Below are 90,688 nucleotides of genomic sequence, written 5' to 3'. Positions count from 1 at the left end.
TGGTCAGGTCGGGGCCGTAGTAGTGGACTTCGGCGCGGCGGTTGACCAGGCCGTCGGCGGAGATGCTGTCCAAATAGGCTTTGCCGGCCTGGTCCTGCTGGCCGAACGGGTTGAGCACGCCGTCGGCCACGCCTTTGTACAGTTCGGGCGTGCGCACATAGCCACTCAGGAAGCTGACGCTGCGCTTGCTGTAGGCGTAGTTAAAGCCGGCCTTGTAGTCCCAGCCCTTGAACTGGCCTTCTTCGGTGAGCACCAGGCGGTGGCTGTTCTGGCGGTCGTCGGTGATAGCGGCGCCGAGTTCGTCAAGGCTCCAGGTCAGGGCCAGGTCGGCGCCGTTCAGGCCGGCCACGGCGGGCACGCCGCCGGCGCCGCCCGGGTACCATTTGCTCTTCCTGGTGATCATGAGCGGCTTGCGCAGGCCGGGATTGAGCTTGTCGTAGTCGGTCTGGGCGCCGAAGGGCTGGGCGGATTCAAGGCGTCGATGTAGGACTCGGAACTGAGCAGCTCGACCGTGAGCATGTTGCCGTCGCCGTGGCGCAGGCTGCCCTTGGTAAGTAAAGTGGTTTGCTTGTTCTCGGCCAGCAGTTGCGGGTACAGGTTCGGGTCGAGCACGCAGGACTTGCTGCCGGCGCCGCTTGGCTTGGTCGAGGGCACGGTGTACTGGCCCGGGTAGGGGGCGACGCAGCCGGCGCCAAAGTAGGGGGTGCCGGTGACGCTGGTCGGCTTGCCGTTGGCGTAGACGGTGTAGTTGGCCGGCGACGAGGACGAGCCGGAGGTGTTGCTGGTGAAGGCGGTGCCGCCCAGGCGGGCGATGTCGTCCGGAGCGCTGATGTTGGGGCGCTCGCGCTGCATCAGGGCGCTGCGTTTCTGGGTGTCGAAGGCGGCGTAGACGTTACAGCCATCCTTGGCCAGGTCGCCGCTGCCGGTGGTCAGACTGAAGCGCCGCTGGCCGCCGCCGCCGCTGCGCTCGGGTGCCACGATGCTGGCGCTGACGCTGGTGTCGGAGATCGCGCGCTTGGTGATGAAGTTGATCACGCCGGCGATGGCGTCGGTGCCGTAGATGGCCGAGGCGCCGTCGCGCAGCACTTCGACCCGTTCGATGGCGCTCATCGGGATGACGTCGACGTTGATCGCGCTGTCGCCGATGGCTTCGTTGGCGAGGCGGCGGCCGTTGAGCAGGACCAGGGTGCGGTTGGTGTTCAGGCCACGCATATTGATCATGGTGCCGCCGCCACCGCCGCCGACCGCTTCGTTGGTGGAGCCGGCGGTGAGCGAGGTGGCCACTTCGGACATCGTGGTCAGGCCGCGGCTGACCAGTTCTTCGGCTTTGATGGTGGTCAGCGGCAGGGCGTTTTCGCTGGCCAGGCGCTTGATGGAGGAGCCGGTGACGTCGACCCGCGCCATGGCGGCGTCGGCCTGCTGGGCGCAGGCCTGGTTCATCAGGGTCAGCACCGCGATCGCGATGGAGGAAAGCAGCAGCTTTGGTTGCGGGAACCGGGATGGTGCTGGCACGGCGAGTCTCCTGATTGAATTGCTTTTATGGTTAGGTCAATTCTAGTTTGGCCTGACCAATTAATCAAGGTGGGCTTGCCAAATGCCACGTCGTTCCTGCCATTGGCAGAAACGGCTTCCCGCGCCAAGGCGGCACTCGGCGGGAACGCATGCGTTCCCCCCAAGCTCGTTGAGCCGTCGGTAGCTTCGGTAAAAACTTGTGTTGCCGCGGGGGCGCCTAGGCCTTCGAGGGAAGTCGTTTCTGGCAGTGCCAGGAACGACGGGTGGTGGGAAATCGATGTCGTGGTACTGCCGGGGTGCGCAGGGGCGGGGCAACGCCCCGGTCGATTATCCTCTTGAGAACGTCCGCGTCACCCGCTCCAGGTGCGCGCGCATGGCCTGGCGCGCGCCAGCCACATCATGCGAAGCAATTGCTTCCAGGATCTTGCGGTGATCGGTCAAGGTGGTCACGCGCAAATCCTCGGTCTGGAAATGCTCCTTGAGCTTGTGCCACAAACTGCCGCGCTGGTTCCACAGATAATCGACCACGCCCACCAGCGCGGTGTTCCCGGTGGCGCGTGCAATCGCCAGATGGAAATTGCGGTCGGCCTGCTCGTTGCTGGCCCGGTCCTCATGGTGGTGCTCCATCTCCAGCACCGCCGTCAAGATCGCGTCAATCGCCGAATCGGTGGCCATCTTGGCCGCCAGCGCCGCCACTTCGGATTCGATCATGCGGCGCGCGGCCAGCACCTCGAACGGCCCAGGCCCGACCTCGGGCACATCGGCCTGCGCCGTGGCCTGCTCGCTCACGTACACGCCGGAGCCGCCGCGCACTTCCACGATGCCGCTCAGTTCGAGCACGATCAGCGCTTCGCGCAGCGAGGCCCGGCTCACGCTCAGCTTGGCGGCCAGGTCGCGCTCGGCCGGCAGGCGCTCGCCAGCCTTGATACTCTCGTCGCGAATGAGTTCTTGAATCCGGGTGGCCACCACACGGTACAGGCGCGGCTCAGGCGAGTTCGATTCTTGCGGCGCAGAGGGTTTCTTCATTGATTGCTGGATCCGGGTAAGGCGTGAGGGAGGGTGTGTGCATGCTCGCCTGATTTTAGTTTGCAATGGCTAATGTTGCAAGGTTCTCCCCCATGTGCGCGCTACCAGTTCGATTCGCGCTCCGGGGTCGATGAAATGTGGTGGATCGACAAATCGGCGCCCTGGAATTCCTGTTCCGGATCGAGCCGCAAGCCCATGGTCTTTTTCAGCACGCCATACACGAGGTAGCCGCCGGCCAGCGCGATGGCCACGCCGAGCACGGTGCCCGCCAGTTGCGAGGCGAACGACACGCCACCGAGGCCGCCCAGGCTTTTCAGGCCGAACACGCCGGCCGCGATGCCGCCCCAGGTGCCGCACAGGCCGTGCAGCGGCCACACGCCGAGCACGTCGTCGATCTTCCAGCGGTTTTGGGTGAGGGTGAACATGGCCACGAAAATCGCCCCGGCGATGGCGCCGGTGGCGAGCGCGCCGAGCGGGTGCATCAGGTCGGAACCGGCGCACACGGCCACCAGTCCGGCCAGCGGACCGTTGTAGGTAAAGCCCGGATCGTTCTTGCCGAGCACCAGCGCGGCCAGGGTGCCGCCGACCATGGCCATGAGCGAGTTGACGGCGACCAGGCCGTTCATCTTGTCGAGCGTTTGCGCGCTCATGACGTTAAAGCCGAACCAGCCCACCGCCAAAATCCAGGCGCCCAGCGCGAGAAAGGGAATCGAGGAGGGCGGATGGGCGGCGATGGCGCCGTTGCGCCCGTAGCGCCCGCGCCGCGCACCGAGCAGCAGTACGGCGGGCAGGGCGATCCAGCCGCCCACGGCGTGCACCACGACCGAACCGGCGAAGTCGTGGAACTCGGCGCCGAAGGCGGCCTTGAGCGCGGCCTGGATGCCGAAGCGCTGGTTCCAGGCGATGCCCTCGAACAGCGGGTAGATGAAGCCGACCAGCAAGGCGGTGGCGATCAGCTGGGGATGGAACTTGGCGCGCTCGGCGATGCCGCCCGAAATGATGGCGGGAATCGCGGCGGCGAAGGTGAGCAGGAAGAAGAATTTGACCAGCTCGTAGCCGTTGCGTGCCGCCAGCACGTCGGCGCTGGCGAAAAAGTCGACGCCGTAGGAAATGCCGTAGCCGATGAAAAAATAGGCAATCGTGGAGACGGCGAAGTCGGCCAGGATCTTGACCAGGGCGTTGACCTGGTTCTTTTTCCTGACCGTTCCCAGTTCCAGGAAGGCGAAGCCGGCGTGCATCGCCAGGATCATGATGGCGCCGAGCAAGATGAAAAGCGCGTCGGCGGCGTGGTTGGTTCCGTTCATTGGACGATTCCCGATAAAGGTGCATGAAAGTGCTACTGCCCTTAAAGAAAGCAATAATCGTTCCATTTTGGTGCGGGCGGCCAAGCGCTTGATTTCATGGGGAAATACGGCCACGCGCGCGCCGCCGCCCAGGACCCGTGCACCACGGCGGCGCATCCATAGTGGTGCGCCTCAGGCGCCGCGATCGCGCCCGCGCAGCAAAAGGTCGAACTGGGGCGCGCTCAGCGGCCGGGAAAACAGATAGCCCTGGCCGAAATCGCAGCCGGCGGCGGTCAGCAGGTCGCGCTGTTCCTGCGTTTCGACGCCTTCGGCAATGACTTTGATGCCGAGCTTGTGGCCCATGACGACGATGGCTTCGCACAAGGCCAGGTCGTCCGAGCCGGCCACCATCTTGAGGACGAAGGATTGGTCGATCTTGAGATAATCGATGTGGAATTTTTTCAGGTAGGAGAGGGAGGAATAGCCGGTGCCGAAGTCGTCGATCGACATCTGGATGCCGCTTTCGCGGAACGAGAGCAGCTGTTCGCGGATGCTGCAGGTCGATTCCATGAGCATGCCTTCGGTGATTTCGACCACGATTTCGGTGCCGACGTAGCGCCCCAGCACCGGATGGGCGCGCACGTGCGGCGGATGGCTGGCGTGGCTGGCGCCGGGCGCGTGGCGCCGGAACTGGGCCGGCGACATGTTGACGCTGATCTGGAAGTCGGGATCGATGCTGCCGCGCCAGCGCATGGCCTGGTGGAAGGCTTGCTGGAATACCCAGTCGCCGATGCCGACGATCAGGCCCGATTCCTCTGCCAGCGGAATGAATTCGGCCGGGCTGACCGGGCCGCGCTGCGGATGCTGCCAGCGCAGCAGGGCTTCGGCCTTGCGGATGCGTCCGCTGGCGAGGTCGACGATGGGCTGGTACAGCACGCGCAGCTGGTCCTGCGCGAGCGCGGCGCGCAGGTCGTTCAGGGTGCGCATCTTTTTCTGCGCGGCACGCTGCATCGATTGCATGAAGTAGCCGAACTGGTTGCGCCCGCGGTTCTTGGCCGCGTACATGGCCTGGTCGGCATTCTTGAGCAGGGTGTCGACGTCGGTGGCGTCGTGCGGGAACAGGGTGATGCCGATGCTGCCGGACAGGTACACGGTTTCGGCCTTGATGGCGAACGGTTCGGCCAGCGCGGCCAGCATGGCGTGGGCCACCCGCTCGACGCTGTCGAGGTCGTCGAGCTCGCCGAGGATGACGGTGAATTCGTCGCCGCCCAGGCGCGCCACGGTGTCGGCCTGGCGGATGCAGGCCGACAGGCGCGCGGCCACTTCGCGCAGCAGCTTGTCGCCGCTATCGTGGCCGAGGGTATCGTTGACTTCCTTGAAGTGGTCGATGTCGATGAACATCAGCGCCAGCGGCAGGCCGGAGCGGCGCGATTTGCGCAGTTCGTGTTCGAGGCGGTCATGGAACATGCTGCGGTTGGGCAAGCCGGTCAGGAAATCGAAGTTGGCCTGGCGCCAGATGGTGTCTTCGGCCAGTTTCTGGTCGGTGATGCCGGAAAACATGTTCACGCGGAACTTGACCTGGCCGCGCTCGTCGTAAATGGTGTCCACGCGCAGCCATTCGGCGCATTCGTCGCCGTTCTTGTGGCGCGCCCACACCTTGCCCTGCGCATGGCCCGCCTTTTCCAGGCGCTGCAGCATGTCGCCGTTGTGGACCTGGCCCAGCGCGCCGGCCAGCAGCATGCTGGCCGGCCGGCCGATCAATTCCTGTTCGGTGTAGCCGCTCAGGCGGATAAAGGCGGGATTGACGGCCACGATGCGGCCGTTGGGCTCGGTGATCATGATCGCTTCGCCGATCGCCTCGTACACCATGGCCGACAGGTTCAGCGCACGCTCGGTCTTTTTCCATTCGCTGATGTCGGTGGAAATGCCGATGATGCCGATCAGGCGGCCCTGCCCGTCGCGGATCGGCGAATCGGTCACGTGCATGGGGAAGGTGCGGCCGTTGCGGTGGCGCACCAGGAATTCGCCCGACCAGCTGCCGCCGGCTTGCAGCCGTGCCATGATCTGGGCGGCCCGCTCGGTGCAGTTTTCGGCCGGGACCAGCTCGACGATGTTGCGTCCCAGCGCGTCGGCGGCCGGCCAGCCGTAGAGCTTTTCGGCGAAAGGGTTCCAGTACAGGATGGAGCCGGCCAGGTCGGTGGCGATGACGGCTTGCTCGACCGAGGCCAGCAGGCTGGCCTGGAACTGGATCTGTTGTTCGCAGATTTTCAGTTCGGTGATGTTGTCATGCACCAGCACCACGGCCGGCGCCCCGGCATGGTCGAGCGCGGTGATCTTGAGCGAGAACCAGCGCTGCTGGCCGGGGGCGTCGCAGGGATAGTCGAAGGTGGCGCTGCGGCGCCGCCCGGCCAGGGTGTCGCGCAGCAGCAGGCCGACCTGGGCGGCGTCGGCGCAGCCGTCCGAGGCGGCGCGGTCGCACACGTCGAGGTAATTGATGCCTTCGCAGACACGGGCCGGATCGCCGCCGTTGGCCTGGGCAAAGTCGCGCCATGCCTTGTTGGCCGACAAGATGGTGCCGCGCTGGTCGATCAGGACGATATGCTCCAGCAAGGCGTCGATCGTGACCTCGGGGATGGAGTCGGGTAAGGCAGCTAGCATCGTCACACGGCCTCCCTGCGGGAGAGGGGGCAGAGCGCGTCGCGCATCCGCCAATCGTGTTGGACAGCCGTGCCGAAAAAAAGTGCAGTCTTGTGGAAAATTATTTTGATCCGGCGGCGCTGGCAGCCAGGCGGACGGGAGTGTCGTCGCGGTGCCAGGCCTGGCACCGGGCGCAGAGACTTATTTCGGGGCGCTCAGGCAGGTTTTCATGAAGGCTTTGCGCTCGTCGCCTTTTTTGCCGGTGGCTTCGGCGTTGCAGGTCTTCATCTTGTTTTGCTGGGGCGTGGCGGCCGGGGCCGCTGGTTTGGCGCTCAGGCATTCCTTCATGAAGGTCTTGCGCTCGTCGCCTTTCTTGCCGCTGGCGTCGGCGTTGCAGGTCACCATCTTGTTTTGCTGGGCCGACTTGGGCGCCGGCGCCGCTGCTTCGGGCGCGGCGAAGGCGGCACTGGTGAACGCCAGCAGGGCGCAGGTCATCAACATGTTTTTCATCGGGGTCGTCCTCAATGGTTAGGTTATTCCGGAGTGCAACGGAGTAAATATACGTCAGATGGCTGCGCCGCCACCACTTTTTCTTGCCGCCAGGGCTTTTTGGGGCACTTCCTGCTGTCCATGATTTGAAGCGGTATAATTGCTTTTTCACGGTTCATAAGCGGTTCAACAGGAAGAATGACGCCATGAATACACCTTCCACCGAGCACGATACGGTGCGATCCGACGAGACTGGCGCTTACCGCAGCGGCGTGGCCGCGCGTCTGGCGGGCTTGCCCGTCGAAACCTTGCGGGTGTGGGAGCGCCGCTATGGCGTGTCCGAGCCGCAACGCTCGGCGCGCGGCCAGCGTTTGTATTCGAGCGCCCAGGTGCGCCGGCTGAGTCTGATCAAGCAATTGGTCGACCAGGGCCATCCGATCGGCGCCATGGCGCGCCTGCCGCTCGACCAGCTCCAGCATCTGGCCGAGCCCTTGGTACCCGACACCGGGGCCAGCGGCCCGATCCGGGTGGCGGTGGTGGGCGCCGGACTGGCGCGCCAGCTGGCCGCCGCTGGCCGCGAGCGGCTCGCGCTCGAGGTGCGCCAATCCTGCGCCCGCCTCGATGAGGCGGCCAGCGCCTTGCGCGGCGTGGCCGCCGATGTGCTGCTGATCGAATTGTCCGAGCTGGACGATTCGGCCTTGCCGCAGGTGGCCGCCGTGCGCCTGGCGTGCGGCACGCCGGCGGTGGTGGTACTGTACCGTTTTTGCGCCAGCGCCACGATCCGCCATTTGCGCGCCCTGGGCTGCCTGGTGGCGCGCGCGCCGTCCGACATGGCCGAGGTGGCATTGCTGTGCCAGGTGGCCTTTCCGGCGCGGCGCGCGCACCTTGCGGCAGCGGCCAGGGCCGCGGTGCCGCGGTGCGGCGAAGCGCTGGCGGCGCGCCGCCTGGACGACCAGGCGCTCGCGGCCCTGGCGGCGGCCAGCAATAGCGTGATGTGCGAGTGTCCGCGCCATCTGGCCGATATCCTGATGATGATCGGCAGCTTCGAGCGCTACAGCGCGCAGTGCGGATCGCGCAATCCGGGCGATGCCGCCTTGCACCAGGAGTTGGGCCAGGCGGCGGCACAGGCGCGCACCCTGCTGGAAAACGCACTGGAACGGCTGGCGCGGGCCGAGGGCTTGCCGCTGCCGGATGGACTGGCGTGAGCCGGACCGCACTTTTTATCATCTTTCACAGGAACTGAGCATGTCGAACGGATTGACTACCGAATACCAACCGAGCACCGTGACGGTGTCGGAGCGCATCCGCGAGCGCCTGGTCGCCAGCAAGACGCGCTTCCACGCCAACGACAATATCGCGCGTTTCATCGAGCCGGGCGAACTCGACGAGCTGCTCGATGAAGTCAGCGCCAAGCTGCAAGGCGTGCTCGAAAGCCTGGTGATCGATACCGTCAGCGACCACAATACCCAGGATACCGGGCGCCGCGTGGCCAAGATGTTCATTAACGAAGTGTTCGGCGGGCGCTATGTGCCGATGCCGCCGGTGACCGAATTTCCGAATGCCTCGCATTTGAACGAGCTGATGATCATCGGCCCGATCACGGTGCGCAGCGCCTGTTCGCACCATCTGTGCCCGGTGATCGGCAAGGTCTGGATCGGCGTGATGCCGAACGAGCATTCGGCCCTGATCGGGCTGTCGAAATATGCGCGCATCGCCAACTGGATCATGAGCCGTCCGCAAATCCAGGAAGAAGCGGTGGTGCAGCTGGCCGACCTGCTGCAGGAAAAGATGCAGCCGGATGGCCTGGCCGTGGTGATGGAAGCGGACCATTTTTGCATGCAGTGGCGCGGCGTGAAGGATATGGATGCGAAAATGATCAACAGCGTCATGCACGGCTCGTTTTTGAAAGATCCGGCGCTGCGGCGCGAGTTCTTGTCCCTGATTAAACGCTGAATTTTCGGAGAATCCACCATGCTCGTCCGTCTCCTGTACGCCAGCCGCGCCGTCGCGGTGCCGCAGCCCGATACGATCCACGACATCATGTGCCAGTCGCACGCGCACAATCCCGCCCAGGGCATCACGGGCATCCTGTGCCACAGCGAGCAGGTGTACATGCAAGTGCTCGAAGGCGGGCGCGAGGCGATCAACGCGCTGTACGCGAAAATCGTGCGCGATCCGCGCCACACCGATGTGGTGCTGCTGCACTACGAAGAAATCAATGAGCGCCGCTATGCCGGCTGGACCATGGGCAAGGCGAACCTGGCGCGCATCAATCCATCGACGCTGCTGCGTTTTTCCGATTTGCCGGGGCTGAATCCGCATGCCATGTCCGGCAAGAATTCGCTGGCGCTGATCGACGAGTTGATGGCCAGCGCGTCGGTGGTCGGCCACCCGTAGGGAACGGGCCGCACAGGGTGCGGCCGGGGCCGCCCGCGAACCCCGTCGTCGACAGGGGCTGCCCGCGAACCCCGTCGTCGACAAGGGCCGCTGGCAGGGCGTGGGGAAAAGCTTACTCTTCGTCAGCCGAGACGTCGCCGGTCTTGCGGTTGTATTTGAGCGTGATCTTGTTCAGCTCGCACAAATCGAAGTCATCCCACTCGACTTCCGAACCATCGTCGTCGAAGGTGATGCTCAGGCTTTGCAGGCAGTGCGCCTTGCTTGAAAATTTGATCAGACGCGCTTTGTTGGGTGACAGAATGCCCTCGCCCAAACGGTCGTTACCCCAGGTTTTGCTTTTGGCTGGCGCGATGTGGACTGAGCGGATCGGATAGCCGGTCTTGTTGACCAGCGTGAAGTCGGCATCACCGGCAATCGCGGCGTTGGCAAGCAAGGCGCTTGCGATGACGAGCATCTTGATTTTCATGAGTTCTCTTTCGTTATAGTTGTTTTGACCAGTCGTCCCACCCATGGGCGGGTGCCGCGCCGGATAATACATGGATGGGGCGCGTACGTACAGCGGCGTGCATTGCATGCCGCGCGATGAGGGGATACGTCACTGAACGGAACGCACGCACGCCGCCCGGACCGGATCCGATCCGGGGTCGCCAGGCCAGCATGCATTGCTGGCCTGCGCCCGTGCGCTGGCGCTAGGCGAGGCGCCAGGCGACGCGCCAGGCGACGCGCTAGGCGACGCGCTAGGCGACCTTGATCTGAACCCTGCGCGGCTGGGCGTGCGCGGCCTTGGGGATGCGGATCTTGAGCACGCCATGGTTCAGCTCGGCGCTCGCCTGCTCGCCGTCGAGCTCCCTGGACAGTGCGAAGCTGCGCTGGTAGTGCTGGTGCTTGACCTCGGCGTAGCGCGATTCCATCTCCGGCGGCACGTCGAGCGACACGCTGCCATTGATGGTGAGGCTGTTCGTTTCGAGGCGCAGGTCGAGCTGGTCCCGGGAGACGCCGGGTATGTCGGCCAGCAGCGTGATGCCGTTGGCGTCTTCGATCACGTCCACCGGCGGTATCAGGACGCCGCTGCGGGCGAGGGCGGTGCCGCCGGTCTGGCCGGTGGAGGGGGATTGGGCCAGCGCGCCGGCGCCCGCTCCCGCACTGCCCTGGGCGCTAGCGTTGCCATCTTCCATGGCCGCAGCGCCTTGACCGCTACGGGTTCCGTCTGCCATCGCCGCATTGCCCTGGCCGCTGCCAGTGCTGGCAGAACCACCGGCCGCACCGCCGCCTACGCCCGATCCGCTCATCGCTTCGCCGCCTGCCTCGCCGCCTGCGCCACTAGTGCCGCTGCCGTCAGCGCCGGCATTGCCGATGCCGCCCGTACTGCCGGCGATCCCTGCATCGGCCGGATCGCCCATGGGTGCCGGATTGCCTGCCTGGCCGCCAGCTCCCGCCGTGCCGCCGTGTTCGTTTTCCCTGGTTGTCATGCTGCCCTCCCGGTCAGTGCACTGAAATGCGGCGCGGCTGGCTTGCCTCGCGGCGCGCCACGCTGACGTGCAGGACGCCGTCGCGGTAGTGTGCCGCCACCGAGTCGGGATCGATGTCCTCAGGCAGGCTGACAACCCGCTTGAAGCGGCCCGCGAAGCGCTCGTTGATATGTACCGTGGCGTGCTGCTGCGCGCTCGACAAGTCGTCGGCACGCTCGCCGGCGATGGTCAGTACCCCTTGTTCGAGCTGCACCTCGATCGAGGCCGGGTCGAGCCCGGGGACAAACGCGACCATCTCCACGCTGTGCGGCGTGCTGCCGACGTTGAGCGCGGGGAAGCCGCCACGGCCCAGGCCGCGGATGCTGGGTCCCAGGTCGAAGGCTTGCTCGATGTCGCGCTGAAGGCGGTCCATCTCGCCAAAGACATCGCCAGGAAACATGGATCGATACATCATCATGGTGTTCTCCCGTGTGGATAATGGGAGTTTGACCGTGCGCCCGGGGCGAGGTTCGCCGTCATGTGACGCGCGGGCGTTTCGGCGGCGCGTGTTTGCGCTTGATCAAAGATGTGTGCCGCCGTGGCGCGAAACCGGTGCGCGCCACGCGGCAGGGGGGACTTTACAGCAGCTTGAGCAGGGCTGCGGCGCCCGCTTCCGACGAGGCCGGATTCTGGCCGGTGACCAGCAAGCCGTCGGTCAGCACGTACGAGGCCCAGTCCGGGCCTTTGGAATAGATGCCGCCGTGTTCCTTGAGCATGTCTTCCACCAGGAACGGCACCACCTTGGTCAGGCCGACCGCTTCTTCTTCGGTGTTGGTGAAACCGGTGACGCGCTTGCCGGCGACCAGCGGCTTGCCGTCCGCACCCTTGACATGGCGCAGCACGCCGGGGGCGTGGCAGACGGCGGCGACCGGCTTGCCGGCGGCGATCATGGTTTCGATCAGGCTGATCGACTGCTTGTCTTCGGCCAAGTCCCACAGGGGACCATGGCCGCCCGGATAGAACACGGCGTCGAATGCGGCGGCCTTGATATCGGCCAGCTTGAGCGTGGCGGCCAGGGCCGCTTGCGCCGCCGGGTCTTGCTTGAAGCGGCGCGTGGCGTCGGTTTGCGCATCGGGCTCATCGCTCTTGGGGTCGAGCGGCGGCTGGCCGCCGGCCGGCGAGGCCAGCACGACGCTGACGCCCTTGTCCTTGAGCACGTAGTACGGCGCCGCGAATTCTTCGAGCCAGAAGCCGGTCTTGTGACCGGTGTCGCCCAGTTGATCGTGCGAGGTCAATACCATCAATACATTCATGTGGACTCCAGTGTTGGGAAAGAAGCAATCCTGGCAGTGTGGCACAGATGCCGTTGCGGCGTCGTCCAGCAGCTTTTCATGCGGCTTGCAGTTCGTGGTACAGGGCCAGCATTTCCTGGCTCAGCTTGTGGCGCGGGTCGAGGTGGATCATGGGCAGGTTGCGGTCGTGCGATTCGCGGATGCGGATCGAACTCGACAGCTTGTTGCCGAGCACCGGCAAGCCTTCCGCGCTCAGTTCGTCCACCAGGCGCTGCGGCAGCCGGGCGCGCGCCTGGAACTGGTTGACGATGATGCCTTCGATCTCGAGCGCGGGGTTGTGGTCGGCCTTGATCTCGGCCACGTTGGCCACCAGGGTGTACAGCGCCTGGCGCGAAAAATCGTCGCAGTCGAAAGGAATCAGGCAGCGCTCGGCGGCGATCAGCGCCGACTGGGTGAAGAAGTTGTAGGCGGGCGGGGTGTCGACGAAAATCTCGTCGAAGTCCCTGGCCAGCTCGGCCAGGGTGTCGCGCAGCTTGTAGATCTTGTGGCGCGATTCGAGCTTGGCTTGCAGGTCGCCCAGTTCCGGGTGCGACACCATGACTGATAGATTCTCGAACGGCGTGGGGTGCACGAACTCGCTGGCCGGTTTGGGAAAGACGATGAAGTTGAGCATTTGCTCGAAGTAGGCGCCCATGGTCGGCGTCACCTCGTTCATGGCCGCGCCGAGCAGGTAGCGGCTGGCGTTGCATTGCGGATCGATGTCGATCAGCAGGGTTTTCTTGCCCTGCTGGGCCGCGATGGCCGCCAGGTTGACCGCGATCGTCGACTTGCCGACGCCACCCTTCTGGTTGAAGATCACACGTTTCATCTGCCGGCCCGGGGAAAGTGATTGATTGCTCAATACTAGCATGCTGCGATGCAGCATCGGGACGGCGCGTGCGCTTGATGCGATGTTTGGCAACAGGCGGGCGCCGGCCGGGCACGTGGCCACGGGCGGCGCCGGGCGATCAGTCTTCCAGCAGGCTGCGCAGCATCCAGGCGTATTTTTCGTGCGTTTGCATGCGCTGGGTCAGCAGGTCGCAGGTAGGCTGGTCGTTGGCTTGCTCGGCCACTGTGAACAGGGCGCGCGCGGTGCGCACCACGCTGGCCTGGCCTTCCATCAGGTCGCGGATCATGTCCTTGGCGTTGGGTGTGCCGCTGGTCGGCTTGATCGTGGTCAGGGCGGCGAACTGCTGGTAGGAACCGGGCGCCAGCTCACCCAGCGCGCGGATGCGCTCGGCGATCAGGTCGACCGCCAGCCACTGCTCGTTGTACAGGGTCATGAACATGGTGTGCAGGGTCTGGAACATGGGACCGGTGACGTTCCAGTGGTACTGGTGGGTCTTCAGGTACAGGGTGTAGCTGTCGGCGAGCAGGCGCGACAGGCCTTCGACGATCTGCTTGCGGTCGGCGTCGGCAATGCCGAGGTCGACCATGGGGGCTGGCGAGCTTGTGCTGTTCATGGGTCTATGCTCCTGTATGAGGCGTGGATGGGAAAAAGGATAAGAATATAGGCGATTTCAGGCCATCGCGTGCGCGGCGGCATGGATCTGGCCGACGATCTCGTAGGAATGCAGGCGAGCCTGGTGGTCGAACACTTGCGAGGTGATCATCAGCTCGTCGGCGCCGGTGCGCTCGATGAACTGGCGCAGCTGGCGCGCGACCGTGTCCGGCGCGCCGATGGCCGAGCACGACAGAACCTGGTCGAGCATGGCGCGTTCCTGCGGGCCCAGGGCGTCGAGGTAGCCGGACAGCGGCGGCTGCAGGCGTCCCGGACGGCCGCTGCGCAAGTTCACGAACGCTTGCTGCATCGAGGTGGCCAGCAGCGCGGCCTGGTCGTCGGTATCGGCGGCGAACACGTTAAAGCCGAGCATCACGTAGGGCTTGTCGAGCTGGGCCGACGGGCGGAACTGGGCGCGGTACACCTCCACCGCCTGCATCATCTGGGCCGGGGCGAAGTGCGAGGCGAAGGCGTACGGCAAGCCCAGGTGGGCGGCCAGCTGGGCGCCGAACAGGCTCGACCCGAGGATCCAGACCGGCACCTTCAGGCCCGCGCCCGGCACGGCCATGACCGGGCGGCGCGCGGTCTCGGCAAAGTAATCCATCAGCTCGGCCACGTCTTGCGGGAATGCGTCGGCGTCCGATTGCAGGTTGCGGCGCATGGCGCGCGCGGTGGCCTGGTCCGAGCCGGGAGCGCGCCCCAGGCCCAGGTCGATGCGGCCGGGATACAGCGATTCGAGCGTGCCGAACTGCTCGGCGATGACCAGCGGCGAGTGGTTCGGCAGCATCACGCCGCCGGCGCCGACCCGGATGGTGGTGGTGCCGCCAGCCACATAGCCCAGCAGCACGGCGGTGGCGGCGCTGGCGATGCCCGGCATGCCGTGGTGTTCGGCCAGCCAGTAGCGCTGGAAGCCCCAGCGTTCGGCATGCTGCGCCAGGTCGAGCGTGTTCTGGAACGAGACGCGCGCGTTGCTGCCTTGGGTGATCGGGGACAGGTCGAGTACGGAAAAGGGAATCATGATCGGTGCCTTGGGACGGTAGGGGGGCGGCGCGGCCTCTGCTTGGGCAGCGCAGTCTTACCCACATGGGGACGGGGGCGCCGTTTAAAAGGCGTGTCGTCCCCATGCCGTCAGGCGAGCCGGAGCGCGGGCGCGCTGTATTGACAGGCGCCCGGCGTGGCGCTTCAGCTCAGCCGTCCCTGGCGTGGCGCGCGTCCCGGGGCGCCGCTGCCGCCCATGCCGTCCAGGCGGAACACGCCGATCACCTGCGACAGGCGCGCGGCCTGCTCCTGCATGCTCTCGGCGGCGGCGGCGGCTTGCTCGACCAGCGCGGCATTCTGCTGGGTCGCCGCATCCATCTGGGCGATGGCCTGGTTAACCTGGGCGATGCCGGCGCTCTGCTCGTGGCTGGCGGCCGAAATCTCGGCCATGATATCGGTCACGCGGCGCACGCTGGCCACCACATTGTCCATGGTGCCGCCGGCGTCGGCCACCAGCTTGTTGCCGACCGATACCTTCTCGACCGAGTCGCCGATCAGCGCCTTGATTTCCTTGGCGGCCGCGGCGCTGCGCTGGGCCAGGTTGCGCACTTCCGAGGCGACCACGGCAAAACCGCGGCCCTGTTCGCCGGCGCGCGCCGCTTCCACCGCCGCGTTCAGCGCCAGGATATTGGTCTGGAAGGCGATGCCATCGATGACGCTGATGATGTCGACGATTTTGCGCGACGAGTCGTTGATCGAGGCCATGGTGTCGACCACCTGGGCCACCACCACGCCGCCCTTCATGGCCACCTCGGAGGCGGTGGCGGCCAGCTGGTTGGCCTGGCGCGCATTGTCCGAGTTTTGCTTGACGGTGCCGGTCAGCTCTTCCATCGAGGCTGCGGTTTCTTCCAGCGAACTGGCTTGCTGCTCGGTGCGCGAGGACAGGTCGAGGTTGCCGGACGCGATCTGGCTCGACGCGGTGGCGATGGTATCGGTGCCCATGCGCACCTGCATGACAATCTTGGCCAGGTCGTCGCGCATGGTGCGGATGCCGTGCAGCAGGCTGCTGGTATCGTCGTGCTTGAGGTCGATATTAATGCTCAGATCGCCTTCGGCGATGCTGCGTGCGATGCCGGCCGCATAGCCAGGCTCGCCGCCGAGCTGGCGCAGCAGGCCGCGCCCGATCACCAGGCCGAGCGCGAGCAGCAGCCCGGCCAGCGCCAGTGCGCCCAGCGAAAAGGTGAGCAGGCGCGCGCGGATGGCGGTGTCGACGGTATCGATGTACACGCCCGAGCCGACGATCCAGCCCCAGGGCGCGAAGCCCTTGACGTAGGACACTTTCTGGACCGGATCGTCGCTGCCCGGCTTGGGCCACATGTAGAACGAGAAGCCGGCGCCGCTGGCCTTGACGATGTCGGCGAATTCGACGAAGAGGTGTTTGCCGGTCGGGTCCGTGTTGGCGCTGACGTTGGTGTTGTCGAGCGCCGGCTTGATCGGATGCATCAGCACCACGGGCGTCTGGTCCTGGACCCAGAAGTATTCGGTCTTGCTGTAGCGCAGCACCTTGATGGCGGCCAGGGCGTTTTTCTGCGCCTCGGCCTGGGTCATGCCGCCTTTTTCGGCCAGGCCGTGATAGTAGGCGACGACCCCGTGCGCGGTTTCGACAGCCTGGCGCACATTGTTTTCGCGTTCCTCCAGGATGAGGCGCCTTTCGGATACCAGGAACAGGGCGGTCAGCATCGCGATGCCGACGATGCTGCTGATGATCAGGGTGGCGAGCTTCCTGGCGATGCTCATCGATTCAAGAAAGGGAATACTCATGGCAACATCCTTTACGTGCAGTCTGCGAGAGCGGCATCGGTGCCGCGCTCCGTGATGCTGTTGGAAAGCCACCGGGGCTGGCTGGCGACAGAAAGCGATTGCGCCGGCATCGCTGCGGGCTTGCCGGTGTGCCTTGCGCGGGTGAGCGCGGCCAGCCGCCGGCGGCTTGACGGCAAAGCGGCATCGGCGCCGCTGTCAGGCCGGAAATGACATATCGATGAAAAAGATTACTTTATAGAAACTGGAGAGTCAATGACTGGATGCCGGTGGCGGCGGAAATCGCTGCGGTCCGCCTGAAAAGCAACAGGCCGGCGCGCGCCCAAAATGGATATCTGGAAATAATGTGTCATTGCGCAGTCACCCGGAGGTCACTTTGTCGTAACATTAGGGCAATATTATCTTTTATGCTTGTCCGATAGATTGTGATCCAGATGATTTTCCAGGAAAGACATGCTCATGTTGTACTACACGCCAAGACCCCGTTCGATGCCGCTGGCTGCGCGCATCCTGTTTGCCGCGCTGATGGGCGCCAGCCTGGTCGCCTGCGGCAACGACGACCCGGCCCCGTCCACGCCGGTAGCGCACAATCCCGCGCCCGCGCCTGGCGCCGCCGACCCTTCGCGCGCCTGCAGCGCCAAGTCCGCCAGCATGCGCTGCGCCCCATGAGCGCGGATTTCCCCCGCGTCACCCGATAGGCTTTACCGACCATGACGATCACACCCAACAGCAGACGCGCGTTCTTGCGCAAGGCCGCCCGCATCGGCGGCAGCGCTGCGGCGCTCTCCATGTTTCCGCCCGCGATAGGCAGGGCCCTCGCGGTCGCGGCCAACAACCGCACCGGCACCATCAGGGATGTCGAGCACATCGTCATCCTGATGCAGGAAAACCGTTCCTTCGACCATTATTTCGGCACCCTGAAAGGGGTGCGCGGTTTCGGCGACCGTTTCCCGATCCCGCTGCCGGCATCGGCCGCGATGGGCAAGCACCGGGTCTGGTACCAGCTCAACGACAGCGTGGCGGCGGCGCCGCGCGTGATCGCGCCCTTCCACTTAAATACCCAGCAAAGCTTCAATGCGATGCGGGTGGCCGGCACGCCGCACAGCTGGCCGAACGCGCAGTACGCGTGGAACCACGGCATCCTGGCCAACTGGCCGGCGCACAAGCAAAACCATTCGATGGGGTACTACAAGGAAGCCGATATTCCTTTCCAGTTCGCGCTGGCCAACGCGTTTACGATTTGCGACGCCTATCACAGCGCGTTCCAGGGTGGCACCAATCCGAACCGCGTGTTTGCCTGGACCGGCGCCAATGACCCGCTCAAGCAGGGTAACGGCCCGGTGATCGGCAACAGCTACGACAGCGTCGAGCACGATCCCAGCGGCGGCTACGCCTGGATCACTTATCCGGAGCGGCTGCAGGCGGCCGGCATACGCTGGCAGGTGTACCAGAACATGGCCGACAACTTCACCGACAATCCGCTGGCCGGCTTCAGGCGCTTCCGCGATGCCTTCGCCAACGTGCCCGGCTCCGATCCGCAGTTGCGCGAACGGGGCATGAGCACGCGCGACCTGGACCAGCTGAAACTCGACGTGCAGGCCGACAAGCTGCCGCAAGTGTCGTTCATCGTTGCCACCGCCGAAGGCTCGGAGCATCCCGGGCCATCGAGCCCGGCGCAGGGCGCCGAGTACACGGCGGCCGTGCTGGACGCACTGACCTCGAACACCGAGGTCTGGAGCAAGACCGTGCTGTTGCTGATGTTCGACGAAAACGATGGCTTTTTCGATCACGTGCCGCCGCCTGCCGCGCCATCGTACGTGCAATGGCACAGCGATGCGAGGCAAGCCGTGCTCGCTGGCGCTTCCACCGTCAGCACCGTGGGCGAATACCACGAGTTCGCCACCACCGAAACGATGGAAGCGCCCGCGCTCATGCACCGCCCCTACGGCCTGGGTCCGCGCGTGCCGATGTATGTGATTTCGCCGTGGAGCAAGGGTGGCTGGGTCAACTCACAAGTGTTTGACCACACTTCCGTGATCCGCTTCATCGAAACGCGCTTCGGCGTGATGGAACCGAGCATCACCCCGTGGCGCCGGGCCGTTTGCGGCGACCTGATGAGTGCATTCAACTTCAAGGATCCGGACGGCGCGGCTTTTTCCAGCGTCTTGCCGGACACCAAGGCCCTGGCCGCGCGCGCGCGCGCGCTGGGCGCCACCACCACCCCGGACTTGCCGCCCTTGCCGGAACTGCCGACCCAGGCGACGGGAACGCGGCCATCGCGCGCCTTGCCGTACGAGCTGCACGTGAGTGCGCGCGTGCATCCCGACACGGTGGACGTCGAGCTGCTGTTTTCCAACACGGGCGCAGCGGCGGCGGTATTCCATGTGTACGACCAGAACCAGTTACAGACTCCGCCACGGCGCTACACGGTGGAAGCGAACAAGGACTTGAACGGGGTGTGGGCGCTGGGCGACCAGCAGGGCAGGTACGACCTGTGGGTGCTGGGACCGAACGGCTTTCACCGCCACTTCAGCGGCAGCGCCTCGCGCCAGGGGCCGCAGCCGGAAATCCAGGTGTGCTACGACATTGCCAACGGCGGCGTGTCGGCCACATTGCGCAACAATGGCAGCGTGGCGGCCACCTTCGTGCTCAAGGCCAACGCCTATCTCGACGCGCCGGCCTGGAGCGTCACGGTGGCGGCCGGTGCGCTGTCGGAGCAAGCCTGGCCGCTGTGCGATTGCGGCAACTGGTACGACTTCAGCGTGCGCGTGACGGAACTGCCCGGCTACGTGCGGCGCTTTGCCGGGCGCGTGGAAACGGGCAAGGATTCGGTCAGCGACCCGGCCATGGGCGGGCTGGCGCTGGCCGGCGATTAATCCAGGACGCGGCGGCGCTTACGGCGCCGCCGAGAACGAATCGTGCGATGGGAACTTGGCTTTCATCCATTCGCGGTTCAGTTGCAGGGCCGTGACGAGGTCCTGCGGCAGCGTGTCGAGAATCTCCGGGTCGTCGCTGGGGGTATCGGCCAGCAGGCTGGCCAGGTGGATGATGCCGCCGAGCTTGCTGAACGGATGGGCCTCCAGCGGGTCCGACGAGCATGCCAGCGCGCGCACGATGGTCTCGGGGAAGTTCCAGCGCCGCCCCAGCTCGGCCGTGATTTCACCTTCGCAAAAACCCAGCAAACGCTGTTCGCGCTCCCAGCGCCCGCCGGGCAGGTGCGGCTGCTGTTCGATTTCCGCGAACGCGGTCGGTTCGGCCTGGTAGATCAGCAGTTCGCCCAGGCGCACCATCATCCCCGCCAGCCAGGCATCCTGGCCATCGCTGCCAAGGCTGCCCGAGAGCCACTTGGCATAGCCGGCGCACGCCATGCTGCTTTTCCAGAATTCATCGCTGTCCAGGCCCGGCAAGTCGGGGAAGGTTTCGGCGAAGCAGGCCGCCAGCGCCAGGGTGCGCACGTGCGACATGCCGGTCATGGCGATGGCGTCGTCGAGCGAATTGACGCCGCGCGAGACGCCGAAGCGGGCGCTGTTGGCCAGGCGCATCAGCTTGGCGGTGAGCGCCGGATCGCGCGCGATGATGGAACTGATCAACTTGGCCGAGGCATCTTCATCATCGAGCGTCTTGATGAGGGAATGGGCCACTTCGGAGATCACCGGGAGTTTGACGTTCTGAAAAAATGCGGAGAGTTCGGACATAGTGCTTCCTTTGATGGTCAGTCGCGGCGTGGTGAACGGGGAGGCAAACGGAACAGCTTGGACAGGACAAGGGCGGCGCCGCCGGGGTGGGCCAGGCGCGTCGATGGGTGAACGGCGGTGCGGACATGGGCAGGCATGCTTCGGTTTCCCCAGCTTGCGTTGATGAATCAGTCTACTATGAGTAATGCCCCACACAAACAAAATCCGCAGCGTGGCGGACCGGCCCGAAGCGCCCCCAGCTGCTTGCGCGGCCATGCGCGCGCGCCGGATGTGCAATCCCGCTAGGGACTATTGCATCCACGCTGCATGAAAGTTTCGCGACGGTGCTCAAACGCATCATGCAAAGGTGTTGTTTTAGCGCTGTAAAAGGCTAAACTGATGCCTTACGACATTGATTTTAGTCAATGCTTGGCGAGAGTCGCAGAGCAAGATGAACAAGGCTTTGGTACCGGACAACCACCCAAGGAGCAGACGCCATGAATCATTGGACAAGGGCCGCCGCCTGTGCGCTCGCGGCAATCGGACTGACCGGATGCGGGGGCGCCGCGCATGCGCCGGACACCCGCTTGCGCCTGACGGTGCTCTCCAGCGCGCCCCGCTATGTGTCGGGCGGCGACGCCCGCATCGCTGTCGCGGTGGCCGGCGACGCGCATGGCAAGCTGCTCTTCCGGCTCAATGGCCAGCGCATCGATCCCCCCATGACGGCCGCCGGCACGCGCGTGGAAGGCGTGGTGTCCGGCCTGGCCGATGGCGACAATGTGCTCGAGGTGACGTACATGAATGACAGCGGGCGGGCGGTATCCGATTCGCTGGTGCTGACCAACCACCCGGTGACGGGACCGATGTTTACCGGTCCGCAGCAGCAGCCGTTCGTGTGCCGCACCCAGGAATCGGGCCTGGGCCAGCCGCTGGTGGATAACCAGGACGGCATCGGCCATCCGGTGTTCGATGCGCCGGGCGTCGATGCGCCGAGCACGCGTGTGCCGGGCGTCGATGCGCCCGGCACACGCGTGCTCGGGTACAGCCGGTACTGCGCCATCAAGCCGCAGATCCACTACTTTTACCACACCGGCGAGAGCTTCAAGCCGTTTGACGCCGCCACCGGCTACGCCAAGCCGCCGGCCGACCTGAAAACGATCACCCTCAACGGCGCCAGCGTGCCGTTCGTGGTGCGGGTCGAAGCCGGCACCATCAACCGCTTCGCGTACACCATCGCCATGCTGGCGCCATTTGCCGGGCGCGCCGGTGCGGCGCCGCAGTTCGATACCGCGGCCTGGAACCGCAAGCTGGTGTACTGGCTGCGCGGCGGCGTGGGTGTCGGCCACCAGCAGGGCACGGCGATCTGGTTCAGCAGCGGCCTGCGCGGCATCGAGCGCCAGATCATTTCCCGGGTACTGGCGCAGGGGTATGCGGTGGCTAATTCGTCCGGAAATGAAGCGGGCGTGCATTACAACATGCGCCTGGCGGAAGAAACGGCCATGATGACCAAGGAACGCTTCATCGAGGCGGTCGGCCAGCCGGCCTTCACGATCGGCATCGGCGGCTCGGGCGGGGCGGTGCAGCAGTATCTGTTTGCGCAAAACCGGCCGGGATTGCTGGACGCCGGCATTCCGGTGCAATCGTATCCGGACATGGTCACCCAAACGATTCCGGTGGCCGACTGCCCGCTGCTGGAGCAGTATTTCAGCGACGAGGTGGCGCTCGATCCCGCCTCGCCGTGGAAGACCTGGAGCCGGCGCGCCCTGATCGAGGGCAGCAATGCCAGCGATACGGTGGTCAATCCCATCAACGACAAGCCGGGATCGACCGAGTGCATCAATGGCTGGCAGGGCGCGGTGCCGACCGTGGTCAATCCGGTCTACAAAGACCCACGCTACGAGCTGGTGGCCCAGAATTACGGGTATCCGCCGGATGTCTTCGCCAAGGTCAAATGGACCCACTGGAACGACCTGGCCCATATCTACGGCACCGACAGCCATGGCTTCGCGCCCAATTCGATCGACAACGTCGGCGTGCAGTACGGGCTTGGCGCGCTGCTGGCGGGGCGGATCGGCAAGGATGAATTCTTGCGCGTCAATGCCTGCGTCGGCAGCTGGAAAGCGCCGTCGCAGTTCGTCATGTGGGATAGCGCCGCCGACCCGTTCGACGCGCGCAACATGCAGCGCAGCGCCACCTGCCGCGACCCGGGCGGCCTGCCCGCGCCCCGCCGCGCGGGCGAGCTGTCGGCCATGCACGCGGCCTACACGTCCGGGCATGTGTTCACCGGGCAGCGGCTGGGCATTCCGATGATCGATGTGCGGCCCTACCTGGAACCGGTGCTCAATATGCACAACGCGCGCCAGGCTTTTTCGGTGCGCGCGCGCCTGCTGGACGCCAACCGCGCGGCGGCAAACAAGCAGGTGATCTGGTTTACCACGCCCGCGGCGGACCAGCCGGCGCACGTCATCGATGCGCTGGGGGTGCTGGACCGCTACCTGAGCACGGGCAGCGCGCCCGCCCAATTTGCGGACGCCTGTTTTGATGCCAGCGGCGCCGTGATCGCAGCCGGCGCATCGGTCTGGGACGGCATCCTGAACCAGCAGCCGAAAGGCGCCTGCAGCGCCGCCTTTCCCGTGTACGCCAGTCCGCGCATGGTGGCCGGCGACGCGCTCAAGGGCGATATCTTCAAGTGCAAGCTGAAACCGGTGGCGGCGGCGCTCAGGGACGGCACTTATCCGGAGGCCGCCCGCTTCAGCGCGCGCGACAAGGAATGGCTGGAGCGGATTTTTCCGCAAGGCGTATGCGATTATCGCTTCGGCGACCAGGGCCGCCCGGCGCGCTGGTGACAGCGCAGCCGCGCGCGGCGCGGCGCGGCGCCGGCTTACCTGGCCTCGGGCGCTTCGCCCTGTGCTTCCGGCATCGGCTCGGCGGGCGCCGCCAGCACCTGGGTCCAGTAGACGCGCGGGCTGTCGCCCGCGTGGTTGACGGCGTAGCCGGCGCCCATGTCGGTAAATTGCGCATCCATCAGATTGGCGCAATGGCCGGGGCTGGTGAGCCATCCGGCGACCGCGTCCGCGGCCGACTCTTGCCCGACCGCGATGTTTTCGCCGATGCGGCGCCAGCGGTAGCCGGCTTCGAGCGCGCGTTCGTCCACCATGCGGCCATCCTTGCCCGCGTGGCTCAAATAGCGTTGCCTGGCCATGTTGCCGCTGTGGCCCAGCGCCGCGCTTGCCAATTCCTCGTTCCAGGCCAGCGGCGGCGCGGCCTCGAACGGCTGCGCGCCGCAGTTGCGGGCGCTGGCGCGGGCCTGGTTGACCGCGTCCAGGATGCGCTGTCCGGCTTCGCGCGGCGGCGGCAGGCGCGAGGCGGCCGAGGGCGGGGCCGGCTGGGCCAGCACGATCAGCCAGCTGTCGCCGGTGCGCCTGGCGCCGATCTCGGAAAATTGCGTGCTCAGCAGCGTCTTGCAATAGCTGCGTTCGATGCTGGCCATGACGCGCACGGGATCGGACACACCCGCCACAAAGATCGCGTCGGCGTGCGCCACCGGATAGCCGGCGCGCGCGAGGGCCGGGGCCAGCAGGGTCCCCGTTCCGATCTGCACCTTGGACAAGGCCGGATGGGGCGCCAGCGGCGCGACCGGCCCCATGCTGCGGCCCTGGCAGGCATGCGGCGCGGCGCGGTACGCGTTGATCAAGCCGATGAGCGCGGTGCGCGGCTGGGCGCTCGCCGGCAGTGCGGCCAGGAGCAGGCTGGCGGCCAGCCAGCGCAGCCGGCTGCGGATGGCGCCGTGTGGCGGGACGGTGTGGGGAACGAGGATGGTCATGGGGGCGATTCTAACAGCGGCCGCCGGACAGGTCGATTGCGTCAATTCCCGGGCATCGGGGCCGGCATTTTTGCTATGCTATCGCTTTTCCAGCGGCCGGCGCCATTGCCCGGTCCGGCGAACCTCATTTACGGAGTAGTGCATATGGCCTCGTTACAAGAGCAGTTTTTGAAAGCCGGCCTGGTCGACAAAAACAAGGTCAAACAGGCCAACCAGGACAAGAGCAAGCAGAAGAAGGTCGAGCGCCGCACCGGCACCGAGACTGTCGATGAAGCGCGCCTGGCCGCCCTCGAAACCCAGCGCAAGAACGCCGAGCGGGCGCGCGAACTCAATGCCCAGCGCGACGCGGCGGCGAACGAAAAAGCGATCGGCGCGCAGATCACCCAGATGGTGCAGAAGAATCGCCAGAGCAAGGGCAATGGCGATATCGCGTACAACTTCACGCACAACAACAAGATCGAGCGTTTCTACGTATCGGCGGCGGTCCAGGCGCACCTGGTGGCCGGTCGCCTGGTGATCATTCGCCAGGGCGATTCGACCGAGCTGGTACCGCGCGTGATTGCCGATAAAATCGCCGAGCGCGATGCCTCGATCGTGGTGCGCGTGAATAAAACCAGTACCGAAGTCGATGCGGACGATCCGTACGCGGCGTTCCAGATTCCCGATGACCTGATGTGGTAACGGGCATCCGCCTGCCGCTCAGGGCGCGCGGACAGGTCCCGCGCGTTCCGAAAAGCGGGCGCGGTACTGCAGCGGGTTGACGCCGAAATTGCGGAGAAAAACCCGGCGCAGCGTTTGTTCTTCGGCGTAGCCAATCTTGATGCAAATGGCTTTCAGGGGCAGGGTGCTCGATTCCAGCGCCCGGCAGGCCGCTTCCATGCGGATCGCCTCGACGGTCTTGGCCGGCGTGCGGCCCACCGTGGCGGTGTAGACGCGCACGAAGGTGCGCAGCGACATGTCGCCATTTGCGCCAGCCGGGCCACGCCGAGGTCTTGGTCGATGTGGCCGGCGATCCAGGAATGCAGGCTGGCGAAATTGCCGTCGTCGCGCGCTTGGGTGGCCAGCGGCACGCTGAATTGCGATTGTCCGCCGGCGCGCTTGATGAACATCACCAGCTGGCGCGCGGTCTGGATGGCGATCTGGTGGCCGTGGTCCGCTTCGATCAGCGCCAGGCTCATGTCGATGCCGGCGGTGACGCCGGCCGAGGTCCAGAGCGCGCCATCCTGGATGAACAGGGCATCCGCATCGACCCGCACTTGCGGGTGGCGCTGCTGGAGGCGCTCGGCCCAGGCCCAGTGGGTTGCCACGCGGCGCCCGTCCAATTGGCCGGTGGCGGCCAGCACGAAAGCGCCGCTGCATACCGAGCACACGCGCCGCGCGCCGGCTGCGTGGCGGGCGATCCAGTCCACCAGGTCGGGGCAGACGGTGAATTCCTCGCCCTTGCAGCCGCCCGCGACGATCAGCGTATCGATATCCGTTCCGTCCAGCGTTGCCAGGGCTCGCGTGTCGACCGCCAGCCCGGCGCTGGACATGACGCTGCCGCCGCCGACGGAAGCGACGACGGTGTCATACGGCAGCGTCGCGCCGGCGGCCTGGCCAAGCCGGTTGGCGGTGGCGAAGGCTTGCAGCGGACCGGCCAGGTCGAGCAAGTTCATGTCTTCGTAGGCGAGAAAGACAATGCGCCGCGTTGTCGAACCAGGCATGCGGTTTCCTTATGTAAGCCAATGCCGAAAACGCATTATCGCGCCTGGCGTGGATACTCCGCTTCCAGCACGACGAAACGGGCGGCGGCCACGCCATAGCGGGCGCTGATGTCGTCGAGCGCCTTGTCGAGCACCCGGGCGGACGGGGTGGCGTCGAATTCGGGCAGTACCCAGTCAAGCTGCTTGCCCTGGCCGGCGACCATGTCGGGAACCAGCATCAAGCCGTTGCGGGTCCTGAGCGGCGCGTCGGACTGCGCCAGCGCATGGACGCGCGCGCGCAGGGTGGCGGTGTAGGCGTCGGCGCTGAGCGAGAGCGCCAGTTCGTCCACGCCGGGGGCCACGGGAATGCCGATATCCTGGCTGGGACGCAGAAAATACGAGGTGACGGCCGTCACGCGGTCGCCGAAGGTGATGCGAAACGCGTCGCTATCGTGCGCGCTGCCCCAGTCGCCAACGCCGAGCTGCGTGGCCAGGACCTGCGCGCGTTCGGTGCCGCCAATGGCTTCGACCAGGGCCAGGGAGGCTGGAATGGCCGCGCTGATGCCGGCACTCGATACGATTTTTCCATCGGCGACGTAGCGCGCGTTTTTCACCCAGACCGTGTCCGGATAGCTGGCCATGCGCGCCTGGTGGGTGCTCCAGTGGCCGGTCGCGCGGTGGCCGCGCGTCAGGCCGGCCCTGGCCAGCTCGATCGAACCATTGCAGATGCTGACCATGGTCGCGCCTTTTGCCGCCTGGGCGCCGACCCAGGCCAGCAGGGTCGGGTCATTGTTCTTGGCCATGGCGGGAACGACGACATAATCGGCACCGTCGGGATAGCGCTGGTCGAACTGGGCGACGGTATTGTCCGGATTGATTTTCAACGGAGGCAGGTACAGCGGTCCGGCTTGGGTGGCCACGCTGACCACCTCGGCGACGCCGGATCGGGCCAGTACGCCATAGGGGAGCACGAAGTCGGACATCACCGTGCCGCTGTTTTCGCCAACGACTGCGATGACGGGGCGGGTGCGCCCGAAGCGCGGCGCGTAGGCATCGATTTTTTCGCCGGGCCGGCCGCTGGCCACGGCCGGCGCCACGACAGGCGCGCCCTCCTGGGCGATCGATGGCCCCGTCAGGGCGAGGGAGGCAAGTGCAATAAGCACGAGGCGGGTGAATCCAGTCATGATTGAAACTCCTGTCAGGCCATCAAATAGTCGCGGGACGCCGGCGCAAACGTCGAGGCCACGGGTACCAGGGCTATCTTACGAGGAGGTGGTTTTGGCGTAAATGACAAAATACAGTCAATTTACGCCACGGTGCCGCCGGCCGGCCGGGAATATCGGCGCCGGAAACAGCAACGCCAACCTGCATGGGTTGGCGTTGTACTTGACGCGAAGGCGCTCAAGACCATCCCCGCCGCAGCGGGGAGTGGAGGGATATTACTTGGCTGCCGGGGCCGGGGCCGCTGCTGGCGTGGCGACCGGCGCTGCTGCTGGCGCTGGCGCGCTGGCGGTTTTTTCCGCTGGCATGGCTACTTTCGCTGCCTTGGCGCGGGCCTTGGCGGACTTCTTGTGGGTTTTTACTTCGGTCTTGGTGGTGGTGACTTCTTCCTTGGCACCGGGAGTGACCGTGGTTTCCTTGGTGTCGGTCTTGACCACGTGCGCATCCTTGGTATCGGTCTTCACGACCTTGGTTTCCTTGGATTCGGTTTTAACGACAGGCGCTTCGGTTTTCGCGGCTGGCGCAGCCGGGGCGGCCGGAGCAGGAGCTTGAGCGAAAGCAGCGGTAGCGAACAGGCCGGTGATCAGGGTAGCGATAGTTTTTTTCATGATGTGGTTTCCTTGGAATTGGTATAAACGGTTTATTTTGTTTGTATGAAGCGTCTTGCTTACTTGCTTGCCTGCGCAGCCGGTTTGGCGGCTTCGACGGCGGTCTTGATATCCTGTGCTGGTGCTTTGACTTCGGCTTTGGTTTCAACCTTTACTTCAGCCTTCGCTACCGGTGTTGCTGGTGCCGTAGCCGGTGTCGGGGACTGCGCGAATGCGGCGCTGGCGAACAATCCGACGGTCAGGGTAGCGATTACTTTTTTCATGGTCAGTCCTTTTTCTGGGTTGAGGTTCGGTGCACATTTGCCGTGTCACTGAGCTGAAAACGCCGCCCGCAACCGTTGAGTTGACGGCCTTTACACGTGCTTACAACTTGCTGTATTTGCTTACAACCAGGCCAGCTGACGCCGAATCGGTCGTGGCAGGCGATTGTGCCGCCACCGGGGGTGTCCGCCCGGGATCAGGGTGGCGAGAGAGTAGACTCCCGCTATCTGAAACTCCAACGAAGGGACCTTCATGAACATTCGCTTGATGGGACTCGTCGCTGCACTGGCAGCCAGCTTGAGTGCCGGGGCGTGTGCGCGCACGAACCTGAGCAGCGTGTACACCGACATCGCCGGCAAGGCCTGCAAGAAATCGGTTGACGACAAAACCAGTGGCGCCTACACATTGACATGCCCCGGCGTGGGCGATTACCGCCTGCGTATCCTGGACGACGATGGGCGAAATTCGATCGATGTCGTGAGCCCGGATGCGCGGATCGTCGCGCTCAATTACTGGGATGTCGTCACCCAGGGGTTTTCCACGCTAGGGAACAAGGCCGAGTGGCGGGTTGCCAGGATCGGTGAAAAGACTTTTCCGGTGGCATTGATCGTGCGCCTGACGCTGATGGATCAAAGCGATCCGGAGCGCCCGAAGCGGCGCCCGGTCCTGGTGGTGGCGCAGATCGGCAAGCACACGGCGTGTGTCGTGAAGGTGGTCGATGCGACCTCGGGCGCCGCCAATGCGGCGGCCAGGGCCGCCGCCGATGGCCAGGCGCAAGCCTGCCTGAAGTCCGTTGCGCGCTGATTAGCTCGCCGGCATGCTCATGACGCATGGCCGCTGTGGCGCATGATGGCGGCGTGCCACAGCGGTTCGCCCGCAGGGGGCATTCCGGCCAGCTTGAGCAGCGAATCGATGTAGTCGGCGTAGCCAGGGTCGGCCAGTTCCTTGACCAGGGGCAGGTTCAGCAGGGCAAACGCGGCATGCCAGCCATCGCCTTCCTGGCCCGGCTGGCGCAGCGCCAGTGCCGGATTGAACTGGTAGCGCCCGGTCGACAAGCGTTTGAACAGGCGCCGGTTGTACGCATAGTCGCGGCTGACCTCGTTGCGCGCCAGGACGCCCGAGATAAAGGCGCGCTTGCCGCGTTCCGGCGCCAGCACCGTGGATGGCCATTTTTCGTAGGCCGCCAGCAGCATGCCGGCGTCGAAGCTGCCGCGGTCGCCGGCATCGGCCCGGCCAAAGCAGGACTTGAACAGCACCCACATGGTTTGAAACAGCAGGTACTCGGATTGACGGCGGTCGATGCGCGCCAGGCGCTCACCGGCCATGACGTCGATGCAGGGTGGCGCCACCAGCTGGTAGACGGCGCCGAACGGACCGCTGGCGTAGGCCGGCTCGCGCAGGGCGGTGGCCATGGCCCAGTGCAGCGCGTTGCGGCCCAGGTGGTCGGTGGCGGACAGGTCGGCACCGCGCGCCAGCAAGGCCTCGATGAGGGGCAGGTTGCCGGCCGCCGCCGCCGCCATCAGGGGCGTCTGGTTCATCGGCGTGCGATGCTCGACGCCATGCTTGTCGCACAGCCGCAGCACATCCTTGATGTTGCGCGCGAAATAGGGCATGTAGTGGCGCCGCCCGAGCGTGGCGCCGAGCTTGCGGAAGTGGTACGCCTGCCCGTAGCCGGCACAGCGCGCCAGCACGTCGGCCAGGACCGATTCGTCGAAACAGGCGGCATACTCGTACAGATGGCCCTTGTGCTTGCTGCCGGCGGCGTGCTCGCGGAAGACCTTGGACAGGCTCTCGCGCAACCTGGCCTCGTCGAACACCGGCCAGGGTACCGGGGTGCTCTTGAGGATCAGGCGCTCGATTGCGTCGGCTTGCTCCTGCTTGCCCTGCAAGGCCAGCTTGCGCGCCTCCTTTTGCCAGTCTTCCAGGCTGGACGCGGGCGTATCGTGCTTGGGCGCCGCGCCCGTCTGCGCGATATCGAGCAGGCGCAACAGCGGATGCGCGGGGTCCGATTCGACCAGGTAAACATGGCGCACCGCGCGGGTCAAGGCCACGTACAGGGCATTGACATAGAACTTGTAGATTTCGAGCGACTTGTCGGACTTGTCCCTGGCACGGCTGTACTGCAGATCGTCGCCGGCGATGTCGGCCGCGCCGATGCCGTCGGCGATCTCGCCAAACCTGGCGCGGTGGTCGGAGATGAAGCGGAACAGCACGATGCTGTCGTATTCCAGGCCCTTGGCTTCGTGGACCGAAAAGATCAGCGGCGTGTCGAAGTGCTTTTTCGCTTCCTCCTTGTCTTCGTCGCGCAGCACCAGCAGCGCACAGCGGGTGGAGCGGCGCGTTTGCGCGTTCAGCTCGCGCCGCGCGCTGTCGCTGTCGGCCAGCAGGCTGACGGCGCCCGCTTCCTGGTTGACGGCGTCGACCAGGAAATTGCTCTCGCGATCGATCGAGCCGAAGCGCCGGTGCTTGATTTTCAGCAGCGTGTTGGCCACCCGCGTGACCTGGGTGCCATTCCTGAAATTGGCGCGCAACACCTGCAACTGCTGGCGCTCGGCCAGTTCGGGGTCGCGCCAGAACAGGGATTTGACTTTGCTCCAGGAGAAAAAATTCGGGTGCACGATCTGGTTCGCGTCGCCGCACAGCAGGAACTGGCCCGGCTTCCTGAGCGCCTGCAGCACCAGCGCCAGTTGCGCCACGGTCAGGTCCTGTACCTCGTCGACCACCACGAAGTCGTAGCGCGCCTGCACCTCGGGGCGCCAGTCATGCGCCACCAGGTTCAGGTCGAACAGTTGTGCCTGTTTTAGCCACGCGCGGTAGCGCTCGAACAAATCGTAGACGGTGTCGCGCTCGTCCGCGCCGAAGATCGACTGGCGCGTGCCGAGCGCGCGGTATTGCTCGCGCGTGAGTACGCCAGCGGCATCGGCGATGAGCACGCCGCGGATTTCCTCGAATGCCTGATGGGCGTCGATGCCCTTGCATTGCTGGCGCATGCGCGCGAACCAGGCGGAAAAGTCGCGCCAGGTGGCCTCGCGGCCGGGAGGGACCCGCACCGACTCGAGAAATTCGCGGTAGGACAGGAAGGTCGCTTCCTGGCCCGCCGGTTCGAATCCATCGGCGTAATACAGGTCGCGCGCGGACTGCGCCAGGTAGGCCGAATGGGTCACGTACAGGACGTCGCCCTGGGCCTGTTTCATTTTTTCGAGCGTCAGCGCGGTCTTGCCGCTGCCGGCGCTGCCGACGATGACCAGGGGCGCGTTTTGCACATACACGGCCTGCTGCGCATCGTCGAACGACATCACCTTGTCGAGCCAGTGCAGCTGGCGCCGTTGCGGATGCAGGTAGGGGATGGGCGCCGCCTGCGTGATGGCCTCGGCCGCGTCGACTGCGGGAATACTGTTCTCGTCGATGCGGGCCCCGCGCATGAAGCGCGACTTGGCGTAGTCGTGCCCCTCGATCACTTCCAGCAGCAGCGCGTAGACTTGGCCGCGGTAGCGGATGGTAGAGAACAGCAGGCGGTCGGCGTAGTCGAGCTTGGCGCGATAGATCTTGGCGTGGGTCAGATTGGCCAGTTTCTTGACGTCGACCGCACGAAAATCGTCGCGTTCGATGGCTTGCCGCACCTTGTCGTAGTGGGCTTTGTTGCGGGGCGGGCAAAAGTTGCTGTATTCGAGGATGTGCATGGGGATGGCGCGCTCGTGGCGTTTTTTTCAGTGGCTATATATATCTTAGCGAGACGAGCCACTGTGAGGCGCGGAAATGAACGCGTTGGCGCAGGGGCAGGGGCCGGCAAAGGGGGGCGCATGGCGCAGGCCGGCCGGCGGCGCCTGGCGCCGGTGTGGCTGTTGCGTGATGTAGCGTACGGACCAGACCGGTTTTTCAGGGCATTCTGGACCCATCGACATCACACAACATTAACAGGAGCAAGATCATGGGTAAATATGTCATTGGATGGATGCTGGGCGTGCCAACCGTCGTGCTGGTGGTGCTGTATTTCCTTTTTAACTGAGGCAGGGCGCCCGGCCCGAAAGCCGGAGCGGGCGCGGCGCGCCCGTGCCGCTGCGGATGAAAGGCCACCCTCGGGTGGCTTTTTTTTGCCTCGACGACGGGCGCGAGCGCGCCCGTCGTGAACCAAATCGTCCGGCACGGGTCTGATGCAGGGAGTGCCCCGCTTGCGGCGCCCGCTTGCGGCGCCCGCTTGCGGCGCCCGCTTGCGGCGATAATAGCGGCTCTTTTCCTCTAACCGACATTCCCCATGCAGATCCCATACTTCGACCAGGCCGACATTCATGACAATATAGACGACGCAACTTGCGAGCGCGGCAGCGACTATTTCAGGCGCGGGAAAGTGCATGCCTGCCACGTCAGCGGCGAGGAGATCGAGGGTGTGGTCGGCGGCAGCGGCCGCTACGTGTATGAGCAAACGGTGTATGTGAGCGACGATGGCGGGGTGATGATCGACGGCAGTTGCACTTGCCCCATGGAATACAATTGCAAGCATGTGGTCGCCGTGCTGTATGCCTACCTTGAGCAGCAGGCGGTCCAGGTCCCCTCCGGCGCCGCCCTTCCGTACGCCAGCTCGGCCTGGCTCGACCGGCTGGTCCAGGCTAGCAGCTTGCCGCAGTGCGAGGCGGCCTCGCAGCTGGTCTTTGTATTCGTTCCCGGCAAGCAGGGCGAGCTTGAGCTGGTGGTGTGCCGCTCGCGTCCGCGCCCGAACGGCGGCTACACCAGCGCCACCGCGATCAGCCATTGCTACGAGCTGGCGGTCGACGCTTCCGGCGCGCGCCAGCGGGCCCTGGTGCGCCTGTTCCTGGCCCTGCGTCCCGATGGCGACAGCTACGGCACGGTGGCGCAGCCGCGCGAGGCGCTGGGCGCGCAGTTGCTCTCTCAATTGCTGGACGAGGGCCTGCTGCTGCAGGCCGGCTCGCGCAAGGAACTCAAAGGCAAGATGCGGCCGCTGGTACGCGGTGAACGCCGCGCCGCCGCGCTGGCCTGGCGCCCCGAGAACAGTGTCATGCGCCTGGTATGGGAAGCCGAAGGCGGCGCCATCGGCACGATTCTCCCGACCGATCCGCCGATGTATCTCCACGACGGGAAGCTGGGCGAACTCGACATGCCGGCCGCGCTGCGCGCGCTGCCCGCCGCGACCTTGCTGGACATGGTAAAGCAGGCGCCCCAGGTCGAGGCGGTGCAAGCGGTCCGCCTCGCCGCCGAGATGCAAGCCTTGCAGCTGGACCGCCTGATGCCGCTCCCGCCGGCCATGGGATTGACGGTGCGCGACGATATCCGCCCAACCCCCTATCTTTTGCTGGGCAGCATGGAACAGAGTATCCACGGCGGCCGTGAATCGGCCTGGCACGATTACGCCGTACTGGCCTTCGACTACGATGGCAAGCGCGCCTCGGTCGATGCCAGCCAGGTGCTGATGCGCACCACGGCCAGCGGCAGCGAGCGGATCGAGCGCGACCTGGGCGCCGAGGCGCTCGCCCATGCCACCCTGGAAGGCTACGGCTTCCAGAGCAGCAGCGCGCCGGCGCTGGAGCGTTTCTTAGGAGCCCTGGAACTGCCCGGCAGCGACGCCTGGCTGGCCTTCGGGCGCACTGGCTTGCCGGCCCTGCGCGCGCAAGGCTGGCTGCTGGACCTGGCGCCCAGCTTCCGCTTCGACGTGCGCCAGATCGACGACTGGTACGCCGACGTCGAGCAGGGCGGCGAAGGCAACGCCTGGTTCGAGCTGGAACTGGGGATTGTGGTCGACGGCGAGCGCGTTCCCCTGCTGCCGATCCTGTTGCAACTGATCCGCGGCGCGCCCGCGCAGTTCGATGCACAGGCGATGGCGGCCCATGCCGACAGCGAGGTCTTGATGGCGCGCCTGCCCGGCGGCGGCCGCGTGGGCCTGCCCTGGAGCCGCATCCGGCCGATCCTGGCTACCCTGGGCGAGCTGTATTTTCTCGAACGCATCGGCAATGCCATCCGCCTGCCCAGCCTGGACGCGGCCCGCCTGGCCGAGCTCGAGGCCAGCGCCCGGCTGCGCTGGATGGGCGGCGAGACGCTGCGCTCCCTCGGCCGGCGCCTGGCGGGATTTGGCGGCGTGCAGGCGGTGGCGCCGCCGCGCGGCCTGCAAGCGACGCTGCGTAATTACCAGCAAGAAGGCCTGGCGTGGATGCAGTTTCTGCGCGAATACGGCCTGGCGGGCATTTTGGCCGACGACATGGGCCTGGGCAAGACCATCCAGACTTTGTCCCACATCCTGCTGGAAAAGGAAGCGGGGCGGCTGGACCGCCCGGCCCTGGTGGTGGCGCCTACCAGCCTGATGGGCAACTGGCAGGAGGAAGCGGCGCGCTTCGCGCCGAGCCTGCGCGTGCTGCTGCTGCATGGCGCCGAGCGCGCCGGGCGCTTCGGCGCGATGGGCAGCCACGACCTGGTGCTGACCACCTATGCGCTGCTGGCGCGCGACGAAGCGGCGTTGCTGGGACAGGAGTTCCACTTGCTGATCCTGGACGAATCGCAATACATCAAGAACCACCGCTCCAAGGCGGCCGGGACCGCCACCCTGCTGCGCGCGCGCCATCGTCTTTGCCTGACCGGTACGCCGCTGCAAAACCACCTGGGCGAACTGTGGTCGCAATTTCATTTCTTGCTGCCCGGCTTGCTGGGCGACGAAAAGCAATTCAACAGCGACTTCCGCAAGCCCGTGGAGCGCGACGGCGATGCCGGGCGCAACGCCTTCCTGACGCGCCGCATCAAGCCATTCCTGCTGCGCCGCACCAAGGACCATGTGGCCAAGGAATTGCCGGCCAAGACGGAAATGCTGAGGGAAGTCACCCTGGACGGCGCCCAGCGCGACCTGTACGAGACGGTGCGCCTGGCGATGGACAAGAAGGTGCGCGCGGCAATTGCCAGCAAGGGCGTGGCGCGCAGCCAGATCATCATCCTGGAAGCCTTGCTCAAGCTGCGCCAGGTGTGCTGCGATCCGCGCCTGGTGAGCTTGTCCGGCGGGCGCAAGAGCGGCGCGCAGTCGGCCAAGCTGGTGGAGCTGACCGTCATGCTGGAAGAGTTGCTGGACGAGGGCCGCAAGATCCTGGTGTTTTCGCAATTTACCAGCATGCTGGCGCTGATCGAGGACGAGCTGCGCGCGCGCAAGATCGACTATGCCTTGCTGACGGGCGACACCAAGGACCGCAGCGCCCAGGTGGCGGCGTTCCAGAGCGGTGCGGTGCCGGTCTTCCTGATCAGCTTGAAGGCGGGTGGCGTGGGCCTGAACCTGACGGCGGCCGACACCGTAATCCATTACGATCCCTGGTGGAACCCGGCGGTGGAGAACCAGGCGACCGACCGCGCCTGGCGCATCGGCCAGGACAAGCCGGTCTTCGTCTACAAGCTCATCGCCAAGGCCACGCTCGAGGAAAAAATCCAGGAGATGCAGCAAAGGAAGGCTGCGCTGGCCAGCGCGGTGCTCAGCGGCGGCGACACCCAGGGCTTGCAGATCACCCAGGACGACCTGCAGGCCATCTTTGCGCCCTTGAGCGTAGAGGCGCCGGTCCGCTGAGACCTGCGCTCAGTCGCGCTCCAGCGGATTGGCGAGGCTGCGCTGGCGCCACTTCAGGCTCACGTTCAGTTCGGACACGTGGCGCGGCGCCCAGGTCCGGCCGGCGCCGAGCGCGACCGACAGATTGCGCGACAGCCTGAACTCGCCCGTGGCGCGGGCGCCGAGGCGGCGCAAGGTGGCGCCGGCGATGAATTTTTCGGCTTGCAGCTCCAGCTGGGCCGACCATTGCGCTCCCTGGCGCGTGGCTGCCGCGTGCGGTGCGCCGGCCACGCCCGCATGGCGGGGGCGTGCTCGCGTCGATTCTGTATCGCTTATGCAAATGACGCGTGGAGAAAAGGATTGCTATTCGCCGTCGTCTTGATCGAGATCGAGTTGTCCAGGGATTTCAATTTCGGTTTCCAGATCGCCAACGGCGCGAAAGATGTTGGCGAAGTTGTACCTCCACTGCAGCGCAAAGCTCATCCCAATTTTTCCGTCGAGCGCACCTGTTTTTAAACGGTGCCATTCGGCGCCGCTTGGCGCACGAGCAGCGTCTTTCAATACTTCAAGGACCCAGTTCTCGGCGGCTTCAAGTACGCCAACGTAGAGCGGCTGGACCTGCTGTATTTTCTCCAACGCTTGGCGGTCAGTATCAGGCAACAAAAGGACGCCAGTCTTTTCTCGCTTCTTGTTTTGTCGCTCAAACTCTTTAATACCCGATGAAATAAGGTCTTTGAGCTGCTCCTCGTTGTCCAAGTCTTCAACCAGCTTTAACAGTTGCGTAGCCCTCCAATCGCTTTGATTCACATACGCCAAGAAACGGAAGAGGCGTTGCAGGCGTTGCTCATCGTCCGCCAATAGCCATTCGCGGTGTTTAAACGCCAGTCGGCATAATTTGAAGTCGGCAATTTCCGTCTTCTTAAGATATTTCCAATCAGTAATCTGTAGCGTGAGCCGGCTCTTTTTCTTGGCTTCTTGATAGTCGGTAAGCAGGACCAGAGCATCAAATTCGCTGCCATGAAGGCGCTCATAAGCTGTGAAGAATGGTTCGCTAGTACAGAAATTCTTCGAGGGAGACTTGATTCCAAGGTCCAGGTCAGGGAGATCCACGCCGCGCGCCGGGTTAATCTTGAGCGGCGCAATATCGTGGCCTAAGTCGACTTTGATTTTTTGCTCTAAAACGGCTACGAAAACCATTTCCAAAATGCTCCCAACCGTCTTGCCATCAAAGTTTGGCAATCGTCCATCATTTTTCAGTCCTGCGAACCAATGCGGCAACTTCCCGCCACGCCCCAGGCGTGTAATGGTTGGCTCCAGTTCATCCAATCCGATACCGGAGAGGCCGTCATTCAACGATCCCATGATTTCGTCCAAATGTTCGATTGTCAGGGCCTTCAATTGGTCCTTAGACAGCATATTCAAAAATCTCCCGTTGCCTGTCAGTTGTGAGAATCTGCGCGAACGGTATTCCTTCGTCAAATAGCCGGTCAAGAACCCACTCGACCATTTGAGGCGGAACTGCGTTACCGATTAATTCATATTGATTGTAGATCGACGCAACCTTACAGTGATTGTCCGGGAAGCCCTGGATGCGAGCGTACTCTACATTCGTAAGGCGGCGATAACTGTCGCCAATTTTGTACCGTTCATAGTGCCTACTGGTTGACGCAGTGAGCGTCGGGGCCACACCTTTTGTTCCGAAAATCGTGTAACCCATCCGTGCACCGCCAGCCTGATTGCTCAGGATTTCAACACCTTGTACGAATTTTTCGATGACCGTATTCTGTCCAAGTCGGGATAGCGTCGATTCCGTAAAATCGAATTCTGCCGCAACTTCACTTTCCAAAATGGTCTGAAGTTTGATAACCGGCATGGCATCGGAAAACGAAGGTATGGTAACACCGCAGAAATGGCCATCGTGTGCTACACCCCATGTGGGAAATGATTTTCCATGATCCGTAATTTTCGGCCAGTTAGCGAAATCCGATAGGAGCGATGACGCACCTCTAGGCAGAAACCCTATTTCGCTTTTCGACAGCAATCGAACCTGTCCTGAAGGATTGCCATTCGCCTGAACTCCAGTGATAAAAATCCGCTGGCGATTCTGAGATAGGCCATGGTTCATTGCATTTAGCAGCCGCCACTCGATCGCATAGCCGAGAGAAGATAGTTTATCGATAATTGTTGCAAAATGCTCTCCATTTTCCATTGACAAAAGGCGCTTAACATTCTCTAGTACGAAATATCTTGGTCGAGTGACCGTCAGCACCTCCACAATTTTCTCAAAGAGAGTGCCTCGCGGGTCACGGATACCATTTTTTTTCCCTGCGCTGCTAAAGGGCTGACATGGAAAGCCAGCAGTCAATAAATCGTGTGGCGGTATCTCACCGAGATAGTCACTGATATCACCGATGCGAAGCTCGCCGGCACCAAACGCGTCCATATAGACTTTGCATGCAGTAGGTTTGATATCGTTCGCGAAAACTGTCTTGATGCCTTTAGAATCGCAAGCCAGACGGAATCCTCCGATCCCTGCGAATAGCTCGATCGCTTTAAGTTGTTTCTTCGCCATGTTCCTGATGTCGCAAAATGTTCTGAGATAACTAACGTTTTGTATTGTATGAATGCAATGTTTAGAGGGCTAGAGACCGCTCGGTTTATGTAGGACAGTCAAGTTAGACGTAAGTTCGGCTATTTGTCTGAGCGGACCAGAATGATTGCACGAAAAATAGGGTGGTGGTGGTTTCAGTTTAAGAATCTTTCAGCGCGACAGCGGCAGGGAAGTGCAGTGCCGAGAAGTAGCGAGTCGAGTGTCGTTTTTTGCTCCTATCAGACAGCAAAAGGCCTGAATCGGCGGAGGCACAGCGTGAGTGAGGTACTGATGGCTGTCGGTTGGACGACTCATTTGATGTTGCGGAGTGAACGTCGCTGTCCTGCCCCGCGCCGGAAATGGACCGGACACGAGGACCGTCAATCCCACAAGCGACAACGCTCACTTACATGAGTGGGCGTTGCGTGAACGATGTTCCCGGTGGCCCGGGGCGGAATCGAACCACCGACACAAGGATTTTCAAACCTCTGCTCTACCGACTGGGCTACCGAGCCCAGCGCAGGATTATAAGGCATTTGTTGATTCCCCCGGACACGATGGCCGCGCGGCTCATATTGGGCGCTGAAAGCGGTGGGCCGCTCAGTCGCGCTCCAGCGGATGGGCGAGGCTGCGCTGGCGCCACTTCAGGCTCACGTTCAGTTCGGACACGTGGCGCGGCGCCCAGGTCCGGCCGGCGCCGAGCGCAAGCGACAGATTGCGCGACAGCCTGAACTCCCCAGTGGCGCGGGCGCCGAGGCGGCGCAAGGTGGCGCCGGCGATGAATTTTTCGGCTTGCAGCTCCAGCTGGGCCGACCATTGCGCTCCCTGGCGCGTGGCTGCCGCGTGCAGCGCGCCGGCCACGCCGGCATGGTGGGGCAGGCCGGCGCCGGCTTCCACGCGGGCGCCGGGCAGCAGCGAGAACACCGTGTCGCCGCCCAGCCGCCAGGCCATGCCGGAATGGTAGGCCACGCTGCTCGCCATGTGATCGCGCTCAAGGTAGGACTCGCTGCGGGTGGCCAGTTGCAGGCGCCAGGCGCGTGGCTGGAACAGGGTCGAGGAAGGAATCGCCGACTGCGCCACCAGCCAGTCGATGCGGCGCAGGCGGGCATGCTGGCCGTGCACGTGCAGTTCCGGATTGAGCACGGTGATCTCGGCGTGCGGTTCGTAGCCGGGCAGGGGATTGGTCAGGGTGTGCTGGAAGGCCGCGTACTCCAGGCTGACGCTGCGCTGCCCGGCGCGCTGGCGTGCCCCGATGGCCATCAGGCCGCCATCGTGGCCGTCTTCCGGCGTTGCGGGCCCGGCCCGGCTGGCGAGCGGCTCGGGAGCGTCGAGCTCCAGGCGCGCCCTGGTGATCGCGCCGAGGATATCCTTGCGCGTGGCGCGCTCGCCTTCGTCGCGGTCGATCAGGACGGACGCGTATTCATACGCCAGTTGCAGCGCGCCCGCGCGCCGCGCCGATGGCAGCGCGGCGATCTGGTCGATGCCGGCCTGGCCGAGCGCGATCCGGTGCGCGGCGGCGGCGTCCTGCGCCGTCACCTGGGTTTCAAAATCGCGCACGCGCTTGGGGGCCGATGGCCATACCCGGTGCGCGCCGAGCATGCCGGCAGCGCGCAGGGCGCGGATGGTGTCGACCGGCACCGTCACCATGCCGAAACGCTTGAGCAGTCCGGCATGCGGGCGCGCCACGTCGATCAGGGTGAGTGTGCGATAAGCGCAGTTTTCATGCAGGAAGGCGTAGTCGAAGGCGCCGTCCTTGATTTCCCAGGTATGCAGGAGAACGCGCCGCACTTCGGCGGGCGTGAGCGCGAGTTCGTACTCGTGAATGTCGCGGCCTTCGCTCTCGGTATACGTGCGCAGGCGGCGGTAGAAGGGCAGCTCGTCGGCCACGCCGGGGAAGCCGCCGAACAGGCCCTTGAACACGAACGCCAGCGCACTGTCGCGCGCCTCGGTGCGGGCCGCGTAGTTGATTGTGGGACTGAGCAGTTCACTGTTGGAGTGCTGGTAAAGCTTGAGAAAGGTGTGGCCGAAGGTGGACGAGGGGTTTTCCAGATAACCGGAGGCGAAGTTGATGCTGATGCGCTGGCCGGCAAAGCCCGCCAGCCATTGCGACAACTGCGGGCATCGTTCGATGGCAGCGTCGGCGCCGTCGTCTCCCAGCCGCATGCGCAGCCATTCGTAACGTGCCGGGAAGCGGCAGGCGAAATCCTGGCGCTGGGCGGGCGCGTGGAGCGCCGCCACCGCGGCCAGCAGCTCGGCGGCGGGCGAGCTCTTGCCTTCGGGGGACAGGAAAAACTGCGGACGATCGGCCTGGCTGCGCTTGCTGCCGCCGCTGTGCGCGCGGTAGTGCAGCAGTGCCAGCCAGGCGGGGTCACTGGCGATCTGTTGATCGGCGACCTGGCGCGCATCGTCTTCCAGTGAAGCGGCGGTCGCCGGGGCTGGGTGGCTGGCGCACACGCCCAGGAAGGCGCCGGCCAGGACGCGGCGCAGCGGGTTCATTCTTTGGGGACGGCGCAGGTGCGGCCGCTGTCGTATTGCTGCGCAAGGCGCTCGGCGAACAGGCGCGTATCGCTGGCGCTGGCCAGCGTCTGGCGCAGCCACGCGAGTTTGAGCGCGCCATCGGCGCAGTGCGGGAAATAGGCGGCGAGGGTTTGCAGATACGGTCCCTGCTTGCGGATCAGATCGGCGCCAATGCGGCGGTGGGAAAACAGGGCGAAGTCGCGCAGGACGCGGGCGTCGGCGGAGAGAAGCGCCGGGCTTGACGCGGCAGGGCCGGCGTCAGCAGCGAACTGGGCGCAGCCGCAGGAGGGCGCGGACGCCCCCGTCTGCAGCCCGGTCAGGGCAAGGGCGGCCAGTGTGCTCATGGCGCCCATGTGGCTTACCTGGCGACCGGTTGCAGGTCGATCATGTATTCGCCGGGATCGTATTCGCGCGCGGCGCCGGTCGAGGTATCGATCGAGGTGCTCAGTGGGCTGGTCAGGAGGATGTTGCCCCACATCCATGGGTTCATCTTGGTGGTCAGCGCCACTTCGGTGGGTGCGAAGCCGGCTTTTTCAACAAACAGGGCGCCATGCTTGCGCGACAGGGTGACCGTCAGCGGGGTGACGCCGACGGGGACCTTGTTGGTCACGCTTTCGTTGCCCTGGCTATCGGTGGTCTTTACCGCGGTGTAGACGGTGGCGCCCACGGGATTGCTGGATACTTTGACTTGCTGGGTGGTGCCGGAGTGCATGCTGGCGCAGCCGCTCAGGGCAAGCGCGGCGGCAACCATCATGAACTTCAGGGGAAAACGGGTCATCGTGGATCTTTCGGACTATCTGGACTGGGGATAAGGAGCTTGGCGAGCGTGTTATTTATCACCAAGAAATATTTCCCGAAGGATGCCATAGCGACCACAAGTATCAAAGAGGGAGAGCGTGTATTTCCGCGCCTCCGTCGCTTTTGCACATCGCGCTGTGGCGTGCTCGCGCAGCGGCGCACAAATCGAATGCGCCGCGCGATTTTGTGCCCCGCAGGTACACTGCTTTTATCGAAAACAGCTGTCGAGGCCAGGATGCGCATGATGGATTTGAGTTCGTGGCAAGGGGCGATGAGCACCGTCGTCGGCTTGGCCATATTCACCTTGCTCGGGGTGGGCATCCGCATGCTCATGATGCAAACCATTCAGCAACGGCGCGAGCGCATGAACCGCCAGATCAACGAACGGCTCAAAACGCTGATTTCCGCTTATCGGACCTTGGGCGGGTCGTTTACCGGGCAACTGACGGTCGATCCGACGCACTTGCGCGATTTGCGCGCCGGCGCGCCATCCGGTGCGGACGACAGCGGTGCGCCAGATGGGACATCGAGTTCGGACCGAACGCGCCGCATCCGCGACGCCGTCGAAGCCGCGCTGGCGGATATCCTGCTGCTCGGTACGGAAGAGCACTGCCGGCTGGCGGGACAGGCGGCAGGCGACCTGGCAGCCGGGCGTCCGATCCACACGGCTGAGCTGGTTATCTCCCTGCGCAGCTTCATTCGCGCGGCCCTCGATCTGGCACCGATACCGGGCGATGTGATGATTCCGCTGCAAGGACCGACGCGCGCGCAGGGCAGCGCTGGCCATGGCAAGGGCGACGCTGGCAGGCCCGGGAATAAAGGGGGCGGCGGCGATATGGGGGGTGGCATGGGAATGGAGATCGCGCCCGGCACGGGGCGCAAGGATGGCGACCTGCCTGCTTGATACGGATTGCGAGCGGGATGTTCAGCGCCGCCGCCTGGCCCTCGTCGTACGGGGACGCGGCGCGATGAGCGCGATCGGTGACAATGCCAACCGAGGGCGGCGTTCCGCTTCTTTTCCGTTTCTTACATCGTGCGCTTGCGGAAGCTGAACAGCTCCGTGAGAAAAAATGCCCACGGTATGCAGAACATGGCGGGTATCAGCGCCATGCCTGCGGGAACGCCAGATCCGGCTTTCAACACGATGGCAAGCACCAGCACAATGGCCGCGATAATGACGGACACGGTGCCAACATAGCCAAGCACTTGAGTCAGGCCGGCATACGACGCCGGTACGCGCTCCCCGCGAGCGTAACAAAGCCATATGCGCCGCGCCACAAGGGCAAGCATCACGAGAAACAGCAGCCAGGTCACGATGCTCGGCAGGAAGTACGCAAGTGCGCCGGGGATGAGCGAGCTGAACGGCGAGAAGAGCCCAAACAGTTGCGCGCCAGGAGGTGAAATTCCAGCCAGTTGCAGCAAGGCTAAAACGGGGCCGACAGTATAGGAAGGGACGAGGAGCCCGAAGCATAGCCAGTATGAAAAAGTGCGCATGGTATTGAAGCCTCAGGTGATGGCAAGCGTTTCAGCGGGCAGGCGGCCGCAAACGGCCGCCGCGGGCAGTATACCTGCCCGATGGGACGCAGCCTGCTTCCTGGTTGCCGGCGGCCCGAACAACAGGTGATTGACGGCGCGCCGATACCCCCGGCGTCACGAATCTCAGCGCCGATAAAATGGCACTGCCCAAAAACAAGAACGGAGGCTGCTACAGCCATCGCGATGCTGACTGGAAACAATAAAGCGGATCGGGCAGGCATCCTGGCGCATTCCCCGCTGTCTGGCCCCACGCACTCGTGAGCAGGTCTCAAGCTGCCCGGCAATATTTGCCGGGCGGACCGCTTAAAGACGCGAAGCAACTCTTTGGCGTAAACCCGACACAAGCGGGCCGAAACTGAGGTCAGGCTTGTAAGGGTTTTGACAATATGCCAAATGTGCTGGATACTTAATTTGGTGGAAACGCTTCCATTACCATCGTTGTTGATGACGACTTCGGCTGGAAGCGGTGGTAGCCCGCACGTACAACCCCAACTATAACTTTGGAGACTTTCAACATGAAGATGAAGACGATTAACGTCTTGCTGGCATCATTATTGACTGCAGGCACCATCGCAGGATGTGGCGACAACACAGCGCACGAGGGCCCCGACGCCGCGAGTGCCAAAGGCACCATGGCTGGCACCAGGTCCGCCATCGGCAGTGCCAGCGCCGCCATCTGCATGCTACAGGCTGAAAATTATTCCAACGCGTTTGACACCACTGCGGGCAATACAGGTAACCAATACCGCACCGATAACGTCGATATTGAAGCGACCAGCGATACCGGCGGCGGTTTTAACGTTGGCTGGACTGCCAACGGCGAATGGTTGGCACACAACAACGTCACCTTCCCTACCAGCGGCGCCTATACCATCGCGTACCGTGTTGCGGCCCCTTCCGCAGGCGGCGTGATGTCGGCCGACCTTAACGGAGGCACGATCCCGCTGGGCAACACGGCGGTTCCCGCAACGGGCGGCTGGCAGAGCTGGACCACGGTGCAGCGCACGATTAACGTGAATGCCGGTACGTACAACCTCGGCACCTTCATCAGCAGCGCGGGCTTTAACCTGAACTGGATCAGTATCGCCGGCGCAAGTTGCGGCAGCACCCCACCACCTGGCGACTGGACGCTGGCCTGGGCGGATGAGTTCAACGGCACCTCATTGGACACCGCGAAGTGGAACATCGAGGTCAACGGAGATGGCGGCGGCAACAACGAGCTGCAGTACTACACCGCACGTCCGGAGAACATCCGTGTCACCGGCGGCGAACTGGTGATCGAGGCGCGCAAGGAAGCCTATATGGGCAAGCAGTACACCTCGGGCCGTATTACCACCCAGAACAAGGCCAGCTGGCAGTACGGCCGGATCGAAGCGCGCATGAAAATCCCGACCGGCAAAGGCACGTGGCCGGCTTTCTGGATGCTGGGTAATTCGATCACCAGTGCGGGCTGGCCCGCAAGTGGTGAAATCGACATCATGGAGCACATCAATTCTGAAGCGGTCACCCATGGCACCATCCACTGGTCGGATCAGAACAACGCGTATGCCAATTATGGCGGCCCATCGGGCAACCTGGACTTCTCGCAGTACCACGTGTATGCCGTGGAGTGGGATGCCTCGGCGATCCGCTGGTATGTGGACGGTAGCAAGTTCCACGAAGTCAATATCGCAGGCGGCATCAACGGTACCTCGGAGTTCCATGCGCCGTACTTCCTCCTGTTTAACCTGGCCGTCGGCGGCAACTGGCCTGGCAGCCCGGATGGATCCACCGCATTCCCGAACCGGATGCAGGTGGACTACGTTCGCGTCTATCGCAAGTAATCCGGCGCTCCAGTTTCAACGCAAATCGGCCGACATGAAGCTGCCCACATTTCCAAAGGTGCTGGCGTCCTTGGAATGATCCCTGTGCTTGCTTGCCAGACCCGACGTGGGCTCTTGAACGCTTGCCATGTTGTCAGTGCTGACGCAATCCGACAGTGCCGGGCGGGGCAGGGGGGATCGGCCGGAGCCGCGGGCTAGGGATACTGGAAACAAAAACGCCACCCGAAGGTGGCGTTTTATTTATTCTTGGTGGCCCGGGGCGGAATTGAAGCACCGACACAAGGATTTTCAATCCTCTGATCCCGCCCCGCCGCGACCGCCTTGGCGGCATACATCCTCTCATCCGCGTGGGACATGAGGGCCTGCCGATTGTCGCCATGCTCGGGATAATGCGCAATGCCGATGCTGACGGAAACCTGCAGCTGGATGCCTTCGCCAAGGTCGACCGGCGCCGCCAGCGCCAGATGGATTTTATCCACGACCAGCCCCGCATTCGTGGACAGGGCGCTATTTTCCAGCAGGACGACGAATTCATCACCGCCCAGGCGCGCCAGCGTATCGGTGTCGCGCAGGCAGAAAGCGATGCGGCGCGCGACCTGCCGCAGCAACAGGTCGCCACATGCGTGGCCGTAGCTGTCGTTGACCAGTTTGAACCGGTTCAGGTCGATGAACAGCAAGGACAACCCCTCCTGCTGACGTCGAGCGCGGGCGAGGGCGGTGTCGAGCCGGTCGTAGAGCAGGCGCCGGTTCGGCAGGCGGGTGAGTTCGTCGTACATGGCCATGAAATGCATTTGCGCATGCAAGCGCTTGCGCTGGATGGCGGCGGCGAGCTGGTCCGCCACGAACAGCAGCAGGTCGCGGTCGTGGGCCATGTAGCTGGCGCCCTCGGTTCCCGTGCACAGTACGATAACGCCGACGATGCCCTCGGGAGTCTTCAGTGGCACCGCTAGTGCGCCGCCTGTCATGCTGTTCGTCGCTGCCTGCAACTGTGCCGGCAGTGCTTCACCGCTCCCGGACTGCAGCAGCAGCGGCGCTGCGCGTCGAACCACTTCCTCGCACAGCACGCGCGTCAAGGACGCATTGGACGGCATGCCGCCGTCGACGTAGTAGGCAAAGTCCAAGTGCTGGCCGGCCGTGTCGAGCAGGGCCACGCCAAAACCGGAGGCGGGCAGCAGGTCGCCGATGATCGCGTGGCTGCGCTGAAACAGGTCCACCAAGTCGTCGCTTGCCTGCGCCGCCTCGGAAATGGCGTAGAGCACCGCCTGCAGCGCCTGGGCCTGCTTCAGGAGCGTTACATCGCGCGCGACCGCCATGCGCAACTGATCAGGCTCGGACCAGCGCGCCGACCACATGATATGGGCGATGCTCCCGTCCTTGCGCAGGTAGCGGTTTTCGAAATGGGTATGGGATTCGCCGTTCATGATGTTGCGCGCCGTAGCCAGCGTGCGCTCACGGTCGGCCGGCGCGACAAGATCGATCATGAGCTTGCCGATCATTTCCTGTTGGGTATAGCCGAAGATGCGTTCGCAGGCGGCGCTGACAAACACGAAACGTCCGCCGGCGTCGACCATGCAGACAGCGTCAAGCAGCAAGTCAATGAAGTTGGCCACGGGGGCGGCGACGATATTTTTCATGTTTCATTTTAACGGACATTTGACGGGAGCAAGGAATCGGGGCCATAGCGGTAAAAGTGGACACGTCGAAAACCCGCCGCCACCCTGGCATGGCGGAATACGTCAACGTCGCCGCCCTGGCGGCCGCGGTCGATCGCGGGGTGCTGCATCCTCGAGCGGGGGTTGTTTTCAAAGGCGCTCATTAAAAAGGCCGGCTGCGAGTACGACGCGCTCCCCTTGTACTACAGGCAGAATGCAAAAATTATGACGGTAGGGAATTGAGGCGCCTGAGCTATCCATCAGAGATGCCCAACCTCGATGCGATCGACCGGCGTTATCGACGTTCAAGGAAAGGCAAGGCATTGATTGTTTAACATGCAACGTGTGACGGACATCTCACCAGTTTCAAGCGCTGGTTGAGGGGATGGTGCAGCATGTGAAAAGCCGGAGATGGAGGGGACACAAGGACTTTTCGTTTGTTCTTGGTGGCCCGGGGCGGAATCGAACCACCGACACAAGGATTTTCAAGAATGCGGTCGTAGTCCGGCCTAGTCGGCTCATCAGCTGTCTTGGATGGGCCTAAAGTAACCAATAATACTCTCTGGGTTTCTCACGCAAATTTGCACATGATTCTTCTTCTCGATGCGCGCACCTGGGTAGATCGGACCGCCTTCCCAAAAGGCTCCGCGCACAGTATCGTACGATTGCAGCGGCGTTGTGCCAGGGTTTTCGTCTTGCCAGTCATCGGATTGAGTAAGCGCTCGGAGTTCATGCACCATGTTAATGACTGCACAGTCCAACTTGCGGTCCCACAATTCCTTGCCATCACCGTTTTTCGGCAGAAATTCCTCGCCGCCGCGCTCAGTCAGCAGCGCGTCATAGCCGGCTTCGAGGTAGCCAAGGCCCTTCGCATCGAGTAAATTCAGGCAAAGTCCCGGATCGATGATAGCGCCGACTACAGCCACCTTTTCGTTGCGGCCTTGCCATTTGAACTTTTCTTGGACGAACTGGTACGCCCGTAAGGGGCTGTATTCCCAAAAATAAATCCCATGACCGAGCCAGTCATAATCATTCTCGCTTGACGAGAGATGACCTTTACCAGACAAGATTTTCTCGGCCGTCTTCACGTCGGTGCCGTGGAAGCCGATAAGGAAACTTGGAAGCAGCTCGTAGCGTGATCCGTAGATCATCAGCTCTTATAGACTTTTTTCAGGTTACCGGAAGCCGTGGTGATTCCAGCCTTCACGACGACGCTTCGCAGTTGTTCTGGATGATTTTTGAGCGTGGCAATTACCGTTCGAAAGGTCGTCAGATCTTCGGTGGAAGACCGTTTCGCCTGGAATTGACCTGTATGGGATGACTTTAGCGTACTGTGCTTGGGCATGATGACCTCTCTGATGCGAACCATTGTAGCACCGCTGTTACCGCCGGTTCACCGTGATGCGAGGAAGTCAGGAGGCGCAACAAATTTATTGCTGTCCACCTTGACATGTGCGGTCGAGACCGGCAATAGACCGGATACGAGGACTGCGAAGCCCAGAAACGACAACGCCCACTTCTATGAGTGGGCATTGCGTGAACGATGTTCTTGGTGGCCCGGGGCGGAATCGAACCACCGACACAAGGATTTTCAATCCTCTGCTCTACCGACTGAGCTACCAGGCCAAGTACATCTACAACATTTGCCCGCTGAGGGGCAACTTCAATAAACAAAAACGCCACCCACAGGCGGCGAAAATGCATTCTTGGTGGCCCGGGGCGGAATCGAACCACCGACACAAGGATTTTCAATCCTCTGCTCTACCGACTGAGCTACCAGGCCAAGAGGCATGATTATAGACACCCGGTCCGCGCTTTGCAAGTCCGACCGACAACTTTCTCGACAAATCCTCTGACCGGGCCGAAAACTGTCTTGTTGCCAGCCGCTATAATGCTCTATATGACTAGTCCAAATTCTTCTTCCGCGCGCCATCAGAGCGCGGTGTGTATCGTTGGCAACGGCGCCATCGCCAAGACCGCCGCCCTCGGCTTCGCCCAGGCCGGTCACAGCGTCACCGTGCTGGTCCCGCCATCGGCTTCAATCACCCCGGCCGCCACCGGCGAACCAGCCTGGGATGTGCGCGTCTACGCGCTTAACCACACCGCCCACGGACTGCTGTCCTCGCTCAAGGTCTGGGGTGCGCTCGACATGGACCGGGTGGCCGCGGTCGACACCATGGCCGTCAATGGCGATGGCGCGCGCCCGGGCGACCTGGCGTTCGATGCCTTCGGCGCCCACGTCGGCGCGCTGGCCTGGATCGTCGAAGACCGCAACCTGAACCAGGCGCTGGACGCCGCGCTCAGGTTCGCCGCCAACGTCACCATCGTCCAGGGCCGCGCCGTGAGCCTGGCGCTGGAAGCCGACGGCGCCAGCGTGCGCCTCGACGACGGCAGCGCCATCGCCAGCGCCCTGGTGGTGGGCGCCGACGGCGGCCAGTCGTGGGTGCGCGGCCAGTGCGATATCGGCGTCGATTACCGCGCCTACCACCAGCGCGCGGTGGTGGCCAATTTTTCCTGCGACAAGCCGCACCACGGCGTGGCGCACCAGTGGTTCACCGGCGAAGAGGGCATCGTGGCGCTGCTGCCGCTGCCCGGCAAGCGCGTCTCGCTGGTCTGGTCCGCGCCCGATGCGCTGGCCGACACCCTGATGAATGAAAGCCTGGGCGAACTGGCCGTGCGCCTGGCCGTGCTGGCCGGCGACAAGCTGGGCGAACTCAAGCCGCTGCAACCGGAGGCGGTCAAGGACTTGCCGCTGGCGCTGATCCGCCCGCACGCCATCGTCGCGCCGCGCGTGGCGCTGGTGGGCGACGCCGCCCACGTGGTCCATCCGCTGGCCGGGCACGGCATGAACTTGGGCTTTGCCGATGTCGCCGGCCTGCTCAAGACCATCGCCGCGCGCGAGCCGCAGCGCGCCATCGGCGACGAGCGCGTGCTGGCGCGCTACGCCCGCGCGCGCAAGGAAGACATCCTGCTGATGCAGGTCGCCACGGACGGCCTGGCGCGCCTGTTCGGCACCAATCTGGAGCCCGTTCGCATCGCGCGCAATTTGGGATTAAACTTGCTGGATAAGTTGCCTGTTCTCAAGCGTCGACTGATGTCGCACGCCATGGGCAAGTAGCGCTGTTAATGAATCGGAGATCATCATGTTAAACAAAAAAATCGCGCTGCTCGTCCTGACGGGCTTGTTCGCCGGCGCCGCGGGCGCCAAGCCGAGCGTGGAAGAAACCATCCGCAAGCGCGTCGAGCCCAAGCTGGGCAAGGGCGTGAAAATCGAGTCGATCAAGAAGACGCCCTACAGCGGCCTGTACGAAATCCGCGCGCACGGCGACATCATCTACACCGACAAGCAGGGCGAGTTCCTGATCTTCGGCCAGGTGGTCAACACGAAAACGCAGCGCAACCTGACCAAGGAGCGCGTCGAACAGATCAACATGATCAAGTTCGCCGACCTGCCGTTCGAGCACGCGCTCAAGCTGGTCAAGGGCGACGGCAAGCGCATGATGGCCATCTTCGAGGACCCGAACTGCGGCTACTGCAAGCGCTTCCGCCAGACCACGCTCAAGGAAATCGACAACGTGACGGTGTACACCTTCATGTACAACATCCTGTCCGAGGATTCCTCGGTCAAGTCCAAGAACATCTGGTGCGCGCCCGACCGCAACAAGGCTTGGGATGACTGGATGTTGGACAACAAGGCTGCGCCGGCGGCCGCCGCCACCTGCGCCAGCCCGAACGAGAAGGTCTTCGAACTCGGTCGCAAGCTGCGCATCGAAGGCACGCCGGCGATCTTTTTCGCCGATGGCAGCCGCATTCCGGGCGCGATCGATACCAAGGGCCTGGAAGCCAAATTCACCAGCCTGGGCACTCCAGGCAAGCCGGCCAAGCCGGTGGCCGCGGTGGCGGCAGCGGCGCCCGCCGCCGTCGCGAAAAAATAAAGCAGAATAAAACAGCAGTCCAAAGCGCAGCACCACCAAGAGGGAGTTACAGATGGTTACTTTGAATATCAACGGCCGCGAGATGCAGGTCGATGCCGATCCTGCCACCCCCATCTTGTGGGCGTTGCGCGATAACCTGAACATGACGGGCACCAAATTCGGCTGCGGCGCAGCCTTGTGCGGCGCCTGCACGGTGCACCTGAACGGCGACGCGATCCGCTCCTGCATCACGCCGATTTCGGCCGCCGCCGGCCAAAAAATCACCACCATCGAAGCGATGGAGGCCGACCCGGTCGGCAAGGCCGTACAGGATGCCTGGGTGCGCCACGACGTGCCGCAATGCGGCTACTGCCAGAGCGGCCAGGTGATGAGCGCCACGGCCCTGCTGCGCACCAACAAGAAGCCGACCGACGCCGACATCGACGGCGCCATGAGCGGCAATATCTGCCGCTGCGGTACCTATCAACGCATCCGCGCAGCCATCAAGGATGCGGCCACCACGTTAGCCTGAGGAGAGCCGCATGCGTACAGAATGGATTAACCAGGCGGCGTTGACACGCCCGCTTGACGGCGGCATGTCGCGCCGCAGTTTCATGAAAGCCGGCGCGGTGGCCACCAGTGGCCTGGTGCTGGGCTTCTTCATGCCGGATGCGAACAAGTTTGCGCGCGCGGCCGATGCCGCCGCCAAGCCGGTGTACGCGCCCAACGCGTTCCTGCGCATCGCGCCGGACAACAGCGTCACGGTGATGGTCAACCGGCTCGAATTCGGCCAGGGCGTGCACACCGCGCTGCCGATGCTGATCGCCGAGGAACTCGACGCCGACTGGGCGCAGATGCGCGGCGAACTGGCGCCCGCCGGCGACGTCTTCAAGGACCCGGCGTTCGGCATGCAGATCACCGGCGGCTCGGGCACCATCGCGCACTCGTTCATGCAGTACCGCGAAATCGGCGCCAAGGCGCGCGCCATGCTGGTCGCCGCCGCCGCCGAACAGTGGAAGGTCAATCCTGCGCAGCTCAGCACCGCCAGCGGTTTTGTGATGCATCCGGACGGACGCAAAGCCAGCTACGGCTCGCTCGCGGATGCGGCCATGAAGCAGCCGATGCCGGCCACGGTGGTGCTCAAGGATGCCAAGGATTTCCGCTTCATCGGCAAACCGGTCAAGCGCCTCGACGCGCTGGCCAAGTCGAGCGGCAAGCAGCAGTTCGGGATCGACTTCACCCTGCTTGACGCCAAGGTGGCCGTGGTGGCGCGCCCGCCGGTGTTCGGCGCCAGGGTCGCCAAGCTGGACGCCGCCAAGGCGCGCGCGATCAAGGGCGTGATCGAGGTACTGGAAATCGCGCTTGACCGCGGTGGGCGTGGCGTGGCGGTGATCGCCGACGGCTACTGGCCCGCCAGGCAGGGCCGCGAGGCGCTGCTGATCGACTGGGATACCAGCGCGGTCGAGAAGGTCACGACCAGCAAGCAGATGGCCGAGTTCAAGGCGCTGGCCAAAAAGGCCGGTACTGTCGCCAGACAGGCGGACGTGAGCAAGCTGGCGGGCGCGCCGAAGAAAATTTCGGCCGTCTACGAGTTCCCGTACCTGGCGCACGCGCCGATGGAGCCGCTCAACTGCGTCATCGACCTCAAGGCCGACAGCTGCACCGTGTGGGCCGGTACCCAGATGCAGACGGTCGACCAGGCCGCCATCGCCGCCACCGCGGGGCTGAAGACCGGGCAGGTAACGCTCAACACCATGATGGCGGGCGGCGGCTTTGGCCGGCGCGCGGTGCCGACCTCGGACTACCTGGTCGAAGCGGTCAATGTCGCCAAGGCCTACAAGGCGGCCGGCAAGAGCGGTCCGTTGAAAGTGATCTGGAGCCGCGAAGACGACATCAAGGGCGGCTACTACCGTCCGTCGCACGTGCACCGCGCCGATATCGGCCTCGATGCCAAGGGCAATATCCTGGCCTGGGATCACGCCATCGTCGGCCAGTCGATCATCAGTGGCACGCCGTTCGAGCCGGCCATGATCAAGAATGGCGTCGATGCCACCATGGTCGAAGGCATGGGCGCGCCGTACGAGGTGCCCATGAAGCTGACCGTCCACAATGCCAAGGCCAACGTGCCGGTGCTGTGGTGGCGTTCCGTCGGCTCGACCCACACAGCCTTTGTGATGGAAACCCTGGTCGACGAAGCCGCGCACGTGGCCAAGATGGACCCGGTGGCCTACCGCAAAAAGCTGATGGGCGAGAAGCACACGCGCCACCTGGCCGCGCTCGACCTGGCGGTCGAAAAATCCGGCTACGGCAAGCGCAAGCTGGCCAAGGGCCGCGCATGGGGCGTGGCGCTGCACGAGTCGTTCGGCTCGGTGGTCGCGTATGTGGTCGAAGCGTCGGTCGTGAAGGGCGTACCCAAGCTGCATAAGGTCACCGCCGGCATCCACTGCAACCAGGTCGTCAATCCGCTCACGATCGAAGCGCAGGTGCAGGGCGCGGTGCTGATGGCGCTTGGTACCACCTTGCCGGGTGCGGCGATTACGCTCAAGGATGGCGTGGTCCAACAGCAGAACTTCAGCGACTACACCGTGGCGCGCATGACCGACATGCCGCAGGTGGACGTCTACACGGTGGCCTCCAGCGATGCGCCGACCGGCATGGGCGAACCTGGCCTGCCGCCGCTGGCGCCGGCGTTTGCCAATGCGCTGTTCACGCTGACGGGCAAGCGGCTGCGCAAGCTGCCGTTCGACCTGAAGGCGGCTTGACCGCGCATGCTGGAATGACCCCTGTCGGCATTTTGCTGGCCGCCGGCAGGGGGCGTCGTTTCGATCCGACTGGCGCAGCGAGCAAGCTGCTCCAGCCTTTGCCTGGCGGCGAGCTGCTGGTCGCCGCCAGCGCCCGTGTTCTGCTCTCCTCTGTCGACAAAGTGATCGCTGTGGTGCGGCCCGGCGACGGCGGCGTGGGCGACTGCCTGCGCGCGCTCGGCTGCATCGTCACGGTGTGTCCGGATGCCGACAGCGGCATGGCCGCCTCGCTGGTGCACGCGATCCGCCATTCGCTGCCCGAGGCCCCATCGTGGCTGATCGCGCTGGGCGACATGCCGCATGTCCGCCCCTCCACCATGCTGGCGCTGCGCGCCGCGCTGGAGCAGGGCGCGCCGATCGCGGTGCCGGTGCACGCCGGCCAGCGCGGCAACCCGGTCGGCTTTGGCCGCGTCCACCTCGACGCGCTGCTGGCGCTGCGGGGCGACCAGGGCGCACGCGCCATCCTCAATGCGCAACCGGTGAGTGTTGTCGCGGTCGACGATCCGGGCATTTTTTCGGACGTCGATACCGTCGCGGACCTGTTAAAAACAAGTACACTCGCGTAAGGTTGACAGCCTGCGCTGGTCCATCTCCACGAACTACCCACTGATCATGAAAAAACCGACATCCAAGAAGCCGGCGGCTATCAAGTACGCCATTGTTCCCAAAGACCTGGGCGCGCACCTGTTCGACGTGACCGTCAGCGTCGCTGCGCCGGCGCCGGATGGCCAGGTGTTTGCCCTTCCGGCGTGGATCCCGGGCAGCTACATGATCCGCGAATTTTCGCGCAATATCGTCCAGATCCGCGCCGAATCGAACGGCAAGCCGGTCGCGCTGACAAAGCTCGACAAGCATTCCTGGCAGGCCGCCCCGGTGGCCGGCGCGCTGACCGTGCAGTACGAAGTCTATGCCTGGGACCTGTCGGTGCGCGCCGCGCACCTGGACCAGACCCACGGCTTCTTCAACGGCACCAGCGTGTACCTGCGCGTGCTGGGGCAGGAACAAACTGCGCACGAAGTCGACATCCAGCGTCCGCCCGACGCCGCCGCCAAGACCTGGCGCGTGGCCACCTCGCTGCCCGAACTGGGCGCCAAGCGCTACGGCTTCGGCACCTACGTCGCCGGCGGCTACGATGAACTGATCGACCATCCGGTCGAAATGGGCGACTTCGCGCTGGCCACCTTCAAGGCGCACGGCATCGCGCACGACATCGTCGTTTCGGGGCGCGTGCCCAACCTGGACATGGCGCGCCTGCAGGCCGACCTGAAAGCCATCTGCGAAACCCAGATCGCCTTTTTCGAGCCGCGCACCCGGCGCGCGCCGATGGACCGCTACGTCTTTCTCACGCTGGCCGTGGGCGACGGCTACGGCGGCCTGGAACACCGCGCATCGACCGCGCTCATTTGTGCGCGCGCCGATTTGCCGAGCATCGCGGCACCGCGCACGGCCGACATCGGCGAAGGCTACCTCAAGTTTCTGGGCTTGTGCAGCCACGAGTATTTCCATACCTGGAACGTCAAGCGCATCAAGCCGGCCGCGTTTGCGCCGTACGACCTGCAGAACGAAACCTACACGCCGCTGCTTTGGCTGTTCGAGGGCTTCACCAGCTACTACGATGACCTGATGCTGGTCCGCAGCGGCATCATCGGCGAAGCGGCTTACCTCAAGCTGCTCGGCAAAGCCGTCAGCGGCGTGCTGCGCGGCAGCGGACGCACCAAGCAAAGCGTGGCCGATTCCAGTTTCGACGCCTGGGGCAAATACTACCGCCAGGACGAGAACGCGCCCAACGCCATCGTCAGCTACTACGGCAAAGGCTCGCTGATCGCGCTGGCCTTCGACCTGACCATCCGCGCCAAAACTGGGGGCAAGAAGTCGCTCGACGATGTGATGCTGGCGCTGTGGCAGCGCTACGGCCGCGATTTTTATCCGAGCGTGGGGCGCGGCGTGACCGAGGCCGAGGTCGAAGCGCTGTTCGACGAGATCAGCGGCCTGAAACTCAAGCCCCTGTTCGACAAATACGTGCGCGGCACGGCCGACCTGCCGCTGGCCAGGCTGTATGCGCCGTTCGGCGTCAAGATCGAGGACGCGCGCAAGAGCGCCAAACCGGCCTTCGACGTGGGCACCGGCCGCGATGGCGGCGACTGCAAACTGACCCAGGTGCACGAAGACGGCGCCGCCCATCAGGCCGGCCTGTCGGCGGGCGATATCCTGGTGGCGGTGGAGGGCTTGCGCGTGTCGGGCAACCCGTCCAATCTGGATGCGCTGCTGTCGCGCTACAAGGTGGGTGACACGGTCGCGGTGCATGCCTTCCGGCGCGATGAGCTGATGACGTTCAGCGTGCAGTTGCAGGGCGACCGGGTGCCGGATGTGAAATTGTCGCTGGTCGACGAGCGCAAAAAAGGCGCCGGACCGGCGCGGCCAAGCGCGGTGCGTTGACATGGCCGCGAGCGACATGCATGGAGAAAGCGACGAGTCGCTCGCTTTCGATGTGTACCGGACGATCGTCCTGGGCCGCTACATGCAGCATTGGGGCATGCCGGAGTACCGGCGCGTGATCCGGAAAAGCGCGGACCAATCGTTCTTTGAAATGTACACCTTCCCGTCGACGGATCCCATGCAGCCGTTCCGCATTGCGTCGGTCGGCCTGGCGACGCAAATCAAGCCCGATGGCGAACGCGAAGGCAAGGAATACTTCATGGTCCTGCCGGACGACATGGGTGGCGCCGAGCGCGACGAGGTGTTCAACTATGTCGCCGACATTGCCGTTCATCTGGTCAACAACGTGCGCCGGTCCTGCCACTTGCCGCGTTTGCTGGGGCCATCGCCGCTGGCGCCAGCCAGCTGGGGCGCCAAGGCCTTGCTCATCGCCGAGGCGACCGGCGAGAGCGAAGAGTTCAACATCGTCAGTATCGGCGATGGATTCGAGATGGAGATCGAGTGGCTGATTCCGCTGCGCGAGGCCGAATACAAGTTCATCCTGGAGAAGGGCATGGACCCGTTCGACGACCTGGTACAGGAGTCGGAGCAAAGCCTGGCCGACGTCAACCGCGAAGGGCTGGTCAGCTGAACGCGCGGCCCGGGCTTGGCGCCCGGGCGCTTGCACGGTGACGGGCGCGGCGTGCCCGTCACGGTTTATTGCGCGATAGCGTCTTCTTTATTGAGCGTCAGTTCGGCGCGCTGCTCGGGTGTTTTCTTGAGCAGGTCCGCGATGGCGGCGGCCTTGGCGGTTTCGTTCCCGGCCTTGTACTTGGCATGGATCAGGTCTGCTTCGGGCGATTTCTCGACAAAGCGGCCTTTCGACACCCATGTCGCGAAATCCGGATTCTCCACCGAGAAGCCCGCTGGCCCGCTGGTGCGGATCGGACGCAGCTGGAATCCCATGCCGTAAATGAAGCGCGCCACGACGTAGTAGCGTTTGCCCGCTTCCACGTTCGCATCCATCACATAATTGTGCGCACCGTAACCGGCCATGAAGCGGTGTGCGCCCGGCGTGACCAGATGGACCGACTTGCTGTGCGTGGGGAGCATGGACAGCAGGTCCATGTTGGTGTCGGTGATGTCGAAGATGGCGACGGCGGCGAGCGGCATCATCAGGTTTTTCGGCTGCAGGAAAATGACCTGCGCCTTGTCCGCCGGCGGTGCCGACAGAGTCGTTGTCGCGGCATCGACGAAGGTTGGCGGTGGCGGTGGACCGGACGACGCGCAAGCGCTTAACGCCAGGATGGCGGCGGCCATGATCAGTGTTTTTTTCATTGGATTAAAGGCACGGTGTGCGGGTGAGTCAAAAAAAAGGGCTTCAGCTGAACAGGCGCTCTAACTCCACGCCCGGTTCCGGCGCGCGCATGAAGGCTTCGCCGACCAGGAAGGCATGCACGTTCGCGTCGCGCATGCGCTTGACGTCGGCCTGCCCCATGATGCCCGATTCGGTCACCACCAGTTTTTCGGCCGGAATGCGCGGCAGCAGGTCGATGGTCGTTTGCAGCGACGTTTCGAAGGTGCGCAGGTTGCGGTTATTGATGCCGACCAGTTTCGTATCGAGCTTGAGCGCCGCAGTCAGTTCGTCGCCGTCGTGCACTTCGACCAGTACGTCCATGCCCAGTTCGTGCGCGCAGGCTTCCAGTTCGGCCATCAGGCCGTGATCGAGCGCCGATACGATCAGCAGGATCGCATCGGCGCCCATGGCGCGCGCTTCGTACACCTGGTACATGTCGATCATGAAGTCCTTGCGGATCACCGGAATGTCGCAGGCGGCGCGCGCCTGTTTCAGGTAGTCGACGTGGCCCTGGAAGAACTGCACGTCGGTCAGTACCGACAGGCATGCCGCGCCATGGCGCGCATAGCTCTCGGCGATGTTCGCGGGACGGAAATCCGCGCGCAGCACGCCTTTCGACGGCGACGCTTTCTTCACTTCGGCGATCACGCCCGCCTGGCCGGCGGCGATGTGCTTGCGCAGGCTCGCTTCAAAGCCGCGCACGGTGCGGCGCGCTTCGGCATCGGCTTCGACTTCGCGGCGCAGGCTGGCCAGGTCGCGGTATTTTTTTGCGGCGGCGACTTCGTCAGCCTTGACCGCCAGGATCTTATTGAGAATATCGGACATGATGTGCTTTCAGTGTTGTTTGGAGAGCGCGAGCTTGATGCCGAGCCAGATGAACAAGCCTCCGGTCACGCGGTTAAGCCACAGCGATACGCCCGGGCTGACCTTGATGCGGGCACTGGCCTGCGCGGTGAACAGCGCGAGCGAGGTACACCACAGCATGCCGTTCAGGTTGAAAATGCAGCCAAGGACGACAAAGGCGAGCGCCTTGCTGGGGGCATCGTGCGCGATAAACTGCGGCACGAAGGCGAGGAAGAACACCGCCACCTTGGGGTTCAGGACATTCGTCAGGAAACCCTGCGCGAAGATTTTCGCATACGGCAGCGGAGGCACGGTGGCCACAGCGGCGGCCGGGTCGGTCCGTTTGCTGCGCAGCAGGCCGATCGCCATGTAGATGATGTACGCCGCGCCGATGTACTTGACCAGCATGAAGGCGGTCGCCGAGGTGGCGAGAATGGCCGACAGGCCAAGCGCCGCCGCCAGCACATGGATCATGGTGCCGGCGCCGATGCCGAGCGTGGCGGCCACGCCGGCGCGCCAGCCCTGCGTGGCGCTGCGCGTCATGATCAGGAGCGAGTCGGGGCCGGGCATGATGTTGAGCAGCAGGCCGGAAAGGATGAACAGGGGGAGGTCGTGGATGCCGAACATGGTGGACAAGTCCTGGCCGTCATTCCCGCGCCAGGCGAGGGAATGACGGTTTCAAGTTGTGAAGCAAAGGGGGACTGCCTGTCGATACGGCGACGATCAGGCTCCAAGCAGCTGGGTCACTTGTACGAACTGGTCGACCTTGGCGCGCGCTGCGCCCGATTCGATCGCGGCGCGTGCTTTTTTCAGGCCATCCTCGATTGAGGTGGCAACGCCGGCCGCGTACAGCGCCGTGCCGGCATTGAGTGCCACGATGTCGAAGGCCGCTCCCGGCTCGCCGTTGAGCGCTTCCATCATCTTGATTTTCGATTCTTCCGCGTTCGCCACCTTGAGGTTGCGGCTGGCGATCATCGGCAGGCCGAAGTCTTCCGGATGAATCTCGTACTCGCGAATTTCGCCGTCGACCAGTTCACCGACCATGGTGGCGGCGCCGAGCGAGACTTCATCCATATTGTCGCGGCCATACACCACCACCGCATGCTGCGCGCCCAGGCGCTGCAGCACCCGCACCTGGATGCCCACCAGATCCTGGTGGAACACGCCCATCAGGATATTCGGCGCGCCGGCCGGATTGGTCAAGGGACCCAGGATGTTGAAAATGGTGCGCACGCCCAGTTCGCGCCGCACCGGCGCCGCATGCTTCATGGCGGCGTGGTGGTTGGGGGCGAACATGAAGCCGATGCCGGTCTGCGCGATTGATTGCGCGATCTGCTCCGGCGAGAGGTTGATGTTCGCGCCCAGCGACTCGATCACGTCGGCGCTGCCGGACGATGACGATACGCTGCGCCCGCCATGCTTGGCCACGCGCGCGCCGGCGGCGGCGGCCACGAACATCGCCGTGGTCGAAATATTGAAAGTGTGGGCGCCATCGCCACCGGTGCCGACGATGTCGAGCAGGTGAGTGGTGTCGGCCATCGGCACCTTGGTCGAAAACTCGCGCATCACCTGCGCGGCGGCGGCGATTTCGCCGATGGTTTCCTTCTTCACGCGCAGGCCGAGCGTGAGCGCGGCAATCATGGTTGGCGACATTTCGCCCGACATGATCTGGCGGAACAGGTGCAGCATCTCGTCGTGAAAAATTTCGCGGTGTTCGATACAGCGCAGCAGTGCTTCTTGTGGGGTGATCGGCATGACAGCTCCTTGATCTGGGCAGGGCGTTACGAGGGCTTAGCGTTCGAGAAAATTCTTCAGCAAGGCATGGCCATGCTCGGACAGGATCGATTCGGGGTGAAACTGCACACCCTCGATATCGAATTCCCTGTGCCGCACGCCCATGATCTCGCCGTCGTCGGTCCATGCCGTCACCTCCAGGCAGGCCGGGAGCGACGCGCGCTCGATCGCCAGCGAGTGGTAGCGGATGACCGTAAACGGACTCGGAAGATTCTTGAACACGCCCACGCCGGTGTGCGCGATCAGTGAAGTTTTGCCATGCATGACTTGCTTGGCGCGAATGACCTTGCCGCCGAACGCGGCGCCGATGGCCTGGTGGCCGAGGCACACGCCGAGGATCGGCAGCTTGCCCTTGAACTGCTCCAGGATGGAGACCGAGATCCCGGCTTCGGCCGGGGTCTTGGGACCGGGCGAGATGCAGATGCGGTCCGGCCGCATCGCGCTGATCTCGTCGATCGTGATTTCGTCGTTGCGCACAGTGCGCACTTCCTCGCCCAGCTCACCGAAATACTGCACCAGGTTGTAGGTGAACGAGTCGTAGTTATCGATCATCAGCAGCATCTCAGAGCTCCCCATCCAGGCCGTCTTGTACTTGCTCGGCTGCGCGCAGGACCGCGCGCGCCTTGTTTTCGGTTTCCTGCCATTCCATTTCGGGAATCGAATCGGCCACGATGCCGGCGGCGGCCTGCACGTACAGCATGCCGTCCTTGATCACGCCGGTGCGGATCGCGATCGCCACGTCCATCTCGCCGCCAAAACTCAGGTAGCCGCAGGCGCCGCCGTAGATGCCGCGCTTGGTCGGTTCGAGTTCGTCGATCACTTCCATGGCGCGCACTTTCGGCGCGCCGGTCAGGGTGCCGGCCGGGAAGGTGGCGCGCAGCACATCCAGGTTGGACATGCCGCCCTTCAAAGTGCCTTCGACGTTGGAGACGATGTGCTGCACATGCGAGTATTTTTCGACCACCATGCGTTCGGTGACCTTGACGCTGCCGGTTTCGGAGATGCGGCCCAGGTCATTGCGCGCCAGGTCGATCAGCATGACGTGTTCGGCGATCTCTTTCGGGTCGGCCAGCAGCTCTTTGGACAGTTCTGCGTCGCGTTCCGGCGTGGCGCCACGTGGGCGGGTGCCGGCGATCGGACGCAGGGTGACTTTTTTGGTGCCGTCGGAGGCGGTCTCGTTGCGCACCAAAATCTCTGGCGAGGCGCCCACGATCTGCATGTCGCCAAAGTTATAGAAGTACATGTACGGCGACGGATTCAGGGAGCGCAGCGCGCGGTACAGGGTCAGCGGATTGTCCACGTAGGGCTTGCGGATGCGCTGGCCGATCTGCACCTGCATCAGGTCTCCGGCCATCACGTATTCGTGGGCGCGGGCGACGGCCTTGAGGTAATCCTCCTTGCTGAAGTCGCGCACCGCTTCGGTACGCACCGAGCTCGATGTCACCGGCGCGTCGACACCACGGCGCAGCATCATGCGCAGGTCTTTCAGGCGCTGGCGCGCCTTGGAATAGGCTTCCGGCTGCGCGGTGTCGGCGTACACGATCAGATACAGCTTGCCCGACAGGTTGTCGATGACAGCCAGTTCCTCGGTCACCATCAGCTGGATGTCGGGCAGGCCCAGGTCGTCCTTCGGCTGGGTGTCGGCCAGCTTGCGCTCGATGTGGCGCACGGTGTCGTAGCCGAAGTAGCCGGCCAGGCCGCCGCAAAAGCGCGGCAGGCCGGGACGCAGCGCCACTTTGAAGCGCGCCTGGTACTGCTCGATGAAGTCGAGCGGATTGCCGTCGTGGGTTTCGATCACGCTGCCGTTCTTCACGATCTCGGTGCGCGTGCCAAAGGTGCGCAGCACCGTCGTTGCGGGCAGGCCGATGAAGGAATAGCGCCCGAAACGCTCGCCGCCGACCACCGATTCGAGCAGGAAGGTGTTCTTTCCGGCGTTCTGGGTCTGGGCCAGCTTGAGGTAGAGCGTGAGGGGTGTTTCGAGATCGGCGAAGGCTTCCGCGATCAATGGAATACGATTGAAGCCTTCGTTGGCCAGCGATTTGAATTCGAGTTCGGTCATGCTTTTCTCCATGCCGCCATGGCGCATCCGCCGGCGGTGGGTTTCAAAAAACCTGACGGCGCACAGGGGCAGCCGACAGCAATCACTACAGGGTTACTTAGCCCAGGATTGCCAGCGTCGCCAAAGCCAGGCCTCAATCGAGCCGGTTTGGGTGACATTGTGTTTTTTGATGAAAAACATATGTGGTGAAAGGTTAGTATGCGTTGTGGTTGTGGGAACGAATCAGGGTTGCCGCTTCTACAAGTGAGGTAACTATACCATCGGAATCGGTTTCGTGTATAGCCCGCCCGTGGTTGTAACCATACGGTACCGTCAACACGAAGCAGCCGGCCGCGCGTGCCGCCTCGGCGTCGTTGGACGAGTCGCCGATGGCCACCACCTGCGCCGGGGCCAGGTCGAAATCGGCGCACACTTGCAGCAGCGGCATGGGGTCCGGTTTCTTGCGCGCCAGCGAGTCGCCGCCGTACACAATCTCGAAATACGGCGCCAGGCCTTTTTGCGCCAGCAGCGGCGTGGCAAAGGCGATCGGCTTGTTGGTCACGCAGGCCAGGCGCAGGCCATTGGCTTTCATCGCTTCCAGGCCGTCGATCACGCCGTCATAGATCACGCTATGGTCGCCGTTGATGGCCAGGTAGTGCCGCTGGTAGAAGGCCATGGCTTCATCGAAGCGCTGCTCGACGCCGGCGGCGTCGTGCTCCAGCGCGAGCACGGCGCGGATCAGGTTTTCGGAGCCTTTGCCGATCATCAGCGCGATCTGCTGCTGCGTGATTGGCGCGTAGCCGAATTCGCCGCGCATGGCGTTGATGGCGACGTGGAAATCGGGCAGGGTGTCGAGCATGGTGCCATCGAGATCGATGATCACCGCGCGGATCGGGGCGTGGCTGGAGTTGGTCGAGTTGGTCAACATGGAATGAAGTCGGTAGATGGCGCCCATCCGGCTGGGCGCCGCCGCGATGGCGGAGATGGCGCGGCGCGCCAGTCGATCCGGGATTGGGCAGCCTGTTCGTGCGAAGCCCGGCTGCCACCATCCCCGCGCCACCTGGATCATATCATCAGGCAGCGAGGGGAAGTGCTTACTTGGCCGGTGCTGTCTCGGGCGCTGGCTCTGGTGCTTCGGACGCATCAGGTGCGTCTGCCTGGCCGGATTGGCCTGGTGCCTTATTGGTGCGGATGATGGTCGTGAGTGTCGAACCGCCCGCTTTTTCGCAATCGGGTGCCGCACCGGTCCACTTGATCGCCTCGCCGCGAACGACAGGGCGGATCAGGCGCCATGGGAGCACGCCAAAGCGTTGCGAACCGGCGTAGTTGACGATGGCGTCGCCACCTACATCTTTGGCGCGTTGGGACAGGTCCCCGACCAGCTCCGAGACGCCGCCATACGTGCCCTTGGCAACTTTGACTTTCCTGATTACCTTGTATGGAAACTCGGCTGGCGGTACGCCGGCGAAAAAGCAGAACTCGCTCGGGTCGGATTTCGGTGTCATATCGTCCGCCGCGGAGGCAGTGTTGAGGAAGGCCAGCGACAGGATGCAGCAGAGTGAGATCTTATTCATGTTGAAGTGATGCTTTCGTCAAGTTTTCGTGCTAGTAGGCAAGATTAAAAATACAGGCAGCGAGTATGATCTGAAACTGGCAATTGATCAATTGGCATGTGCTGTTGGCCTGTGTTACGTTGCGAAACCGCAAATTTGGCCGGAAAGCCGGGAATTGCCGGACCGGCCACGACGTTATCCGGACCGGCGGCGGTGATGTTGTCGATGTTGATCTCGTCCTCGACTGCGCGCAGAATGTTGCGGCCCGCGTTGTCGATCATGCGGCGCGCCAGCGCGATGCGAGGACGATCATGATGGCGCGGGTCGAGGCGTGGTTTGGCTTGGAAGAATTGGTGAACATGGAATAGACGCAGTCAGTTCGGGGTGATGCAACTGAATCTGACATCGTGTCTTCTTACAACGTACCCGGCTGACACGCGCGGTCGGAGAGCCGGCCACAACGTAGGTGTCAGGCTTTAACAGAGACAGAGATGGGCGCAGATATTCATTTGGTCGTAGAGGCATGCGACACCGGGCAATTCGTTCACCCACGAGGAATTGCATATTTCAATTGGCCGAGGCGGACCGCACTGTTTGCAGCGATGACCAGCCTCTATGGACGCGCTTGCCTTATACCGGCGCGTGGATTTCCTGAGCCAGCTTCATCAATGGCTTATTGGCACTTTGGCCTGGCTGTGATCGACGACGGAGATCTCGACGCTGCTCTGGCCATGCCCTCCATTCCCAGATCGGAGGCTGAATTGGCGCTTCTCGAGGGCAGTAGCCAGCCGCTCAACTTCTTGAATGATTTTATTTCTGCACCCCACTATGCGTACTGCAGTTGGCTCACCTTACCTGAGTTCAGGAATGCCTTAGCAAATAAAAACATCGTTGAATCGGATTTGTCGCTGGAGTGTCTGTCAACGATGGATATGATGGCAAACATTGAAGCGCGCGGATTCCATTCCCGCATGGTGTTCTGGTTTGACGTATGAAGCAGAAGCCGGGGTGGTGAATGTCGGGCAGTCAGTCGGCTTGGATCTGGTATGTATTCAAGATGTCAATCAGTTCAGCGGCCGCCTTGGCCCCTTCCAGAACTGTCATCGGAAATTTTCTCCGCAGGGCGCTCACGAGCGCGAGCCGTGCGCCGTTTTGGGCAAGAGCGATCAATTCAGGCGATGAAACGACATACCCGCCAAGCACCACGGGATGTCCCTCCTCCGATATCGGCGCGCGTTCGATGGCGCTGATCGCCGACGCAGCAATTCCGTACGCAATCAGCGCTTCGCCAGCCTTGCCTTGTACCCGCCAGTGCACGGCAGGGTTTCGCTTCAGAAGCAAATGCATCGGGAGTATCTGCGCCAGTCCCCGGGAAGGGCGTTCGAAGCCCGATAAGTCGACGACCAAGTTGCAGTGATCGGACAGGGCGCGTACGCGCGTTTCGATCTCGTTCGCGTCGTTTCGATGCGCCCACGGCGCAAGGCGCAGTCGCAGGGGAACTTCGTCGTACCAGGTCACGGGCGGCTGCAAGTCGAGGTAGCTGCGGATGCTCTCGAGCAGTTCCTCGGCGGCTCCGCCGCAGCGCTCGGGAGGAAAACAGTCGAATACAGCACGGAGCATGGCGTGCGCCGCACTGCCTGGAACGGGGCTCCACAGCGAGAAATTTCGCGGCTCAACGCCGGGCGAAGCGAATGTACCGCCAGTGCTCATGCCATCGCAGCCAGATTCGCTCCACCGGTCATCCCATCCGGCCAGCATGGCTGAACAACCAGCATGGATAGCCGCCATGACGCACGCGTCCACCGGCAGCGTGAAAACCAAGCGCGGAAGAAGTCCTGTGGGACGGGCTTCGAATGTCGCCAAGCCGGTAACGTCGCCCTCGACCCGAATCGAGCCGCCCCGATGGAACGACGGCGCAAATCCGAGGCGAAGGTCGAAATACGGCATCTTCGGGCTTACTTGCCGACCTTGGCCAGCTCCAGGCGCATGGCGTCGATGACGGCCTTGTAGTCCGGCTGGCCGAAAATCGCCGAACCGGCCACGAATGTATCCGCACCGGCGGCGGCGGCGGCGGCGATGTTATCGATCTTGATGCCGCCGTCGACTTCGAGCAGGATGTCGCGGCCCGAGTCGTCGATCATGCGGCGCGCCAGCGCGATTTTCTTCAGCGCTTCCGGAATGAAGGACTGGCCGCCGAAGCCCGGGTTGACCGACATGATCAGGATCATGTCGATCTTGTCCATCACATGGTCGAGGAAGTGCAGCGGGGTGCCCGGATTGAACACCAGGCCGGCCTTGCAGCCGTTATCGCGGATCAGCTGGAGCGAGCGGTCGATGTGCTCGGACGCTTCCGGGTGAAAGGTGATGATGTTGGCGCCAGCCTTGGCGAAGTCCGGGATCAGGCGGTCGACCGGCTTGACCATCAGGTGCACGTCGATCGGCACCTGCACGTGCGGGCGGATCGCCTGGCACACCAGCGGCCCGATGGTCAGGTTGGGAACATAATGGTTGTCCATGACGTCGAAGTGGATGATGTCGGCGCCCGAGGCGACGACATTGCGCACTTCCTCGCCCAAACGGGCGAAATCGGCGGACAGGATGCTGGGAGCGATGCGGAAGGTGGTCATGGCGGCTGGCAAGGAGCTTGCGGTTAATGAAGATGCGCTATTTTACGCTGTCCCACGGAGCGCCCTTGCAGCGCGGCCGATTTTGCGGTGCAATGTATGATGCCCCGCCGGGCCTTTGTCGGACCGGTGCCTGAAAATTCACTCGGGCAACTTTTATAGTCTCAATCAAGGAAATCCAGATGGCCGCTTACGAATTTACTGTCACTGTCAGGACCCAGTACCTGCCGGAGCAGTCCGATCCGAGCCGAACCAATTACGTGTTCACCTATTCGATCACGATCAAAAACACCGGCACCGTCGGCGCGCAGCTGATCTCGCGGCACTGGGTCATCACCGATGCGAACAACCACGTCGACGAAGTGCGCGGCCTGGGCGTGGTCGGCCACCAGCCGCTCTTGCAGCCGGGCGAACAGTTCGAATACACCAGCGGCACCCAGCTGGCCACCCCGCAAGGCTCGATGACCGGCGAATACTTCTGCGTGGCCGAAGACGGCCATCAGTTCGAGACCAGGATTCCCGAGTTCGTGCTGTCGCTGCCACGCACCCTGCACTGATATCGGTGATCAGTGGGCGGTGTCGTCGGGTAGTTCTTTTTTCTTTTCCGGCGCGTTCAGCTCTTGAGTGTTATTGGCCGCCTTCGGTCCCGAATACATCGTCCACCACACGATAAACACCAGCAGGAACAGCGCCACGCCTGCTTCAAGCATTAATACCCACATATCGACTCCCATGTCTTCAACACGCAGCAGTCTACTCGTTTCGGCCGGCGCCGTCGCGCTGGCCCTCGCGGCATGCACCACGCCTGAACCCAGGCCGGTGGCGCCGCCGGTCGTCATGCCGCCGCCGGTGATGCAGATACCGCCGCCGGTGGAGCCACCGGTGGTCCCACCTGTAAAGGCCGAACCGGCCCCGCTGATGACGCCATCGACCTTCGGCGCGCTGCCCGGCTGGGAGCGCGACGACCTGCGCCAGGCCTGGCCGGCGTTCATGACGTCGTGCGGGGTGCTGGTGCGCAAACCCGAATGGAAAACCGCGTGCGTCGCCGCGCGCACGGTCGATGCAAACGATGGCGCGGCCATCCGCAGCTATTTTGAAGCCTACTTCGTGCCGAACCAGGTGCGGGCGCAGGACGGCGCCGACACGGGCCTGATCACCGGCTACTACGAGCCCTTGCTGCGCGGCGCCCGCAAGCGCGGCGGTGCCTTCCAGACGCCCCTGTACCGGGTGCCGGACGACCTGCTGACGATCGACCTGGCCAGCGTCTACCCGGAGCTCAAAGGCAAGCGCCTGCGCGGGCGGCTGGTCGGCAAGAAGGTGATCCCGTACGATAGCCGCGCCGATATTGAACGCGCCAACGTGGCCGGCAAGGAACTGCTGTGGGTGGACGACCCGGTCGAAGCCTTCTTCCTGGAGGTGCAGGGTTCGGGACGGGTCAAGCTGGCCGACAGCGGCGAGACCGTGCGCGTAGCCTACGCCGACCAGAACGGCCATCCATACAAGGCGATCGGGCGCTGGCTGATCGAGCAGGGCGAACTGACATCGGCGGAAGCGACCGCGCGGGGCATCAAAGCCTGGATCGCGGCGCACCCCGAGCGGCGCCAGGAACTGTTCAACGCCAATCCGAGCTTCATTTTCTTCCGCGAAGAGCGCCTGCCCGATCCATCGGTGGGACCGAAGGGCGCGCTGGGCGTGGCATTGACGCCGGCGCGTTCGGTCGCGATCGACCCGGCGTATTTACCGCTCGGCGCGCCGATTTACCTGGCCACTACCGAATCGGGTAGCGACGTGCCGATGCAGCGCCTGGTGATGGGGCAGGATACCGGCGGCGCCATTCGCGGCGCGGTGCGCGCGGACTTCTTCTTCGGCTTCGGCTACGAGGCGATGGAAAATGCCGGCCGCATGAAGCAGCGCGGCCAGCTCTGGGTGCTGCTGCCCAAACCCTGATGCAGCCGCGGATTCGCTACAATCGCACATTACTCCACGCTTTACTAAAGAGGATTTCATGAACTATGCAGACCTGCTGATCGAGACCCACGGCAAAGTAGCCGTGATTCGCCTGAACCGTCCCAAGGCGCTCAACGCCCTGAACGACAACATGATGGACGAACTGGGCGACGCGCTGTACAAGTTCGACGCCGACAGCAGCATCGGCTGCATCATCCTGACCGGCAGCGAAAAAGCCTTTGCGGCCGGCGCCGACATCGCGGCGATGGTCGACTACGACTACGGCGACACCTACGGCGGCAACTACATCGGCCGCAACTGGGAACACATCCTCAACGTGCGCAAACCCGTCATCGGCGTGGTGCAGGGCTTCTGCCTGGGCGGCGGCTGCGAACTGGCCATGATGTGCGACTTCCTGATCGCGGCGGACACCGCCAAATTCGGCCAGCCCGAAATCAAGGTCGGCGTTACCCCGGGTGCTGGCGGCACACAGCGCCTGCCGCGCACCATCGGCAAGGCCAAGGCCATGGACATGCTGCTGACGGCGCGCATGATCGATGCCGCCGAAGCGGAGCGCACCGGTTTGGTATCGCGCGTGGTCGCGGCCGACAAGGTGATGGAAGAAGCGCTGGCCGCGGCCACCACCATCGCGTCGATGTCGGTATCGGTGGCGATGGCGATCAAGGACAGCGTCAACCGCGCGTTCGAGACCACGCTGACCGAAGGCGTGCGCTACGAGCGCCGCTACTTCCACGCGGCGTTCGGCACGCCGGCGCAGAAGGAAGGCATGCAGGCCTTCCTGGCCAAGCGCACGGCCAACTTCGACGGCCTGTAAATCAGTCCCTGGCGCGCCAGTTGCCGTGAAAGCCGAACGGTATCCGGTGCGGCAGGCAAACCGTGGCGACCGGGCCGGCCGCCACGTCCGTGGCGTCGATGACCAGCAGGTCGCTGCGGCCTTCCTGGGCGCGCCACGCGACCGCCAGCAGCCAGCCATCGCCTTCAGGCGACTGCGCCGAGCGCGCGACGAATACCGGTTCGGAGATAACGTCGCCGGCCGGCAGTGCATATAGCTGGCGCGTGCCCGACGCAAAGTCGAAGCAGGCCAGCGAATCGTACAGCACACTCTCCGCACCGCTCCTGATACGCTGCTCGCTGTGGCAGCAGTAAAAACCGACGCGGTTGCGGCGCCCGGTATAGCGCTCGTCGATGCGCGGGAATACCGCCGCCAGATGGTCGAGGATGGTGCGCTCGAAGCCGTCGCCATCGTTCTCCAGATCAAACGTCCAGCGGCACAGGCGCGCCGCCATCCTGGCCGGGTCGCCGCGGGAGCCGTCACGTTGGGCATGCCCGGTGCGGTGTCCGACTCCATCACGCAGGCCACGATGCGGCCGCCATCGTCCCAGGCGTTCATCATGTGGAATACGTGGCAGGCATCGCCCGCGAACCAGCGCAGTGTGTCCATCGGCTGCCCGCGCACGCCGATGCCGACGTAGCTGCGCTTGTCCGCGTCCCACGCAAACAGGGGCAGTCCTTGCATGGCGCGTTCCACGCTGATGGTCAGCGGTGTGAGCGGAAACAGCACGTGGCGTTCGGTCAGCATGAAGTCGTGCATCATGCGCGCGTATGGCGCGCGGAAGGTATCGAGCGTGGTTACCTTGCAGTGCGCATCGAGGACGCCGTACAGCATGTTGGGCTCACCCGGGCTGTCGGGCAGCCAGGCGAAAAAGTGCAGCTCCCCGGTCGCCGGATCGGCCTTGGGATGCGCGGTGAAGCGCTTGTTGACGGCGCCGCCAAAATCCTGGTAGCCCCCGATCGACACGAATCACCTCGAACGTGCGCTGCGAGTCATACCTCTTGGCCGGAAAAATTGGATGTTCAGTTGGACCGAACTGGGCGCCAGGCATATCGGCATCGTCCAGGGTCTGCTCGTGACGTGCCGGCTGCACGATGTCGATCCTTACGATTACCTCGTCGAGGTCCTGCAGCGCGTGGGCCAGCTTCCCGCATCGCTGGTCGAGCAACTCACGCCGCGCGTGTGGAAGACGCTGTTCGCCGGCAACCCGCTGCGCTCCGACCTTTAGCAACGCGACGAACGCCAGTCACGTCAATAACGCCGTCTGCTTGCCGCTTACTCGCGTGCGGCAATTTACGCGCCGAATTGAACCAATGCGGGAATCGCTCGCGTCGCGAAGATACCTTGAATGTTCCCTCCCCCCCGGCGCGCCTTCGCGCCTTTGTCCTTCGCCGGGGCCTCTGCCGCCACTTTTTTCGCCGCTTTTTCGCGCGCCCCGATCGCCGTGCCGTCGCAGCTGATGTGCCCGATCAACTGGTCGCCCAGGTAGGTCTTGACCATCGCCTCGTGCACCCGCTCGGCTAGCCTGGCTTGCGTGAATTGCGTGAATTGCGTGAACGCGCGCGAGAACGTCGCCTCGTCCGGAATCGCCTTCCACATCGGGAAGCCGCACAGCCGTTTCAAGGCGCGGTCCATCGACAGGCGCTCGATCACGGCCCGGGTCGTGGCCAGGTTCAGCTCCGCCTTCGCCACGAAGGCGTTGGCCAAGGCGCCGCGCTCGTGCGGCTTGCGCCCAATTCCCAGCCAAGCCTGCGTCCATTCTTCGATACGGACCCAGTCCAGAATATATACCAGTTTTTCCAACTTCGGCGTCAACGCGCCGCAGTCGTGCCTTGCTTCCGGCATCAGTTCGTGCCGGATCACATTCCAGCGTTGCAGCATCAGGTCAGGTCGGGTAGCATCCATCTTGTGAGTGCCCACACCCTCCACATTCCCGCATCACGCAATTAAATCCCCACGCACGATAAGGTTGTGCTGATGCGACGGTCGGCTCTTGGCCGACTGCTGCCGATTGTACTCGACCGCAGCACATGGCTCCCAGCAGGTGGATTACTCGCGAGATGCCAGCCAGGACGTCGGCGACAGGCCCACGCGGCCGGTGAAGGCACGCGTTAGCGCCGTTGCGCTGCCATAGCCGACTTCGTCTGCGATTAAACCTAGAGATTTTCCGCGTAACAATAACGACTGCGCGACGCTGATGCGCCACTGGTTCAGGTAGTCGCCCGGCGGGGCGCCCACCACACGCTGAAAATGGTGGGCGAATCTGGCCCGCGACATGCCGGCGGTGTCGGCCATGCTGTGCAGCGTCCAAGCCTCGGCCGGCCGGTCGTGGATCGCTTGCAAGGTTTTGGACAGGCGCGGATCCGCCAAGCCCGACATCATGCCCGATTTAAGTAAGCCCCGCTCCAGCGCGTGGCGTATCGTCAGAATCAACACCAGTTCGGCGAGCCGGCGCAGGGCGGCCGACTGGCCCTGTTTGGTGTTGAAGGCTTCGTCAAAAAATACGTCCAATATCGCCTGTAGTCCCGGCGCGTCAGCTAAAGGCACCAGCATCAGCCCGGGCAAAGCCTGCACCAAAGGATTGCCCAGGCCCAGGCCAAATTCGACCGAAGAACACGTCATGTCGGCACCGCCCGGCTGGGCCGGAATGAGGCGGTGGCTGGTCGGCAGGGGAAACAGGAGCAGCGAGGGTCGCTCCAGTTGCAGGCTCGGGCCGACGCTAGGGATCACGTCCAGACGGCCCGCGCGCAGGACATGTAAGTGGGCGACGCCGTGCGCCGCATCAAAATTGGTGATGTTGCAAAGATTTCCGGCAAAGAATACCCGCGATTTGATGGAAAACCGCTGCAATAACAAATCGATATGGTCATTCATGGTTGCCTCAATGTCTCCGGTTTGATCAGACTCGTGACTACATTGGGTCCCGACTTCGTCCTTGTCAATGGAACCAGCCAGTAGTCCAGCGCCGTTCGGCCGCCACCATTGCCGATCAGGTACAGCGCCAGCGTGGCCCAGGACAGGTGGGTCGGCCAGGCAGCAGGGTAGACCAACAGCTGGATCACCAGGGTCATGACCAGTAACCCGGCCGCAGCCAGACGCGTGCCCAGACCGATGGCCAGCATCGCGGCGATCAGGTGTTCGGCCACGGTGGCTAGCTGAGCGGCGAAAAGCGCGCTGATCCATGGCAAGCGGTACTCTTCGTCAAACAGCGCGACCGCGTTGTCGGTCAAATGGAACCAGCCATCGACCTTGGTGCGGGCCGACAGGAGAAAAATCGCCGCCAATGACAGGCGGGCGCCGAAAGCGAGCACGTCGTGCGCGGCGAGGCGCGACAAGGTATTGTTCAGGCTGGTAAGTCGGGTCGTATTCATGTGATGGCTCGTGGAGCGAATTGATCGGGATGTTGTAGGGCGCCGGCCGCGAACAGCATGGCCAGCAGTTGTTGCAGGTCGATTTCCGGCGCACTGGCGCCGGCGGCCAGCAGGGCTTGCGGCAGGCAAAGGCCGTCGTCGCAGGCTTGCAACAAGACGGCACCGGCCAAGGGCAAGGCCTGTGCCCAGACAGCGTCGTCGGGCCGGCTCAGCAGGACAGCCTGGTTTGGCTGGCCGCGCGGCCCCAGATAATCGGGTGCTTGGCGCAGTGCCTGCCACTGGTCCCACAATGCTACGCCGGCCCGACCGAGCCAGCGTGTCGACGGCGCCGGACGCAGGCGCATGCCGGCCAACGCCTGTGCGCTCTGCTGTGCGATCCAGTCCATCGTTAAAGGCAACGCGTCAGCCTCGCTATGGGTTTCGCTCCAGTACCGGTCCAGCGTGGCGACCAGCGCGACGGCGCTGTCGGCGCCATCGCGCCTGCGTATCCAGGCAGGCAGGCCTGCACCGTACAAAAACAGGCGCGCGTCGCGTGCCGGCATCGCGCGGACGTAGCTGGCCGCAAGCTGTTCGAATGGCGCCTCGCCGAGCAGACGATGTACGCTGGGATAGTTCGCCTGCAGTGCGTCAATGCAAGCGAGCAGGCCGGTGTTGGCGTACACGCGCCAAGCTGGCGTCGCCCCCCCGCCGTGTCGCATCGAGTCCAGTTTTTCGATAAACTGATGAAAGTACGCGATCTCGCTCATGTTGTCGTACTGGCCGTGAGCCAGCGTTGCGCCTGCTCGCGTTCGGCCAGCAGCCGTGCCAGCGACGGCGGTCGTTGATCCCACTCGATCAAGGTCGGGCGCGGGCCGATGCGGGCAAGCGCATCGCGGTAAAGCAGCCAACTGTCGGCGTTGACCGGGCCAGCATGGCTGTCGATGCGCAGGGCCGCGCCCAGCAATGGGTCGTCGGCAAAGCCTGCCAGGTGGAACTGCGCCACGCAGGCAGCGGGAATCTGATCGAGCCAGTGCCGGGCGTCGGTGCCGATGTTATGCGCCGACAGCGCCAGGTTGCTGACATCGATCAGCAACTGGCAACCGGTTCGTACGCTAAGTTCTGTCAGGAACGTCGGCTCATCCCAGTCATGGCCAGCGAGCGTCATGTAGTGGCTGGGGTTTTCAACGGCAATCTGGCAACCCAGCGCGTCCTGCACTTCGCTGATATGGGCGGCGGTGCGCAGCAAGGCAGCGTGGCCCCGTACTACCGGCAAAAGATCCGGTTCATAGCGCTGGCCCAGGCGCGACCAGGCCAGGTGCTCCGAGACCTGCTGCGGGCGCACCCGCGCCACCAGCGCCGCCAGCATGGCCAGATGTTGCGGGTCGGGCCGCTCCGGACCTGCCAGTGACAGCGACACGCCGTGCAAGGACAAGGGGTAGCGGCTGGCCAGCGCGTCGAGCATGCGTGGCCGCGCGCCGCCGGGTGCCAGGTAATTCTCGGGGTGCAGTTCCAGCCACAAGCCTGGTCGCTGCGCGTCCATCAGCTCATGAAAATGCTCGGGTCGAAAACTGATGCCGGCACTGACAGGTAACATGGTGTTCTCCGGCAGTGACGGTTCAGGGCTGGTTCGCGTTCAACGAACCCTTGCCCTTGGGCGTATCGATGGTTTCGCAGGTGCCCTTGGCAACCTTGCGCCAGGCGTTGCGCTGGTAGTCGACCTTGGACGTACCGGCACAACTTGTGCCGGGGCCGGCGGCGCAATCGTTCTGACCGGCCAGAGAGACGCCATAGCATTTTTCCATTGCTGGCCTCTGGCTTTGCGTAGCGGCGGCGTGGGCGGCGCCGTGAACCAGGGTGGCCAGGCTCAAAGCCAGTAAAGCGGCGTGATGTTTGGGCATGTGAACTCCTTCAAGTGGGATAAAACGACAGCGGGCCGCATGGGCTCACTGTCCGAACTACGACCGCCGCCAAGCGGCTTGCCTATCAGGCGTTGGCTGTTTTTGGCGTTTTGTTTTTCAGGCCGGGCCAGTTTTGCACGGCGGTTTCATTGTTCCCTTTGACGTTTTCCATGTATTTTTTCTGCACGTCCTTATTGACGTTCAAGTACAGCTTGCCGTCGTCAGCGACCAGCCACGCTTGCGGGTCGCCATCGAGTTTCTTTTCCAACGCAACACCCATGGCGCAGAAACCGCCAAATTGTGGAGCGTACTTGGCCGGGTTGGCCTTGAACATCTCGCGGTTCGCGGATGAAGCGAAGTGGAAGATCATGCCGGCGTGCCTGGCGCTAAACTGTGCCTGGCCAGCGGTTGGCGTCTTGACGGTGAAGTAGGCGACCGGATCGTAGCCGCGCAGGGCGACACCGTGGGCATCGACGTTGACGGCGGCGGTCGAATTTTCATCGTAGGCAAATGCAGGCACGCTCAGCGTGCTGGCGCCCAGTGCCAGGATGAAAAGGGCGGCGAAGCTTGTGCGTTTGTTCATTGTAAACATGTGAAATTCCATTTCAGTGGGGAAGACGTGGGGTTGTCACTAACGTCAACCGCTCAATCAAGCGGTATGGAAGAGATTGTAGGGATGGCGGAGCACTGCGGGATGACGATTGGTCTCGAATCCATGACGAATCGTCTCGGTGATATACGGGCCGCGCGCAAGCGGCCTTAGTTCAACGCGTCGTCGGACCGCAACATGGCAATGGCCAGGTCAATGAAGGCGCGCACCTTGGGTGTTGATTGGCGGCCCTCGTGGTGTACTACGCTGATCGGCACCACAGGAGGTTCGAACTGCGTCAGCACCGTCTTCAGGCGCCCGGACGCTGTGTGTGGCGCCGCCATGTACGAGATCACGCGGGTGATGCCAAAGCCGCCTAGCGCCGCTGCAATCGCCGAGTCGTTGGAGGTTGTCGTCATGCGCGGAGTGACCCGGATGACTTGCGACTTGCCGTCGTGCTCGAAGCGCCAGTCCGGGGTCGGTGTAACACCGCTGGCGCAGATGATGGCATGCCCTTTCAGGTCCTCCGGGCGAAATGGAATGCCGCGCATTTTCAGGTAGTCGGGCGACGCCACCAGCACTTGCCGTACCCGCCCGACCTGCACCGCCTGGTAGGTCGAATCTGGGAGCGCGCCGATCCGGACAGCGGTATCGACGCCTTCGTCCATCATGTTGACCACTCGATCCAGGAAGCGGCAGTCGACCTCGGTCTCCGGGTAACGACGCAGGTATTCGGTGACAATTGGAATAACGTACATGGCGCCAAACAGAACCGAGGCGGTGATGACCAGACGCCCGCGTGGCGCCGAGTGGGTCCCGCTTGCGGCATTCTCGATCTCGGCGATATCGGCCAGGATGCGCCGGCAGTCATTGGCATAGCGCACGCCAACATCGGTCACCCGCACTACGCGCGTAGTGCGTACCAACAGGCGTACGCCCATGCTCGATTCGAGCTCGCTTACCGCGCGCGTGACGACCGGCGGCGATATCTTCAGCTTGCGTGCGGCGGGAGCGAAGCCGCCTTCGTCCACCACCGCAAGAAAGATCGTCATCGAAACCAAGCGGTCCATATTGTTCCAGTTTTAGAAATAGAGCGTTGGGTTTGGCGTGTATTGTGATTATCCACTACCTCGATCAAACTGCAAGCATTCCTCATTTTCAATGGAGCCAGTCATGGGACGCGCATTCTCCGATATTACTTTCACGCCCACAGTGCGCGCGATGCAGACCCGGATGGGCAGCCGCGCACAATACGCGGGGTTCGATACCTCGTCCGATCCGCACAATAGACTGCGCGCCCAGGAAGTCGCATTCATTACCAGCCGCGACCACTTCTACCAGGCCACCGTGAGCGAGACCGGGTGGCCCTACGTGCAGCATCGCGGTGGTCCAGCAGGGTTCCTCAAAGTGCTCGACGAGCGCACCATCGGCTTTGCCGACTTTTCCGGCAATGTGCAGTACATCAGTGTCGGCAATCTGCAAACCGACGACCGTATCTCGATGATTCTGATGGACTACGCGGAACAGGTGCGCCTGAAATTGATAGGGCGGGTGCGACTGGTCGATGTCGACGAGAACCCCGAGCTGGTGGCGCGGGTGCGCGATCCCGGCTATTCCGGGCGCGTGGAACGCGCGTTCATCATTCATATCGAAGGCTATGACTGGAACTGCCCGCAGCACATCACTGCGCGCTTCACCCAGGACGAAATCGTCACGATGACCGCCCCGCTTCAGGCGCAGGTCAAGCGCCTGAAGGAGGCCGCCAGCATGGCCGCCAAACCGGTGCTGGACGCCGTACTGGGAAACGGAAAGCTGGCCCTGATAGTGACTGGCATGCGCCAGCTCACCCCCAGCATCCGCGCCTACCAATTGCGCAGCAGCGATGGTAGCGTGCTGCCGCAGAGCACGGCCGGGGCGCACTTGTCCTTGCCAGTGCAGTTCCCGGACGGCACTTGCTCAATCCGCAGTTATTCGATCGCGTCCGATCCGAACAGCCGCGATGTCATTGAAATTGCGGTCCTGCGCGAGGATGCCGGCAGCGGCGGCTCGGCGGCAGTGCACGATACGTTTCGGCTCGGACTGCGCCTGAACTGCGGCCTGCCGCGCAATGATTTCCCGCTCGTTGAAGATGCCGCTCCGATTGTGCTGATTGCCGGCGGAATTGGCATCACGCCAATTCGTGCCATGGTGCATGCCTTGCTGGCGCAGTGTCGCCCGTTCGAGCTGCACTACGCTGCCAGGTCGCGCGGCGAAGCAGCTTACGCGGACGAACTGCAACTTCTGCTCGGTGATCGACTCCATCTCTATCCATCCGATGAGACACGGCTCGACCTTGACGAACTGCTTGCAACGGCGCCTCTGGCGGCGGCATTCTATGCCTGTGGACCTGCACGCATGATTGACGCGATGGTGCTTGCAGCTTCACGTGTGGGCGTCGCATCGGGGCGCGTGCACCTTGAGCGTTTCGCCGCAGCGAGTGCGCGCAGCGATGACAAACCGGTGCTCGTAACGCTGTCACGCAGCGCCAGGCAGCTGACCGTGCCGTCCGGACAGAGCATCCTCGATGTCATCCAGGCAGCGGGCGTGAATGCGCCAGCGTCTTGCCGCATCGGCAATTGCGGCGTCTGCGCGGTCAGGGTATTGGCTGGTACGCCTGATCACCGCGACGGCGCGTTAAGCGAGCAACAGCGCAACGCAGGCAGCATGTGCATCTGCGTGTCACGCGCAGTTGGCGACTCGCTCACGCTCGACCTGTAGCTGACGTTGTCGCTGTCGCTTTGTCGTGCTGCGCACTGATGGGCAATCAACGCACTATCGGCACTGAATGCGCAGTTTGTTAACCACCTATCAGCAGTAAGCGGTAAGCCGACGGCGTTATTGACCTGACTGGCGTTCGTCCCGCTGGTATAGGTCGGAGCGCAGTGGATTCTTGGCGAACAACGTCTTCCAGACACGCGGCGTGAGCTGTTCGACCAACGAAGCGGGGTGCTGGCCCACACGTTGCAGGACGTCGATCAGGTAGTCGTACGGGTCGACATTGTGCAGGCGGCACGTCACGAGCAGGCTCTGAACGATGCCGATATGCTTGGCGCCCACTTCAGTCCAACTGAACATCCAATTTTTTCGGCCCAGGGGTATGACCCGTAGCGCCCGTTCCAGGTGGTTGGTGTCGATCGGTACGTCGGGGTCGCCCAAGTACACGGCCAGCCCCTCACGCCGCTCGCGGATGTAGTTCAACGCCTTCGTGAAGGGACTGCTTGGCAGGAAACCCTGAGCCTCGAAGTATTTGTCGATCCACTTAAAGAAGCGTTCCGCCACCGGCTTGGCATGCGCCTGGCGCCATGCGTGCTTGGCGCTGCCTTTCATGTCGTTCTTGCGTATATGCTCTTCCGCCGCGTACAGCGCGCCGATGTGCTCAAGCGCTTTTTCGGCGTGCGCAGGCTCGATATCCTTTGCTTCGAACACCTCACGGCGCGCGTGCGCCCAGCACTGCGCATGCGTCAGTCCGACCTGTTTGGCATAACTGGTGTAGACGGCGTAGCCGTCACTTAGCAGCACGGCGTCGTCGGGCGGCGACAGCCCAAGCATGTCGCGCACATGCTGGCCGGAGCGACCAGACGAATGCGTGAAGCAAATCTCGTCGCGTTCGCCGTAGATCGGCCAGAAATAGGTTTGCTTCATCTTGCCGGGGCTCGCCCGGCCGGCCTTGATCGGCACCTCGTCCATCGCCTTGACACGGCTGGCCCGTATCGACTCGAGCTGCGCATCGTAGACCGGCTCGAGCAGCGCCACAGTCGATTGCATCAATTGCGTCAGCCAGGGCCGGCTGACTCGGATGCCGGCATCGTCGAGCCGACGATGCTGGCGGTACAGCGGCAGGTGGTAATCGAATTTGTCGATCACCATGCCGACGACGAAGCTCACGTCGGCGCGGCTGCCGTCGATCACGCCGACCGGAGCGGGCGGGCACGAGAGCGCCAGCGTGTCTTTCCGCTTGATCAGGGGCCTCACGTATTTGAGCACGACATAGCTGCCGGGCCGCTGCGCCAGGCGGTGCGTAACCTTTTCGCCGATCACCTCGTACTGGTCTGGCAAGAGCCGTTCCATGTCCGGATTGGGTACGGCAATCACTTCCACCGGCACCCGCTTGTCATCGAAGAACAAGCTCGATTCATCGACACCATCGCCGACCGGCTTCGCCTGTCGCTCGTGACTAGCCGCCACCGTTTTCTTTGGCGGTAACGGCGTACCGGGGACGGCGTCGAAACCCACGCCAAGAACGCCCTGAACACCTTCTAAATCAGGATGGCGCTTCTCGCTCTTCTGGCCGAAGATCTGGCGCTGGAACCATGCGACCTGGCGACGCAAATTGACGATCCCACGCTCCTGCTGACCGACCAAATCAGCCAGCTGCGCAGGCGTCAGCGCGGGTGCATCTGCAGGCGTGGACTGGGCGCAATTGAGATCGGCTGACATGTAGAAATTGTATTTCATACGTCCGCGTTTGTGCTCATATTTTGCGGCGTCAGCGCAAAATCTTTATAGCGTCGCCGCACGCGCTTCGGCTCTATTCCTTCGAGCAGAAGCTTCAGACCGGTCCAGTCCATTTCACGCGTGCTCACCGTACGCCAGTCGCTCAAGAGGCGGCCTTGTTCGAGTCGTTTGGCCCACACGCACCAGCCACTGCGATCGAAATACAGCACCTTGATTTGATTGGCGCGCCGGTTGATGAAGGCGAACAAATTTCCAGACAGCGGGTCCTGCTGCATCGTGTGTTTAGCCAGCGCGTACAAGCCATCGTAGGACAGGCGCATACTGACCGGCCGGCCGTACACGACCACGCGGATTTGTCCTTCTGGGAAGAACATCAGCGCCTCACGATCTGCAGTACAAGGCCATGGCCCAGGTCGAGGCGAACTTCCAGCGTTGCACCGGCCGATTCACACTGGGTCATCGGCGGCACTGCCGGCGTCGGTGGCATCACGCCGACGTCGATGAAGCCGGCGGCGGGTGACACGCCGACCGTCGCCGCCAACTGCTTGCGCCAGCGGTAGAGCGCCGCCTCGGACACCGACTCTGCCAGGCAGAATGTCTTGACCTCCTGACCGTTGGCGGCAAACCGCGCCAAGCGCTGGCGCCATTCCACTTCCTTACGTGATTGTTTTGCGACCATCCCATCCATGACCAATCTCCATCGTGTTGAACATGAAGGAGATTGTGCCGACGGGAACGCCGCCCGGATATGACGCCGCTGGCTTACCGCTTACTATCAGCAAGCAACGCGGCACTGTCCGGCCGGCGCCTGCTAGTCAAAGGCCGGACTCAGAGCCCCAGCTCACTCAATCCTGGGTGATCGTCAGGCCTTCTTCCCTGTGGCCAATGGAATTTGCGCTCTGATTCCTTGATCGGCAGATCATTGATAGAGGCATGGCGCACCGCCATCAGGCCAAGCTGGTCGAACTCCCAGTTCTCGTTGCCATATGAGCGGAACCAGTTACCGGCATCGTCGCGCCACTCGTAGGCGAAGCGTACTGCGATCCGGTTGCTCGTGCAGGACCATAGCTCCTTGATCAGGCGGTACTCGATCTCGCGCGTCCATTTGCGCGTCAGCAGGCCGATGATATCCGGGCGTCCGTTGATAAATTCGGCCCGGTTGCGCCACCGGCTGTCGCCTGTATAGGCTAGCGAGACGCGCGATGGATCGCGCGAGTTCCATCCATCTTCGGCCAGCCGGACTTTTAACGTGGCCGATGTATGGTCGAATGGGGGCAACGGTGGCCGTGATTCTGGATTCATGGTGTCGTTCTCCTGTGAATGCGAAAAAGCGCCGCAATGCTGCGGCGCCCGTTGTCAAGTGCAGTGCTATTTTTTGGAAAACTAGCTGGCCAGTTGCAGGTCGACCTTAGGAAAGTCGATTTCGACGCGACTGGCTTTGCCAAGGATGTTGGTCAGGAAGTTCATGCCGACGTGGGTGATGACTTCGACGATGTCCGCGTCACTGTAGCCGGCGCTGCGCATCTCGGCCAGTTCCAGGGTGCTGATCTCTCCCTTTTTATCCATCAGGCTGCGCGCGAATTTGACAGCAACCGCGGCTTGCGCATCCTCGCTGGTGCCGGCGCGCGCGGCATTTATCTCGTCGCCAGTCAGTCCTGTTTTTCGGCCAATTGCGGTGTGCGCCGAGACGCAGTACTCGCAGCCGTTTTGCTGTGCAAGTACGAGCGCGATGCGCTCGCGCGTCAGCGCATCGAGACTGCCGGCGTTGGCTACGCCGTGCAGTCCAAGAAATGCACGCAGGGCGACCGGCGAGTTGGCGAAGACTTTCAGGAAGTTGGGGACCATGCCGAGCTGGCCGTGAATGGCGTCAAGCAGGGCTTTCTGTTCGTCGTTGGCATTGGATTGTTCGATGGTGGGGATGCGGCTCATGGTAAGACTCCTCAGTGATGGATAGGTTTCCGGCGATGCCAGAACGAGATTCGTCGAGTGGACAGACGCAGTGTCGCCGAATCACCGGATAAGTAGAATACCTTCAAAAAACAATGCACTATTCCTCATTTTGGAATAATGTAAGGCAATTTTCAGCGCTGTGCAGTTGGCCAAGACCGGCAGCCACACTAATCATCTGGGCGTGATGCTCATGCTCTCCAATCCACGGTGAGCTTCCAAGTGCTCTTGCTATCACCTCAAATTGCTGCGCTAGCCGGTACCGCCGGCGAGCTGCTATTGCCAGTGTTGCCCAGGCTGGGTATCAAGACAGTACCGCCTTGCGTAAATTGATCAAACGCGAACTTGGCGTGACACCGAGTACCTTGCGCTGACCGGTCTTTACCATCGCGCCGCGTATCCTAATCGACGTTCCTGGCCTGGAGCCAAAGTAGTAGCTTGGCTATGGCAATTACTCAAGTGAACGCTTTGGGGCGGCAGCGGCATGCCGGTTTCTCCATTGATCAAATGGTAAACCGTCACGTAGTGAGAGGGGCAAGCGCTGGGAGATAGAAAGCGTGCAAAACCGGGGACAGACCCCGGTTTTGCAGCGCAGACCGTTTAGGTCGGTCCGTTGATGCTCATGCGCTGGGTATGCGTCCAGCGGTGGTCCGACGCCGATACGGCGGAGTTGTAGGTACGGTAGGTCTGCCCTTCACCCGGCCACGGGTCCATGATGTACACGTAGTTCACGCCATTGGTCGTCGCGTAGCCGCGTCCGACCAGAATGTGGCCGCCGCCGTTGCTCCAGCCGTAGCGGATCACGAACGGGCGGTTGGCGTTGATGTCGTACACCACGCTGTTCCATGACGAGGCCACGCTGTACGCGCCGTTCGACACGCCCCACGCGTTCAGGATGTTTTGCACGCTGCCGTTGGAGCCGTACATATTGTTCGGCTGGTTGGCGTAGCTGTTCCAGTTGAAGTAGGTGTTCCCGCAGGCGTAGTTCAAGCCGAACGCCCAGTTTACGATCTGGCACTGGCTCGGTGTCTTCTTGTAGAAGTTCAGCACCGCCTTGCTCGACGCGGACCAGCACCACTGGCTGTGTTCCTGGGTCGTCAGCGGAACGGCGAGCGTGCGCCATTGCGCCATGGCCGCTGGCAGCGCCAGTAAAAGCGAAGCACCGACGACGAGCTTTTTGATATTTGTATTCATGTTATCTCCTGATTCGTTCTAAAGATGGTGTAGCCGATGCCAGGCTTACTTCGAGGCGTCCATGGTTTGCTTGACCACGCTGCGCAGCGGCTGCAGGATGTCTGCCTCTTCCATCAGCGCTTCGCTGGCCTTGCCTTCCTTGACGGAGCGCTGCTGCATCAGCAGCGATTCGCGCGCCGAATGCAATGGCGCGTAGCGCGTGCGGCCATCTTCGCGTCCGACCACTTCGAGCAGGTCCGAGCGCGCCTGGTAGATGCGCACGAAGCGCACGTTGGTACGCTCGGCGTCGCCGTAGTAGCCCATCGATGCATCCACGTCCTTCGCCAGCACGGCGGCGCCGTAGGCGACCGTTTCGTAGTTCCCGTTGTTGAGCTCCACCGTGGCCATGCCGATCGGGCGCTGGTTCAGCAGGATCACGAAGCGCCACTGGCCGGTGGCCTTGGCCATCTGCTTCATGCTGCCGCGCCCTGCCAGCAGTTCCTTCGGATCGATCGTGTAAACCGCGAAGCCGTAGCCGATTTTCGCGTCCTTCAGATCCTGCATGTCGTTGATTTCAAGTGGGAAGTCGACCGGCGTGCCGCTGGTGCCACGGGTCTGCAGCTGGCCTGTGACGAATTGGGCGAAGTCGCGCTGGGCCGCAGCTTGCGCTGCCGCTGCGGCGCGCTTGGGCACCGCTTTGAAGGTGCTGGTTCCATCCGACTGGGCCATTGCGGGTGCGCCGGCCAGGGCCAGGCTGGCGCCGCACAGCAGGGCGGCGAGCATGGTGCGGGTTGAGAGCATTTTTGTTTGCATTATTGACTTCTCCTCACATAGATTGATACAAGAACCCCGCCTGTCCAAACGGGGTGGGTGCTGCTACAGCTATGGCATGCACGCATGCCGGACACCGGTGTCGACGCACGTCGTCAGTGCGTAGGAAAATCGAGGGAACGGTGCATCAAGTCGCCGATCATGTCGGCGGTGACGGCTGACAGGGTCCAGCCCAGATGCCCGTGGCCCGTGTTGTAGAAGACGCAGGGCGATTTGCCGCGGCCGACCTTGGGCAGCATGGTCGGCATCATCGGCCGCAAGCCGGCCCACGGAATCACGCTGCGGGTATTCACGCCCGGGAAGCATGCATGCACCCAGTCGATCAGCGGGCGAATCCGGTCGTCGCGGATGTCGCGGTTAAAGCCGTTGAATTCGGCCGTGCCGGCCACGCGGAAGCGGTCCGTCCCCAGGCGGCTGGTCACCAGCTTGGTGGCGTCGTCGAGCAGGCTGACGGTGGGTGCGGCCCGCTGGCTGGCGGCATCAGGCAGGTTGACCGTGATCGAGTAGCCTTTCACCGGGTAGATGTTGACCCGGTCGCCCAGGCTGGCAGCCAGGGCGCGGCTGGCGGTGCCGGCGCAGACGACGACGGCGTCGTAGGTCTCGGTCTGGGTGCGCTCGCCGTCGCCCAGGGTGACCTGGGCATGGCGGCCGTCGGTGCGCACGGCGCCGATGCGCATCCCGTAGCGGCAGTCCACGCCGTTGCGGCGGGCGGCGGCGGCAAGGCCGGTGGTGAATTTGTGGATGTCGCCGGTGGCGTCGCTGTCGGTGAAAAAGCCGCCGTAATAGTCGCCCGCCAGGGCCGGTTCGATGGCGCGCATTTCGCTTGGGGTCACCGCGCGGCGCGCCAGGCCGCCGGCTGCCAGCATCTTGCTGACCGTGGCGGCGTGCTCGAAGCCGGCCTTGTCGCGGTAGATGTGCAGGATGCCTTCGCGCTTGACGTCGAAGTCGATGTTCTCCGCCTCGGCCCAGGCAAACAGGTGCTCGCGCGCGGCGATGGCCAGGCGCGCCGTCTCCACCGTATTCCTGCGGTAGTGGGGAATGGCGGCGGCAAATTCGGCGAACCACGACAGCTTGTGCCAGCTCGGTTTGGGGTTGACCAGCAGCGGGGCGTCGCGCCGGAACATCCACTTCAGGCCCTTGAGCATGGTGGAGCGGTGGTTCCACACTTCCGCGTTGGAGGCCGACAGCTGGCCGCCGTTGGCAAACGAGGTTTCCATCGCCGCGTAGCGATGTTGTTCGAGCAGCGTCGTGGCAAAGCCACGTTTGGCCAGGGCGTAAGCGGTCGTGACGCCGGTGATGCCGCCGCCAATTACTGCAATGGTTTTCATGTGTCGTCCGGGTTCCAGAAACGTCAGATAGGAGAGTCCGCGCGCTGGTGCGCGTCGGATACCCCCTCTGTGCTGGACCTGAGAGATTCACCGGCAACGCGCGATGCGTGGACGGTTTGCTCCTTCGGTGCACCGGATGACGAATTCCGGTGGCTCTTCAGAGTTCAAATGGGTTATCGGTCCTTGGGCCTGAGAGATTCCGGGGCGGTTGCTCCTTCGGCGCCGCCGGCATACAAGACCAGCTTGTAACCGACAGACTCTCCCGATAACGCCTTAGCATTGCGCTAAATATGCATGAAGCATATGTATGCAGAATACCGCAGGAAATGACGCCAATACAACCATTTTTCGTGATAGGTGTTGTTTCCCAGACAATACCGACAGAGCGCTCGGTTTACGATTTGCCGCAAACCTGGTCCCATTCGAGCGAAAAACGCGCCAGGAATTTCTTCAGGCGGTCGGCATCGTTCGGTTTGCTTTTGGCGCTGCGCGAGACGGCAAACAGCTTGCGCCCCGCATCGGACAAGGTGGTGGACTGGCGGCATACCTTGACCACGGCGGTCAGTTGCATGGCGTCGAACAGGTCGAGGCCGGCGGCGGCCTCGTCACCCATCAGTTCGGCCAGGTCGACCTCGGCCGCGCTTGGCGCGCGCGTGTAGTGGTGCCACAGTTTTTGCAGCCGCGCCACTTCGGCGCTGACGATGCTTTCCGAAATGCCGCCGGCCTCGGCCAAGGTGGCCATCCTGGTCACCGAGGCCGACAGGTCGCGGAAGTTGCCGGCCCAGACGGCCTCGGGCGACATCGCGAAGCGCATGTAGCGTTCGCGCGCTTCCTTGTTGAAGCGCACCATCTGGCCGTACTCCTGGCTGAACTGGTTCAACTGGTAGACCAGGTTGGGCTCGATGTCTTCGGGCCGGTCGACCAGGCCGGGCAGGGCGTAGGTCCATAAATTGATGCGGGCGTACAAGTCTTCGCGGAAGCGCCCGGCCACGACATCGCTGGCGAGATCGCGGTTGGTGCCGGCGATGAGCTGGAAGTCGCTCTGCACTTCGTTGTCGCTGCCGACCGGATGAAAGCGCTTTTCTTCGATGGCCTTGAGCAGCATCGCCTGTTCATCCGGCCCCAGTTCGCCGATTTCATCGAGGAACAGCAAGCCCTTGTGCGCGCTGCGCAGCAAGCCCGGGCGGTCGGCGGCGGCGCCCGTGAAAGAACCTTTGACGTGGCCGAACAGGGTCGAGGCGGCGCCGTCGCCGTGCAGGGTGGCGCAGTTGAGCTCGACGAATTTGCCGTCGAGCTGGTGGCGCGTCTTCTTCAATTCGTAGACGCGCCGTGCCAGGAAGGACTTGCCGGCGCCGGTCGGGCCCATCAGCAGCATGGGCGCGCGCGACTTGATGGCAACGCGCTCGATCTCGTCGATCATGGTGTTGAAGCGGGCGTTGCGGGTGGCGATGCCGGACTTGAGGAAAGCCACGCCTTCGGCTTGCTCGCGCGAAAAGCGCTGGGCGATCTGGTCGTAGCGCGAGAGGTCCAGGTCGATCAGCGCGTAGCTGCCCGGCGCCGTGCTGGACTGGCGCCGTGGCGGCGAGCTTTGCAGCAGGCGGCCGGGGAAGAAGCGCGCTTCGGTCATCAGGAACATGCAGATCTGCACGACGTGGGTGCCGGTGGTGATGTGGATCCAGTAATCCTCGTTATCCGGATCGAAAGGGTAAGTCTTGGCGAAGTCGAACAGGGCGCCGTAGACCTCGCCGAAATCCCAGGCGTCGCTGATCGGAATGTGGTGCGGGACGACCGTGGTTTCCGGCGAGACTGCGGCGATGTCGGCCGTGACCGCGTCGACCAGCGGGCCGAATTTGCCGCTGAAGAGCATCTCGAAGCGATCGACCGCGTATTCCTCGTGCTGGGTGATGGCGATGCTGGGGCGCCACTTCTCCCAGCGCGCCGGACCTTTGCCGCTGTCGAGCTGGGTGCCGACGAAACCGATGACTACGATGCGTTTCTGTTTCATATCCGTATAAAGTTTTATCTGATCGGATAATTTATCACGGGGTTGTCTGCTTGTCCATTTCTTGCTGTTCTTGCTTGAGAAATTGATAATCTTTTTTAAATCAAGGGCTTGCGTTGTTCTGGCTGAGCTGGCTGCGGACCTGGCACAGCATTTGCAATAGAGGAGATACAAACGAGATTAGTGAGGAAGTAAAAATGGCAAACGCACAGTTGTTCCAGACCTTGAAGGGAATCTTTGTCCCTCGTGCCGACGGTCTTAATTCGGCAGGCGCAGCGGCTAACAGCATGACGCCGCGGCACCAGCTGGCGCAGTATGCGGCCACCGGTTGCCTGAATTCGACGTACTACGTCAGTGCGCAATCGCAGCTGGCAACGGTGCTGGAACTGTGCGAAAACGTCGATACCAAATTCATCGCGCAAACGGCGATTTACTGCCGCGAACGTGGTTATATGAAGGATATGCCGGCGCTGCTGACGGCCGTGCTGGCCGCCAAGGGCGCGCCGGAACTGACGCCAGTGTTCGGCCGGGTCGTCAATAACGGCAAGATGCTGCGCAATGTGGTGCAGATCATCCGCTCCGGCGCGGCGGGCCGTAAATCGCTGGGCACGCGGCCGAAAAAGCTGGTGCAGCAATGGTTGAACCGGGCTTCGGAAAAAGAGCTGCTGTCGGCGTCGATCGGGAATATGCCTTCGCTGGGCGATGTGGTGAAGATGGTGCATCCGAAGCCATCGCAAGCCTGGCGTGAAGCGTTTTTCGCCTGGTTGATCGGCAAACCGTTCAATGCGGAGGCGCTGCCGGATGCGCTCAAGGCGTTCGAGGCATATAAGGCCGACCAGTCGCAGCCCGTGCCGGAAGTGCCGTTTCAGATGCTGACGTCGCTGACATTGTCGGCGCAGGCGTGGGCGCAGATTGCGCGCCAGGGCGGCTGGCACATGGTGCGCATGAATCTGAATACGTTCGGGCGCAATGGCGTGTATGCGTTGCCCGGCATGATCGAAGTGATCGCCGATAAGCTGCGCGATCCGGAGGCGATTGCCAGGGCGGGGGTGTTTCCTTATCAGTTGATGTCGGCGTATATGGCCGCGTCAAGCGACGTGCCGCGGGCCATCAGCGACGCCCTGCAGGATGCGCTGGAGCTGTCGCTCGCCAATGTGCCCAAGGTCGAAGGCAAGGTGGTGATTTGCCCGGATGTGTCGGGATCGATGCAGTCGCCGGTGTCGGGTTACCGTGGTACGGCCACCTCGACGGTGCGCTGTATCGATGTGGCCGGACTGATTGCGGCGGCCATGCTGCGCAAGAATCCGGATGCGCTGGTGCTGCCATTCGAGAATTATGTGCGGGTGTGCGACCTGAATGCCCGCGATACGGTCATGACCAATGCGCAGAAGTTGGCGGCGATAGGCGGTGGCGGTACCAATTGCAGTGCTCCGCTGGCGCAGATGAACAAGCAGAAGGTGATGGCCGACCTGGTGGTGTACGTGTCCGACAATGAATCGTGGATCGACCAGCGTGCGGGTGCCACGGCGACGATGGCGCAGTGGGCGGTGTTCAAGGAGCGCAATCCGGCGGCGCGGCTGGTGTGCATCGACTGCACGCCGAACAGTACCAGCCAGGCGGCGGAGCGTGCCGGTGTATTGAATGTGGGTGGTTTTTCGGACGACGTATTCAAGATCATCGCCGCATTTTCGGCCGGCCAGCTGGGCGCCGGACACTGGGTGGGCGAGATCGAATCGATCGCGCTGGAGTAAGGAAGGTTGACGTACCGGTTTTGAGTGCAGCGCGAATGCAGATGCGAATACATTTTCCCATGTTCCATTTCGCATCGACTCTTTGTCGCACTGTGCTCAATCGTTTTACCCCGAATGCAGGCAGGACTACATAGGGAGCTGCTTTTGGCTTGGCGCCGGCAGCTGATGTCCCGCCGAACCTTGTCGGGAATTTGTTGTACAGGTTTTGAGTGCAGTGCGAATGCTTGATGCGAATACATCCTTCAAAATTTACTTCGCATCGGATCTTTTGTCGCATTGTGCTCAATCGTTTTACCCCGAATGCGGGCAAGGACTACATCGATGTTGTGCTTTGGCGTTATGCCGGCAACAAGTGTCCTGCCGATCTTGTCGGGAATTATTTTAGGGCGAATGCAGTCCGGATTACATTGCGTTCCCGGTTCGAGTCCGGGCGGTTGCGCGAGCGGCCGTAGCTCAATTGGTAGAGCAGATGTCCGGGCGATGTTGTCGCCCCCCTTGTTTCGATGAATGCGGATGAAATTACATGGACGAGCGCCGAAGCGTGCTTCGGCAAAATCCGGTTCGATTCCGGTCGGCCTTGTGCCTGGCTCATTATTTCATCAACCTTGTCATCACCTTTTATACCGAGAAAAATTATGAAAAACGAAAATTACGATGTCCTGAACGTGGAAGATGGCCGCCATGTCAAAATGTGGACCAAAGGCGTCCCGGTGGAGGACGTGGCCAAGAAGCAGCTGGCCAATACCGCCAAGATGCCTTTCATCTACAAGCATATCGCGGTCATGCCGGATGTCCACCTGGGTAAAGGTTCGACCATCGGTAGCGTGATCCCGACGCTCGGCGCGGTGATTCCGGCGGCGGTGGGCGTGGATATCGGTTGCGGAATGATGGCGGCCAAGACCACCCTGACCGCGAACGACCTGCCGGATAACCTGTCGGCCCTGCGTAGCGCTATCGAGCGCGCCATCCCGCACGGTATGTCGCCGAAAACGCGCGGCTTCCGTGGCCGCGATGAGGGTTCGTGGAATACGCCGCCAGCGGCTGTGGATGTCGCCTGGGGCCAGTTGAAGGAGGAATTCGACGCCATCTGCCTGAAAACGCCGAAGCTGAAAACCACGAATAACTACCGTCACCTCGGTACCCTGGGTAGCGGTAACCACTTCGTCGAGGTGTGTCTGGACGAGGTAGGTTTTGTGTGGTTCATGCTGCATTCGGGTTCGCGCGGCGTGGGTAATGCCATCGGTACCCACTTCATCGAGCTGGCCAAGAAGGATATGCGTACGCACTTCATCAACTTGCCCGATCAGGACCTGGCCTACCTGGCGGAAGGTACGCAGCACTATAACGACTACATCCAGGCGGTCAGCTGGGCGCAGAAATTTGCGCGCACCAATCGCGATGTGATGATGCAGAACCTGATCACGGCGGTGCGTACCGTGATCACCAAGCCGTTCGAGACGCACGTGGAAGCGGTGAACTGCCACCATAATTATGTGCAGAAGGAGCATCACTTCGGTAAAGATGTGCTGATTACCCGTAAAGGCGCCGTGTCGGCCCGTCCGGGTGAGCTGGGAATTATCCCGGGGTCGATGGGAGCGAAGAGCTTCATCGTGCGCGGAAAAGGTAATCCGGACAGCTTCAACAGCTGCAGCCACGGTGCCGGACGCACCATGAGCCGTACCGAAGCGAAGCGCCGTTACACGCTCGATGACCAGATCAAGGCCACCGAGGGCGTGGAGTGCCGCAAGGATGAAAATGTGATTGACGAGATTCCGATGGCGTACAAGGATATCGACGCGGTCATGCACGCCCAGCGCGATCTGGTGGAGGTGGTCCATATCCTCAAGCAGGTGGTGTGCGTCAAAGGCTGATGCGGCTGCTGCTTACTATATATAAGAAGAAGAGTTAAAGATGATTGAATTAGATGGCGCCGTCGGCGAAGGCGGCGGACAAATCCTGCGCAGTGCGCTGACCTTGTCCATGATTACCGGGCAGGCGTTTTGCATCAAGAATATCCGGGCCGGGCGCAAGAAGCCCGGACTGCTGCGCCAGCATCTGGTGGCGGTGCAGGCGGCCACGCAGATCAGCGGCGCTACCGTCACCGGGGCGGAACTGGGTTCGCAGACGCTGGTTTTTGCGCCAAAGGCGATCAAGGGTGGCGATTACCAGTTCGCGATCGGCTCGGCCGGCAGCTGCACGCTGGTGCTGCAAACGGTGATGCTGGCATTGCTGCATGCGGACGGGCCGTCGACGGTGCGCGTCAGCGGTGGCACCCATAATCCGATGGCGCCGCCGGCGCAGTTTCTGCAGCGCGCCTATCTTCCTTTGCTGCGCAAGATGGGTGCCGATATCGACATCGAGTTGCTGTGCTCGGGGTTTTACCCGGCCGGTGGCGGCTGCGTCGTAGCGACGATCGCTCCCTGCCCACAATTGCGGCAGATGACGTTGATGGAGCGCGGTGCGCGCGTTGAGGGATATGCCGAAGGGATTGTGGCAGGGTTGCCCGCGTCGATTGCGCTGCGCGAACTGGAATGCGTCGGCCTGGGGATGAACTGGACCGGCGATCAGCTGCGCATGCGTGGATTGCCGGGCGAGCAGGGGCCGGGGAATGTCTTGCTCATTACCCTGGAATACGAGCATGCGACCGAGGTGTTTTGCGCTTTTGGCGAAAAAATGGTCAGGGCCGAGACCGTCGCCAAGGACGCCATGCACGAAGCGCGCCGCTATATCGCGTCCCAGGCGGCGGTGGGCGAGCACCTGGCGGACCAGATGATGCTGCCGATGGCGCTGGCTGGCGGCGGCAGTTTTACGGCGGACGTGATCTCGCAGCATGCCATCACCAATGCGGAGATCATCGGCCGTTTTCTGCCGGTCGCGATCACGCTGGAAGAGGGCGAACAGCGCAGCACCTGTACCGTTCGTGCGACGGCGTGAAAAGAGTCCTTGCCAGCGTGGGGAGGGCTTTGCTATAGTTCGCCTCCCCGCTGAAAGGGTTAACGAAATCAAGTAGTTAGCAGGCAGTCGGGAGTGTCCCGAAAGAGACGCGGTAGCAAAGAAGG

The 90,688-nt window shown here is 63.2% G+C and carries 85 protein-coding genes, 3 tRNA genes, 4 pseudogenes and 1 riboswitch; of the genes and pseudogenes, 27 read left to right on the top strand and 65 right to left on the bottom strand.

All coding sequences use genetic code 11. The annotated features are described in order from the left end of the window. The 6 genes and pseudogenes from PO883_RS19065 to PO883_RS19040 all read right to left on the bottom strand — a co-directional run. Positions 1-403 (bottom strand): annotated as a pseudogene (locus tag PO883_RS19065) (TonB-dependent receptor); the annotation flags it as partial. Continuing rightward, positions 400-1,512 (bottom strand): TonB-dependent receptor plug domain-containing protein, encoded by a 1,113-nt coding sequence (locus PO883_RS19060; RefSeq protein ID WP_289311151.1) that lies wholly within the window; start codon positions 1,510-1,512, stop codon positions 400-402. The pseudogene PO883_RS19065 and the gene PO883_RS19060, both read right to left, overlap by 4 nt. A gap of 327 nt (positions 1,513-1,839) precedes the next feature. Continuing rightward, a complete protein-coding gene (locus PO883_RS19055) occupies positions 1,840-2,538 on the bottom strand; it encodes a FadR/GntR family transcriptional regulator (protein ID WP_167088932.1) in 699 nt (232 codons plus the stop codon). A 101-nt stretch (positions 2,539-2,639) separates the two neighbouring features. Beyond that, a complete protein-coding gene (locus tag PO883_RS19050; RefSeq protein WP_289311150.1) occupies positions 2,640-3,842 on the bottom strand; it encodes an ammonium transporter in 1,203 nt (400 codons plus the stop codon). 171 nt (positions 3,843-4,013) lie between these two features. Then, positions 4,014-6,479, bottom strand: coding sequence for an EAL domain-containing protein (locus tag PO883_RS19045; protein WP_289311154.1), 2,466 nt, complete (start codon positions 6,477-6,479; stop codon positions 4,014-4,016). Positions 6,480-6,659: 180 nt separating this feature from the next. Continuing rightward, positions 6,660-6,968 (bottom strand): PsiF family protein, encoded by a 309-nt coding sequence (locus tag PO883_RS19040; protein WP_167088929.1) that lies wholly within the window; start codon positions 6,966-6,968, stop codon positions 6,660-6,662. 185 nt (positions 6,969-7,153) lie between these two features. Here PO883_RS19040 and PO883_RS19035 point away from each other — a divergent pair, with 185 nt between their 5' ends. Genes PO883_RS19035 through PO883_RS19025 form a run of 3 tightly spaced genes read left to right on the top strand, consistent with a single transcriptional unit; the run spans position 7,154 to position 9,344 of the window. Continuing rightward, positions 7,154-8,152, top strand: coding sequence for a MerR family transcriptional regulator (locus tag PO883_RS19035; RefSeq protein WP_289311149.1), 999 nt, complete (start codon positions 7,154-7,156; stop codon positions 8,150-8,152). Between the two features lie 40 nt (positions 8,153-8,192). Continuing rightward, complete coding sequence (gene folE, locus PO883_RS19030; protein ID WP_054266098.1) at positions 8,193-8,900, top strand: GTP cyclohydrolase I; 708 nt, start codon at positions 8,193-8,195, stop codon at positions 8,898-8,900. A gap of 18 nt (positions 8,901-8,918) precedes the next feature. Next, positions 8,919-9,344: a BLUF domain-containing protein gene (locus tag PO883_RS19025; protein ID WP_289311148.1), complete on the top strand. Its 426-nt coding sequence runs from the start codon at positions 8,919-8,921 to the stop codon at positions 9,342-9,344. 112 nt (positions 9,345-9,456) lie between these two features. Here the strand turns inward: PO883_RS19025 and PO883_RS19020 are convergent, their stop codons facing one another. The 8 genes from PO883_RS19020 to PO883_RS18985 form a co-directional block, all read right to left on the bottom strand. Further along, a complete protein-coding gene (locus tag PO883_RS19020) occupies positions 9,457-9,810 on the bottom strand; it encodes a hypothetical protein (protein WP_289311147.1) in 354 nt (117 codons plus the stop codon). A gap of 271 nt (positions 9,811-10,081) precedes the next feature. Next, positions 10,082-10,813 (bottom strand): Hsp20/alpha crystallin family protein, encoded by a 732-nt coding sequence (locus PO883_RS19015; RefSeq protein ID WP_289311146.1) that lies wholly within the window; start codon positions 10,811-10,813, stop codon positions 10,082-10,084. A 13-nt stretch (positions 10,814-10,826) separates the two neighbouring features. After that, positions 10,827-11,264 (bottom strand): Hsp20/alpha crystallin family protein, encoded by a 438-nt coding sequence (locus tag PO883_RS19010; protein WP_289311153.1) that lies wholly within the window; start codon positions 11,262-11,264, stop codon positions 10,827-10,829. A 166-nt stretch (positions 11,265-11,430) separates the two neighbouring features. Then, positions 11,431-12,105, bottom strand: a complete 675-nt coding sequence (locus PO883_RS19005) for a type 1 glutamine amidotransferase domain-containing protein (protein WP_289311145.1) — start codon at positions 12,103-12,105, stop codon at positions 11,431-11,433. A gap of 76 nt (positions 12,106-12,181) precedes the next feature. Then, positions 12,182-12,952, bottom strand: coding sequence for a ParA family protein (locus PO883_RS19000; RefSeq protein WP_289311144.1), 771 nt, complete (start codon positions 12,950-12,952; stop codon positions 12,182-12,184). A 139-nt stretch (positions 12,953-13,091) separates the two neighbouring features. Next, positions 13,092-13,586: a Dps family protein gene (locus PO883_RS18995; protein ID WP_289311143.1), complete on the bottom strand. Its 495-nt coding sequence runs from the start codon at positions 13,584-13,586 to the stop codon at positions 13,092-13,094. Positions 13,587-13,643: 57 nt separating this feature from the next. Then, the gene (locus tag PO883_RS18990; RefSeq protein ID WP_289311142.1) at positions 13,644-14,642 is read right to left on the bottom strand and encodes an LLM class flavin-dependent oxidoreductase; all 999 of its coding nucleotides are present in this window, start codon (positions 14,640-14,642) and stop codon (positions 13,644-13,646) included. 164 nt (positions 14,643-14,806) lie between these two features. Then, complete coding sequence (locus PO883_RS18985) at positions 14,807-16,423, bottom strand: methyl-accepting chemotaxis protein (RefSeq protein WP_289311141.1); 1,617 nt, start codon at positions 16,421-16,423, stop codon at positions 14,807-14,809. Positions 16,424-16,873: 450 nt separating this feature from the next. Here PO883_RS18985 and PO883_RS18980 point away from each other — a divergent pair, with 450 nt between their 5' ends. Further along, a complete protein-coding gene (locus PO883_RS18980; RefSeq protein WP_167088921.1) occupies positions 16,874-17,089 on the top strand; it encodes a hypothetical protein in 216 nt (71 codons plus the stop codon). 41 nt (positions 17,090-17,130) lie between these two features. Then, complete coding sequence (locus PO883_RS18975; RefSeq protein WP_289311140.1) at positions 17,131-19,296, top strand: phosphocholine-specific phospholipase C; 2,166 nt, start codon at positions 17,131-17,133, stop codon at positions 19,294-19,296. Between the two features lie 18 nt (positions 19,297-19,314). Here the strand turns inward: PO883_RS18975 and PO883_RS18970 are convergent, their stop codons facing one another. After that, positions 19,315-20,115: an HDOD domain-containing protein gene (locus PO883_RS18970; protein WP_289311139.1), complete on the bottom strand. Its 801-nt coding sequence runs from the start codon at positions 20,113-20,115 to the stop codon at positions 19,315-19,317. A 476-nt stretch (positions 20,116-20,591) separates the two neighbouring features. Here PO883_RS18970 and PO883_RS18965 point away from each other — a divergent pair, with 476 nt between their 5' ends. Continuing rightward, positions 20,592-22,940: a DUF6351 family protein gene (locus PO883_RS18965; RefSeq protein WP_289311138.1), complete on the top strand. Its 2,349-nt coding sequence runs from the start codon at positions 20,592-20,594 to the stop codon at positions 22,938-22,940. Positions 22,941-22,975: 35 nt separating this feature from the next. On the opposite strand, the gene PO883_RS18960 is transcribed toward PO883_RS18965, so the two are convergent. Beyond that, entirely contained in the window at positions 22,976-23,917 is a 942-nt protein-coding gene (locus tag PO883_RS18960) for a CAP domain-containing protein (protein ID WP_289311137.1), read from the bottom strand. Between the two features lie 144 nt (positions 23,918-24,061). Between PO883_RS18960 and PO883_RS18955 the strand changes: the two genes are divergently transcribed. Next, a complete protein-coding gene (locus tag PO883_RS18955) occupies positions 24,062-24,598 on the top strand; it encodes a DUF2058 domain-containing protein (protein WP_289311136.1) in 537 nt (178 codons plus the stop codon). A gap of 18 nt (positions 24,599-24,616) precedes the next feature. On the opposite strand, the gene PO883_RS34915 is transcribed toward PO883_RS18955, so the two are convergent. The 5 genes from PO883_RS34915 to PO883_RS18935 form a co-directional block, all read right to left on the bottom strand. Beyond that, positions 24,617-24,835 (bottom strand): helix-turn-helix domain-containing protein, encoded by a 219-nt coding sequence (locus tag PO883_RS34915; RefSeq protein WP_373890084.1) that lies wholly within the window; start codon positions 24,833-24,835, stop codon positions 24,617-24,619. Continuing rightward, positions 24,751-25,620 carry an AraC family transcriptional regulator gene (locus PO883_RS18950; protein ID WP_308605946.1) on the bottom strand — a complete coding sequence of 290 codons (870 nt, stop codon included), beginning with the start codon at positions 25,618-25,620 and terminating at the stop codon, positions 24,751-24,753. Before PO883_RS18950 ends, PO883_RS34915 begins: the two co-directional genes overlap by 85 nt. A gap of 35 nt (positions 25,621-25,655) precedes the next feature. Then, positions 25,656-26,783, bottom strand: a complete 1,128-nt coding sequence (locus PO883_RS18945; protein ID WP_289311135.1) for a DJ-1/PfpI family protein — start codon at positions 26,781-26,783, stop codon at positions 25,656-25,658. A gap of 255 nt (positions 26,784-27,038) precedes the next feature. Continuing rightward, positions 27,039-27,428 (bottom strand): hypothetical protein, encoded by a 390-nt coding sequence (locus PO883_RS18940; RefSeq protein WP_289311134.1) that lies wholly within the window; start codon positions 27,426-27,428, stop codon positions 27,039-27,041. Positions 27,429-27,487: 59 nt separating this feature from the next. Continuing rightward, positions 27,488-27,691, bottom strand: a complete 204-nt coding sequence (locus PO883_RS18935; protein ID WP_167088869.1) for a hypothetical protein — start codon at positions 27,689-27,691, stop codon at positions 27,488-27,490. 250 nt (positions 27,692-27,941) lie between these two features. Here PO883_RS18935 and PO883_RS18930 point away from each other — a divergent pair, with 250 nt between their 5' ends. Continuing rightward, the gene (locus PO883_RS18930; protein WP_289311133.1) at positions 27,942-28,493 is read left to right on the top strand and encodes a hypothetical protein; all 552 of its coding nucleotides are present in this window, start codon (positions 27,942-27,944) and stop codon (positions 28,491-28,493) included. Positions 28,494-28,510: 17 nt separating this feature from the next. Here PO883_RS18930 and PO883_RS18925 read toward each other — a convergent pair whose 3' ends face one another. Continuing rightward, on the bottom strand, positions 28,511-31,369 hold the full coding sequence (locus PO883_RS18925; protein ID WP_289311132.1) for a UvrD-helicase domain-containing protein: 2,859 nt from the start codon (positions 31,367-31,369) through the stop codon (positions 28,511-28,513). Positions 31,370-31,941: 572 nt separating this feature from the next. Here PO883_RS18925 and PO883_RS18920 point away from each other — a divergent pair. Further along, positions 31,942-35,232 carry a DEAD/DEAH box helicase gene (locus PO883_RS18920; RefSeq protein ID WP_289311131.1) on the top strand — a complete coding sequence of 1,097 codons (3,291 nt, stop codon included), beginning with the start codon at positions 31,942-31,944 and terminating at the stop codon, positions 35,230-35,232. Between the two features lie 9 nt (positions 35,233-35,241). Here PO883_RS18920 and PO883_RS18915 read toward each other — a convergent pair whose 3' ends face one another. The 7 genes from PO883_RS18915 to PO883_RS18885 all read right to left on the bottom strand — a co-directional run bounded on the left by PO883_RS18915 (position 35,242) and on the right by PO883_RS18885 (position 41,096). Further along, the gene (locus PO883_RS18915; protein ID WP_289311130.1) at positions 35,242-35,502 is read right to left on the bottom strand and encodes a hypothetical protein; all 261 of its coding nucleotides are present in this window, start codon (positions 35,500-35,502) and stop codon (positions 35,242-35,244) included. Positions 35,503-35,574: 72 nt separating this feature from the next. Continuing rightward, on the bottom strand, positions 35,575-36,633 hold the full coding sequence (locus tag PO883_RS18910; RefSeq protein ID WP_289311129.1) for a hypothetical protein: 1,059 nt from the start codon (positions 36,631-36,633) through the stop codon (positions 35,575-35,577). Beyond that, positions 36,617-37,783, bottom strand: a complete 1,167-nt coding sequence (locus PO883_RS18905) for a DNA cytosine methyltransferase (RefSeq protein WP_289311128.1) — start codon at positions 37,781-37,783, stop codon at positions 36,617-36,619. The genes PO883_RS18910 and PO883_RS18905 overlap by 17 nt, the downstream gene beginning before the upstream one ends. Before the next feature lie 460 nt (positions 37,784-38,243). Further along, positions 38,244-38,316: transfer RNA gene (locus tag PO883_RS18900), tRNA-Phe, on the bottom strand. An 85-nt stretch (positions 38,317-38,401) separates the two neighbouring features. Continuing rightward, complete coding sequence (locus PO883_RS18895) at positions 38,402-40,297, bottom strand: DUF4105 domain-containing protein (RefSeq protein WP_289311127.1); 1,896 nt, start codon at positions 40,295-40,297, stop codon at positions 38,402-38,404. Then, the gene (locus PO883_RS18890; protein ID WP_289311126.1) at positions 40,294-40,662 is read right to left on the bottom strand and encodes a hypothetical protein; all 369 of its coding nucleotides are present in this window, start codon (positions 40,660-40,662) and stop codon (positions 40,294-40,296) included. Before PO883_RS18890 ends, PO883_RS18895 begins: the two co-directional genes overlap by 4 nt. Positions 40,663-40,676: 14 nt before the next feature. Continuing rightward, entirely contained in the window at positions 40,677-41,096 is a 420-nt protein-coding gene (locus tag PO883_RS18885; protein ID WP_289311125.1) for a hypothetical protein, read from the bottom strand. A gap of 255 nt (positions 41,097-41,351) precedes the next feature. Here PO883_RS18885 and PO883_RS18880 point away from each other — a divergent pair, with 255 nt between their 5' ends. Next, complete coding sequence (locus PO883_RS18880; RefSeq protein ID WP_289311152.1) at positions 41,352-42,020, top strand: hypothetical protein; 669 nt, start codon at positions 41,352-41,354, stop codon at positions 42,018-42,020. A gap of 122 nt (positions 42,021-42,142) precedes the next feature. Here PO883_RS18880 and PO883_RS18875 read toward each other — a convergent pair whose 3' ends face one another. Further along, the gene (locus PO883_RS18875; RefSeq protein WP_289311124.1) at positions 42,143-42,610 is read right to left on the bottom strand and encodes a hypothetical protein; all 468 of its coding nucleotides are present in this window, start codon (positions 42,608-42,610) and stop codon (positions 42,143-42,145) included. A gap of 557 nt (positions 42,611-43,167) precedes the next feature. On the opposite strand from PO883_RS18875, the gene PO883_RS18870 reads away from it, so the two are divergent. Continuing rightward, positions 43,168-44,475, top strand: coding sequence for a carbohydrate-binding protein (locus PO883_RS18870; protein WP_289311123.1), 1,308 nt, complete (start codon positions 43,168-43,170; stop codon positions 44,473-44,475). A 236-nt stretch (positions 44,476-44,711) separates the two neighbouring features. Here PO883_RS18870 and PO883_RS18865 read toward each other — a convergent pair whose 3' ends face one another. From PO883_RS18865 to PO883_RS18850, 4 genes are all read right to left on the bottom strand, one after another. Then, a complete protein-coding gene (locus PO883_RS18865) occupies positions 44,712-46,109 on the bottom strand; it encodes a GGDEF domain-containing protein (protein ID WP_289311122.1) in 1,398 nt (465 codons plus the stop codon). Positions 46,110-46,648: 539 nt separating this feature from the next. Beyond that, positions 46,649-47,278, bottom strand: a complete 630-nt coding sequence (locus PO883_RS18860; protein ID WP_289311121.1) for a hypothetical protein — start codon at positions 47,276-47,278, stop codon at positions 46,649-46,651. Between the two features lie 399 nt (positions 47,279-47,677). Beyond that, positions 47,678-47,753 (bottom strand) — tRNA-Phe (locus tag PO883_RS18855). A gap of 81 nt (positions 47,754-47,834) precedes the next feature. Further along, a tRNA-Phe gene (locus PO883_RS18850) sits at positions 47,835-47,910 on the bottom strand. Between the two features lie 117 nt (positions 47,911-48,027). Between PO883_RS18850 and PO883_RS18845 the strand changes: the two genes are divergently transcribed. From PO883_RS18845 to PO883_RS18815, 7 genes are read left to right on the top strand one after another with little or no spacing between them, the layout of a single operon-like run. Beyond that, complete coding sequence (locus PO883_RS18845; protein ID WP_289311120.1) at positions 48,028-49,245, top strand: FAD-dependent monooxygenase; 1,218 nt, start codon at positions 48,028-48,030, stop codon at positions 49,243-49,245. A gap of 25 nt (positions 49,246-49,270) precedes the next feature. After that, the gene (locus tag PO883_RS18840; RefSeq protein WP_289311119.1) at positions 49,271-50,062 is read left to right on the top strand and encodes a DsbC family protein; all 792 of its coding nucleotides are present in this window, start codon (positions 49,271-49,273) and stop codon (positions 50,060-50,062) included. Positions 50,063-50,114: 52 nt separating this feature from the next. Beyond that, entirely contained in the window at positions 50,115-50,573 is a 459-nt protein-coding gene (locus PO883_RS18835) for a (2Fe-2S)-binding protein (protein WP_099874104.1), read from the top strand. A gap of 10 nt (positions 50,574-50,583) precedes the next feature. Next, positions 50,584-52,803 carry a xanthine dehydrogenase family protein molybdopterin-binding subunit gene (locus tag PO883_RS18830; protein WP_289311118.1) on the top strand — a complete coding sequence of 740 codons (2,220 nt, stop codon included), beginning with the start codon at positions 50,584-50,586 and terminating at the stop codon, positions 52,801-52,803. Positions 52,804-52,817: 14 nt separating this feature from the next. Next, positions 52,818-53,408, top strand: a complete 591-nt coding sequence (locus PO883_RS18825) for a nucleotidyltransferase family protein (RefSeq protein WP_289311117.1) — start codon at positions 52,818-52,820, stop codon at positions 53,406-53,408. A gap of 46 nt (positions 53,409-53,454) precedes the next feature. Then, complete coding sequence (locus PO883_RS18820; protein ID WP_289311116.1) at positions 53,455-55,278, top strand: M61 family metallopeptidase; 1,824 nt, start codon at positions 53,455-53,457, stop codon at positions 55,276-55,278. A gap of 1 nt (position 55,279) precedes the next feature. Beyond that, positions 55,280-55,909, top strand: a complete 630-nt coding sequence (locus tag PO883_RS18815; protein ID WP_289311115.1) for a suppressor of fused domain protein — start codon at positions 55,280-55,282, stop codon at positions 55,907-55,909. A 65-nt stretch (positions 55,910-55,974) separates the two neighbouring features. On the opposite strand, the gene PO883_RS18810 is transcribed toward PO883_RS18815, so the two are convergent. From PO883_RS18810 to PO883_RS18770, 9 genes are all read right to left on the bottom strand, one after another. Then, entirely contained in the window at positions 55,975-56,595 is a 621-nt protein-coding gene (locus PO883_RS18810) for a hypothetical protein (RefSeq protein WP_289311114.1), read from the bottom strand. 43 nt (positions 56,596-56,638) lie between these two features. Further along, entirely contained in the window at positions 56,639-57,439 is an 801-nt protein-coding gene (trpC, locus tag PO883_RS18805) for an indole-3-glycerol phosphate synthase TrpC (protein ID WP_289311113.1), read from the bottom strand. 9 nt (positions 57,440-57,448) lie between these two features. Continuing rightward, positions 57,449-58,084: a LysE family translocator gene (locus tag PO883_RS18800; protein WP_167088888.1), complete on the bottom strand. Its 636-nt coding sequence runs from the start codon at positions 58,082-58,084 to the stop codon at positions 57,449-57,451. 96 nt (positions 58,085-58,180) lie between these two features. Then, complete coding sequence (trpD, locus tag PO883_RS18795) at positions 58,181-59,212, bottom strand: anthranilate phosphoribosyltransferase (protein WP_167088887.1); 1,032 nt, start codon at positions 59,210-59,212, stop codon at positions 58,181-58,183. 36 nt (positions 59,213-59,248) lie between these two features. Further along, positions 59,249-59,812 (bottom strand): aminodeoxychorismate/anthranilate synthase component II, encoded by a 564-nt coding sequence (locus tag PO883_RS18790; RefSeq protein ID WP_289311112.1) that lies wholly within the window; start codon positions 59,810-59,812, stop codon positions 59,249-59,251. 1 nt (position 59,813) lies between these two features. Continuing rightward, on the bottom strand, positions 59,814-61,310 hold the full coding sequence (gene trpE, locus PO883_RS18785; RefSeq protein ID WP_289311111.1) for an anthranilate synthase component I: 1,497 nt from the start codon (positions 61,308-61,310) through the stop codon (positions 59,814-59,816). Between the two features lie 193 nt (positions 61,311-61,503). Next, positions 61,504-62,217 carry a phosphoglycolate phosphatase gene (locus tag PO883_RS18780; protein WP_289311110.1) on the bottom strand — a complete coding sequence of 238 codons (714 nt, stop codon included), beginning with the start codon at positions 62,215-62,217 and terminating at the stop codon, positions 61,504-61,506. Between the two features lie 166 nt (positions 62,218-62,383). After that, positions 62,384-62,863, bottom strand: coding sequence for a hypothetical protein (locus PO883_RS18775; protein ID WP_167088884.1), 480 nt, complete (start codon positions 62,861-62,863; stop codon positions 62,384-62,386). A 44-nt stretch (positions 62,864-62,907) separates the two neighbouring features. Next, on the bottom strand, positions 62,908-63,123 hold the full coding sequence (locus PO883_RS18770) for a hypothetical protein (protein WP_289311109.1): 216 nt from the start codon (positions 63,121-63,123) through the stop codon (positions 62,908-62,910). 210 nt (positions 63,124-63,333) lie between these two features. On the opposite strand from PO883_RS18770, the gene PO883_RS18765 reads away from it, so the two are divergent. Further along, on the top strand, positions 63,334-63,837 hold the full coding sequence (locus tag PO883_RS18765) for a hypothetical protein (RefSeq protein ID WP_289311108.1): 504 nt from the start codon (positions 63,334-63,336) through the stop codon (positions 63,835-63,837). A 31-nt stretch (positions 63,838-63,868) separates the two neighbouring features. On the opposite strand, the gene PO883_RS18760 is transcribed toward PO883_RS18765, so the two are convergent. Both PO883_RS18760 and rpe read right to left on the bottom strand, forming a co-directional pair. Then, complete coding sequence (locus PO883_RS18760) at positions 63,869-64,789, bottom strand: hypothetical protein (RefSeq protein WP_289311107.1); 921 nt, start codon at positions 64,787-64,789, stop codon at positions 63,869-63,871. A gap of 8 nt (positions 64,790-64,797) precedes the next feature. Continuing rightward, a complete protein-coding gene (gene rpe, locus PO883_RS18755) occupies positions 64,798-65,469 on the bottom strand; it encodes a ribulose-phosphate 3-epimerase (RefSeq protein WP_289311106.1) in 672 nt (223 codons plus the stop codon). A gap of 179 nt (positions 65,470-65,648) precedes the next feature. Between rpe and apaG the strand changes: the two genes are divergently transcribed. Then, positions 65,649-66,023: a Co2+/Mg2+ efflux protein ApaG gene (gene apaG, locus PO883_RS18750; protein ID WP_167088879.1), complete on the top strand. Its 375-nt coding sequence runs from the start codon at positions 65,649-65,651 to the stop codon at positions 66,021-66,023. A gap of 9 nt (positions 66,024-66,032) precedes the next feature. On the opposite strand, the gene PO883_RS18745 is transcribed toward apaG, so the two are convergent. After that, complete coding sequence (locus PO883_RS18745) at positions 66,033-66,305, bottom strand: hypothetical protein (RefSeq protein WP_289311155.1); 273 nt, start codon at positions 66,303-66,305, stop codon at positions 66,033-66,035. On the opposite strand from PO883_RS18745, the gene PO883_RS18740 reads away from it, so the two are divergent. Together PO883_RS18740 and PO883_RS18735 are read left to right on the top strand one after the other, a co-directional pair. Beyond that, positions 66,199-67,413: a murein transglycosylase A gene (locus PO883_RS18740; protein WP_289311105.1), complete on the top strand. Its 1,215-nt coding sequence runs from the start codon at positions 66,199-66,201 to the stop codon at positions 67,411-67,413. The two genes, PO883_RS18745 and PO883_RS18740, sit on opposite strands and share 107 nt — an antisense overlap. Before the next feature lie 58 nt (positions 67,414-67,471). Further along, entirely contained in the window at positions 67,472-68,248 is a 777-nt protein-coding gene (locus tag PO883_RS18735; protein WP_167088877.1) for an enoyl-CoA hydratase, read from the top strand. Position 68,249: 1 nt separating this feature from the next. On the opposite strand, the gene PO883_RS18730 is transcribed toward PO883_RS18735, so the two are convergent. Both PO883_RS18730 and PO883_RS35155 read right to left on the bottom strand, forming a co-directional pair. Continuing rightward, positions 68,250-68,789: a carotenoid oxygenase family protein gene (locus PO883_RS18730; protein WP_308605947.1), complete on the bottom strand. Its 540-nt coding sequence runs from the start codon at positions 68,787-68,789 to the stop codon at positions 68,250-68,252. Continuing rightward, positions 68,774-69,232: pseudogene (locus PO883_RS35155) on the bottom strand (carotenoid oxygenase family protein); the annotation flags it as partial. The pseudogene PO883_RS35155 and the gene PO883_RS18730, both read right to left, overlap by 16 nt. Between PO883_RS35155 and PO883_RS18725 the strand changes: the two are divergent. Continuing rightward, positions 69,225-69,494: pseudogene (locus PO883_RS18725) on the top strand (transposase domain-containing protein); the annotation flags it as partial. The pseudogenes PO883_RS35155 and PO883_RS18725 sit on opposite strands and share 8 nt — an antisense overlap. 161 nt (positions 69,495-69,655) lie before the next feature. Here PO883_RS18725 and PO883_RS18720 read toward each other — a convergent pair. From PO883_RS18720 to PO883_RS18685, 8 genes and pseudogenes are all read right to left on the bottom strand, one after another. Next, positions 69,656-70,171: pseudogene (locus PO883_RS18720) on the bottom strand (transposase); the annotation flags it as partial. A gap of 144 nt (positions 70,172-70,315) precedes the next feature. Then, positions 70,316-71,140 carry an AraC family transcriptional regulator gene (locus tag PO883_RS18715; RefSeq protein ID WP_289311103.1) on the bottom strand — a complete coding sequence of 275 codons (825 nt, stop codon included), beginning with the start codon at positions 71,138-71,140 and terminating at the stop codon, positions 70,316-70,318. Next, on the bottom strand, positions 71,137-71,637 hold the full coding sequence (locus PO883_RS18710) for a DoxX family protein (RefSeq protein WP_289311102.1): 501 nt from the start codon (positions 71,635-71,637) through the stop codon (positions 71,137-71,139). Before PO883_RS18710 ends, PO883_RS18715 begins: the two co-directional genes overlap by 4 nt. Further along, on the bottom strand, positions 71,634-72,383 hold the full coding sequence (locus PO883_RS18705) for a putative DNA-binding domain-containing protein (protein ID WP_289311101.1): 750 nt from the start codon (positions 72,381-72,383) through the stop codon (positions 71,634-71,636). Before PO883_RS18705 ends, PO883_RS18710 begins: the two co-directional genes overlap by 4 nt. Then, positions 72,380-73,210: a DUF692 domain-containing protein gene (locus tag PO883_RS18700; RefSeq protein WP_289311100.1), complete on the bottom strand. Its 831-nt coding sequence runs from the start codon at positions 73,208-73,210 to the stop codon at positions 72,380-72,382. Before PO883_RS18700 ends, PO883_RS18705 begins: the two co-directional genes overlap by 4 nt. A 22-nt stretch (positions 73,211-73,232) precedes the next feature. Then, positions 73,233-73,514, bottom strand: a complete 282-nt coding sequence (locus tag PO883_RS18695) for a DUF2282 domain-containing protein (RefSeq protein WP_289311099.1) — start codon at positions 73,512-73,514, stop codon at positions 73,233-73,235. Positions 73,515-73,599: 85 nt separating this feature from the next. After that, positions 73,600-74,106 (bottom strand): YHS domain-containing (seleno)protein, encoded by a 507-nt coding sequence (locus tag PO883_RS18690; protein WP_289311098.1) that lies wholly within the window; start codon positions 74,104-74,106, stop codon positions 73,600-73,602. Between the two features lie 167 nt (positions 74,107-74,273). After that, positions 74,274-75,173 carry a LysR substrate-binding domain-containing protein gene (locus PO883_RS18685; protein WP_289311097.1) on the bottom strand — a complete coding sequence of 300 codons (900 nt, stop codon included), beginning with the start codon at positions 75,171-75,173 and terminating at the stop codon, positions 74,274-74,276. A gap of 103 nt (positions 75,174-75,276) precedes the next feature. Between PO883_RS18685 and PO883_RS18680 the strand changes: the two genes are divergently transcribed. Then, positions 75,277-76,860 carry a 2Fe-2S iron-sulfur cluster-binding protein gene (locus PO883_RS18680; RefSeq protein WP_289311096.1) on the top strand — a complete coding sequence of 528 codons (1,584 nt, stop codon included), beginning with the start codon at positions 75,277-75,279 and terminating at the stop codon, positions 76,858-76,860. A 117-nt stretch (positions 76,861-76,977) separates the two neighbouring features. On the opposite strand, the gene PO883_RS18675 is transcribed toward PO883_RS18680, so the two are convergent. The 9 genes from PO883_RS18675 to rtcR all read right to left on the bottom strand — a co-directional run bounded on the left by PO883_RS18675 (position 76,978) and on the right by rtcR (position 85,881). Next, the gene (locus tag PO883_RS18675; protein WP_373890083.1) at positions 76,978-78,579 is read right to left on the bottom strand and encodes an IS66 family transposase; all 1,602 of its coding nucleotides are present in this window, start codon (positions 78,577-78,579) and stop codon (positions 76,978-76,980) included. Between the two features lie 14 nt (positions 78,580-78,593). Next, a complete protein-coding gene (tnpB, locus tag PO883_RS18670) occupies positions 78,594-78,971 on the bottom strand; it encodes an IS66 family insertion sequence element accessory protein TnpB (protein WP_289311095.1) in 378 nt (125 codons plus the stop codon). Continuing rightward, the gene (locus PO883_RS18665; protein ID WP_289311094.1) at positions 78,971-79,285 is read right to left on the bottom strand and encodes a transposase; all 315 of its coding nucleotides are present in this window, start codon (positions 79,283-79,285) and stop codon (positions 78,971-78,973) included. The genes tnpB and PO883_RS18665 overlap by 1 nt, the downstream gene beginning before the upstream one ends. A 140-nt stretch (positions 79,286-79,425) precedes the next feature. Next, complete coding sequence (locus PO883_RS18660) at positions 79,426-79,899, bottom strand: nuclear transport factor 2 family protein (protein WP_289311093.1); 474 nt, start codon at positions 79,897-79,899, stop codon at positions 79,426-79,428. 81 nt (positions 79,900-79,980) lie between these two features. Then, positions 79,981-80,526, bottom strand: a complete 546-nt coding sequence (locus tag PO883_RS18655) for a carboxymuconolactone decarboxylase family protein (RefSeq protein WP_289311092.1) — start codon at positions 80,524-80,526, stop codon at positions 79,981-79,983. A 618-nt stretch (positions 80,527-81,144) separates the two neighbouring features. After that, positions 81,145-81,738: a C39 family peptidase gene (locus PO883_RS18650; protein ID WP_289311091.1), complete on the bottom strand. Its 594-nt coding sequence runs from the start codon at positions 81,736-81,738 to the stop codon at positions 81,145-81,147. A 45-nt stretch (positions 81,739-81,783) separates the two neighbouring features. Further along, on the bottom strand, positions 81,784-82,518 hold the full coding sequence (locus tag PO883_RS18645) for a hypothetical protein (protein WP_289311090.1): 735 nt from the start codon (positions 82,516-82,518) through the stop codon (positions 81,784-81,786). Between the two features lie 125 nt (positions 82,519-82,643). Beyond that, the gene (locus tag PO883_RS18640; protein WP_289311089.1) at positions 82,644-83,876 is read right to left on the bottom strand and encodes a D-amino acid dehydrogenase; all 1,233 of its coding nucleotides are present in this window, start codon (positions 83,874-83,876) and stop codon (positions 82,644-82,646) included. A gap of 167 nt (positions 83,877-84,043) precedes the next feature. Continuing rightward, positions 84,044-84,151, bottom strand: a riboswitch (glycine riboswitch). Positions 84,152-84,270: 119 nt separating this feature from the next. After that, a complete protein-coding gene (gene rtcR, locus PO883_RS18635) occupies positions 84,271-85,881 on the bottom strand; it encodes an RNA repair transcriptional activator RtcR (RefSeq protein ID WP_289311088.1) in 1,611 nt (536 codons plus the stop codon). A 284-nt stretch (positions 85,882-86,165) separates the two neighbouring features. On the opposite strand from rtcR, the gene PO883_RS18630 reads away from it, so the two are divergent. The 3 genes from PO883_RS18630 (at position 86,166) to rtcA (ending at position 90,563) form a co-directional block, all read left to right on the top strand. Then, positions 86,166-87,629, top strand: a complete 1,464-nt coding sequence (locus tag PO883_RS18630) for an RNA-binding protein (protein WP_289311087.1) — start codon at positions 86,166-86,168, stop codon at positions 87,627-87,629. Between the two features lie 635 nt (positions 87,630-88,264). Further along, positions 88,265-89,500 (top strand): RtcB family protein, encoded by a 1,236-nt coding sequence (locus PO883_RS18625; RefSeq protein ID WP_167088871.1) that lies wholly within the window; start codon positions 88,265-88,267, stop codon positions 89,498-89,500. Positions 89,501-89,540: 40 nt separating this feature from the next. Beyond that, positions 89,541-90,563: an RNA 3'-terminal phosphate cyclase gene (gene rtcA, locus PO883_RS18620; RefSeq protein ID WP_289311086.1), complete on the top strand. Its 1,023-nt coding sequence runs from the start codon at positions 89,541-89,543 to the stop codon at positions 90,561-90,563. The last annotated feature ends 125 nt before the right edge of the window (positions 90,564-90,688 follow it).

The organism is Massilia sp. DJPM01, assembly GCF_030348125.1.
Taxonomy (GTDB): Bacteria; Pseudomonadota; Gammaproteobacteria; order Burkholderiales; family Burkholderiaceae_D; genus Telluria_A; species Telluria_A frigida.
Note: the sequence above shows the minus strand (reverse complement) of the source record. Positions and strands in the feature narration are given on the sequence as shown.

What these genes read in the sequence shown, in the direction of transcription:
- PO883_RS19055 (WP_167088932.1), bottom strand. Translation starts at nt 2,538, where the DNA reads ATGAAGAAACCCTCTGCGCCGCAAGAATCGAACTCGCCTGAGCCGCGC.
- PO883_RS19050 (WP_289311150.1), bottom strand. Translation starts at nt 3,842, where the DNA reads ATGAACGGAACCAACCACGCCGCCGACGCGCTTTTCATCTTGCTCGGC.
- PO883_RS19045 (WP_289311154.1), bottom strand. Translation starts at nt 6,479, where the DNA reads ATGCTAGCTGCCTTACCCGACTCCATCCCCGAGGTCACGATCGACGCC.
- PO883_RS19040 (WP_167088929.1), bottom strand. Translation starts at nt 6,968, where the DNA reads ATGAAAAACATGTTGATGACCTGCGCCCTGCTGGCGTTCACCAGTGCC.
- PO883_RS19035 (WP_289311149.1), top strand. Translation starts at nt 7,154, where the DNA reads ATGAATACACCTTCCACCGAGCACGATACGGTGCGATCCGACGAGACT.
- folE (WP_054266098.1), top strand. Translation starts at nt 8,193, where the DNA reads ATGTCGAACGGATTGACTACCGAATACCAACCGAGCACCGTGACGGTG.
- PO883_RS19025 (WP_289311148.1), top strand. Translation starts at nt 8,919, where the DNA reads ATGCTCGTCCGTCTCCTGTACGCCAGCCGCGCCGTCGCGGTGCCGCAG.
- PO883_RS19020 (WP_289311147.1), bottom strand. Translation starts at nt 9,810, where the DNA reads ATGAAAATCAAGATGCTCGTCATCGCAAGCGCCTTGCTTGCCAACGCC.
- PO883_RS19015 (WP_289311146.1), bottom strand. Translation starts at nt 10,813, where the DNA reads ATGACAACCAGGGAAAACGAACACGGCGGCACGGCGGGAGCTGGCGGC.
- PO883_RS19010 (WP_289311153.1), bottom strand. Translation starts at nt 11,264, where the DNA reads ATGTATCGATCCATGTTTCCTGGCGATGTCTTTGGCGAGATGGACCGC.
- PO883_RS19005 (WP_289311145.1), bottom strand. Translation starts at nt 12,105, where the DNA reads ATGAATGTATTGATGGTATTGACCTCGCACGATCAACTGGGCGACACC.
- PO883_RS19000 (WP_289311144.1), bottom strand. Translation starts at nt 12,952, where the DNA reads ATGAAACGTGTGATCTTCAACCAGAAGGGTGGCGTCGGCAAGTCGACG.
- PO883_RS18995 (WP_289311143.1), bottom strand. Translation starts at nt 13,586, where the DNA reads ATGAACAGCACAAGCTCGCCAGCCCCCATGGTCGACCTCGGCATTGCC.
- PO883_RS18990 (WP_289311142.1), bottom strand. Translation starts at nt 14,642, where the DNA reads ATGATTCCCTTTTCCGTACTCGACCTGTCCCCGATCACCCAAGGCAGC.
- PO883_RS18985 (WP_289311141.1), bottom strand. Translation starts at nt 16,423, where the DNA reads ATGAGTATTCCCTTTCTTGAATCGATGAGCATCGCCAGGAAGCTCGCC.
- PO883_RS18980 (WP_167088921.1), top strand. Translation starts at nt 16,874, where the DNA reads ATGCTCATGTTGTACTACACGCCAAGACCCCGTTCGATGCCGCTGGCT.
- PO883_RS18975 (WP_289311140.1), top strand. Translation starts at nt 17,131, where the DNA reads ATGACGATCACACCCAACAGCAGACGCGCGTTCTTGCGCAAGGCCGCC.
- PO883_RS18970 (WP_289311139.1), bottom strand. Translation starts at nt 20,115, where the DNA reads ATGTCCGAACTCTCCGCATTTTTTCAGAACGTCAAACTCCCGGTGATC.
- PO883_RS18965 (WP_289311138.1), top strand. Translation starts at nt 20,592, where the DNA reads ATGAATCATTGGACAAGGGCCGCCGCCTGTGCGCTCGCGGCAATCGGA.
- PO883_RS18960 (WP_289311137.1), bottom strand. Translation starts at nt 23,917, where the DNA reads ATGACCATCCTCGTTCCCCACACCGTCCCGCCACACGGCGCCATCCGC.
- PO883_RS18955 (WP_289311136.1), top strand. Translation starts at nt 24,062, where the DNA reads ATGGCCTCGTTACAAGAGCAGTTTTTGAAAGCCGGCCTGGTCGACAAA.
- PO883_RS18950 (WP_308605946.1), bottom strand. Translation starts at nt 25,620, where the DNA reads ATGCCTGGTTCGACAACGCGGCGCATTGTCTTTCTCGCCTACGAAGAC.
- PO883_RS18945 (WP_289311135.1), bottom strand. Translation starts at nt 26,783, where the DNA reads ATGACTGGATTCACCCGCCTCGTGCTTATTGCACTTGCCTCCCTCGCC.
- PO883_RS18940 (WP_289311134.1), bottom strand. Translation starts at nt 27,428, where the DNA reads ATGAAAAAAACTATCGCTACCCTGATCACCGGCCTGTTCGCTACCGCT.
- PO883_RS18935 (WP_167088869.1), bottom strand. Translation starts at nt 27,691, where the DNA reads ATGAAAAAAGTAATCGCTACCCTGACCGTCGGATTGTTCGCCAGCGCC.
- PO883_RS18930 (WP_289311133.1), top strand. Translation starts at nt 27,942, where the DNA reads ATGAACATTCGCTTGATGGGACTCGTCGCTGCACTGGCAGCCAGCTTG.
- PO883_RS18925 (WP_289311132.1), bottom strand. Translation starts at nt 31,369, where the DNA reads ATGCACATCCTCGAATACAGCAACTTTTGCCCGCCCCGCAACAAAGCC.
- PO883_RS18920 (WP_289311131.1), top strand. Translation starts at nt 31,942, where the DNA reads ATGCAGATCCCATACTTCGACCAGGCCGACATTCATGACAATATAGAC.
- PO883_RS18905 (WP_289311128.1), bottom strand. Translation starts at nt 37,783, where the DNA reads ATGGCGAAGAAACAACTTAAAGCGATCGAGCTATTCGCAGGGATCGGA.
- PO883_RS18895 (WP_289311127.1), bottom strand. Translation starts at nt 40,297, where the DNA reads ATGAACCCGCTGCGCCGCGTCCTGGCCGGCGCCTTCCTGGGCGTGTGC.
- PO883_RS18890 (WP_289311126.1), bottom strand. Translation starts at nt 40,662, where the DNA reads ATGAGCACACTGGCCGCCCTTGCCCTGACCGGGCTGCAGACGGGGGCG.
- PO883_RS18885 (WP_289311125.1), bottom strand. Translation starts at nt 41,096, where the DNA reads ATGACCCGTTTTCCCCTGAAGTTCATGATGGTTGCCGCCGCGCTTGCC.
- PO883_RS18880 (WP_289311152.1), top strand. Translation starts at nt 41,352, where the DNA reads ATGCGCATGATGGATTTGAGTTCGTGGCAAGGGGCGATGAGCACCGTC.
- PO883_RS18875 (WP_289311124.1), bottom strand. Translation starts at nt 42,610, where the DNA reads ATGCGCACTTTTTCATACTGGCTATGCTTCGGGCTCCTCGTCCCTTCC.
- PO883_RS18870 (WP_289311123.1), top strand. Translation starts at nt 43,168, where the DNA reads ATGAAGATGAAGACGATTAACGTCTTGCTGGCATCATTATTGACTGCA.
- PO883_RS18865 (WP_289311122.1), bottom strand. Translation starts at nt 46,109, where the DNA reads ATGAAAAATATCGTCGCCGCCCCCGTGGCCAACTTCATTGACTTGCTG.
- PO883_RS18860 (WP_289311121.1), bottom strand. Translation starts at nt 47,278, where the DNA reads ATGATCTACGGATCACGCTACGAGCTGCTTCCAAGTTTCCTTATCGGC.
- PO883_RS18845 (WP_289311120.1), top strand. Translation starts at nt 48,028, where the DNA reads ATGACTAGTCCAAATTCTTCTTCCGCGCGCCATCAGAGCGCGGTGTGT.
- PO883_RS18840 (WP_289311119.1), top strand. Translation starts at nt 49,271, where the DNA reads ATGTTAAACAAAAAAATCGCGCTGCTCGTCCTGACGGGCTTGTTCGCC.
- PO883_RS18835 (WP_099874104.1), top strand. Translation starts at nt 50,115, where the DNA reads ATGGTTACTTTGAATATCAACGGCCGCGAGATGCAGGTCGATGCCGAT.
- PO883_RS18830 (WP_289311118.1), top strand. Translation starts at nt 50,584, where the DNA reads ATGCGTACAGAATGGATTAACCAGGCGGCGTTGACACGCCCGCTTGAC.
- PO883_RS18825 (WP_289311117.1), top strand. Translation starts at nt 52,818, where the DNA reads ATGACCCCTGTCGGCATTTTGCTGGCCGCCGGCAGGGGGCGTCGTTTC.
- PO883_RS18820 (WP_289311116.1), top strand. Translation starts at nt 53,455, where the DNA reads ATGAAAAAACCGACATCCAAGAAGCCGGCGGCTATCAAGTACGCCATT.
- PO883_RS18815 (WP_289311115.1), top strand. Translation starts at nt 55,280, where the DNA reads ATGGCCGCGAGCGACATGCATGGAGAAAGCGACGAGTCGCTCGCTTTC.
- PO883_RS18810 (WP_289311114.1), bottom strand. Translation starts at nt 56,595, where the DNA reads ATGAAAAAAACACTGATCATGGCCGCCGCCATCCTGGCGTTAAGCGCT.
- trpC (WP_289311113.1), bottom strand. Translation starts at nt 57,439, where the DNA reads ATGTCCGATATTCTCAATAAGATCCTGGCGGTCAAGGCTGACGAAGTC.
- PO883_RS18800 (WP_167088888.1), bottom strand. Translation starts at nt 58,084, where the DNA reads ATGTTCGGCATCCACGACCTCCCCCTGTTCATCCTTTCCGGCCTGCTG.
- trpD (WP_167088887.1), bottom strand. Translation starts at nt 59,212, where the DNA reads ATGCCGATCACCCCACAAGAAGCACTGCTGCGCTGTATCGAACACCGC.
- PO883_RS18790 (WP_289311112.1), bottom strand. Translation starts at nt 59,812, where the DNA reads ATGCTGCTGATGATCGATAACTACGACTCGTTCACCTACAACCTGGTG.
- trpE (WP_289311111.1), bottom strand. Translation starts at nt 61,310, where the DNA reads ATGACCGAACTCGAATTCAAATCGCTGGCCAACGAAGGCTTCAATCGT.
- PO883_RS18780 (WP_289311110.1), bottom strand. Translation starts at nt 62,217, where the DNA reads ATGTTGACCAACTCGACCAACTCCAGCCACGCCCCGATCCGCGCGGTG.
- PO883_RS18775 (WP_167088884.1), bottom strand. Translation starts at nt 62,863, where the DNA reads ATGAATAAGATCTCACTCTGCTGCATCCTGTCGCTGGCCTTCCTCAAC.
- PO883_RS18770 (WP_289311109.1), bottom strand. Translation starts at nt 63,123, where the DNA reads ATGATCGACAACGCGGGCCGCAACATTCTGCGCGCAGTCGAGGACGAG.
- PO883_RS18765 (WP_289311108.1), top strand. Translation starts at nt 63,334, where the DNA reads ATGGGCGCAGATATTCATTTGGTCGTAGAGGCATGCGACACCGGGCAA.
- PO883_RS18760 (WP_289311107.1), bottom strand. Translation starts at nt 64,789, where the DNA reads ATGCCGTATTTCGACCTTCGCCTCGGATTTGCGCCGTCGTTCCATCGG.
- rpe (WP_289311106.1), bottom strand. Translation starts at nt 65,469, where the DNA reads ATGACCACCTTCCGCATCGCTCCCAGCATCCTGTCCGCCGATTTCGCC.
- apaG (WP_167088879.1), top strand. Translation starts at nt 65,649, where the DNA reads ATGGCCGCTTACGAATTTACTGTCACTGTCAGGACCCAGTACCTGCCG.
- PO883_RS18740 (WP_289311105.1), top strand. Translation starts at nt 66,199, where the DNA reads ATGTCTTCAACACGCAGCAGTCTACTCGTTTCGGCCGGCGCCGTCGCG.
- PO883_RS18745 (WP_289311155.1), bottom strand. Translation starts at nt 66,305, where the DNA reads ATGACGACCGGCGGCGCCACCGGCCTGGGTTCAGGCGTGGTGCATGCC.
- PO883_RS18735 (WP_167088877.1), top strand. Translation starts at nt 67,472, where the DNA reads ATGAACTATGCAGACCTGCTGATCGAGACCCACGGCAAAGTAGCCGTG.
- PO883_RS18715 (WP_289311103.1), bottom strand. Translation starts at nt 71,140, where the DNA reads ATGAATGACCATATCGATTTGTTATTGCAGCGGTTTTCCATCAAATCG.
- PO883_RS18710 (WP_289311102.1), bottom strand. Translation starts at nt 71,637, where the DNA reads ATGAATACGACCCGACTTACCAGCCTGAACAATACCTTGTCGCGCCTC.
- PO883_RS18705 (WP_289311101.1), bottom strand. Translation starts at nt 72,383, where the DNA reads ATGAGCGAGATCGCGTACTTTCATCAGTTTATCGAAAAACTGGACTCG.
- PO883_RS18700 (WP_289311100.1), bottom strand. Translation starts at nt 73,210, where the DNA reads ATGTTACCTGTCAGTGCCGGCATCAGTTTTCGACCCGAGCATTTTCAT.
- PO883_RS18695 (WP_289311099.1), bottom strand. Translation starts at nt 73,514, where the DNA reads ATGCCCAAACATCACGCCGCTTTACTGGCTTTGAGCCTGGCCACCCTG.
- PO883_RS18690 (WP_289311098.1), bottom strand. Translation starts at nt 74,106, where the DNA reads ATGTTTACAATGAACAAACGCACAAGCTTCGCCGCCCTTTTCATCCTG.
- PO883_RS18685 (WP_289311097.1), bottom strand. Translation starts at nt 75,173, where the DNA reads ATGGACCGCTTGGTTTCGATGACGATCTTTCTTGCGGTGGTGGACGAA.
- PO883_RS18680 (WP_289311096.1), top strand. Translation starts at nt 75,277, where the DNA reads ATGGGACGCGCATTCTCCGATATTACTTTCACGCCCACAGTGCGCGCG.
- PO883_RS18675 (WP_373890083.1), bottom strand. Translation starts at nt 78,579, where the DNA reads ATGTCAGCCGATCTCAATTGCGCCCAGTCCACGCCTGCAGATGCACCC.
- tnpB (WP_289311095.1), bottom strand. Translation starts at nt 78,971, where the DNA reads ATGTTCTTCCCAGAAGGACAAATCCGCGTGGTCGTGTACGGCCGGCCG.
- PO883_RS18665 (WP_289311094.1), bottom strand. Translation starts at nt 79,285, where the DNA reads ATGGATGGGATGGTCGCAAAACAATCACGTAAGGAAGTGGAATGGCGC.
- PO883_RS18660 (WP_289311093.1), bottom strand. Translation starts at nt 79,899, where the DNA reads ATGAATCCAGAATCACGGCCACCGTTGCCCCCATTCGACCATACATCG.
- PO883_RS18655 (WP_289311092.1), bottom strand. Translation starts at nt 80,526, where the DNA reads ATGAGCCGCATCCCCACCATCGAACAATCCAATGCCAACGACGAACAG.
- PO883_RS18650 (WP_289311091.1), bottom strand. Translation starts at nt 81,738, where the DNA reads ATGAATACAAATATCAAAAAGCTCGTCGTCGGTGCTTCGCTTTTACTG.
- PO883_RS18645 (WP_289311090.1), bottom strand. Translation starts at nt 82,518, where the DNA reads ATGCTCTCAACCCGCACCATGCTCGCCGCCCTGCTGTGCGGCGCCAGC.
- PO883_RS18640 (WP_289311089.1), bottom strand. Translation starts at nt 83,876, where the DNA reads ATGAAAACCATTGCAGTAATTGGCGGCGGCATCACCGGCGTCACGACC.
- rtcR (WP_289311088.1), bottom strand. Translation starts at nt 85,881, where the DNA reads ATGAAACAGAAACGCATCGTAGTCATCGGTTTCGTCGGCACCCAGCTC.
- PO883_RS18630 (WP_289311087.1), top strand. Translation starts at nt 86,166, where the DNA reads ATGACGCCGCGGCACCAGCTGGCGCAGTATGCGGCCACCGGTTGCCTG.
- PO883_RS18625 (WP_167088871.1), top strand. Translation starts at nt 88,265, where the DNA reads ATGAAAAACGAAAATTACGATGTCCTGAACGTGGAAGATGGCCGCCAT.
- rtcA (WP_289311086.1), top strand. Translation starts at nt 89,541, where the DNA reads ATGATTGAATTAGATGGCGCCGTCGGCGAAGGCGGCGGACAAATCCTG.